We start from the raw sequence: 113,552 nt of genomic DNA, 5'->3' as shown, positions 1-113,552 counted from the left end.
CGAGGGTGGCGACGACGACCCCGACGGCGTACCGCTGTTCGATCTTCTCGATGAAGAGCTGGGTCGGCGCCTTGGTGCGCGAGGCCTCCTCGACGAGGCTCACGATGCGGGCGATCACGGAGTCGGCCGGGTCCCGTGCGACGCGGACGCGCAGCGCTCCCGTGCCGTTGAGGGTGCCCGCGAAGACCTCGTCGCCGGGTGCCTTGGGGACGGGCAGCGGTTCGCCGGTGATGGTGGCCTGGTCGGCCTCGCTCTCCCCCTCCAGGACCCGCCCGTCGGCGCCGATGCGCTCGCCGGGGCGGACCAGCACCACGTCACCGACGGCGAGTCGGTCCGTCGGCACGGTCTCCTCCGTCGTCCCGTCCGGCGACAGGCGGGTGGCGGTCGTGGGCGCGAGATCGAGCAGACCCCGCACGGAGTCCGCGGTGCGGGCGGTGGCCAGGGCCTCCAGGGCGCCGGAGGTGGCGAAGATGACGATCAGCAGAGCGCCGTCGAGGACCTGGCCGATCGCGGCCGCGCCCAGCGCCGCGACGATCATCAGCAGGTCGACGTCGAGGGTCTTCTCGCGCAGTGCCCGCAGCCCTTCGAGGGCGGGCTCCCAGCCGCCGGCCGCGTAGGCGACCACGTAGAGCGGGCCGTACAGCCAGGCGGAGACCCCGGCCAGGTCCAGGGGGAACGCGAGCAGGAAGGCGAGGGTCGACGTCAGTGCCCAGCGGGCCTCGGGGAGCGCGAGGACGCGGGTGCGGCGGCGGGGCGCCGTCGCGGCGGACGGTGGGCGGACCGGGGTGGGGGTGAGGGTGGTGGCAGACACGCGGCACACCATACAGGAACACATGAAGACTCATTCATGCCTTCATGTGCGATGAGTAAGATACTCGCCATGGGTCATGGAGCCGTCACCGCAGCGCAGAACGCCACGCAGGACGCCGCTCGTGTGCGTCTGGACGCGGCCAATGTCGCCAAGGTGGCCACCACCCTCCAGGCCCTCTCCACTCCGTCCCGGCTGCTGATCCTGGCCCGGCTGCGCGAAGGGCCGCTCCCGGCCACCGAGTTGGCCGCCGAGGTCGGGATGGAGCAGTCCGCCTGCTCCCACCAGCTGCGCCTGCTGCGCAACCTCGGCCTGGTCGTGGGCGAGCGCCAGGGCCGTTCGGTGGTGTACGCGCTGCACGACCACCATGTCGCCGAACTGCTGGACCAGGCCGTCTATCACGTCGAGCACCTGCGACTGGGACTCAGCGACGCGCCTGACGGGGACTGAGGCGGCGGGCGGGACCGGTCGGGCAACGGGACCCGGTGAGGTGGCGCGCCGAGGAACGGCACCGCCCCGGCCGGTGGCCGGGGCGGGTGTTCGACTCGGGTGTCCTGGCTTGGGTCACGCCGCCGGAATCGCCGGGAGCGTTGTGGCGGGCAGGCCGCCGAGCAGCCCACCGAGCAGGCCGGTGACCAGGCCGAGCACGGGCTGCAGGAGACCGGTGACGACTCCGAGGACCGGGCCGAGCAGACCGGTCACGGCACCCAGGACCGCACCCAGGTCGAGCGAGGTCAGCGCCTTGAGCAGCGCGTCGACGGCGGCCTGCAGCGCGGCCAGCAGATCCGCGACCGGGTCGGCCGCCGCGGCGGCGCGGTCGGAGCCGGCCGGGGCCGCCGCCTCGATCTTCTGCAACCGCTGCTGAACGGTGGCGTGGGCGGTGCGCAGGGCCGCGACGTGCCGGGCCGCCTCGGCGGTGTCCAGCTGGTCGGCGTCCAGCTTGGCGATGGTGGTCATCTCGCCCAGCAGCGGGGCGAGCACGTCGTTCTGGTCCATGCGGTCGAGCAGCTCCAGCTGGTCGAGCAGGTCGTCGACGTCGGTGCCGACGGCGTCGGTCTCCGTGGCCGTGCCCGTCGCCGTGCCCGTAGCCGCTTCCGCGGCCGCGTCCGTGTCGGCGTCGAGGTCGGCCAGCAGCGCGTCCAGGTCGCTCTCGAGCTTGTCGAGGAGCGCCTCCATGTCGGCGATCTCCTTGTCGACGATGGCGTCCGCCTCCGCCTCCTCCTTGTCCACGAGCGCGTCGATCTCCTTCTCCAACGCGTCGAAGAAGGCGTCCAGATCAGGTTCGGGAACCGCGGCGGCGCGGCTCGCGGCACGGTCCGAGGCGGTTCGGCCCGCGTCGACGGCCGCGGTGGCGGTACCGACCGGCCCGAAGACCAGCGCCCCGCAGACCAGAGGTGACAGGAGAAGAGCACGGGAGACGAGGGCGCGCATGCACGTTCCTTTCGAAGCAGCTGTCCTTGCGCTCACCGTGAGAGGCGCCACGACGCGCCGCAACCGAGCACAACGCCCCGGCCGAACCCGACGACCGACCACGCCGACGACCCTGACCAGCGTGTTTCCCACGACGGACCGCTCCGTACGGCGCCGTTCGGCTCGCTTTCGCCGTTCGTCCGTCAGAGTGCGCGAGGGCGACACGCCGGGCCGCGTCCCGCCCTGGAGCCGGTGTCAGCCCGTCTGTTCGGCGAAGGCCCGGTACGCCTCGTCGTCGAAGAGGACGAACCTGACCTCCTCGACCGAGGTCTCGGTGGAGCGGACCGTCTCCACGGCGATGCGGGCGGCGTCCGCCATGGGCCAGCCGTAGACACCGGCGGAGACGGCCGGGAAGGCGACGGTCCTGGCTCCCAACTCGTCGGCGACACGGAGGGACTCGCGGTAGCAGGAGGCGAGGAGGGCGGAGCGGTCGAGGCTCTGGCTGTGGACGGGGCCGACTGTGTGGATGACCCAGCGCGCGTCGAGGTCGCCCGCCGTGGTGGCGACGGCCTGACCGGTGGGAAGGCCCTTGCCGATGGGGGTCCCCCCGCTCGAGCGAAGCCGAGAGTGGGGGAGCGAGGCACGGAGTTTGCGGCAGTCGGCCAGGATGGCGGGGCCGCCGCGCCGGTGGATGGCGCCGTCCACTCCTCCCCCGCCGAGGAGGGAGGAGTTCGCGGCGTTGACGATGGCGTCGACGGACTGCTCGGTGATGTCGCCCCGGACGAGGGTGATGGTGGTCATGCCCGCCTCTATACCAGCCGACGGGACGAGCGGGCCTCCGATTTCGACCGACGCCGTGACGGGCGGAACCGGCCGCGGGGCCGGGCGGGACTGGCCACCGGGACGGGCCCGCCCGCCTGCGCGCCGGGGGCGAAAGTCGGGATCAGGACCCGGCGCGCAGGCGGGTGTGGTCGGGCAGCTCCATCATCAAGAACTGGCCCGGAGCCCGGGGTGGCGACTGCGGGCGGAAGCCGGGGGGGCCGTCGCGGGTCGGGTCGGCGCTGAAGCGGGGGTCGGCGAGGACCGCGCGGGCGTCCTCGTGCCGGGTGATCAGCCAGGGGCTGTTGTCACCCCAGATCGTCACCCGCCGGATCGGCTCCTCGTCACGCCACTTGGCGTACTCCGGCGACGGGTCGAGCAGTGGACGGAGGGGCGGGAGGGGAAGGTGGGGCGTCATGCGTGCGGCTTCTGTTCCGTCAGGCCGGCGAGGCCCAGCAGCAGGGACTTGATCTCGGTGGCGGCGTACGCCTCCCGGGCCGGCTCGGGCGCGAAGCAGAGCAGGACGGGACCGTCGTCGGGGTCGGCGGGGAGGCGGCCGTGGCTGCCCCGGACGCCGGCGGGGTTCAGCGGCACCGTGCTGATGCGGTAGCGGAAGCCCAGTTTCTTGCGGGCGACCTGGCCGACGGCGCGCAGCTTCACCGCGGGGACGGTCTCGTCGTAGAGCAGCTCGGCGGGGTCGTAGCCGGGCTTGCGGTGGATCTCGACCTGGCGGGCGAAGTCGGGGGCGCGCTCGTCGTCGAGCCAGTAGTAGTACGTGAACCAGGCGTCCGGGTCGGCGACCGCGACGAGTTCGCCGGAGCGTTCGTGGTCCAGGCCGTGCGCGGCCTTGCCCTCGGCGTCCAGCACCTCGTCCACGCCGTCGAGTCCGGCCAGCAGCTCGTCGACCTCCGCGGTGTCGGCCGGGTCCCGGACGTACACGTGGGCCACCTGGTGGTCGGCGACCGCGAAGGCGCGTGAGGTCCAGGGGTCGAGGTACTCCATGCCGTCCTGCGTGTGCACCTGGAGCAGTCCGGCCCGGCGCAGGGCGCGGTTGATGTCCACGGGGCGGGAGACGGGCGTGATGCCGTATTCGCTGAGCGCGACCACCGTGGCGCCCTCGCGCTGGAAGTGGTCGAGCAACGGGCGCAGCGCGTCGTCGAGTTGGCGGGCGGCGCGGATCGTGGCGGGCGAGTCCGGGCCGGATCGTTGCGGCTCGTAGTCGAGTTGGGGGAGGTAGACGAGGGTGAGGTCCGGGTCGTGCTCGTCGAAGACCTGGCGTGCGGCGCCCAGGATCCACTGGGTGGAGGGCATGCCCGCGTTGGGGCCCCAGTAGGTGAACAGGGGGAACGGGCCCAGGCGGTCGGTGAGTTCGTCGTGCAGGGTGGGCGGCCAGGTGTAGCAGTCGGGTTCCTTGCGGCCGTCGGAGTAGTAGACCGGGCGCGGGGTGACGGTGAGGTCGACGTCCGCCCCCATCGCGTACCACCAGCAGATGTTGGCGACCTTGTAGTCGGGGTCGGTCCTGCGGGCGGTCTCCCAGATCTTCTCGCCGCCGACGAGCGCGTTGTGCTGGCGCCACAGCAGCACCTCGCCGAGGTCGCGGAAGTACCAGCCGTTGGCGACCGCGCCGTGCCCGGTGGGTGGTTCGCCGGTGAGGAACGTGGACTGGACCGTGCAGGTCACGGCGGGCAGGACGGGGTCGAGCCGGGCCCGGAAGCCGCGCTCGCCGAGGGCGGCGACGGCGGGCATGTGGGCCAGCAGCTTGGGGGTGAGACCGACGATGTCGAGGACGACGAGCCGGTGGGATCGGGTACTCATCGCAGGTGCTCCTTGTTGCCGGGCCGAAGGCTCATCGCTGCTTCTCCTCGAAGGGGGCCGGGGCCGGTCGGGGGCTCCCGGTGGGGCGGTCGCGGGCTCGTCATCGGTCGTCCTTGAGGCCGAGGTCGGTCAACCGGTCGCGGGCCCAGGCGAGTTCGGCGGCGATGCCGCCGGGCAGGTCCGTGGGCGGTTCGGGGAGGACGGACCAGGTGTAGGTCTCGACCTCGATGTGGTCGCAGTCCGCCGAGGGCCCGCCGAGGAGTCCGGCCAGGACCCGGACCAGCTGGTCGGCGGTGGTGCGCAGCGGCGGTTCGGGGTCGGCGTGCAGCGGTGCGTGGAAGTGGACGCGCCAGGGACCGGTGTCCGTGGGCAGCCCCCCGTCGAGCGCGTCCGGCAGATCATCGACACCCCGCACCTCCGGAGCCACGAACCCGGCCACCGCCCGCCCCTCCGGCGTACGCGGCTCCCCGCCCGTCCCCGCGATCGCCGCCGTGCGCGTCTGGTGCAGGAAGCGTGGTTCCGCGAGGCGGCGGAGGGCCGTGCGGGCGGTGGGGGCGGCCGGGTCGGCGGCCTCGATCGCGCAGGACGCCTGGAGCTTGACCACCGGCAGCCCGGCCTCGGCGAGGCGGCGCAGGGCCGCGCCGGGTTCCTCGAACTGGACGGCGAGATGGCAGGCGTCGAGGCAGACACCGAGTCGTTCGGGGTCGAGGCCGCGCAGTTCCCGTACGGCCTGGGCGGTGGTCTCCACGACGCAGCCGGGCTCCGGTTCGAAGCCGACGCGGACGCGGCGCCCGGTGTCCGACTCGATCGTGGCGAGCCCGGCGGCGAGCCGGTCCAGGGCGCGGCGCGCCGTGTCGGCGCGCTCCGGCGGCCAGGGCGTGCGCCAGGCCAGCGGCAGGGTGGAGACACTGCCGCGTTCCGCGTCGTCGGGCAGGAGCGCGGCGAGGACACGGGCGCAGTCCAGGGTGTGCGTCAGGCGGGCCTCGTCCGCCCAGTCGGGGAGGTAGACGTCCTTCTTGACCACGTCGCGGTGGAACCCGGCGTAGGGGAAGGCGTTGAGGGTGACGGTCTCCAGGCCCCGGGCGTCGAGTTCGCCCTTGAGTCGCGCCAACTCGCCCGGTTCGGCGGTCAGGCGGGCGACCACGTCACGGGCGAGCCAGAGCCCGATGCCGAGCCGGTCGACGCCCAGCCGCTCCCGCACCGGTTCGGCGTGGTCGGCGAGCTGCGCGAGGACGCCGTCGACATCCTCCGCCTGGTGGACGTTGCTGCAGTAGCCGAGGTGGACGGCGGTGCCGTCCGGGTGACGGAAGCGCATGGGTGGTCCTCACTCCCCGCCGCGCCGGACGGAGTTGCCCTGGAAGCTGGACTCCTCGTCCGGCTTGGGTTCGTCGAGGTCCAGCCGTCCGCTCTGGCCGTAGAAGGCGACCGGGTTGCGCCACAGCACCCGGTCCACGGTGTCGTCGTCGAACCCGGCGGCGAGCATGGCGTCCGCGGTCCTCCGGGTCTTGAGCGGGTCCGAACGGCCCCAGTCGGCGGCCGAGTTGACGAGGACGCGCTCGGTGCCGTGTTCCTGGAGGATGGTCACCATGCGGTCCTCGCTCATCTTGGTCCTCGGGTAGATCGAGAACCCGGCCCAGCAGCCGCTGTCGAGGACCATGCCGACGGTCAGTTCGTTGAGGTGGTCGAGGACGACGAGTTCGGGGGCGATGCCGGACTCCCGTACGACGTCCAGGGTCCGCCGGGTGCCGGTGGCCTTGTCACGGTGCGGGGTGTGCACCAGGGCGGGCAGTTCGTGCTCGATCGCGAGCTGGAGCTGGAGCGCGAGGGCCTCGTCCTCCTCGGGCGTCATGGAGTCGTAGCCGATCTCGCCGACCGCGACCACGCGGTCCTTGGCCAGGTAGCGGGGCAGTTCGTCCAGGACGGGCCGGCAGCGCGGGTCGTTGGCCTCCTTGGGGTTGAGGGCGATCGTGCAGAAGTGCTGGATGCCGAACTGGGCGGCCCGGTAGGGCTCCCAGCCGAGCAGCGCGTCGAAGTAGTCGTAGAAGCTCTCGGGCGAGGTGCGGGGCTGGCCCAGCCAGAACGCCGGCTCGACGACGGCGCGCACGCCGGCCGCGTGCATCGCCTCGTAGTCGTCGGTGGTGCGGGAGGTCATGTGGATGTGGGGGTCGAAGATGCGCACGGGCAGGCCTTTTCCTCGAGTGGTCGGTGAGCCGCGCCGACTGTGGCCGGGCGGGTGACGATGCGTGGAGGTGGCGATGGCGGTGGCGGACGGCCACGGTGACCTGCGGAGGCCGTGGGCGCGGGTTGCCCTGGCCTGGGGGAGGCCGTGGACGGGGGTCCCCCGGCTAGGGGGAGGCCGTGGTCCGGCGGAGTTCCGCCAGGGCACGTTCGGCGGCCTCTCGGCGCTCGGGTGCGGCGGCCCGCGTCTCGGCGGCGAGTCCGTCGGTGAGCCGGTCGGCGGCGGGGAAGGGGCGGACGACGGGCCAGATGTCCGTCGGCACGTCACGCCCCGCGGCGACCCGTTCGTGGGCGAAGTCGGCGAGCATGCGGGCGAGTTCGGCGTCGGCGCGGGCGGGGAGACCGTCGATCCGGTCCAGGGGGATCTCGTGGAACACGCACTTCAGCACGGCCTGCCGGTACTCGGCGTCCGGCAGCCGGGCCGCGCCGTACGGGCCGAGGGCGGCCTCGATGATGCCGCTGTCGTTGCCCCGCAGGGCTTCCCGGACGAGGGGCAGGGCGAGGTCGCCGAGGGGTTCCCGGGAGGCGTCGCCGCGGTCCGGGGCGGCGAGCAGCGGCAGGGCCCGCAGGACCGCCCGTTGTTCGGCCGGGTCGCCGTGGCGGTGCAGGCCGGCCAGTTCGTCGGCGAGCGGCTGTCCGCCCAGCGGCAGCGCGGTGAGCAGGACCGCGCGGGCGGCCTCGTCGACGGTCCAGCGCGCGTCCAGCCGGGCACGCCCGACGCGTCTTCGGGCGGCGGGGAACAGGGTGCGGACGGCTGCGGGGCGCTCGGTGACCCGGGCCTTCGCCTCGTCGAGCCAGGCGCGGGCGGGCGGATCCAGGGGGTGGCGGGCGAGGAGGGTTCGGGGGTCGGAGAGTTCGGCCGTCTCGGCGGGCGGCATTCCGGTGGAGACCATGACGGAACAACCTCCTGTGGGGGTGGAGGACGCGGGGGCGTCAGGACGTGCGGGGACGGACCGTCGCCGCGCGCAGGAAGTCGAGCGAGCGGCGGGCCACTTCGGGGGCGTCGAGGGAACCGCCCTGGATCTCCACGGAGACCAGTCCGCGGTGGTCGAGGTCCTGGAGGGCGGCGAGCACGGGCGGGAAGTCGATCTCGCCGGTGCCGAGTTCGAGATGCCGGTGGACGCCCCGCCGCATGTCCTCGATCTGCACGTTCAGCAGACGCGGGGCGGCGAGGCGGACGCACTCCAGGACGGTCCGCTCCTCGACGCAGTGGGCGTGCCCCACGTCGAAGGTGATCCCGAACAGCTCGTGCCCACCGACCAGTTCGGCGAGTTCGAGGCACCGCTCCACGGTGTCGACGAACATGTACGGCTCGGGTTCGAAGGCCAGCGAGACGCCGTACTCCTCCGCCGTCTCCAGGACGGTCTCGACGCCCGCCGCGAGCCGTTTCCACGCGTCCCGCTCCGGCAGACCGTCGCCCGGTGCGGGGCCGCTGCACAGGTGGACGGTGGGCGAGCCGAGCTCGGCGGCGATGCGTACGGCCCGTCGCAGCAGGTCGATCCTGCGTTCGGCGCCGTCCGCCATGAGGGTCGGATGATGCTTGCCCCAGGGGTCGAGGAGGTAGGGCGCGCCGGTCTCCACGGTGACGTCCAGTCCGTGCCGGGCCAGGTCCCGGGCGATCGCGGCCACCCGCCGGGGCAGGTCGTCCGCGTACGGGTCGAGGTGGCCGTGGTCGAGGGTGAGGGCGACGCCGTCGTAGCCGAGGTCGGCGAGGACCGCGAGGACATCGCCCAGCCGGTGGTTGGTGAAGCCGTTGGTGCCGTAGCCGAATCTGAGGGGGGTGGGGGGCGGGGTCATTCCGGCTTTCCTCCTGCGGAGGTCCGTGCTGTTCAGGTGGGGGATATGCGCCGGGCGAGCCGCCGCGCGAGGGGGTGTACGACGCCGAGGGCCGCCGCCGCTGCCGTGGCTCCGCTGCGTGCGGTCAACGCGGCCTGCAGCGGCATCAGCCCGAGGATCCCGGCCCCGACGGCCCGCCGTACGTTGTCGCCCGACGGTTCCCTCACGGCCCGGGCCTGAGCCGTTCCGTAGCTGCCGAGGTAGGCGAGGGCGCCCGCGGCCACCACGGCGGCCCGGACGGCGGCGGTGGTGCCCGCGCGCCCCTGAAGTCGCCCGGCGCGCCAGGCGACGGCGGTGCGGGCGGCCGGGAGCGCCGTGGCGAGGGCGGTCGTCGTGGAGGCGGCGAGGGTCGCGGCCGGCAGCCGGGCGGGGGCGCCCGAGATCTCGTGGCGGCTGAGGGCGGTCAGGGTGTAGGTGTGGGCGCCGACCAGCGCGGCGGGGACGGCGCCGCGCAGCAGGGCTGCACCGGTCCCGGTCGTGCGGTCCGGTCCGCCCCCGGCGGCCAACGCGCCCGCGAGGACGTCGAGGGCCCGCGCTGAGGCCATGGCGGCGGGGCCGGCCGGGGTGGACTTGAGCTTGAGGTCGTACGCCCAGACGGCGGCGGCCAGCGGAAGCGCTCCCATGAGGCTCCGGCGGCCCCCCGAGGCGGCGGCGAGCGCGAGGCCCCCGGCGGTCAGGGTGCCCGCGACGGCGAGCGCGGTGCGGCGCGGGATCCGGCCGGACGGGACGGGGCGCTCGGGGCGTTCGACCGCGTCGACCGTGGCGTCGGCGTAGTCGTTGAGGGCCATGCCGGCCCAGTAGAGGCAGACGGACGAACCCATCACGCCGACCGTCCGCGCGCCCAGCGGGTGCCCGGCTGCGGCGGCGCCCGCGAGCACGTCGCCCGGGACGCTCAACGCGGCCGGGGCGCGCACCAGTTGTGCGAGGTCGGCGAGGCCCACGCGAGGCCGCGGGCCGGAGCCCGCCCCCGCTCTCCGATCTTTCATGGCGGCAACTTACCCACGCGACTTGGACATTCACATGGAGAAAGCGTGAAGACCTTTGTCGATTCGTGATGTTGTCCGTGCTGCCGCTCGGCGCGCCGGTGAACTCAGGGTTCCTGCCGCAGCCTGCGCCACACCGCCTTGGCCGCGTTGTGGCCCGACATGCCGTGCACCCCGGGTCCCGGCGGGGTCGCCGAGGAGCAGATGAACACGGCCGGGTGCGGGGTGTCGTACGGGCGGAGCGAGAGCCTCGGGCGGAGCAGCAGTTGGAGGCCGGAGGCGGCGCCGCAGGCGATGTCGCCGCCCACGTAGTTCGCGTTGTGCGCGGCGAGTTCGGGCGGGCCCGCGGTGGCGCGGGCGAGCACGCGGTCGCGGAACCCCGGGGCGAAGCGCTCCAGTTGGCGCTCGACGGCGTCCGTCAGGTCTCCCGTCCAGCCGTTCGGGACGTGGCCGTAGGCCCAGAAGACGTGCTTGCCCTCGGGGGCCCGGCCGGGGTCCACCAGGCTGGGCTGGACGGTGATCAGGAAGGGCGGGTCGGGTGCGCGGTTCTGCCGGGAGGCCGCGTGCAGCGCCGCCCCGATCTCGGCCCTGCTCGCCCCGACCTGGACGGTGCCCGCGCGACGCGCCTCCTCGGCGGTCCAGGGCACGGGGCCGTCCAGGGCGTAGTCGAGCTTGAAGACGCTCGCGCCGTAGCGGTAGGCGTCGTAGTGGCCGCCGAAGCCCGCGATCCGGGCCAACGCGGTGGGTGAGGTGTCGAAGACGTAGGCGCGGGCGGGCGGCAGGTCGTCGAGCCGCTTGACCTCGTAGTCCGTGTGCAGGGTGCCGCCGAGGTCCACCAGATAGGCGGCGAGCGCGTCCGAGATGGCCTGTGAGCCGCCCCGGGCGACCGGCCAGCCGGCCGCGTGCGCCGCCAGGGCGAAGACCAGGCCGACGGCGCCGGTGGCGAGGCCGCCGAGCGGGGCGATGACATGGGCGACGAGTCCGGCGAACAGCGCCTTGGCCCGCTCGTCCTTGAAGCGGCGCATCAGCCAGGTCGACGGCGGCAGGCCGACGAGACCGAAGCGGGCGAGGGTGACCGGGTCGCGGGGCAGCGCGGACAGCGGCAGCGACATGAAGTCCCGGGCGAGCGTGTCCCACTTGGGCAGGAAGGGCTCGACCAGTCGGCGGTACGCGCCCGCGTCACGCGGTCCGAACGAGGCGGCCGTCTCCCCCACCGAGCGCGACAGCACGGCCGCCGAGCCGTCGAGGAAGGGGTGCGCCATCGGGAGGTCGGCGTGCAGCCACTCCAGGCCGTGGCGGTGGAGCGGCATCGCCCTGAACGCGGGCGAGTTGACGCCGAGCGGGTGGGCGGCCGAGCAGGGGTCGTGGTGGAACCCGGGCAGGGTCAGCTCCGCGGTGCGGGCGCCCCCTCCCACGGTGTCCTTCGCCTCGAACACGGCCACGGAGAACCCGCGCCGGGCCAGCTCCACGGCGGCCGTCAGGCCGTTCGGCCCCGCCCCCACCACCACCGCGTCGAGCATCGACGGCACGTCCGGACCCCTTCGTCGTCGGCCGATGACCACCGGGCCCCGCCACCGCAATCCCGCCGACGGCAAAACCCGCGCCAAAACCTGCGCTCAGGATATGCCGCACCACCGACGCCACCGATGACGGGTGGGCCGCGCCGACTCGGCTCGGGGGCCGCACGGATGTCGCCCGCCCTCGGCCCCGGCGACGACGGCGCGCGTCCCCGGTCCGACGGCGAGGACCCGCTCGCCCAGCCCGTGCGGCTCGCGGCTCGTGGGCCGGGCCGTGCTCATCGCGGCGCCGCGGCGCCCCTTCGCTCAGGCGCCGCCCGTCAGCAGACCCCGTACCCGGCGGGCCGTGGCCGCGTCCCGGGCCGTGGTGAAGGGCAGGGTGTTGCCGCCCGTGATGCGGAAGGGCTCGCCGGTCAGGGTGAGGTGGGCGCCGCCCGCCTCCTCGACCAGGAGGAGGCCCGCCGCGTGGTCCCAGGCCGCTTCCCAGCTGAAGGCGACCGCGTCCAAGTGACCCCTGGCGATGGCGAGATACTCCAGCCCGGCCGAGCCGCAGGCGCGTGGGGACACCCCGTCGGACCAGAGGCCGAGCAGGGCCCGCTTCTGCTCCTCCGTGGTGTAGTCCGGGTGGGAGGTGGCTATGTCGAGGTCACGGCCGGGGTCGGGCGACCCGGCACGCAGCGGCTCGCCGTCGAGCGTGGCCCCCTGCCCGCGGATCGCCACGGCGAGCGTGTCGAGGGCGGGCGCGTACGTCCAGGAGGCGAGCAGCACTCCGCCCCGGGCGAGGGCGACGAGGGTGCAGAACCCGGGCTCGCCGCGCACGAACTGCCGGGTGCCGTCCACCGGGTCGACGATCCAGACCGGTGCCTCCCCCTGGAGCGCCTCGTACGACGCGGGGTCGGCGTGCACCGCCTCCTCGCCGACCACGACCGAGCCGGGCAGCAGCTCGGAGAGCGCCTCCGTCAGATACAGCTCGGCCTTGCGGTCGGCGTCGGTCACCAGGTCGTGCGGGCCGCTCTTCTGGTCGACCTCGTGCGCGGCGAGCTGCCGGAAGCGCGGCATGATCTCCGTGGCGGCGGCCTTGCGGATCGCTTCCTCGACGTCCGAGGCGTGTCGGGCGAGAAACTCGTCGATGGTTTCGTTGGCTTCGATCATGCCCCCCATGACAGCACGCGGCACTGACAATCCCCACCCGTTCGGTGTATTCGGTAGGGAATCGCCGTGAATTCCCGGGGCGGACCGCCGCCGGTCGGAAGCCGGGGCTCGCCCCCGCTCAGCGCCCGACCGCGTACCCCTGCATGCCGCGCGGGTTCGCCGCCGCCGACAGCACCCCGGTCCGCGGGTCGCGTGCGACCGCGCACAGCCGGCCCTCGGACCACGCCTCGCCGACGACCACGTGATGGCCGCGCCGGCGCAGTTCCTCCACGACCGGCGGGGGCGTCCGGGACTCGACGGTGACGCTGCCGGGGCGCATGCCGCGCGGGTAGAAGGAGCCGGGGAAGCTGTCGTTGTGCCAGTTCGGGGCGTCGATCGCGCCCTGGAGGTCGAGCCCGCCGCGCACCCGTGGCCGGAGGGCGGCGGCGAGGAAGAAGTGCAGCTGCCACTGGTCCTGCTGGTCGCCGCCGGGCGTGCCGAAGGCCATGACGGGCACCCCGTCGCGCAGCGCCAGCGACGGGGTGAGCGTGGTGCGCGGGCGACGGCCCGGGGTGAGGGTGTTGGGCAGGCCCTCGTCCAGCCAGGCCATCTGCAGCCGGGTGCCGAGCGGGAAGCCCAGTTCGGGCACCACCGGGTTGGACTGCAGCCAGCCGCCGCTGGGCGTGGCCGCGACCATGTTGCCCCAGCGGTCGACGACGTCGAGGTGGCAGGTGTCGCCCCGGGTACCGCCGTCCGCCGCGACCTCCGGCTCCCCCGGCACCGGCGACCTGGGGCTCTTCGCCACGGTGGGCTCGCCCCCTCCCCCGAGGCCCTTGGCGACCGTGGGCTCGCCGACCCCCAGCGCGCTGAAGCCCGGTTCGTCGGTGGCCACCACGTGCGCGTGCGCGCTCAGTCGCGGGGTACGGCCGCCCGGGGCGCCCGGCAGCAGCTCGTACGACGCCGTGTCGCCGACGAGCGCCCGCCGCGCGGCGTTGTACTCGTCGGACAGCAGCTCGGCGAGCGGCACCGGCGCCGCGTCCCCGTACCAGGCCTCCCGGTCCGCCATGGCGAGCTTGCAGCCCTCGACGAGGAGGTGCACGTACTCGGCGGACCCGTACGGGGGCAGTTCGGGCGGCAGCAGGGCGAGTTGCTGGAGGAGGACGGGGCCCTGGCTCCAGGGGCCGGCCTTGCACAGGGTCCAGCCGTTCCAGTCGTACGTCGCCGGTGCCTCGTAGGTCGCGGACCAGGCGGCGAGGTCGGCCAGGGTGAGCGTGCCGGTGTGCCGTTCGCCGCTGGTGTCCAGGGTCGGCCGGCCGGCCTGGCGGACGAGGGCCTCGGCGACGAAGCCGGAGCGCCACACCGCGCGCGCCGCCTCGATCCGGGCCTCCCGGTCCCCGGCCCCCTCGACCTCGGCGAGCAGGCGCCGCCAGGTCGCGGCCAGGGCGGGGTTGCGGAACAGTTCGCCGGGCCGGGGCGCCCGTCCGTCCGGCAGGTACACCTCCGCCGAGGACAGCCACTCCTTCTCGAAGAGGTCCCGTACGGACTCGACGGTCGCCCCCACGTTCTCCACGGGCGCGTGTCCGTCCTCCGCGTAGCCGATGGCGTACTTCAGGACGTCGGCCAGGTCCTTGGTGCCGTGGTCGCGCAGGAGGAGCATCCACGCGTCGAACGCGCCCGGCACGGCGGCGGCCAGGGGGCCCGTGCCGGGGACGAGTTCCAGGCCCAGCCCCCGGTAGTGCGCGGCGGACGCCCCGGCGGGCGCCACGCCCTGTCCGCACAGCACCCGGACCTCCCCGCCGGCCGGGGCGAGGATGATCGGCACCTCGCCCGCCGGGCCGTTCAGGTGCGGTTCGACGACATGCAGGACGAAGCCCGCCGCCACGGCCGCGTCGAACGCGTTGCCGCCGTCCTCCAGCACGGCCATCGCCGACTGCGAGGCGAGCCAGTGCGTGGAGGACACCATGCCGAAGGTCCCCTGGAGCGTCGGGCGGGTGGTGAACACGGGCGGACTCCTCACTGCGCGACGGGCGTTCGGTGATCGTACGCAGCGGGCGACGCACCGCGTCTCAGCCGAGGCCGCCCTCCAGGTCTTCTCCCGGCCTCCGCCCCACCGTCAGCACATGTCCGCTCGCCCCCAGCAGCGTCGGCTCCGACTCGATACGACGGGTCGCCGCCAGCACGGCCTCCCGGCGCTCCAGGTCGTCCAGCCACTCCTCGATCCCGCCCATCAGCCAGGCGACGCCCTCGACGCCGTACTGCCCCTCGGGTACGAGCCCGGCCTCGGCGAACTCGCCCGGCACGTCGGCGGGATCGGCGAAGTAGGCGGTGGTGAAGTGCGGATCGGCCGACGAGTACCGGTGCCTGCCGTGGCCCGACACGGCGTCGGTGCGCTCGCGGCGCTCCGGGATGAAGTAGTTCCCCTGCATGAGGGTGTCGTTGAGCCCCGCGAAACGGTTGATGGTGGCCGCGACCACCACCCCGCCCGGCCGAACCGCCCGTCGGGCCTCGGCCAACGCCCGTACCCGGTCGGGGAGTTCGGGAAGGTGGTAGAGCGGCCCGAGGAACAGGACGACGTCGTACCCGGCGTCCTCGACGGGCAGCGCGCGGGCGTCCCCGAGGCGGGCGGTGACTCCGGGAAGCCGCCCGGACCGCTCCACGTGCAGCGGCACGGGATCGACGACCTCGACCTCGTACCCGTCCTCGGCCAGCCACTCGGCGTGGATCCCCGTGCCGCCACCGACGTCGAGCACGCGCGCGGGAGCCCCCGGCAGCAGCCGGCGCAGGAGGTCCTGGGTGCGCCAGAACTCCAGCCGACCGGCGCCCTGTCTGAGGCGGGTGAGCTCCCCTCCGCGCTCGTAGTAGGCGAGTATCTCCTCGGGCAGGGAAGGGAGTTGGGACTCGGTGTCGTACGGTGACCGGCTCATGGCACCAGGGTGCTGATCACCTCTGCGGACCCGCAACCGGTTAAGGACCCGGACACGTCAGAAGTCCGGGGCGAGCTGCGTCCACGCGGTCGTGCCGAGGCGGCCCGTGTTGCCGAGGTCGAGGCCGCCTTCGAGGGTGAGGACTTCGGCGGGGCGGCCGGGGAGCGGGGCGATGCGCAGGGCGGGGGCGTTGACGGCGGGCACGGCCACCTCGGTGACCGTGTTGCGCCAGACCAGGGTGGTCTCGGCGGACTCGCCGGGTTTCAGGGTGACGCGGTGCGGTCCGAAGTCGGGCACGGCGGTGGTGATGTGCCGGGCTCCCTCCAGGACGCGTACGTCGTCGTGAGCCTCGCCGTCCGCGTCGAGCAACTGGATGAAGGGGTACCCCTTGACGGTGTACGGCTTCTCGCCGCAGTTGGTGAGGGTCACGCCCACCACCCGCAGGCCCATCGCCGCGTCCACGAGGCCGGGCAGCATGCGCACACCGGAGGTCGGGCAGGCGGCTGTCGGGTCGGGCGGGGGGACAGCCCTCGTATCCGCTCCCAACTCCGCCTCCACCGCTTCGGAGGGCACCGGGAGCTCCAGCTCTCCGGGGGCTTCCGTCTCCGCCGACGAGGCCGCGGCGGAGGGCCCGGCACGGTCCGGGTCGAGCTCGCGGTCGAGTTCCCCGGAGAGTCCGCAGCCGGCGACGGCCAGGGTCAGCGCCGTGACCAGCAGGGCGCGGGAGGCCGTTCGGCCGCGTATCGGGATCATGGGCCGATCCTGACACGGACGGCACGCGGAAGCCGTGACTCCGCGTGGGACGCCGTGATTCCACGCGTACGGGACGCCGTGACTCCGCCCGCGGGACCCAGTCACCGGTTATGCACGGAGCGAGTTCGCACTTTCGTCCCACAGACAGTCGTGTGACACTTGCGTACCCCACCGACCGGCGGTACCGCCGCCTCGACCCCGAGAAGTGCGCTGTGCGTGATCTCCCTCTGCCGCTCGCCCTCACCGCGCGACTGATGCCGGTCGTCGTACTCGCCACCGCCGGCTGGGCGATGTCGTCCGGTCCGCTGTCGTCGAGCCCGGCCAAGGAGGACTCCGCGCAGGAAACCGCGTCGGGGCCCGTCTCGACCGACGAGTCCGCGCCGTCCACGGCGACGGTGACCAAGACGTACGAGAAGGCGCCCTCTCCCTGCTCCGGCGTCACGGAGAAAACGGTCAAATCGCTTGTCCCTGGGGCGAAGACGGCCGGCAAGGAGATCGCGTCGACCAACGAGTCCGTGCGCCGCACGTGTTCGTGGAACGCGCTCAAGGGCTTCGACTACCGCTGGCTGGACATCTCGTACGAGATTCAGCAATCGGACGAGAAGGCCGAAAGCGCCTACAGGACGCGCACCACGGAGAAGAGCGGCGGCGGCGCCGTGCCCGGTCTCGGCGACGAGGCCTACTCGGTGGTGAACCTCACCACCGAGGACAAGCAGCAGACCCGTGAGGGTGTGGTGTACGTCCGGCTGTCCAACGCTTTGGTGGTCGTCACCTACAACGGCAGCGACTTCGAGTCGCAGAAGGCGCCCGGCACGGACGAGATCAACAAGGGCGCCATCAAGGCCGCGAAGGAGGCGGCGGCCGTACTGGAGGACTCCGCGTAGGACGTCCTCCAGCAAGGCCACCGCCGCTCCGGTCACGGCCGGGAGAGATTATCGGCCGGGCAGATCACTGCCGGGTCGGGTCACGGCCGGGGCAGAGGGTCACCCGCTCCTTCGGTCCGGACCTTCTCCCGCTCGCCGGCCATCAGCACCACGTACAGCAGCATCGACGCGCCCAGGCCCACCGCCCAGCCGTAGTCGGCCAGCGGCTTGAGGAACGGGATCAGGCCGTCGTGCGGGAACGGCCCCGAGGACACGCCGTCCTCGGAGACGGTCGAGTACGAACCGCCGACCGCGAGGACACCGCCGACCACGAAGGCCGCTATGGCGCGCCAGTTCCAGCCGGAGGAGTACCAGTAGCGCCCGCCCGGCGTGTACAGGTCCGCCAGGTGCAGGACGGTACGGCGGACGATCCAGTAGTCGGCGATGAGGATGCCGGCGACGGTGCCGAGCAGACCGCCGACCACGCCGAGCCAGGTGAAGATGTAGAACTCGGGCGTGGAGATCAGCTTCCACGGGAAGATCAGGACGCCGACGACACCCGTGATGAGCGCGCCCGTACGGAAGTTGATGAGCTTCGGGGCGAGGTTCGCCAGGTCGTACGCCGGTGAGACCACGTTCGCCGCGATGTTCACGGAGATGGTGGCGACCAGCACGGTGATCAGGGCGAAGAGGAGCCCGAAGACGTTGTCGGCCTTGGCGGCCAGCGTGACCGGGTCCCAGATGGCCTCGCCGTAGACGACCTCGGAGCCGGAGGTGACCAGCACGGCGAGGATCGCGAAGAGCGTCATCGTGGTCGGCAGACCGAGGGACTGCCCCCAGGTCTGCGCCTTCTGACTGGCGCCGAACCGGGTGAAGTCAGGGATGTTCAGGGACAGAGTGGCCCAGAAGCCGATCATTCCCATCAACGAGGGGAAGAAGACCGGCCAGAAGTCGGGGCCCCAGCCGAGCTTGGAGGGCTGGTCGAGCAGGGCGCCGAAGCCGTCGGCCTTGACGGCGATCCAGATCAGCAGCACGAGCGCGCCGACGATCACGAACGGCGCCGCCCAGTTCTCGAAGTGCCGCAGGAAGTCCATGCCGCGGTAGATGATCGCTATCTGCAGCGCCCAGAAGAGGATGAAGCAGAGCCACAGCGGCCAGGGGTTGCCGGCGATCTTCCCCGCGTTCTCCCACTCACCGCCGGTGAGCTTGGAGCCGAGCGCGAATATCCCGGAGCCGCCGATCCAGGTCTGGATGCCGAACCAGCCGCAGGCCACGGCCGCCCGGATCATTGCCGGGATGTTGGCGCCCCGCAGACCGAAGGAGGCACGGGCCAGCACCGGGAAGGGGATGCCGTACTTGGGTCCGGCGTGCCCGGTGGCCAGCATCGGCAGCAGCACGATGACATTGGCCAGGGCGATGGTGAAGACGGCCTGTTTCCAGTCCATGCCGAGGGCGACCAGGCCGGAGGCCAGGGTCCAGCTGGGGATGCAGTGGGCCATGGAGATCCACAGGGCCGCGAAGTTGTACGTCGTCCACTTGCGCTCGGAGACGGGTACGGGGCGCAGGTCCTCGTTGGCGAAGGGGCTGTCGGCGGGGAAGGCCCCGGGCGCCAGCTCGATCCGCCCGGACGGGTCGGCGGACTGGGCTGTCGGCGACCCCGTGGGTGCTATGTCGGTCATGGGCAGGCCAATCAGGGGAGGCGGGACGGGAAGAAAGGCCGTGCGGAGGCCTTGGGCCCTGCCCTTCCGGGACGGCGGAAGGGCAGGAGACAAGGTGTGGGGGGTCGGGGAGGGAGGGTGGAGGAGTGGATCGGAGCGGTGGATTCCGGTCTAGCCGTTGACCGCCGGGATGACCGTCGAGCCGTACACGTCGATCACCCTCTCCTGGGCGTCGTGCATGTCGTAGACGGCGAACTGGTCCACGCCGAGCGCCCGCAGCGCGTTCAGCTTCTCGATGTGCATGGCGGGGGTGCCGATGACACAGAAGCGGTCCACGATCTCGTCGGGCACGAACTGGGTGTCGGGGTTGTCGGCGCGCCCGTGGTGGGAGTAGTCGTACCCCTCACGCGCCTTGATGTAGTCCGTCAGCTCCTCCGGTACGGCCGCGGAGTGCTCGCCGTACTTGGACACCAGGTCGGCGACATGGTTGCCGACCATCCCGCCGAACCAGCGGCACTGCTCCCGCGCGTGCGCCAGCGCCTCGGGCGAGTCGTCCTCGGTGACGTACGCGGGGGCGGCCACGCAGATCTTCACCTCGGACGGATCGCGCCCGGCGGCCACGGCCGCGTCCTTGACCGCCTTGACCATGTACTCGGTGAGGTAGAGGTCGGAGAGCTGGAGGATGAAGCCGTCGGCCTCCTCACCGGTCATCTTCAGGGCCTTGGGGCCGTACGCGGCCATCCAGACCGGGAGTTCGGCGCCCTCCTTGATCCAGGGGAACCGGATCACCGTGCCGCCGAGGTCGGCCTCTCCCCCGCTGCCCAGGGCGCGGATGACCTTCATCGCCTCGCTGATCCGGGCCAGCGTGTTGGGCTTGCGGCCCGCGACCCGCATCGCCGAGTCGCCGCGGCCGATGCCGCAGACCGTGCGGTTGCCGAACATGTCGTTGAGCGTGGCGAAGGTCGAGGCGGTGACCTCCCAGGTGCGGGTGCCCGGGTTGGTGACCATGGGGCCGACCGTCAGTTTCGTCGTGCTGGACAGGATCTGGCTGTAGATGACGAACGGCTCCTGCCAGAGGACGGCGGAGTCGAAGGTCCAGCCGTACGTGAAGCCGTTGTCCTCGGCGCGCTTCATCAGCTCGACGACGCGCGAGGCCGGGGGGTCGGTCTGCAGGACGAGTCCGAAGTCCATGTGCTCCGCTCCTAGTTGAGGTACTGACAGGTGGAGCGGGGGGTGTAGACACCGTGCCCCGCGTGCCCGGTGTACTCCCGCTCGGTGATGACGGGGACGCCGCGCGAGAGGACCGTCTCGACCCGGCCGGTGGTGCGCTTGCCCTCGTACGCCGAGTAGTCGACGTTCATGTGGTGCGTCTCCACGGACATGACCTGCTCGGCGTGCGGGTCGTAGATCACGATGTCGGCGTCCGCGCCCGGCGCGATCGTGCCCTTCTTCGGGTACATGCCGAACATGCGGGCCGGGGTCGCGCAGGCGATCTCGATCCAGCGGCGGCGGGAGATGTGCCCGTCGACGACCGCCTGGTGGAGGAGGTCCATCCGGTTCTCCACTCCGGGGAGACCGTTGGGGATCTTGGAGAAGTCGCCTCGGCCCAGTTCCTTCTGGCCGACGAAGCAGAAGGGGCAGTGGTCGGTGGAGACCACCTGGAGGTCGTTGGTGCGCAGCCCCTGCCACAGCTTGGCCTGGTGCTCGCGCGGCCGCAGGGGGGTGCTGCACACGTACTTGGAGCCCTCGAAGTCCGGCTCGGCGAGGTTGTCCGTGGAGAGGAACAGATACTGCGGGCACGTCTCGCCGAAGACCGGGAGCCCCTCGTCACGCGCGCGTGCCAGCTCGGCCACTGCCTCCATGGCCGAGACGTGCACGACGTACAGGGGGGCGCCGGCGACCTGGGCGAGCTTGATGGCGCGGTGGGTGGCCTCGGCTTCGAGCAGGGCCTTGCGGACCTCGCCGTGGTAGCGGGGGTCGGTCTCGCCGCGGGCCAGGGCCTGTTCGACGAGGACGTCGATCGCGATGCCGTTCTCCGCGTGCATCATGATCAGGCCGCCGTTCTCGGCGGAGCGCTGCATGGCGCGCAGGATCTGGCCGTCGTCGCTGTAGAAGACGCCCGGGTACGCCATGAACTGCTTGAAGGAGGTGACGCCCTCCTGCACCAGCAGGTCCATCTCCTTGAGCGTGTCCTGGTTCACGTCGGAGACGATCATGTGGAAGCCGTAGTCGATCGCGCAGTTGCCCTCCGCCTTGGCGTGCCAGGCGTCGAGGCCCTCGCGCAGGGTGTGGCCGACGCTCTGCACGGCGAAGTCGACGATCGTGGTCGTGCCGCCCCAGGCGGCGGCGCGGGTCCCGGTCTCGAAGGTGTCGGAGGCGAAGGTGCCGCCGAAGGGGAGTTCCATGTGGGTGTGGGCGTCCACGCCGCCCGGGATGACGTACTTGCCGGTGGCGTCGAGGGTGCGGTCCGCTGTCCAGGCGTCGGCGGTGGGGGTGCCGCTGGCGGCGAGGGCGACGACGCGGCCGTCCTCGATCAGGACATCGGCGTGGATCTCATCCGAGGCTGTGATGACGAGACCGCCGCGGATGACTGTACGGCCGCTCATTCGGTCACGCTCCGTTCGGTTGTCGGGACAGTGCCGGTCGTTCGTGGCTGGTCGCGCCCACGCGGCGGAGCCGCATATCAGGCGCTGCCCCGCGCCCCTTGAAGGCCCCTGCGGGGCCCTCGGGGGCGCGGGTCTAGCGTTGCTACGGCGCCGTCAGAGGGCCGTACGCGTCCGGGCGGCGGTCGCGGAAGAACTGCCAGCGGTCGCGGACCTCGCGGAGCTTGGCCAGGTCCAGGTCGCGGACGACGAGTTCGGTCTCCTTGTCGCTGGCCACCTCGCCGACGAACTGGGCCTCGGGGTCCACGAAGTAGGAGGTGCCGTAGAAGTCGTTGTCGCCGAGTTCCTCGACGCCGACCCGGTTGATGGCGCCGATGAAGTACTCGTTGGCGACGGCCGACGCCGGCTGCTCCAGCTGCCAGAGGTAGCGGGACAGGCCGCGCGAGGTGGCGGAGGGGTTGAAGACGATCTCGGCGCCGCCGAGGCCCAGCGCCCGCCAGCCCTCCGGGAAGTGCCGGTCGTAGCAGATGTAGACGCCGATCCGCCCCACGGCGGTGTCGAAGACGGGCCAGCCCGCGTTGCCGGGACGGAAGTAGAACTTCTCCCAGAATCCCGGGACTTGGGGGATGTGGTGCTTGCGGTACTTGCCGAGGTACTTGCCGTCCGCGTCGATCACGGCGGCGGTGTTGTAGAGGACGCCCGGCTGTTCCTCCTCGTACATCGGCAGCACGAGGACCAGGCCGAGTTCCTTGGCGAGTGCCTGGAAGCGCTTGACGATGGGGCCGTCGGGGATCGCTTCGGCGTACTCGTAGAACGCCTTGTCCTGGACCTGGCAGAAGTAGGGCCCGTAGAACAGCTCCTGGAAGCACATGACCTGGGCACCCTGCGCGGCGGCGTCGCGGGCCGCCTGCTCGTGGACCTGGATCATCGACTCCTTGTCGCCGGTCCAGGCCGTCTGGAAGATGGCTGCGCGGATGACTCTGCTCATCGGGACCTCCGGTCACTCGGTGTGCAGCGAGCGTAGGAAGCCCGGAGATCGGGTTTGAGTTGCACGGTGTCACGTCTGCGGGCGTTCTCCGTTCCACCGTGTCACCTCTTCGTGGGCGCATGTTTCACCGCTGTTTTCGCAGGTCCCGGCATGTTTCAGCCCTGTTGCGCGTCGTGGGCGAGGAGGGCGATGTGGACGGAGGCGGCCTGTTCGAAGTCGTCGAGGTCCACCCCGAGGCGGGCCTCTATGGCCTCCAGCCGCCGATACAGCGCGGGCCTGCTGACGTGGTGCAGCTGGGCGGTGTGCGACTTGTTGCGGCCGGTCGCCAGATAGGTCCGCAGGACGGGCAGCAGATCCTGCTCGGCGTGCCCGTCGCCGCACAGCAGTCCGTCCAACTCCCGCTCGGCGAAGGCCTGGACGTGCGGATCGTCGCGCAACAGCCGGATCAGGCCCCGTAGATGGACGTCGCGGAGGCGTACGACGACGGGGAGGTCGAGACCGGTCGTGGCGGACTGGGCGACGGCGTCCGCCACGTGCCGTGCCTCCCGCAGTCCGCCCGGCACGTCCTCCCACGTGGTCCGCGCCTCGGCGGCGGCCACGACCGTCCGGCCCACCCCCGACTCGGACCGCAGCCGGGTCGCGAAGTGCGCGGTGAGCGCGGTCGCGTCCTGGTCCCGGGCCAGGCTGAGAAGCACGGCGGTGGCCCCCTCCGCCAGTTCGGCGACCAGCCCCGGCAGTCCCAACATCCGCAGGACACGGTCGAGTTGGGCGGGGTCACCGTCGCGTACGACGAGCGGCACGAAGGTACGGCGGTTGACGGGCAGCCCCGCCGCCCGCGCCCTCGGCAGCAGTTGACGGGCCGGTACGACGCCGGAGACGAGGTCCGTCAGGAGGCTCTGCGCGGACTGCTCCTCCCAGGAGTGCGCCGCGCCCCCGAGCATGCGGTGCAGGACGAGCGCCTCGGCGGCCCGGTCGGCGAGCAGCCGTCCGGTGGCGGTGTCGCCCCGGTAGCCGCACAGCACGATCTGACCCCAGCGCTCCCCGCGTCCGCCCAGCTCGGCCCGGACCCAGCCGTCGCCCTGGGTGCCGCCCGCCTGGCGGGAGATGCGTTCCCAGTCGCGCAGCACGTCGTCGACCGCGGACCGCTCCCCCGCCGTGGCGAGGACGCGGTGGGCGAGGTTGGTGACGACGAGCGGACAGCCCGCGTGGTGGGCGATCTCGTCGAGGAGCCGTTGCAGCGGGGCACCGGCGGTGATGAGCCCGGTCAGGGCGGTGCGGACGGCCTCGGACAGGCTCACGGCGGCGAACTTCCTTCGCACGAGCCGGGACTGGACCTCTTCGGTCAGTTCGGCGAAGGGGGACGGCCGGTGCAGCACCACCATGGGCAGTCCGCACCGCTCGGCCGCCCGCCGCATCACGTCGGGCGGCGTCGGGAAGGCCCGGCCGAGGCCGAGGACGACCGCGGCGGCCTCGGCCCGGTAGAGCGAGCGGATGTACTCGGCCTGGGCCTCCTCGTCGCCGGCGAGCAGGACCCCGGTGGTGAGGACCATCTCGCCGCCGCTGAGCATCACGCCCACGTCGGGCGCCTCGGCCACGTGCACCCAGCGCACGGGCCGGTCGAGCTGACCGGCCCCGGCCACCACCTCGGGCTCCCCGGCGAGGACCCGGTCCAGGGCGAGGACCTGGCGTACCGACAGGGCGGGTTCCGGAGCGGTGGCCGAGGTGGTGGTCATGGCGGTGTTCCTCAGATCTGTTCCTCTGGTGCTACTGGATGCTCCTCAGAGCCCGTTCGAGGGCTTCGGCGCCCTCCTCGGCCTCGGCGACGGTCAGCGACAGCGGGGGCGCGATCCGCAGCGCGCTGGTGTTGTGGCCGCCGCCCTTGCCGATCAGCAGGCCCTCCCGGCGGGCGGCTTCGAGGACCGCCGACGCGGCCTCGGGGTTGGCCTCGTCGGTGCCGGGCTTCACCAGCTCGATGCCGATCATGAGGCCCCGGCCGCGCACCTCCTTCACCGCCGGGATCTGCGCGGTGATCGCCCGCAGCCGCTCGATGAGCAGCCCGCCGACGCGGCGCGCGTTGCCCTGGAGGTCGTGCTCGACCAGGTAGTTCAGGTTGGCGAGGCCGGCTGCCATGGTGATCTGGGTGCCGCCGAAGGTCGAGATCGAGTTGCTGTCCAAACAGTTCATGACCTCGGACCGGGCGACGACACCGCCGATGGACATGCCGTTGCCGATGCCCTTGGCGAAGGTGAGGATGTCCGGCGGCCCGTTCTGCCCGTGCGCCTGCCAGCCCCAGAAGTTGTCGCCGGTGCGGCCCCAGCCGGTCTGCACCTCGTCGGCGATCCACAGCACGCCGTGTCGCTGCAGCACCTCGCGGAACGCGGCGTACAGCCCGTCGGGCGGTGAGGTGAAGCCGCCGACCCCCTGGATCGGTTCGGCGATCAACGCGGCCGGCGGACGGCCGTGGCCGAGCAGGTCCTCCAGGTCGGCGACGCAGGCGGTGATGAAGTCGGCGTCGCTGAGGTCCGCGTACGGGCCCCGGGTCCGGACACCGCCGTGCACGTACAGCGTCTGCAGCGGGGAGAGGGAGGTCGGGGACCAGCCCTTGTTGCCGGTGATGCCGACCGCGCTGAAGGAGCGGCCGTGGTAGCTGTTGCGCATCGCCAGGATCTGGTTGCTGCGCCGGTACGTCGTGGCCAGCATCAACGCGGTGTCGTTGGCCTCGGTGCCGGAGGTGGTGAAGAAGACGCGGGCGTCCGGGATGCCGGACATCTGCGCGATCCGCTCGGCGAGTTCGACCATCGGGCGGTTGAGGTAGAGCGTGGAGGAGTGGATGATCCGCCCGGCCTGCTCGCTCACCGCCTTGGTGACCTCGGGGAGCGCGTGCGCCGTCATCGTGGTGAGGATGCCGCCGAAGAAGTCGAGGTACTTCGTGCCGGCGGCGTCCCAGACGTGGCGGCCCTCGCCGTGGGTGATCTCCAGCGGGTCCGCGTAGTAGAGCGCGAGCCAGTCGGGCAGTACGGCCTTGTGGCGTCCGAGCAGTTCGTCGGTCACGGCTGCACCACTCCTTTCACTGCGGTACGGGTTCTGCGGGTGTCACGGCTGTACGTGCCCACGTCAGGGCGGTACGAGTCCTTCCCGGGCGATCACGGCCGCACGAGCCCCTCGTACGCGTCGGGTCGGCGGTCCCGGTAGAACGCCCACTGCTGACGTACCGCCTCGACCAGGTCGAAGTCGAGGTCCCGTACGACGAGTTCCTCGTCCTGGTCGCTGGCGACCTCGCCGACGAACTGGCCGCGCGGGTCGACGAAGTAGGAGGTGCCGTAGAAGTCGTTGTCCCCGTACTCCTCGACGCCCACCCGGTTGATCGCGGCGACGAAGTACTCGTTGGCGACGGCCGCCGCCGGCTGCTCCAGCTGCCACAGGTGGGAGGACAGACCCCGGTGCGTGGCGGAGGGGTTGTAGACGAGCTGGGCGCCGTTCAGGCCGAGCTGGCGCCAGCCCTCCGGGAAGTGGCGGTCGTAGCAGATGTAGACGCCGACCTTGCCGACGGCCGTCTCGAAGACCGGCCAGCCGAGGTTCCCCGGCTTGAAGTAGTACTTCTCCCAGAACCCCTTGACCTGGGGGATGTGGTGCTTGCGGTACTTGCCGAGGTAGGTGCCGTCGGCGTCGATGACGGCCGCGGTGTTGTAGTAGAACCCGGACTGCTCGACCTCGAAGACCGGGACGACGATCACCATGCCGGTCTCGCGGGCCAGCTCCCGCATCCGGGTCACCGTCGGGCCGTCGGGGACGGGTTCCGCCCAGGCGTAGTGCTCGGGTTCCTGGACCTGGCAGAAGTAGGGCGCGTTGAAGACTTCCTGGAAGCCGATCACCTTCGCGCCCTGCCGGGCCGCCTCGCGGGCGTGCTCGATGTGCTTGTCGACCATGGACGCGGTGTCGCCGGTCCAGGTCGCCTGGACCAGGGCGGCGCGTACGACGTTGGCCATGTCAGGTGCTCCTTCGACAGGGACCTCAGCGAGCCTCTACGCCCGTAGGGGCTTGAAACTAAGCCCCGTCGACGGGCTGGGCAAGACCATCGTCGTCAACCGGCCGAGTCGATCTCGTTTCGCACTCCAGTGGGCGATTACACCCGCGTTTCGCACCTGGAACCGGTCGTACGACCGCCCGCGGGGCCGGGCCGGCGACGGGTGGGGCGGGGGTGCCGGGTGGGGTCGGGCGGTGGCGGGTGGGGTCGGGCGGTGGCGGGCGGGGTCAGGTGAGGCCCTGGACCCGCAGGGCGTGGGCGACGTCCCGGTGGCGGTCCTCCGAGACACCGCGCGCCGCCGCCAGGACGAGGGGCGCGAGTCGCCGGGGGTCGGCCTCCGCGCTGCGGGCCGCCTCCTCCGGCGTACGCACGCGCACGTACACATCGAGCAGCGCACGCGCCTCCCGTACGCGCCCCTCCGCGACGAATCCGAGCACCGCCTCGCCGATCTCCTCGGCGGGCCGCGTGACACCCTGCCGCAGCATCTGCTCCCCGTCCGCCGCGCGACCGACCGCGTTGAGGGCGTCGGCGACCGCGACCAGCCGGTCGGCGGGCAACGAGCCGGCCTCCCACAGCAGGGTCGCCCAGTCGGCGCCCAGCCCGGCGCGGTGCAACTCGGCCGCGAGCAGCGGGAAACGGGCGGCGGGCCCGTGCGCGACCTCCACGAGGAGAGCGTGCGCCTCCCCGCTGCGGCTCTCGCGGCGCAGCCGCACCAGCCGCTCCACGGTTCCGGCGACCTCCCGCCGCGCCTCGTCGTCCAGCGCCTCCCGCGCCTGCGGTTGCTTGGGCGCCGCCGCCTGGGCCTGCTCCGCGACCCCGGCGTACCGGGCACCCCGAGGGGCACGCCCCTTGCGACCCCCGCTCGGCGCGGCCTGGGGTACGGCCACGGGCGCCGCCTCCTCGGCCTCCGCCGCCCCGGCGAACCGGGCACTCCCTCGGGGACGGCGCTTGGAACGCTGTTTGGCCGGAGCGGGGGCGGGGGCAGCGGACTCCGGAGCGTGCCCCCCAGGGTCGGGGGCGGGTGCCGGCGCGGGGCGGCGGTCGTCGGCTCCGCCGCCGGCGGCTCCGGGGGCGCCGTTCCAGGAGTGCGTGGAAGCGTCGGGGGCTCGTTCGGGTTCGCCGGAGCCCTGGAAGGCGCCCGCGTGGCCGTCACGCCGGGCCTCGCGCGCCCCTTCGCCGCCGGGTCGATCCGTGTACGTACGGGCGGGGTCGAAGCCGTCCGTGTGCGTGCGCGGGGCGGGGCGGGTCCCCTGATGCTCCGGGCGTCCCCCCGCCTCGGGCACGCTGCGTACGTCCCCGACGGCATCCCCCACGACGCGCGAAGCGCCCCGCACGGGGTGGTGCGGGGCGCGGAGGTCGGCGTCTGCGATGCGGGTGCGCAGTTCCGTGCAGCGGGCGGTGGCGCGCTCGTGGTCGTCGTGGGCCCAGGCCAGGTCCAGTCGGAGGGAGTCGGCCTCCTCCTGGCTGGTGGCGGCCTGGAGCCTGCGGGTCAGTTCGGCGGTGCGATCGGCGGCGTAGCGCTGTTCGCGGAGCATGACGTCGAGCCGGTCGCCGAGGGCGTCACGGCCGCCGGGCCGGGAGTCGTACGCGGCGAGCGAGGCGCGGTGCAGCGCACGGGCCCGCTCGGTCTCCTGGGCCGCCGCGGCGGGTCCGTACGCGGTGTGGAGGTCGTGCATGAGCGCTTCCACGACGTCCCAGGGCGGCACCTCCAGACCGTCCAGGCAGGCGCGCATGCCTTCGGGATCACGCTGCCAGAAGACGGCGCACCAGCCGCCGCCCTGGTCGAGCTTGCTCATCAGCTTGTTCAGGTATCCCGCGAACTCCCGCACCTGACCCGGGAGTTGATCCACAGCCATCGCATGCTCCCCGGCCGACTGGAGTGCTCCGGTCCGCAAGAAAACACCAGTTGTGTTACAGACGGGCTACGTGAAGTTTTCAGAGCGGACGCAGTGTCGCCCGAGGGCGGCCCGTGTCAGGCCACCGCGGTCTGCGGCGCGACGACAGCCGGGCCGCACCGTGTCACGAGGTCGTCCATCGACAGGCCCAGCGTGCGGGCGAGGGCGGCGATCGTGAAGAAGGCCGGGGTGGGGGCACGGCCGGTCTCGATCTTCCGGAGGGTCTCCGCGGAGATGCCCGCGCCGGCGGCGATCTCCGCCATGCTGCGACCGCCACGGGCATCGCGCAGCAACCGGCCGAGCCGCTCGCCGCGTTCGCGCTCTTCGGGGGTCAGAGGGGTGCGCACCATGACCCCATTCTAATACCGACCCCCTCCGGTGGACCGGTATTAGAATTGGGCGCCTAGCGGTATAGTAATTGGCATGGTGGAACTGAAGACGGACGAGTCGATCGAGGCGATGTACGAGGCGGGGCAGGTCGTGGGCCAGGCGCTCACAGCCGTGCGGGACGCGGCCGACGTGGGGGTCTCCCTGCTCGACCTGGACGAGCTGGCCCACGAGGTGCTGCGGAAGGCGGGTGCCACCTCACCCTTCCTGGGCTACCACCCCTCGTTCGCGCCCACCCCGTTCCCCGCGGTGCTCTGCGCCTCCGTGAACGACGCGATCGTGCACGGCATCCCCACGGCGTACCGGCTGCGGGACGGGGACCTCGTCTCCCTCGACTTCGGCGCGCAACTGGGCGGCTGGGCCGGGGACTCGGCGATCAGCTTCGTGGTGGGCACCCCGCGCACGGCCGACCTCCGGCTCGTCGAGACGGCCGAACGCGCCCTCGCGGCGGGCATCGGGGCGGCCGTCGTCGGCAACCGCATCGGTGACATCGCGCACGCGATCGGCACGGTGTGCCGGGCCGCCGGGTACGGCATCCCCGACGGGTTCGGCGGACACGGCATCGGGCGCAGGATGCACGAGGATCCGGGGGTGCCGAACGAGGGGCGCCCCGGGCGGGGCATGAAGCTGCGGCACGGGATGGTTTTGGCGATCGAGCCGATGCTGATCGGCGGTGGGACGGACGGATATCACGCGGCCCCGGACGGCTGGACGTTGCGCACGAACGACGGCTCCCGCGCGGCGCACGTGGAGCACACGGTGGCCATCACGGAGGCGGGGCCGCGGGTGCTGACGTCGCGGGCGGCGTTCGAGCGGGGCTGAGCTTTGGCGGGTTGTTCGAGTGCGGGTGGGTGGGGGTTGCTCGCGCAGTTCCCCGCGCCCCTGAAAAGCAGGGGCTGCGCCCCGTGCTTTCCAGGCCCGCAGGGCCTGGGCCTTTAGGGGCGCGGGGAACTGCGCGAGAAGCCCCACGCACCCGCACCCGCCGACGAACCCCGCACCCACCCCCACCCCCGGCGACAAACGTGTATCCCCCCGCCACGCGGGAACCCGGCGGCGAATGAACAGCGGATTCCCGGGGCCGCAGGGCTACGGTCCGGACCCCTTCACTGAGTTCTTCGCCCGTTTCTTCGGCGGCCCACGCCCGCAGCGGATCGAGATCGGCCGGCTGATGAGCGGCCAGGCCCGCCAACTCGTGGCCGACGCGGCGGCGTACGCCGCGCGGCACGGCAGCACCGACCTGGACACCCAGCACCTGCTGCGCGCCGCGCTGACCGCCGAGCCGACCCGAAGTCTGGTGGCCCGCGCGGGCGCCGACCCCGACGCGCTGGCCGGCGCGATCGACGAGCGGTCGGGCCCGGAGCGGCACAAGCCGGGCCAGGGCCCGGCGCCCGCGTCGCTCGCGCTGACCCCGGCGGTCAAGCGCGCGCTGCTGGACGCGCACGAGCTGGCCCGGGTCACCGGCTCCGGCCACATCGGCCCCGAACACGTCCTCAGCGCCCTCGCCGCCAACCCGGACTCGGCCGCCGGACACATCCTCGGCGCCGCGCACCTGTCGGCCGGCGCGCTGCCCCCGGACGCGGCGGACCCGTCGGCGCCGACCCCGCCCGTCGGGATCCCCCTGTCCGGATACCCGCGCTCCGACCTGCCGCGCCGTACCGGCACCGCCACCCCGACCCTCGACAAGTACGGCCGCGACCTGACCGACCTCGCCCTCCAGGGCCGTATCGACCCGGTCATCGGCCGGGAGGCAGAGATAGAGCAGACCGTCGAGGTGCTCTCCCGGCGCGGCAAGAACAACCCGGTACTGATCGGTGAGGCGGGCGTCGGCAAGACCGCGATCGTGGAAGGGCTGGCCCAGCGCATCGCCGACGGCGAGGTGCCCGATGTGCTGGCCGGGCGCCGCGTGGTCGCCCTGGACCTGTCCGGCGTGGTCGCCGGGACCCGTTACCGGGGCGACTTCGAGGAGCGGCTCACCGGCATCATCGACGAGATCCGCGCGCACTCCGCCGAACTAGTCGTCTTCATCGACGAGTTGCACACCGTCGTGGGCGCCGGCTCGGGCGAGGGCAGCGCGATGGACGCCGGCGACATCCTCAAGCCGGCCCTGGCGCGCGGCGAGCTGAACATCGTCGGGGCGACGACGCTGGAGGAGTACCGGCGGATCGAGCGCGACGCGGCGCTGGCCCGCCGGTTCCAGCCGGTGCTGGTCCCCGAGCCGGACAGCGGTGACGCCCTGGAGATCCTGCGGGGGCTGCGCGACCGGTACGAGGCCCACCACCAGGTCCGCTACACCGACGAGGCGCTGGTGGCCGCCGTGGAGCTGTCCGACCGGTATCTCACCGACCGCAGGCTGCCCGACAAGGCCATCGACCTGATGGACCAGGCCGGGGCCCGGGTCCGGCTGCGGGCCCGCACGAAGGGCACGGACGTACGGGCCCTGGAGCGGGAGATCGAGCAGCTGACCCGGGACAAGGACCAGGCGGTCACGGGTGAGCGGTACGAGCAGGCGACGCGGTTGCGGGACCGGATCGGAGAGCTGCGAGAGCGGATCGACGCGGGGCGCGACGAGACGCGGGCCGACGACGGGCAGAGCCTGGAGATCGGTCCCGAGGACATCGCCGAGGTCGTCTCCCGGCAGACCGGCATCCCCGTCAGCAGCCTCACCCAGGAGGAGCGGGAACGACTGCTGGGCCTCGCGGCGCGGCTGCGTCGGCGGATCGTCGGACAGGACGAGGCGGTGGACGTGGTGGCGGACGCCGTGCTGCGGTCGCGCGCCGGACTCGCCAGTCCCGAACGGCCGATCGGCAGCTTCCTGTTCCTGGGCCCGACCGGCGTCGGCAAGACCGAGCTGGCCCGCGCGCTCGCGGAGGCCCTCTTCGGCAGCGAGGACCGGATGGTGCGGCTCGACATGAGCGAGTACCAGGAACGGCACACGGTCAGCCGACTGGTCGGCGCCCCGCCCGGCTACGTCGGGCACGAGGAGGCGGGTCAGCTGACCGAGACCGTACGACGCCACCCGTATTCGCTGCTGTTGCTGGACGAGGTGGAGAAGGCCCACCCGGACGTCTTCAACCTGCTGCTCCAGGTCCTCGACGACGGCCGGCTCACCGACGCGCAGGGCCGCACGGTCGACTTCACCAACGCCGTGATCGTGATGACGAGCAACCTGGGCTCGGACGCCATCGGCCGGGGCGGGGCCGGGCTGGGTTTCTCGGCGGGCGGCGCCGAGGCGGACGAGGAGGATCGGCGGGAGCGGATCCTGCGGCCGCTGCGGGAGCACTTCCGGCCCGAGTTCCTCAACCGCATCGACGAGATCGTCGTCTTCCGCCGGCTCGGCGACGACCAACTGCGGCGGATCACCGATCTGTTGCTGGAGGGGACACGGCAGCGGCTGCGCGCGCGGGGCGTCACGATCGAGTTCGGTGAGCGGGCCGTCGACCATCTCGCCCGCCACGGCCACCAGCCCGAGTACGGCGCCCGGCCGCTGCGCCGCACGATCCAGCGGGAGGTCGACAACCCGCTGTCCCGGCTGCTGCTCGACGGGCGCCTGCCGTCCGGCAGCCGGGTGGTGGCGGAGGTGGAGGACGGGCGGCTGGCGTTCCGTACGACACCGCCGCCCGTCTCCGGGAGCGCTACCGGAGGCGCTACCGGGAGCCTTACCTGACGGGGTGCACGACCATCGCCGCGCCGCCCCCGCGTCGTACGGTCTCGGCGGCGGCCAGCCACTTGCCGTTCGGCAGACGCTGGACGGCGGTGGCGGCGCCGATCTCCGGGTTCTGCCGGAAGCCGTGCCCGATGGCTTCGAGCCGGGCCTTCAACGGGCTGTTCCACAGGCCCGGTTCGAGTTCGGTGGTGGTCTGGTTGCGCTGACTGGCGCGCGGCGCGGCGATCGCGTCGACCAGCGGCAGGCCCCGGTCGAGGAAGCCGGTCAGGGTCTGCAGCACGGTCGTGATGATGGTCGCGCCGCCGGGTGAGCCGAGCGCCACCACGGGCTTGCCGTGCTGGTCGAGCACGATCGTCGGGGACATCGACGAGCGCGGCCGCTTGCCCGGTCCCGGCAGGTTGGGGTCGTGCACGGCCGGGTTGGCCGGGGTGAAGGAGAAGTCCGTCAGCTCGTTGTTGAGCAGGAAGCCACGGCCCGGCACGGTGATGCCGCTGCCGCCGGTCTGCTCGATGGTGAGGGTGTAGGAGACGACGTTGCCCCACTTGTCGGCGACCGTGAGATGGGTCGTGCTGTCGCCCTCGTACGTCGTCGGCGCCGCCGTGCCGCCGGTCGCGCAGGGCGCCGGGTTGCGCGGGTCGCCCGGTGCGACGGGGCTGGTGAGGACCGCGTCGTCCTTGATCAGGCACTCACGGGAGTCGGCGAAGCGCTGCGAGAGCAGTCCCTTCGTCGGTACGTCCTCGAAGGCGGGGTCGCCGACCCAGCGGCCCCGGTCGGCGAACGCGATGCGGCTCGCCTCGATGGAGCGGTGCAGGTACTGGACGTCGCTCGCCTTCGTGAGGTCGGTCCGCTCCAGGATGTTGAGCGCCTCGGCGACCGTGGTGCCGCCGGAGGAGGAGGGTGCCATCCCGTAGACGTCGAGGCCGCGGTACGACGCCTTGGTGGGGGCCTGGCGCTTGGTGCGGTACCGGGCGAGGTCGGCCGCCGTCAGGTCGCCGGGCCGGGCGTTGTATCCCGAAGCCGGGTCCACCGGCGGCTTGTTGACCGTGTCGACGATGTCCCGGGCGATCCCGCCCCGGTAGAGCGTGCCCACTCCCTTGCGGCCCAACTCGGCGTAGGTGCGCGCCAGATCGGGGTTCTTCAGGGTCGTGCCGACCACCGGCAGCCGGCCGCCGGGGAGGTAGAGGTCGACCGTGGCCGGGAAGTTGCGGAACCGGGCCTCGTTGGAGGCGGTCTGCGCGCGGAAGGTCTCGTCGACCACGAACCCGTCGCGGGCGAGCTTCTCGGCGGGCTTCAGCAGCTTGGCGAGGGGCTTGCTGCCCCAGCTCTTCAGCGCGGTCTGCCAGGTGGCGGGGGTGCCGGGGGTGCCGACGCTCAGCCCGCTGGTGACGGCCTCCGCGAACGGAATCGGCTGCCCGTTCTCCAGGAAGAGGCCCTCGTCGGCACTCAGCGGCGCGGTCTCGCGGCCGTCGACGGTGTGCACCGTACGGGACTTGGCGTCGTAGTAGACGAAGTAGCCGCCTCCGCCGATGCCCGCCGAGTAGGGCTCGGTGACGCCGAGCGCGGCGGCCGTGGCGACCGCGGCGTCCACCGCGTTGCCGCCCTTGCGGAGCACCTCGATGCCGGCGGCGGAGGCGTCCGGGTCGACGCTGGAGACGGCGCCGCCGTAGCCGACGGCGACCGGGCTCTTCGTGGGGGTGTCCGTCGCGGCGGAGGTCGGCGGGGCCGCCCCCACCGACACCACGGCGGACGTCGCCGCCAGTACAGCCAGTTTCCGCGCGACAGGGCGACGCAGACGCATCCGTACCTCCAGTCAAGGACCGTCCGCGCAGACTAACGCGGTTGCCATGGTCCCGTCAGGAGGCACTCCGGGGCTCCGAACCGGACATGGATTCGAGCACTGTTCGACGGCGCCCGCTACCATGCGCGGCCATGAATGACGACGTGCGCAATATCGTCCTCGGCGTGATCGCGGCCGGGCTCAGTGCCTCGCTGGGCTGGTTCTTCCGGACGTACCTGTGGAAGCGGAAGCTGCGGCGGAAGCAGGCGTTCTTCGGGCTGCCGGAGAACTCCGAGTCCCTGCTGGTGGTCAACCGTGATCCGTCCAGCGCGGACCTGGCGGTCCACCGCTTCGACGTGTTCGCGCTGCTGGAGCTCTCCGCACTGATCAAGGACTGTGGCGCGCACGCGCAGATGATCACGCAGGAGGCCGTGCGGCAGGGCTTCGGCGAGCGCACCGAGTTCTGCGTGGGAGGACCCGGGTCCAATCGCCGGATGGCCGCCCACATAGCGGCCATGCTGCCCGGCATCCGCTTCAACACCGACCCCGAACCCGGCCCCGACCGGGCCGCCTTCGAGATCGGCAGCGAGCGCTACCGCCTGGAGGCCGGTGTCACCGAGCACGTGATCCTGGCCCGGATCACCACCGGCCAGCCGGACCAGGCCCGGCCCGTGTTCCTCTTCTGCGGTCAGCGGGCCATCACCAATCAGGCCGCCACCCGTTATCTCGCCCGCAACCACGAGCGCCTGCACCGCAAGTACGGCACCGGCACCTTCGTGCTCCTGCTGAAGGTCGTCAACTCCCAGGCGTACGGCGCCGACGTGGTCGAACTCGTCGCGGACGTCACCCGCGCGGCTCAGGCCCCGGCCCCAACCCCGACCGCTCCCGCCCAGATCTCACACCGCGCCTCGTAGTCCCCGGCCGAACAGTCCACACGGTCCACGGCCGAACCGTCCACAACCGAACAGTCCACCGTCGAACGTTACCGTCACGTAACTTACCGGGGAGTTACTTCCGGTAAGGATGTCCGGTTACCGTCGGGTCACTTTGCACTTACACGAGTGAGGAGCGACCCGTGAGACACCCGCACGGCACCACATCGCGTACGACCAGGGCGCTGCGGACGAGCGCCGTGGGCGCCGTCTCGGCCACCCTGGTCGCCGGCACGGCCCTCGGCCTGGCCCCCGCCGCCCAGGCGGCGTCAGGTGCCACCGCCGCCCCCACGACCCGCTTCGTCGACATCAAGGGCGAGGGCGGGACCGTCCTCAAGGCCAACGTGGTCGCCCCGGCCGACGCCTCCCGCACGTACCCGCTCCTGGTCCTGCCCACGAGCTGGGGCCTGCCCCAGGTCGAGTACCTGGCCCAGGCGCGGAAACTGGCCGAGGCCGGTTATGTCGTGGTCAGCTACAACGTGCGCGGCTTCTGGGAGTCCGGCGGATACATAGAGGTCGCGGGGCCACCCGACACGGCCGACGCCTCCAAGGTGATCGACTGGGCCCTCGCCAACACCCCGGCCGACGCGGCGCACATCGGCATGGCGGGGCTGTCGTACGGGGCGGGCATCAGTCTGCTCACCGCCGCGCACGACAAGCGCGTCAAGGCGGTCGCCGCGCTGAGCGGCTGGGCGGACCTGATCGACTCGATCTACGGCGGCCGCACCCAGCACCTCCAGGCCGCCGCTCTGCTGGACGGCGCGGGACGGGTCACCGGCCGTCAGGGCCCCGAACTCCAGCAGATCTTCGAGAACTTCTACGCCTCGAACCTGGCCAAGGAGGCAGACATGATCGCCTGGGGGAAGAAACGTTCCCCCGAGACCTACCTCGACCAGCTCAACACCCACGGCACGGCCGTCATGCTCGCCAACGCCTGGGGCGACTCGATCTTCCCGCCCAACCAGTACGCCGACTTCTACGAGAAGCTCACCGGCCCCAAGCGGCTCCAGCTGCGCCCCGGTGACCACGCCACGACGGAGGTCACCGGCCTGTTCGGGCTGCCCAACGACGTGTGGACGGACACCCGGCGCTGGTTCGACCGCTATCTGAAGGGCACCGCCAACGGCATCGACCGCGAGCAGCCCGTCCAGCTCAAGTCCCGTACGGGCGGCGCCTTCGAGGGCTACCCGGACTGGAAGTCGGTCACCGCCACCCGGAAGAAGATCGCCCTGGCGAGCGGCACCACGATCCGCGCGAACGTCGACTCGGGCGCGAACGGCGGGGTCGTCTTCCTCTCCAGCATCCTGGACCAGGTGGCCCAACTCCCGCCCGTGGCCTCGATACCGCTGCTGCCGCGCCGCTGGGCGGCCGTCTGGCAGTCGGAGAAGTACCCGACGGCGCAGGCCGTGCGCGGCACCGCGAAGCTGCACACCACGGTGACGGCCACCAAGGAGAGCGGCACCCTCGTCGCCTACCTGTACGACGTGGGCCCGCTCGGCCTCGGCAAGCTGGTCAGCCACGCGCCGTACACCTTCCACGGCCAGACGCCCGGCAAGCCGTTCGGCGTGGACCTGGAGTTGCTCTCCACTGCCTACGACGTTCCGGCGGGCCACCGTCTCGCCCTGGTCGTCGACACGGTCGACCCGCTCTACATCGAGCACAACCCGACCGGCGCGCAGCTGACCTTCTCCTCGCCGCCGAACGACCCGTCGTACGTGTCGATCCCGCTGCGCGAGCAGTGATCTCCGGCTGCCGCCGGGCGGGCCTGGCCCCTGGCTGCTGCGCGCCCGGCAGCAGCGTCCCTGTTCGGCCGGGGGTGGCGTCCACGGCCTCGCTCACCCCAAGTGGATGAACCGCTCATCGTAGTCGAGGCCCGCGCCCGGTCCAGCGCCGGTGTCAGTGCTTGAGGATCTTGGAGAGAAAGTCCTTGGCGCGGTCGCTCTCCGGGTTCGTGAAGAAAGCGTCCGGAGCGCGGTCCTCGACGATGCGGCCGTCCGCCATGAAGACGACACGGTTGGCGGCGGAACGGGCGAAACCCATCTCGTGGGTGACGACGACCATGGTCATGCCCTCGCGCGCCAACTGCTGCATCACTTCGAGGACTTCGTTGATCATCTCCGGGTCGAGGGCCGAGGTGGGCTCGTCGAACAGGATGACCTTGGGGTCCATGGCGAGGGCGCGGGCGATGGCCACCCGCTGCTGCTGGCCGCCGGAGAGCTGGGCCGGGTACTTCGGCGCCTGGTCGGCGAGACCGACCCGGTCCAGGAGTTCAAGGGAGCGTCGGTCGGCGTCGTCCTTCTTCCGTTTGCGGACCTTGATCTGACCGAGCGACACGTTCTGCAGCACGGTCTTGTGCGCGAAGAGGTTGAAGGACTGGAAGACCATGCCCACGTCCGCGCGGAGCGCCGCGAGGGCCTTGCCCTCGCTCGGCAGCGGCTGCCCGTCGATCCGGATCACGCCGGAGCGGATGGGTTCCAGCCGGTTGATCGCCCGGCACAGCGTCGATTTCCCCGACCCCGACGGGCCGATGACGACGACCACCTCCCCCTTGCCGACGGTGAGATCGATGTCCTGGAGGACATGCAGCTCGCCGAAGTACTTGTTCACGTCGTGCATCTCGATCAGCGGTTCGCCCGCCATGCCCAGCCCGCCCTACTCGCCCTCGACCGTGTGGTGTCGCCGGTGCCGCAAACTATCCGGACCGAGGGGACCTCAGGACGCGACACGCACTCGCGGGGATTAGCCGTATTGTCGGGAAGCGACCGCGTCGAGGAGTGCGCGCCGGGTCCTCACTGCTCGGCGACCTCGGCGTAGAGCTGGGAGAGTTCCGGTGCGCCGCTGGCGGCCCACGCCTGGCCGGCCTCGACCACGTCGATCTCACGGCCGGAGTCCAGCCGCACCACGGGCTGGCCGTTGGGCCAGATCTCCCAGCGGGCGCCCGGGACGGTCCGCACGACGACCGTGCCCAGGTAGAGCCCCGCGTCGTTCCCGAGCCAGGCCGCGGTCTCCTCGTCGTCGCGCCAGCGCGGGACGAGCTGGTCGATCGCCTCCAACGAGGCGGCGGAGTCGTCGAGTTCGACGCCGGCCAGGGCGGCCTGGGCGCGCAGCAGTTCGCATTCGGAGAGGAGTTCGGCGAGTCCCTCGTGGCCGTCGTCGTCACCGTCGCCCCCGGTGAACACCGCGACCCCGAACGCGGGGTCACGCCTCTTGCGCCAGTTGCCCAGGAAAGAGATGTTCATGCGCTCAGCGTGTCATCCGCCTCACCCTTCGCACCACAGGCGCGCGGAAACCGCTTGTTCGCCGGGAGTTCGGCCGTGGTTCCCGCCTGCCTCATTGACGGGTCCCTGACGCCTCTTTAGCTTCATGGCACACCTGTCGTCACGGCGGCGCATGCGGTCATGACACATCCGTCCGTCCTGACTCAACCGTCGTCATCACACATCCGTCGTCTCGTCGTTGTACCGGTGCCGTGCCGCATCCGTCGGCATCGTCGCCCTCGTGGTGTCCAGCGAGCAGAAGGGATCGCGCGTGCGCCGACGCGTCTGGAGAACGGCCGTCGTCCTGGCACTTCTGGCGGCGGTCGCACCCGTCGCCACCGCTCGGGCCGACGCGCGCCCGGCAGCCGAACCGGCGCCGCTGGAACGCCTCTTCGACAACAGGGCCGTCAGCGAGGACGCGCGGCCCACCGAGGCCGACTTCGACGGCTCCGGCGCCTCCCTCTCCGCCACCGACCTGACGGCTGCCGGATGGACGCCCGGGCGCACGCTGACCGTTCAGGGCGCGCGCCTGACCTTGCCGCCCCGTGCGGCGGGCGAGCCCGACAACGTCCGCGCCGCCGGCCAGTCGGTACGGGTACGGGGCCGGGGCGACGCCCTCGCCTTCCTGGTCGCCGGCACGGGCGGCGCCGACGCGACCGGCGGCGGGGAGGTCCGCTACCGGAACGGGACCCGCTCGTCGTACCGGCTGGCCGCCCCCGACTGGCGTACCGGCCCGCTCGCCACCAAGGCCGTGGCCCTCCCCCATGTGAACACCCCGGGTGGTCAACTCACCGAGAAGGCACGGCTGTACGTCGTCACCGTGCCGCTCGTGCGGAGTCGTGAGGTCGCCTCGGTGACCCTGCCGCGCAACCGCGACCTGCATGTGTTCGCCCTGGCGGTGCGCCCCGACCCGGCGGCGTGGAGCGGCAGTTGGGCCGCCTCCACCTCCGGCTACCCGGCCGTCGGCCCGTGGACGGACCGGACCCTGCGGCTCGTGGTCCACACCTCGGTGGGCGGGCCCCGGGTGCGCATCCGGCTCGACAACACCTTCGCCTCGGCGCCGGTACGGGTGGGCAGCGCGACGGTGGCGCTGCGGGCGACGGGCGCGAGCGCCCGGAGTGCGCCGGTGCCCCTGTCGTTCCGGGGCGCGGCCGGCACCGACATCCCGGCGGGCGCGCAGGCGTTCAGTGATCCGCTGGGCTTCGAGGTGCCGCCCGGCACGGACCTGCTGGTGAGCTTCCACCTGCCCGGCACGGTGACGGCCGCCCCCGTGCACCGGCTGGCCCGGCAGACGTCGTACGTCAGCGAGCCGGGCGACCACGCGGCGGACGGCTCGGGTGCGGCGTACACCTCCACGATCTCGACCTGGCCGCTGCTGACCGGGGTGGACGTGGGCGGCGGGCCGGGATCGGTCGTGCTGCTCGGGGACTCGATCACCGACGGGGAGGCGACGACGGTCGACGCGAACCGGCGGTGGCCGGACGTCCTGGCCCGGCGGCTGCTGAGCCAGGACGAGGTCCCGCACTACGGCGTCCTCAACCAGGGGATCTCGGCGAACCGGGTGGTCGCCGACCGCTACCCCGGTGACGGTGTCTCCACCGACACGGGCGGCGTGAGTGCCCTGCACCGCTTCGACCGCGATGTCCTCGCCCAGACCTCCGCCCGTACGGTCGTCGTCTTCCAGGGCGTCAACGACGTGCGCTGGGGTGCGACGGCGGGCGAGGTCGTCGCCGGGCTGCGGGAGATCGCGGCCCGGGGGCACGAACGGGGCCTGCGCGTGCTCGTGGCGACCGTGGCGCCCTGTGAGGGCGAGGCGCGCTGCACGGCCGCCGTCGACGCCCAGCGGGTCGCGGTGAACGAGTGGATCCGGGGCGGTGAGGCGGGCGAGGTGTTCGACGGGGTCCTCGACTTCGACGAGGTGCTGCGTGACCCGGCGCGTCCGGCCAGGCTGCTGCCCGCGTACGACACCGGGGACCACCTGCACCCGAACGAGGCGGGGCTGGCGGCACTCGCCGACTCGGTCGACCTCGGCCTGCTGTGACGGTCCGCGCGGCCAAGGGGCGGTTCGGCGGTCCGGTGCGAGGCCGCCGGACCGGCCCCGTGCTCAGACCTCCAGGTCCACCACGACCGGCGCGTGGTCGGAGGCGCCCTTGCCCTTGCGCTCCTCCCGGTCGACGTACGCGTCGGTGACCGCCTTGGCGAACGGCTCGTTGCCGTAGACGAGGTCGATGCGCATGCCCCGGTTCTTCGGGAAGCAGAGCTGGCGGTAGTCCCAGTACGTGAAGGGGTGCTCGTACTTGAGGGGCCGGGGGACGACGTCGGTCAGGCCCGCCTCGCGGAGGGAGGCCAGGGCGGCGCGCTCGGCGGGGGTGACGTGGGTGAGGCCCTCGAAGGCGGCGACGTCGTACACGTCGTCGTCGGTCGGCGCCACGTTGTAGTCGCCCATGACGGCGAAGGGGCGGCTGCCGGCCGCGTCACCGGCGACGGCGGCCTTGAGGGCCTCGAACCACTGGAGCTTGTACGCGTAGTGCGGGTGGTCGACCTCGCGGCCGTTCGGCACGTACACCGACCAGACGCGGACCGGGCCGCAGGTCGCGGAGATCGCGCGGGGCTCCACGGAGCCGTCGTAGCCGGGGTCGCCGGGCAGGCCCTTGACGACGTCCTCGATGCCGACGCGGGAGATCACCGCCACGCCGTTCCACCGCCCCGTGGCGTGCACGGCGGCCTCGTAGCCCGCCTCGCGCAGGGCGTCGAGCGGGAAGCCGTCCTCGGCGATCTTGGCCTCCTGGAGGCAGAGCACGTCGGTGCCGCTGCTCTCCAGCCAGGCGAGGAGCCTCGGGAGGCGGGCGGTGATCGAGTTCACGTTCCAGGTCGCGATGCGCATGCCCCACAACCTACCGGGCGGGTCCGACAACGCCCGGCCCGCCCGGTGAGGGTGCCCGCGCTCAGAGGTCCGCCGAGGCGCCGGGCGCCAGCCGCAGGTGCTCCGCGCCGCCCAGGGCGCCGATCTGGCGGTCGTAGATGGGGCGGGCGAGGTCGGTGAGGAGGGCGTCGTGGATGTCGTACGCCCGCTGCGGCGCGACCTCGCGGACGTAGTCGATGACCTCGGAGATCTTGCTCCAGGGGGCCATGACGGGGAGCATCAGCGTCTCGACGGGGAGGTCGGGGACGGTGAGGGCGTCGCCGGGGTGGAAGACGCGGCCGCCGTCGACGAGGTAGCCAACGTTGGTGATGCGCGGGATGTCCGGGTGGATCACGGCGTGGAGTTCGCCGTGGACCTGCACGTCGAAGCCGGCGGCGGTGAACGTGTCGCCGTGGCCGACCGTGTGCACCCGGCCCGGGAAGGCGGCGGAGATCTTCTCGGCAACCGAGCGCAGGGTCCAGATCTCGGCGGCCGGGTTGCCCTCCAGGGCCGCCCGCAGCCGTCCCTCGTCGAAGTGGTCGGGATGCTCGTGCGTGACCAGCACCGCGTCCGCGCCGAGCGCGGCGTCCTCCTCGCTGAACCCGCCCGGGTCGATGACGAGCGTGCGCCCGTCCTTCTCCAGCCGGACGCAGGCGTGCGACTTCTTCGTGAGCTTCATGGTCATGGATCCATCCTGCCCGGGCGGGAGGTGCCGGGCCCACCGTGGCCGGCACCCCGACCGCGCTCACTCCTGCGGGGTGGTCTCCTCGCGGATGACCTGCTGGGCCACGCGGAACGCGCTGTTCGCGGCCGGCACCCCGCAGTAGACGGCCGCCTGGAGGAGGACTTCCTTGATCTCGTCCGGCGTGAGGCCGTTGCGGAGGGCGGCGCGGGTGTGGAAGGCGAGTTCGTCCAGGTGCCCGCCGGCGACGAGCGCGGTCAGGGTGACACAGCTGCGGGAACGGCGGTCGAGGCCGGGCCGGTCCCAGATCTCGCCCCAGGCGTAGCGGGTGATGAACTCCTGGAAGTCGCCGGAGAAGTCGTCCGCCGACGCCAGCGCCCGGTCCACATGTGCGTCGCCGAGCACCTCGCGGCGGACCTTCAGCCCGGCGTCGTACGGGTCCGGTCTGCCCATGGCCTCCGGCTGGACGGCGGCCGGGGCGATCTCGGCGACCGGTCCGGTTTGCGGCGGGACGGCCGCGAGGGCCGGCTTGACCGGGGCCGCCGGGATGGCGACCTGGCCGGTGGTGGAGTCGTAGGCGGGCTGCCAGGCGGTGGAGAAGTGGCGGACGAGCAGGTCGGTGACGGCGGCGGGCTGCTCGACCGGGACGAGGTGGGAGGCGCCCGGGACGACCGCGAGCCGGGCGTCCGGGATGCCCGCGACGAGCGTCCGGGCCTCGGCGGGGCCGGTGACCTGGTCGTCGGAGCCGACGAGGACGAGGGTGGGGACGCCGATCCGGCCGAGTTCGGCGCGGACGTCGAACGAGGCGAGTGCCTCGCAGGCGGCGATGTAGCAGCCGGGGTCGGTGGTGCGGACCATCTGCACGGCCCACTCGGTGATCGCGGGCTGCGCCGCCGCGAACCCGGCGGTGAACCAGCGGTCCGGGGACGTCCGGGCGATGGGGTCGAGGCCGTTGGTCCGCACGATCACCCCGCGCTGGCGGAACTCGTCGGCCGTGCCGAAGCGGGGCGAGGCGGCGATCAGCGCGAGCGAGGCGAGCCGTTCGGGGTGGCGCAGGGCGAGTTCGACGCCGATGGCGCCGCCGAACGCGCAGCCCGCGTAGCCGAAGCGCTGCACACCGACGGCGTCGAGCGTGGCCAGCAGGCGGGAGGCCAGTTCGGTGACCGAGCCACCGGGGTACGCCGGCGCGCCACCGTGCCCCGGCAGGTCGAAGCGGAAGATCCGCCACTGCTTGGTCAGTTCGGGGATCTGACGGTCCCACATGTGCCAGGTGGTGCCCAGGGAGGGGCCCAGGATCAGAACAGGGGCGTCTTCCGGGCCGTCGAAACGGTATTGCAGGGTGTTCGGTGGTGTCTCGCTCACCCGTCAGACCCTCTCATCTCTCACGGGTTCTCATATGGCCGGTCCCAAACTAGCGGCTCCCGGCACGCTGCCCGGGCAAGGTCCGGCACTGCCCGCGATCCCACGATCGCGCAGGTGTTCGCGGCTCATCGGCGACGAGCGTCGCGCCGCCCGGCGTGGGTGCGGCGCCCGCGGCCCGCACGACGGGCCCGAAAGTCTTCCGGAACCTCCCCAACCGGCCGCCCGAACTCCACACGGTGAACGCGTTCCGTCCTCACTCGGCGGACGGACGGGGCCGCAGCCGTGGACGGCCGGCCGGGAGGGACGACGGCGACGGTGTGGACGAGGGGTGGGTGTGGGCGGAGCGCAGGAGCGTCGCGGCGCCCCGGACGGCCGCGGTGTGAGGAGACGGGACCACTCGCGGCGGCGTCGGCAGCGGGCCGGTGAGGTGGTGGGTGATCTCGGGGCGGAGGGCGCCTCCGCCGGCCAGGAGGACGCCCCGGTGCAGGGCGTCGACGGTCAGGGAGGTGTGGTCCTCGCGGAGCATCGCCGTCAGCATCGAGGACACCGCCTCGGCGATCTGCCCGGGCATGGTCGTCCCGTCCAGGTCAGCGGTGCCGAGGGTGGCGCGGCGGGCGTCGGCGACGGCGCCGTCGCACAGCAGGACCACCTCGGTGAAGTGGGCGCCGATGTCCACCACGAGCAGCGGCCCGGCCAGGTCGGCGTCGGCGGCCACGGCGATGCTCCGGGCGCTGGACACGGTCAGGACACCGCACGGTCGCAGCACGTCGACCACCGCGCGTGCCCGGGTGCGGTGGGCGGGGCCGTCCAGGACGGGCGCGGTGACGATGACCAGGGGGCGGGTGGAGCGGGGCAGGTGGGGGCCGAGCAGCTGCCGCAGGGTCCCGGCGCTCCCCGGGGGCTCTGCGCGGATGCCGGGCCCGGCGGGGTACGGCGCCCCGGCATCGCGGCGGGACGCACTCGGCAGGTCGACGACCACGCCCCTGCCCGATATCCAGGCGCGGGTGCGGGCGCTGCCCAGGTCCAGGGCGAGGCCGCAGCAGAGGGGGCACCTCGGCCAGGGCCGGTGCCGGTGCCGGTCCTCGACGGTGCGCGGGTCGGGGGCGCCGGTCACGGGACCGCCTCCTTCACCTGTTGGCAGCGGGCGCAGTAGCGGGCCTGCGGCACGATCATCAGCCGTTCCCGCTCGATGGGGCGACGGCACAACCGGCAGGTGCCGTAGCCGCCCTCGTTCATCCGGGCGAGGGCCGCTTCGACGTCGGTGAGGACCATGCGGGCGGAGGCCGCGAGCTGGACCTGCACTTCGGTCTGCGAGGCGGCCCGTTCCCGCAGCCGGCTCTCGGCGCGCGAGGTGACGGGGCCGGTGAGCCGGCGCAGCTGCTCCTGGCGGAACAGACGCTGCTCGTGCAGGTTCTCGCGCAGTGCGGCGAGGTCGTCGGCCGACAGATGGGAGGTGCTGTCGCCGATGGTCTGTTGGTTCACCACGTCACCCCTTGTGAGGCAGGCCGTAGGAGGTCGGTACGGAGGCGGTTCGGGAGATGGGTCGGGAGGCGGTAGGAGAGGTGGGTCGGGAAGTGGTGCGGGCGGTGCTTCAGGTGGCGCGGCGGCGGCAGGCGACGCAGTGGCGGGTGTAGGGGAGGATCTCCAGCCGTTCCGCCGGGACGGGCCTGGCACAGCTCAGGCAGGCGCCGTAGGTGCCGTTCTCGATCCGGGCGAAGGCTTCCTCGATCTCTCGGAGGACGCCCCGCAGCGCGGTCCTCTGCGCGGACAGCAGGTGATCGTCCGTGGTCCGTCCGGCCTCGTCGAGCTCGTCGAGCGCCTGAAGCTGTGCCAGCCGGGAGGAGCGGGCGCTCTCCAGGCGTTGCCGGGCCTCGTCCAGGTGGGGGTCGGTGTGGGGTACATGCGTTGACATGGTGTCCACTCTGGCCGGGTCCGCGGCGGACGCCCATCGGGCGCGGTACCCATTTCGCACCGGGTCGAGGGCTCCACGCGGCGGGTCATGGGTGGTGCGCGCCCCCGGAAATGGGCACCGGGTCCCATCGACGGGGCACCTCGCGAGGGGCAAGCTGGCAGCAGTACCTCGCAGGCACCCCCGGGGCGGCGAGCAACGGATGTGGAAGGCGAGGCGTGCGGTCCGGTGTCCTTGTTCTGGCGGATCTTCGCCCTCAACGCCGTGGTGCTGGGCACGGCGACGGCCCTGCTGCTGTGGGCACCGGTGACCGTATCCGTACCGGTTCTGCTCACCGAGGCGATCATCCTGGTGGGCGGCCTGGTGGTGATGCTGGTCGCCAACGCCGCGCTGCTGCGGTTCGGGCTGGCGCCGCTGGACCGGCTCACCAAGCTGATGACCACCGTGGACCTGCTCCGCCCCGGCCAGCGGCTGCCCGCCGACGGCGGCGGCGAGGTCGCCGAGGTGATCCGCACGTTCAACGCCATGCTGGAGCGGCTGGAGCACGAGCGGGCCACCAGCAGCGCCCGGGCCCTGCTGGCCCAGGAGGCCGAACGCCGCCGTATCGCACAGGAGCTGCACGACGAGGTGGGCCAGAGCATGACCGCGATCCTGCTGGCACTCAAGCGGGCCGCGGACGACGCGCCCGCGCCGCTGCGCGCTGAGCTGCACGAGGTGCGGGAGATGACCCGGGCCGGTCTGGACGAGGTACGCCGGCTGGCGCGGCGGCTGCGTCCCGGTGTGTTGGACGACCTGGGTCTCGTCAGCGCGCTGACCTCGCTCACCGAGGACTTCGCCACGCACACCGGACTGCGGGTCGACCGCCGCTTCGACACCGACCTGCCCGGCCTCGCGCCGGAGACGGAACTGGTCGTCTACCGCGTCGCCCAGGAGTCCCTGACCAACGTCGCCCGTCACGCGGAGGCCGAAGAGGTCACCGTCGCCCTGCGCCACGCCGACGACCGGGTGGTCCTGGAGGTCACCGACGACGGCAGCGGCGTCCAGGCCCCCCGCGAAGGCGCCGGCATCCGGGGCATGCGCGAGCGTGCCCTGCTCATCGGCGCCACCCTGGACATCGCCCCCGCGCCTCGCGCGGGCACCCAGGTGAGACTCACCGCGCCCCTGCCCAGGAAGCAGCCGTGAACATGCCCGAGACATCCACGATCCGTATCCTCCTGGCCGACGACCACGCTCTCGTCCGCCGCGGCGTGCGGCTCATCCTCGACCAGGAACCGGACCTGGAGGTGGTCGCCGAGGCCGGGGACGGCGCGGAGGCCATCGCGCAGGCCCGCGCCCACGACGTCGACCTGGCCGTGCTCGACATCGCGATGCCCCGGCTGACCGGCCTCCAGGCCGCCCGTGAACTGGCCGTCGTCAAGCCGGGGCTGCGGATCCTGATGCTCACCATGCACGACAACGAGCAGTACTTCTTCCAGGCCCTGAAGGCCGGCGCGAGCGGGTACGTGCTGAAGTCCGTCGCCGACCGTGACCTCGTCGCCGCCTGCCGGGCCGCGATGCGGGACGAGCCCTTCCTGTATCCGGGCGCGGTCACCGCCCTGATCCGCAACTACGTCGACCGGGCCCGTCGCGGCGAGGAGGCCCCCGACCAGATCGTCACCCCGCGCGAGGAGGAGGTCCTCAAGCTCGTCGCCGAGGGCCATTCGTCCAAGGAGATCGCCGATCTGCTCTTCATCAGCGTCAAGACCGTCCAGCGGCACCGCGCCAACCTGCTGCAGAAGCTCGGCCTGCGGGACCGCCTGGAACTGACCCGCTACGCGATCCGCGTCGGCCTGATCGAACCCTGATACCCGAAGCCGGCACACATCACGACGAAGACGAAGGGGGGACGGGGCATGCGCCACGGCTCGCGTACCGCCCCCCTCGCGGTGCTGGCGGCTGTCGTCCTGGCGCTGCTGGCGACGCTCGGCGTCGCCGGACCCGGCGCGACGGGCGGTCCGTCGGCCGGCGTGGCGACGGCGGTCGGCCACCACGGGGACGGCCCGCCGCGCGCCGATGCGGGACAGGGCCTCGACCACGTCCTACGGGCGTCCGTCCGCCACCAGCGGCACGGCGAACACCCCACCCCGCGCGAACACCTCGCCCTCCGCGACCAGGGCACGCCCGTCGTCGTCCTGCCCCGGCTCGGACGGCTCGCGGCACCGACGGGGGACGTCCCCTTCCCGGATCCTGACCCGACCCAGGACCGTGGTCGGGCACCCCCGGTGCTCTCCGGCACCTGAAACCCCTTCTCCTCGTTCACCTCCACCCGGCCGGGCCGAGTCTCTCGGCGTCGTGGCCGTGGTGTGCCTGCCGGAGGCTCCGTTGAACCGTTCCTCGCGCGTCAGGGCGCTGCTCGCCCTGGCCGTGCTCGCCCTGTCCGTGTACATCGCCGCGACCGTGCCGGTCCGCCTCGGACTGGACCTGCGCGGCGGCACGCAGATCGTGCTCCAGACCCGTTCCACCCCCACCACCGAGGCCGACGGCGAGGCCACCGACCGCACGCTGGAGGTGCTGCGCGGCCGCGTCGACGCGCTCGGCGTCGCCGAACCCACCCTCGTCCGCTCCGGCGACGACCGGATCATCATCGAACTGCCCGGCGTACGGGACCCGAAGCGGGCCGCCGACGTCCTCGGCCGTACCGCGCGGCTCTCCTTCCACCCGGTCCTCGGCCCGGCCGAGGACGCCGAGCGCACCTCGACGACGCCGAGGCAGCCCGGCGAACGCGTCCTGCCCGACGAGTCCGGCGCACCGCTGCGCCTCGGGGCGGCGGAACTGACCGGTGAACACGTCGAGAAAGCGGCCGCCCTGATCGACCAGCAGGGCGGCGCCGGATGGCACGTCACGATCGACTTCAAGGGCGCGGGCGCCGACAGTTGGGCCCGGCTGACCGGCGAGGCCGCCTGTCGGCCGGCGGGGGATCCGGCCCGCCGGGTCGCCATCGTCCTCGACGACAAGGTCATCTCCTCCCCGCAGGTCGACCCGTCCGTGGCCTGTGGGACCGGCATCCGCGACGGCGCCACACGGATCACGGGCTCCTTCGGCCCCGAGGAAGCGCGCGAGCTGTCGCTCCTCGTCAACGGCGGGGCGCTTCCCGTGCCCGTCGAGACCGTGGAGCAGCGCACCGTGGGCCCGACCCTGGGCGCGCGGGCCATCACCGCCAGCGCCTGGGCCGCCGTCGTCGGTACCGCCCTGACCTCGCTGTTCATCGTGGTCGTCTACCGGCTGATGGGCGTCCTGGCGACCGTCGCCCTGCTCTGCTACGGCCTCCTCTCGTACGCCGCTCTGGCCGCGCTCGGCGCCACCCTGACCCTGCCGGGCCTGGCGGGCTTCGTGCTGACCATCGGCATGGCCGTGGACGCCAACGTGCTGGTCTTCGAGCGGGCCCGCGAGGAGTACGCGGCCCGACGCCGCGCCAGTGTGCGCTCGGCGCTGGCGGCCGGGTTCCGCGACGCCCTCAGCGCGATCGCCGACTCCAACATCACCACGCTGATCGCGGCGGCCCTGCTGTTCTTCCTGGCCTCCGGGCCCGTCCGCGGCTTCGGCGTCACCCTCGGCATCGGGGTCCTCGCCTCCATGTTCAGCGCCCTGGTGATCACCCGGGTGCTCGCCGAGTACGCCGCAGGCCGCCCGGGACTGCGCCGCCTCCCCCGGATCAGCGGGATCGCGACCACGGGCCTCGTCCGGGACCGCCTCACCCGCCGCGACCCCCGGCTGATGCGCCGCTCCCGCCGTTGGCTGGCCACCTCGGCCGCGCTGCTCGTGCTGGCCGGCGCCGGTGTCGCGGTGCGCGGGGTCGATCTGGGTGTGGAGTTCACCGGTGGCCGTCTCCTCGAGTACGCCACGACCGCCCCCGTCGACCCCGACCGGGTCCGCTCGGCACTGGCCGACACCGGATTCGAACGCGCGGTCGTGCAGTCCTCGGGCGACAACGGCCTGACCGTGCGCACCGATCCGCTGACCGACGCGGAGGAGGCCGAGGTGACCGGAGCCGTGCGCGACCTCGCCGAGGGGGCGGACAAGGTCCGCGACGAGCTGATCGGCCCCAGCCTCGGCGAGGAGCTGCGGCGGGACGCGCTGATCGCTCTCGCCGTCGCCCTCGGCGCGCAGCTCGTCTACCTCGCGGCACGTTTCCGCTGGGTGTTCGGCACCGCCGCGGTCGTCGCGCTCGCCCACGACGTCGTGATCCTCGTCGGCGTCTTCGCCTGGCTCGGCAAATCCCTCGACGGGCTGTTCCTGGCGGCCCTGCTCACCGTCATCGGCTACTCGGTCAACGACTCCGTGGTCCTCTTCGACCGGGTCAGGGAACTGGTCCGCCGCACTCCCTCGGCACCCCTGTCCGCGACCGTGAACCGGGCGATCCTGCAGACGATGCCCCGCACCGTCAACACCGGCATGGGCGCCGCCTTCGTGCTCGCCTCGCTCACCGTGCTCGGGGGGTCCTCGCTCACCGACTTCGCCCTGGCCCTCCTGATCGGCCTCGCCGTCGGCACGTACTCCTCCGTCTTCACCGCCGCGCCCCTGGCGATCGAGCTGCGCGGGCGTCCCAGGTCGACGGGCGACGGGCGTCAGCCGTCGGACCGCTGATCCGGACCGGCCGGTACGACGACGACGGGGAGCCGGGCGTGGTGGACGACCTCGGTACTGGTGGACCCCAGGGTGAGGCGCCCCCACGCGCCTGATCCCCGGGTGCCGACCACGAGGAGGCAGGCGTCCTCGCTCGCGTCCAGCAGGACCTGCGAGGGGCGGCCCTGCTCCGCCCTGACCTCCACCTCCACGGGTGCGCCGCCCAGCTGCTCCTGGGCCTCCGCCAGGGACGTGGTGACCGCGTCCAGGGTGAGGTCGCGGAGTTGGGCGTCCGCGTCGCGGACGCCGGAAGCGGTGGGCCACTCGATCCCTCGGTGCCGGGCGGTGAAGTCGTACGCGCAGACGGCGCGCAGGCCGGTGCCGCGCAGTCGCGCCTCCTGGAGGGCGAAGCGTACGGCCGGCTCCGAGGCGGCGGAGCCGTCGGTGCCGACCACGATCGGTGCGGGAGGGGCGACGTGGGTCATGAGGGAGGCCTCCAAGCCGTGTCGTCGTGTCCTGCCGTCCCGGAAAGCGTCCGCTTCAGGCTGCCGCAGCCCACTGTCCGCCGCAATCGGATGCGCGGGCGGGTGAGCCGGTGCGGGCCCACCCGCCGTGCCGTGTTCCGCCGCGCCGTGTTCCGCCCGTGTGGGTTCCGCCGTGCCGCGTTCACGTCGCGCGCCGGCCGTCGTCAGCGGGTGGGGCGCGCCCCGTGGTAGCGCTGTGCGAGCCGGGCGAGGGCGACGGCCGCGAGCAGGAGGCCGAAGTCGCGCAGGGCGATGTCGTAGTGGCCGGGGATGGTCAGCAGGTTGACGATGATGCCGGCCAGCCAGCCGGCCACCAGCCAGCCCCCGAACCTCGGTGCGAGGGCGACGACGAGACCGGCGACGATCTCGACGACGCCGACGGCGTACATCGCGGCCTGGGCGCTGCCGGGAACGAGGTCGTCGATCCACGGGGCGAGGTAGACGGGCCAGTCCACGAGCAGGTTGGCGAACTTGTCCAGCCCGAACAGGATCGGCGCGACGGTGAACCCGACCCGCAGGACGACGAACGCCTGGTAGCCGGGGTCGGTGAGGGTTGCCCGCCGGGGAGCGGCGGACGTGGTGGTTGTGGTCGCGGACGACATGACGCCCTTCTTTCTATCGACAACTTTCACTATCGATAGAAGCGCGCGGATTCTCTTTAGTCAATGGCTGTGGGTTTTACACTGGTGTTCGTGGACCACTCGGAAGAAGTACGGCCCCGCCCCGACGTCTCCGCCGTCGCCGCGCTCGACGAGCCGACGCGCAGGAGGCTCTACGACCACGTCTGCCGCCGCTCGGACCCGGTCGGCCGGGACGACGCGGCGGCGGACCTCGGCCTGGCCCGGCAGACCGCGGCCTTCCATCTGGACCGCCTCGCCGAGGAAGGACTGCTCGACGTCGTCTACGAGCGCCGCAGCGGGCGCTCCGGCCCGGGTGCGGGACGGCCGGCCAAGCTCTACAAACGCTCCTCCAGGCAGGTCAGCGTCAGCCTGCCCGAGCGGCACTACGAACTCGCCGGACGGCTCCTCGCCCAAGCCCTGGAGGAGTCCGAGGCCACCGGCGAGCCCGTGCGCGCGGTGCTGCACCGCACCGCCGACGACGTCGGCGCGCGCATCGCCGGCCAGGGCGACGGGGACGTGACCGAACTGCTGGAGCGGTACGGGTTCGAGCCACGGCACGAGGGTGATGCCGTCGTGCTGGGCAACTGCCCGTTCCACGCGCTCGCGCGGGAGCACACCGAAACGGTGTGCGGCATGAACCTGCACCTGCTCCGCGGCCTCCTGCGCGGACTGGGCGAGGACGACCTGCGCGCGCTCCTGGCGCCCGGCCCCGGGCACTGCTGCGTCCGCCTCCAGCCGGCCTCCCCCGCGGCTACCTGACAGCGCGCTCGGGATCACGGCTCCACGCGTCTCCGTCGGCGGGGCGTCGCGCGTGCCGTCAGTCGTCGGCCGCTCCCAGGCCGGTCAGGGCGCCCACCGGGTCGAGGTCCGGGGTGCCTCTCGGCCACCAGTCGTCGTGGCCCGGGTCGGACTCGTACGCGTACCAGAGGCCGTCGTGGCCGAGGCGGAGCTGGAGGTGGCCGTGGGGGTGGGTGAGGTGGTTGCGCCAGGGGCGGAAGGCCGGGAGGTCCGCGGCCAGGAGCAGGGGGCGGGCGCGGTCGAAGCGGCCCGCCGGCGGGTCCCAGGGCTCCTCCAGGACGGCCAGCCCTTCGAGGCCGCCCTGGCGCCAGGCGGCGACCGCGCGGGCCAGGTCGGCCGGGGTGCGACCGGTGGCCGCGGCGAGTGAGGAGTAGAGGGCGCGGGTGGTGGCGGTGAGACCGGAGCCGGGGCGGGCGGCGGCGAGCCGTACCGCGTCCTGCCACAGCGTCAGTTCGGCCACCGGGTCACGTCCCGTGGTGAGCAACGCGTGCGCGCGGGCCGCCGCGTCGGTCGCCAACTGGTCCAGCGCGAACGGATCCGGGCCGCCGGGCGCGCCCGGATACACCGGCGGCTGCTCCGGGTGCGGTGGCGGGGGCAACGGGGCGGGCAGCGGCGGGAGGGTGCGCGGGGCGAGGGCGTCACGGGCCCGCACACCCGGGAGCGGTGCGGGCTCCTGCTCCTGCGCGGCGCGCGCCGCACGGGCCGCGTTCCGCCGTGACAACGCGTCGAGCAACTCCCGCTCGCCCCGGCCCCGCAGCAGCAACAGCACGAACGGGTCCTCGTCCAGCAGCCGCGCCGTCTGGTAGCAGAGCGCAGCCGCGTGCTTGCAGGGGTGCCCGAAGTCGGGGCAGCTGCAACGGGGGTCGAGCTCCCGAGGGCCGGGCAGGAGACGCACGCCCCGGTCAGGTGCGGGTCCGGCTCCGGGGTCGGCCAGGCCGGGGGGCAGTTCCTTGTCCAGCAGCGCGGCGATGTGGGCGGGCTGTTCCGCCGCCGCGTCCAGGAAGCGGTCCCATTCGGTGTCGTCCAGCGTCCGCAGGCGGAGCTGCACCCGGTACGGCCGGGGCCTGCTGCCGTGCACGTAGGCCAGCACAAGCCCGGGCGTCACGGTGATCGCGTCGACGTTCCCCTTGTCGGCGTACGCCCGTCCGCGCGCCAGCCGTGCCGCGTCCAACGCGCCCTCTTCCAGCGCCGCCACCCACGCGTTGCCCCACCAGCTCTCCGCGAACGCCTCCCCGGCGGAGGCGCGCGGCGGGAACGGGCGGAAGGTGCGCCGCAGTTCGCCGTCCCGCGAGGGCGCGGCCATGGATCGCGGGACACGCGGGGCGGCCTGAGGGACGTCCGCCCCGTCGCCGGACGCTCTTGTCGTGGTCACCCCGCCGCTCACCCATGCGGCCGCCCCGTCCGTGGCTCTCGCGGCTCCCGTGGCGTCCTCGTCCGCCGTGCCGTCGGCCGCGAGACCGGGCGTGCTCGTCCGTGCCGCTTCGCCCTCCGTGACACCAGGTCGGTGATCCGGTCCCCAGGCCGCCACCGCCACCGGGCCCGTCGTCTCCGCGCCGCCCGCCTCCTGGACGTCGTCGGCGGGCATCTTGAAGGCGTCGGCGAGCAGTTCCCGCACAGCGCGGGCACGATCGGCGGCCACGCGGTCCCGGCGGGGCGCTCCGGGCCTCCGGCCCTCCGAAAAGGCTCCAGGGCCACGCCCCGCGCGGTCCCCCGCCGGAGCCCCGTCGCCGATCCCGCCCCGCGCCTCCCGCAGGCGACCGGACTGGCCGACGGCCGGCCGTGAGCCCCGGCCGCTCCCCCGGCCCACCCGCTCGGCAGAAGCCTCCTCCGCCGCCAGGCGGGCACCCTCGGCCGCGTCCCGTGCGGCCCTCAGGGCCTCCCGGGCAATGTCACCGGGACGGGCACCGGGCGCGCGCCTCTCACCCGTCCCACGCGGGTCACTCGTCTCACGCCGATCACTTGTCTCACGCGGGTCAGTCGTCTCCTGCCGGTCGTCCCTCTCCCGGGGTTCGCTCGCCGACTGCCTCCCACTCGACTCCCGTCCCGCGCTCTGCTCCCGCTTCGCCGGCTCCGCCCACTTCGCCTGCTCCTCGCTCTCGTCACCCGGGGCGGTACGCCCAGCGTCAGGAGTTGCCGTCCTGGACTCCGACGCCCTCCGCAGCGCCTCCCGGGCAGCGTCCCCCGGGCGCGCACCTCCGGCCTCCCCGGTCGGCCGACGCTTCACCGCACCGGGGTCGGTGCCGGGCCCGGTTTCCGGAAGCGCACGTCCGTCCGCGTCCGCCCCCGCATCCCGCGCGGCGCGCAGCGCGCGGCGGGCCGCGTCGGCGGGGCGGGCGCCCTCCGTACCCTCGGGTGTCCCCGCTGCCCCGCTGACGTCCGCCCCACTCACGTCCGCCCCGCTCACGACGACCTCCGCAACGACACCAGGTCCGTCAGCTCCCGGTCGGTCAGCTCCGTGAGGGCCGCCTCGCCCGAGCCGAGGATGGCGTCGGACAGGGCACGCTTGGACTCCAGCATCTCGGCGATGCGGTCCTCGACGGTGCCCTCGGTGATGAGGCGATGGACCTGGACGGGCTGGGTCTGGCCGATGCGGTAGGCGCGGTCGGTGGCCTGCTCCTCGACGGCCGGGTTCCACCAGCGGTCGAAGTGGACGACATGGCCGGCGCGAGTGAGGTTCAGGCCGGTGCCCGCCGCTTTCAGGGACAGGACGAGGACCGGTGTCGCCCCGCTCTGGAAACGGTCCACCATGTGTTCGCGGTCCTTGACCGGCGTACCGCCATGGAGCAGTTCGACCGGGACCGCTCGGTCGGCGAGGTGCGCGGTGATCAGCCGGGCCATGCCGACGTACTGGGTGAAGACCAGCGCCGAGCCGTCCTCGGCGAGCAGCGTGTCCAACAGCTCGTCCAGCAGGGCCAGTTTGCCGGAGCGCGCGGCGAAGCGGTCGCCGGTGGCGGCGCCGGGCTCCTCCTTCAGATACAGCGCCGGGTGGTCGCAGATCTGCTTCAGGGCCCCCAGGAGCTTCAGGACGAGGCCCCGGCGGGCGATGCCCTCCGCCGTCTCGATGGCGAGCAACGACTCACGGACGACGGCCTCGTACAGCGCGGCCTGTTCGCGGGTGAGGGGGACGGGGTGGTCCGTCTCGGTCTTGGGCGGGAGTTCGGGCACGATGCCCGGGTCCGACTTCTTGCGGCGCAGGAGGAAGGGGCGGACCAGACGGGCGAGACGGGTGACCGCCTCCTGGTCCTCGCCGTTCTCCACGGCGCGGGCGTGCCGGGCCCGGAAGGACTTGAGCGGGCCGAGGAGTCCCGGGGTCGTCCAGTCGAGGAGGGCCCAGAGCTCGGAGAGGTTGTTCTCGACCGGGGTGCCGGTGAGCGCCACGCGCGCGGGCGTCGGGATCGTGCGCAGCGCCTTCGCCGTCGCCGAGTAGGGGTTCTTGACGTGCTGGGCCTCGTCGGCGACGACCATGCCCCAGCGCTGGTCGGCCAGGTGCGGGGCGGCCGCGCGCATGGTGCCGTAGGTGGTGAGGACGAAACCGCCGTCGAGGGCGTCCAGAGAGCGGTCGGTGCCGTGGAAGCGGCGGACGGGGACGCCGGGGGCGAAGCGGGTGATCTCCCGCTGCCAGTTGCCCAGCAGCGAGGCGGGGCAGACGACCAGGGTGGGCTCGGGGCGGGCCCGGCGCAGATGCAGGGCGATGACGGTGATCGTCTTGCCGAGGCCCATGTCGTCGGCGAGGCAGCCGCCGAGGCCGAGGGAGGTCATGAGGTCGAGCCAGGCCAGGCCCCGGAGTTGGTAGTCGCGGAGGGTGGCCGCGAGGCCGGGCGGCGGTTCGACCGGGGCGACGCCGGCCGTCAGACGGTCGCGGAGGGCCGCGAGGGCCCCGACCGGCACCGCTTCCACCGTCTCGCCGTCGACCTCGGCCTGGCCGGTGAGGGCCACGGACAGGGCGTCCACCGGATCGAGGAGGCCCAGTTCGCGTTTACGGGCCTTGCGGACGAGGGCCGGGTCGACGAGGACCCACTGGTCGCGGAGGCGGACGATCGGGCGGTGGGCCTCGGCGAGGGTGTCCATCTCGGATTCGGTGAGCGGGTCGCCGCCGAGCGCCAACTGCCAGCGGAACCGCAGCAGTTCCTCGCTCTCGAAGAACCCGGTGCCGTCCGTGGCGGAGCCCGGCGCGGGGCGCACCTCGGCGCGGGCGCTGAGGTCGTGGGCCAGGTCCCGGGGCCAGTGCACCGCGACGCCGGCCGCGCCGAGCCGGGTCGCGGCGACGCCCAGCAGGTCGGACAGTTCGTCCTCGGAGAGGGCGAGGACGTCGGGGACGTCCTGTTCGCCGAGGCGGTCCAGGGGCGGCCAGACGCGTGCGGCGCGGCGGACGGCGAGGGCGGCGTCCACGCGGGCGCGGGGCCCGAAGGCCGCGTCCGCGTCGCCCGCCCAGAGCGCCGCCGCGTCGACGACGAGGGTGGGGTCGGCGAGGCTGTGCACCTGGACGACGGCCGCGCCCGCCCGCGGGGCCCGTTCGGCGTCGTCGAAGAGGTCGTACGCCGACAGGTCCAGGCGCAGGGAGATCCGTACGCCCGCGTCCATGCCGGCGGCGACCTCGGCGGCCCAGTCGCGCGCGTGCGGCAGGCGCTGTGCGGTGTGCGCCGCGAACGGTTTCCCGGAGACGTACGGCGCCGCCGGGCCGCGCGGGAGCGTGTCGGCGACCGCGTCCAGGAAGGACCGCATCAGGGCCTCCGGCTCGGGCAGCCGGAGCGGGCCCTTGCCGGGCAGCGGCACGGCGTGGCCCTCGTACGGCAGGGCCGCGGCGACGGCCCTGAGGTGGGCGATGTCGTCCGGGTCAAGGGGGCCCGCCCGCCACGCGTCGTACCCCTCGGCGGTCAGTCCGGGCAGCAGCCGACCCCGGACGACGAGCCGCAGCGCGTGCAGCGCGGCCGCGCCCCAGCAGGCCGTGGCGGGATGGGCGGCGGGGTCGCGACGAGCGCGGGTGAGCAGGGGAAGCGCCTCGCCGACCGGCAGGGACAGGGCGGGGACGGTGCCCCTGCGGGCGCCCGAGCCGTGGGGTCGTACGACGGTGAGGTCCTCGTCGGCACCCGGTGGCGGCTCCGCGCCCGCCGGATCCCAGAACGCGAACCGGCTGTGCCGGGGAAGCGGGGCGGGAAGGAACACGGCGGCCAGCCGGACGGGCACGGACCGCCCCGCAGGCAACACGGACGCCCCCTCAGCCACGGACGCACGCGCTGGCGCCCCCGCACGCGCAGGAGCATGCGCGGACGTCTCCTCCGGCACGGGTGTACGCCCGCTCGCGGGCATACGCGCGGCAGCGGACGTGTCCGTCTCGGGGACAGCCATGTCCCGCATGCCTCCGGTCACCTCCCGCCCCTCCTCCGATGCGCCGTCTCCGGTCCGGCTCCGATCGGCCGCCTTCGACTCGATCAGCTGCCTCCGACTCTACGGGCGGGGTCTGACAATGGGCCGCCGCGAGCGGGCGGGGAGCCCGCCCGCGGCGGTGTCCGGGCAGGTCAGGGCACGGTTCGCGACACCACGTACACCATCGGATGGTCCGGGTTGGACCGGTTCACGACGATGTCGTGCGTGGGCGCGGGGTTCTTCTGGTCGTTGACGAGGCCGTACCAGGGGCCGGTGCCGGTGAAGTCCCAGCCGACGATCCCCCGGTCGCGCGCGTTGATCGCGGCCTTGTCCTCGACCAGGTCACCGGTGCCGGCGCCGATCTGGTTGAGGAAGCTCTCCAGGCCCTCGTTGCTCGTATAGAACTGCACGTAGAGGCGGCTGGTCTTCCAGTTGTTCGTCTCGTAGTACGCGACGTGCTTGGAGTACGGCGGGATCGGCACCTGGTAGAGGCGCTGTTGGACCCGGGAGGGCCAGTGCGCGGTGAGGCCGGTCGCCGAGTACTTCTTCTCCTTGTCCTTGCCGCTGTCGCGGCTCTGGTTGGCGGAGATCACCAGATAGCCGGCCGGTACACCGATGAGCACCACGATGATCGCCAGGGTGAGGGCCCGGCGGCGGATCTTGTGGCGGCGGCCCTCGGCGGGCCGCTCCGGTTCCTCCGGGGAGGAGCCCTGGTGGGGCACCGAGCCGCTCACGCGGAGTCCTGGGTGGTGCGACGGGCCTCCACGTACCGCGCGTAGCGCTCGTACCGCTCGACTCTGCGCCGGTTGGCGCGGCGGAAGCGGCGGGCGACGAGTCTGGCGAGGTCGGCGGCGCCCACCATGCCGGCCTCGGGCCCGAGCTGGGCGCGGGCGATCCGGGCCTCGGGGCGGTAGCCGCGGCCGGTGAGGTGGCGGCGGAAGGCGTCCCGGGCCGGGCCGATGAGCAGGTCGTCGGCGGCCGAGACACCGCCGCCGATGACGAAGCAGGACGGGTCGAGGGCTGCGGCGAGGTTGGCGATGCCGACGCCGAGCCACTGGCCGATGTCCTGGAGCAGCTCGATGCACATCGCGTCGCCCTCGCGGGCCAGCTCGGTGATCATCGGGCCGGTGATGTCGCCGATGTTCCCCTTGACGTGCTCGATGATCCCGTACGCCACCGGGGAGTCGGCCGCCGCGAGTTCGCGGGCCTCTCTGACCAGGGCGTTCCCCGAGCTGTACTGCTCCCAGCAGCCGCGGTTGCCGCACGGGCAGCGGTGGCCGCCGGGCACGACCTGCATATGGCCGAACTCGCCCGCGACGCCGAACTTGCCGCGCTTGACCTGGCCGTCCTCCAGGATCGCGCCGCCGATGCCGGTGCCGAGCGTGATCATGACGAGGTGGTCCTCGTCGCGGCCGGCGCCGAAGCGCCACTCGGCCCAGGCGGCGGCGTTGGCGTCGTTGTCGACCAGGACCGGCACGGCCAGGCGGCCGGCGAGGCGGTCACGCAGGGGTTCGTTGCGCCAGGACAGGTGGGGGGCGAACAGCACGCGGTTGCGGTCCGCGTCCACCCAGCCGGCGGCGCCGATGCCGACGGCGTGCACGTCGTGCCGGTCCGAGAGGTCCAGGACCAGTTCCGTGATGGTGTCCTCGACGACCTGGGGGCTCTTCGACTTGTCCGGGGTCTCCGTGCGGAGCTTCTCCAGGATGTTGCCGTCGGCGTCCACGACGCCCGCCATCACCTTCGTGCCGCCGATGTCGATGCCGACGGTGGGGACGCGGGGGGCCGTCAGGTGGGAGCGGCGCTCGCGCGTTCCCACGGTCCGCAGGACGGTGGCCCGCGCGGAGCCGCGGTGGGTGAAGTCGCGGTAAGTGCTCATCGGGCCGATTCTGCCTTAGCGCTCCGCTCGGTGCGGCGTGGGGGCGGGGGGTGCCATCGGTTGTTTTTCGGGTGCGGGGCCGGTGGGGCTTCTCGCGCAGTTCCCCGCGCCCCTGTGAAAGCAGGGGCTGCGCCCCGTGCTTTCACGGGTCCTAGCCCCGTGCTTTCACAGGTCCTACGTCCTCACCAGCAGTTGGAAGTCGAACGAGTAGCGGGAGGCCCGGTAGATGTGGGTGCCGTATTCGACGGCTCGGCCCGTGTCGTCGAACGTGGTGCGCTGCATGGTGAGCAAGGGGGCGTTCTCCGGTTCTCCGAGGCGGTCGGCCTCGTCCGGGGTCGCCGATCTCGCGCCGATGGTCTGGCGGGCGCTGTGGAGGGTGATGCCGGCGGTGCGCATGAGGCGGTAGAGACCGGTGGCCTCGAGCTGGGGGGAATCGAGGTCGAGGAGGTCGGTGGGGAGGTAGTTGCAGAGGTAGGCCATGGGTTCGCCGTGGGCCAGACGGAGTCGCTCGATGCGGTGGACTTCGCTGCCCTCGGCGACGGCCAGGGCGGCGGCGACCTCGGCGGTGGCGGTGACGGTGATGTTGACCAGGACGCGGGTGGCCGGACGCTGGCCCGCGGCCTCCAGGTCGTCGTAGAGGCTGCTCAGTTCCAGGGGGCGCTTGACCTGGCTGTGGACGACCTGGGTGCCCACACCTCGGCGGCGTACGAGCAGGCCCTTGTCGACCAGGGACTGGATGGCCTGGCGAACGGTGGGGCGGGACAGGCCGAGGCGTGCGGCCAGCTCGATCTCGTTGCCCAGCAGACTGCCGGGGGTCAGCTCGCCGTGCTCGATCGCGGCCTCCAACTGCTGGGACAGCTGGAAGTAGAGCGGGACCGGGCTGCTGCGGTCGACGCTGAGCTGGAGCGACACGGTCGGATCCACTTCTGGTTTCGGCACGGGCCGAGCGTAGCCCCGGTGCTGGTTGACGGGAAGTTGCGTAGTTCGGTTGTCCGGACAAACCATTGACAGAGCGGCAGGTACGACCCCACTTTGTTTCCCATGCGCATCGGACTCATCGGGGCGGGTCGCATCGGGACGTTTCACGCGACCACCCTCAGCCGCCACCGTGATGTCGGCTCCCTGATCATCACTGACGTCGATACGGCTCGGGCCCATGACCTCGCGGATCGCCTCGGCGAGACGGTGGCGCCGGGCGTGGACGAGATCTTCACCTGGGGTGTGGACGCCGTGGTGATAACGGCCGCGACGTCGGCCCACGGCGAACTGATCGGTCGGGCAGCACGCTCCGGACTGCCGGTCTTCTGCGAGAAACCCGTCGCCGTGGACCTGCCGGGCACCTTAAGCGCGCTGGCCGAGGTCGACGCGGCCGGGACGGTGCTGCAGATGGGATTCCAGCGGCGTTTCGACTCGGGCTATGTCACGGCCCGCGAGGCGGTGCGGGCGGGCCGGCTCGGTCGGCTGCACACCGTACGGGCGCTGACGGCCGATCAGACGCCGCCGCCTCCGGAGTATCTGCCGGTCTCCGGCGGGATCTACCGGGACACCCTGATCCATGACTTCGACATCGTGCGGTGGGTGACGGGGCGCGAGGTCGCCACCGTCTACGCGACCGGGTCCGACGTCGGGCACCCGATGTTCCGGGAGGCGCACGACCTCGATACGGCCGCCTCCGTGCTCACACTGGAGGACGGCACGCTCGTCACGGCCACGGCGGCGCGGGTGAACGGGGCCGGGTACGACGTACGGCTGGAGCTGGCCGGGGAGCTGGACACGGTCGTGGTCGGACTGGACGACCGTACGCCGGTCGCGTCCACGGAGCCGAGCGGGCCGCCGCCGGCGGACAAGCCGTGGACCGGGTTCCTGGAGCGGTTCGCCGCCGCGTACGAGGCCGAGATCGCCGCGTTCGTGGAAGTGGTACGCGGCGAGCGGGCGAACCCGTGCGACGGGCGAGAGGCGCTGCAGGCCCTGCGGGTGGCCGAGGCGTGCGAACTGTCCCGCCGGGAGCACCGCCCGGTCAACCTGGGCGAGATCCCGGGGGGTCGGGAGTAGGCACACGGCCGGGGGTGAGTCGACGGGTGCGGGTGAGTGGGGCTTCTCGCGCAGTTCCCCGCGCCCCTGAAAGGCCTCCGGCCTTTCGGGCCTGAAAAGCACGGGGCGCAGCCCCTGCTTTTCAGGGGCGCGGGGAACTGCGCGACCAGCCCCCACCGGACGGACGCTTGGGGGTCGAAGGGGCGCAGCCCCTGGGGATGGGACGGGTAGGGGCGGCGGGGGCGAGAGAACGCCTCACCACCGCACCGGCAGACTCCGCACCCCCCGTATCAACATCCCCGGCAGCCACTCCCCCGCCGGACCGTCCGTCGCGAGATCCGGACACCGCCGCAGCAGAGCCCGAAGCGCCACCCCTGCCTCCAGCCGCGCCAGAGCCGCCCCCAGACAGAAGTGGATGCCATGCCCGAACGCGAGGTGCCCCCGAGTGTCACGGTGGATGTCAAAGCGGTCGGCATCGGCGTACCGGGCGCCGTCACGATCGGCCGCGGCCAGCCCGATCAGCACCGCGTCCCCCGCCGGGACGACCGTCCCGCCTATCTCCAACGGCTCGGCGGCGAAACGGAACGTCGCGTTCTCCACCGGCCCCTCATAGCGCAGGGTCTCCTCCACGACCGCGTCCACGAGACTCATGTCGGCCCGTACCTCGGCGAGTTGCCCGGGGTGGGTGAGGAGCGCGTGGACGGCGCCGGTGATGAGGTTGACCGTGGTCTCGTGGCCGGCGATCAGAAGGATGAAGGCCATGCCGCGCAGCTCGGCGGGTGACAGGCGGTCCCCGTCCTCGTCGGTCGTCCGGATCAGCGCGCTGAGCAGATCGTCGGCGGGCGGCGAGCATCGCTTGTCCTCGACCAACTCCTCCAGGTAGGCGGCGAGTTGGGCGAAGGCCTGGTACTCGCTCTCCCCGCTGGTGGGTGCCACCGCCTCGGTGGAGAGCTTGCGGAAGGCCGCCCGGTCCATCTCGGGCACGCCGAGCAGTTCACAGATGACGGTGAGGGGCAGCGGGTAGGCGAACGACTCGACCAGGTCGGCGCGGCCGCGCGGCACCATCTCGTCCAGCAGGGCGTCGGTGATCTCCTGAATTCTCGGCCGCAGCCGCTCGACCCGGCGTCCGGTGAACTCCCGGGCGATCAGTCTCCGCAGCCGGGTGTGCTGGGGCGGGTCGGCGACCAGCAGATACTTGCCGATCAGCTCCTCGTCGAGGAAGGTCACCCCGATCTTCGAGCCGTCCTTCGACAGTCGGGGATCGGCGAGCGCCGCCCGCGCCTCCTCGTACCCGACGATCAGCCAGACCTCGTGGTGCGCGTCGGGCTTGGGCAGCCTGACCCGGTGGACGGGGCCGCGCGCCCGCAGTTCGGCGTAGACGGGATGGGGGTTCTCGGTGAACCCCGGTCCGTACTCCGCGAGATCGATCACGTGCTCATGCCCCATGGTTCCCCCTTCACCCCTCCAACGCCCGTGGTCGCTCATGAGTGCCCGCCTCGGTCAGGAGTGCGCACCGTCCGTCAAGGCCGCCCGTCGTCCTCCAGCAGCCCGGCGTCGTAGGTCAACAGGGCGATCTGCACTCGGTTGTTGAGGCCGAGCTTGGCGAGGACGCGGGAGACATGGGTCTTGACCGTGGCGACGCTCAGGAAGAGCTCGGCGGCGATCTCGGCGTTGGAGGCGCCGCGGCCGACGGCGACGGCGACCTCGCGCTCCCGGTCGTTGAGGAGGGCGACCCGGGAACGAGCGGTGCTGCGGCGCGTGTCGGGGGCGCCGCCCGCGGCGTGGACCATGAGCTGGCGGGTGACGGCGGGCGAGAGCACGGGGTCGCCGGCCGCGACCCGCCGTACCGCGTCGACGATCTCGGCGGGCGCGGTGTCCTTGAGGACGAACCCGGCGGCGCCGGCCCGCAGGGCGCGCAGGACCTGGTCGTCGGCGTGGAAGGTGGTGAGGACGACGACCTCGGGCGCGTCCGGGCGGGCGCGCAGCCGCTCGGTGGCCGAGAGACCGTCGACGGTCGGCATCCGGATGTCCATGAGGACGACGTCGGGGCGCGTACGGTCGACGAGGGCCTCCACCTCGTGGCCGTCGGCGCCCTCGCCGACGATCTCGATGTCGTCGGCGCCGCCCAGCATGAGGGAGAGGCCGGTACGCACGAGGGGGTCGTCGTCGACGAGGAGCAGTCGGATCGCGGTCATCGGCCCACCGTTCGGATGTCGGTCGTGGAGCACCACCGTAGGACGCTTCGCCCCGACGGCCGCGTCGGCGCGGTCGGACCCGTTAGTGTCGGCCGGTACGGCATTCAACTGACGGAGGTTTTGGGTGCGTTACCGACTCCTGGGCCGGTCGGGGCTGCGGGTCTCCGAGCTGTTCCTGGGCGCCATGACGTTCGGGGAGCAGGGCGGGGTGGGGGCGCCGCCGCAGGAGTGCGCGCGGATCCTCGACGTGTACGCGGAGGCCGGCGGCAATGTGATCGACACGGCGGTCAACTACCGGGGCGGGGAGAGCGAGCGGATCGTCGGCGAACTGCTCAAGGGCCGGCGCGACCGGTTCGTGCTGTCCACCAAGTACACCGTGTCCCGGGACGGCGCCGACCCCAACGCCGCGGGCAACCACCGCAAGAACCTCGCGCTCTCCCTGGAGACGAGCCTGCGGCGGCTCGGGACGGACTACATCGACCTCTACTGGGTGCACATCTGGGACCGCAACACCCCGGTCGAGGAGACGATGCGCGCCCTCGACGACGCCGTACGGTCCGGGAAGGTGCTGTACGTCGGCATCTCGGACGCCCCGGCCTGGGTGGTGGCGCGCGCCAACACCCTTGCCGAATGGCGGGGTTGGTCGCCGCTGTCGGCGCTGCAGGTGCCGTACAGCCTGCTCAACCGGGACATCGAGCGGGAGCTGCTGCCGATGGCGGAGGCGTTCGGCATGTCGGTCGCGGCGTGGAGCCCGCTGCAGAACGGTGTGCTGTCCGGCAAGTACACCCGCCCGGGCGGGGTGGCGCCGGGCACCGCGACCCGGCTGTCCGCCGAGGCGGTCGGCGCGCGCGAACGCGCGGTGGCGGAGGCGGTGCAGAGCGCGGCGGACGAACTCGGCGCCACCCCGGCGCAGGTCGCCATCGCGTGGACCATGGCCCACTCCCCCGCCGTGCACCCCGTGTTGGGTGCCCGCCGCGTCGAACAGCTGATGGACAACCTGGGCGCCGCCCGGCTGGTCCTCCCGGAGGAGATCCTGGCCCGGCTGGAGGAGACCACCGACTTCCGCCTGGGGTTCCCCGGGGACTTCATCGACGAGGCGTCGGCGTGGGTGTACGGGTCGGTGGGGCAGCGCGTGGTGCCGCGCACGGCCTGACCGGGGCCGGGCCCAGGCCGGGCCGGGTGCCAGGCCGGGGGCGTCCGTCAGGCGCGCAGCCGTACGCCGTGGCGCACGCGCAGCCGGTGGATCTCCCACCACGCGACGGCCGTGACCGAGGCCGGGCCGCCGACGAGGGCGGCGAGCTGGACCAGGGGCGGGCCCGGCGGCAGTCCGCCGACGGCCAGGTTGATGGCGGAGAACTCCCACACCAGGGCGCCGGTGAGCAGCGCGGGAAGTGCGGGGTGCACATCGACGGTGTTGAAGGCGCTGCGCACGGCGGGTCCGGTGGCGAAGACGATGAAGAGCAGCACCCAGAGCAGCGGGACGAGGAGGGCGAGGGGCGCCCACAGGTTCATGTCCGGCTCCAGACGGGTGCGTGCGTAGTAGATCGCCCCGCCGAGGAGCGGGACCGCCGTGAAGGCGCCGACGTACCACAAGGCGGATTTCCCGGCGGTGCGCAGCGGGGCGCGCATGGCCCGGCGGGCGCCGGGTGAGGACCAGCGGAACAGGGCCGCGACGACCACGGGCGCGCTCAGGAGCAGCAGCCAGGGGCTGACGGTCAGCCGCATCATGAACTGCTGCTGCGCCTGGTCGACGTCCTCGGGCTTGCCGTACACCGCGAGGATCAGCAGCGACATGAGGGTGGCCGTCCAGGCGCGTCTGCGCTGCACCCGCGTCACGTCGTCGTCCGGGGCACGGTGGCGGGAGCGGGAGGGGAAGACGCGCCGGGCGGGGCGGCGGGCCGAGCGGGCCAGCGGGTAGCCCACCAGCAGACCGACCACCAACGGCCACGCGCACATCGCGGCCATCGCCCAGATGCAGCCGTGCACCCGGAGCCCCTTGAGGAACTCCCCGAGCGGCGGCCACTCGTCCTCCCGCAGCCGCCGCACGAGGGTGGGCGGCGGGCCGTAAGGGGGATACGGCGGACCCTGCGGAGGATAGGGCGGCAGGTGCGGGTGAGGCGGCGCGTACGGTCCTCCGTCCGGCGGCGGCCAGGGTGGCTGGTATGGATCGCGTCCCCCGAAACTCACTCCGCTGTCCCCTCCACAGACGCACCTGGCGTTCCTCAACTGGCCATCATGGGGGACGGGATGGCGGGGCGCACCCCGATAAGGGAGTTCCGTTCGAAGGCGGTGCCGGGGTACCCCGGCAGGGGGCTTCCGATCGAACGCGGTGCCCGGGCAAGGGTGTTCCGGTCGCACGCGGTGCCCGGGGTCAGTCCCAGGGCAGCCAGGCCCGCACCGCGAAGCCGCCGTCCTCCTCGGGGCCGTGGTCCAGGCGGCCCCCGGCCAGTGTGGCGCGTTCGGTGAGGCCGATGAGGCCCTGGCCGGAGCCGGGCACCGGCGGGACCTCACCCGGGGGCGCGGTGTTGCGTACGAGGATGGTGAGTCCGTCGCCCGGGGCGCCCGTGACGGTGACGGTGACCTCGGCGCCGGGGGCGTGCTTGCGGGCGTTGGTCAGGCACTCCTGGGCGATGCGGTAGGCGGTGCGGCCGACGGAGGTGGGGACGGCGGCGCGGTCGGTGACGTGCTGGTCGAGCACGACCTTCGTCCCGGCCTCTCGGCACTCGGAGACGAGGGTGTCGAGCGCGGTCAGCGTCGGCTGGGGGCGCCCCGCGTCCTCGGGCTCGCCCGCGCGGAGCACCCCGATGATCTCCCGCAGGTCCTGCAGCGCCTCGTGGGCGCTCTCCCGGATGACGCCCGCCGCGCGGACGATCTCGGCCCGTGGCGCGTCGGGCCGGAACTCCAGCGCGCCCGCGTGCACGCTCAGCAGGGTCAGACGGTGCGCCAGGACGTCGTGCATCTCGCGCGCGATGGCCTCTCTGGCGAGCCGTTGCGCCTGTTCGGCCCGGAGCGCCGCCTCCGTCTCGGCGCGTCGGGCGCGGTCCCGGAAGCTCAGCATGAGCTGCCGTTTGGAGCGCACGAACATGCCCCAGCCGACGATCGCGGCGGTGAGGAGTACGGCGAGGAAGACCGCCCAGGGGTAGGGGACATCGGGGTCGGGGCGCAGCCAGAAGAACAGCGGGGTCAGCAGGAGGGATACTCCGCCGATCCAGGCCACGTACCGGAAGGGCCGGTGCACGGTGAGGGTGAAGAACGCGACCAGGCCGGCGCCGCCCGCGGTGTTCGACACGAAGCAGACCGGGACCATCGCCACGGCGAGGCCGACCGGCCGGCGTCTGCGCAGCCAGACGGCGGCGCAGGCGAGCGCGCCCAGCACCTGGTCGAACACGGCGAAGGCCTGCGGCAGGTCGGGCTCGTTCCTGACGGTGTCCGCGCCCAGGAGACCGAGGAGCACGGCCAGCAGGAAGCAGGTGAAGTCGACGGCCCAGTCCCGTGCGGTGCGCCTGGGCGGCCGGGCGGGGCGGCCGTCGCCGGGGGCGTCGTCGGAGTCGAGGAGGGCCGACGGCAACAGCCAGCTCCGCCCCGGGAAGGTCGGGGGCTCGGGTACCGGCTCGTCACCACTCACGGTCGACAAATCTATGCACAGCCGGCCTCTGCCACCTCCCCTCCGGCGGTGATCGCGACCAAAGTCGCGGCGTCGTCGACCTTCGGCTGTCCGCCGCGCCACGGACCGGTACTCGTGGCGCGGGATCCTCGCCCCGCGGCCGATGAAGGTGGGGGGACCGCGGGGCGAGGATCCTGGACATGAAGCAGTTGTTGGAGTTTCTCGGGTTCATCGCCCTGCTGCAGGGCACCGGCGGCCTGGTGTACGAACTCACCGGCAAGCTGAGGTGGGGGGTGACTCAGCGGTGGAGCGCCCTGGACGGCTACGAGATCTATGTGAGCATCGCGCTGATCGTCCTGGCGATCGCCCTGTTCGCGGCGGCGGAGAGCCGTAGGTCCGGGTGAGTGTCCTGGCGGCGTCCGGGTGACCGGCGGCCGCCCGGCCGTCCGTCCGGTGGGGGGAGGACGGACGGCCGGGCGGCTGGGACCGGCCCGACCTGGTCAGCAGTCGTAGTCGACCAGGTCGAAGGACGCGTAGTGGTCGGCGGTGTAGTAGTCCTCCTCGTTCTGCTGGCCGGTGACGATGCGGCGGGCCCCGCGGGTGGAGGAGCCGGGGGTCTTCACCGTGTACTCGTGGTAGTAGCCGGTGGACCGCGACGGCAGGATGCGCTCCCGGTTCTGGAAGACGCTGCCGTCCTGCGCGTACGGGTAGGGGCCGCCTCGCGCGATCAGGTCGAGCGTGGTGTGCGCCTGCGACGGCAGGTCGCTGTAGCAGATGCTGCCGACCGCCGCGGCAGCCGGGGTGGCGGTGACGGTGCCGCCGACGAGGAGAGCGGACAGGAGGGCGGCCGCCACTCCGATGCGTGGTGCTCGTGGGGGGAATCTCATGGCCTCATGATGACGCGCGTAGACAGTGACATGTCAATGACAAGTTCCATGATTTTCCCGGCACGTCCAGTAAGTTTTCCGGGAGTTAACCGGAGTCGGCGGGGCTGCCCGCGATCTTCACAGCCTCGACCGCGGGCAGGTCCGCCGCAGGTCAGGCGTTCTCCGGGAGCGCGTACGAGCCGTACTCGGGGCGCCCCACCCGGTCGTAGCTCTGGATCGAGACGCCGGTGCTCGTGATGCTGCCCCCGGCGTGGCGGAACGCGGTCGGCAGGGCGCCCTCGGCGAACAGGCGGCGGCCGGTGCCGAGGACGACGGGGAACGTCAGCAGGTGCACGGTGTCGACCAGGTCGAGGGCGAACAACGACTGGGCGAGGCGGCCGCTGCCGTGCACCTGGACCTCGCCGTCGGTGGCCTCCTTGAGGGCGGTGACCTCCTTGGCGAGGTCGCCGGAGAGCACAGTCGTGCCGCGCCACTCCGGGTGGGTGACGGTGTGCGAAACCAGGTACTTCGGCAGGGAGTTGAGCTTCGCCGCGACCGGGTCGCCCGGGTCGGTGACCTTCGGCCAGTGGGCGGCGAAGATCTCGTACGTCCTGCGGCCCAGCAGGAAGGCGCCGACGCGGCCGAAGACACCGTCGATGAACCGTCCGAAGTCCTCGTCCCCGTACGGGACGCTCCAGCCGCCGTGCTCGAAGCCGTCGCGGCGGTCCTCGTCGGGGCCGCCGGGGGCCTGGTGGACGCCGTCGAGGGTGACGAAGGAGGTGAGGGTGAGCTTGCCCATGGCGGTACCTGCTTTCGGTGCGGGTCTCCTGTCATCAGGGCAGACCGCGCCGGGGGCCGCAACTCATCGGTGGGACGGCACATCGGGGCGACGCACACGGCGACAGCACGTCGAACGGCGCCTCGGGGGCGACGCGCGGTCCGGTTGACGCCGTAGGGGCCCGGACCGTCGGGACGGCGCCTCAGGGCGACGCGCGGTCCGGTTGACGCCGCAGGGGCCCAGACCGTCGGCACGGCGCCTCAGGGCGACGCGCGGTCCGGTCGGCGCCGCAGGGGCCCAGACCGTCGGGACGGCGCCTCGGGGCGACGCGCGGTCCGGTTGACGCCGCAGGGGCCCGGACCGTCGGGACGGCGCCTCGGGGCGACGCGGGCGGGTCCGGTCGGCGCCGTAGGGGGCCCGGCGTGATCCTCCGCGCCCCCTCAAGAGCCCTCCCTAGCCGCCCAGTTCCTGGTGGCGGGTCGTCAGGTGGGTGCTGCCCTGTTCCGTCAGGGAGCCGAAGAGGCGGAGGCGGGAGATGCCGCCGTCGGGGTAGATGTCGACGCGGGCGTGGGTGGCCCGGACCGGCGCCGGGAGGACGAAGCGGTGGTTGGTGTCGGGCTGGAGGCGGGTGCGGGGGAGGATCTCCGTCCACTCGCCGTCCTCTCCGTCCTTCACCGAGACCGTGGCCCAGCCGGCCGCGTTGCCCTTGAGGTAGGCCGTGTCGATCTCCAGGGCGCGGATCTCGGACTGGGCGGCGAGACGGTAGCGGATCCAGTCGTTGCCCTGGTCGCGGCGGCGCCGTGTCTCCCAGCACTCGTGCATCACCCGGGCGCGGCCGGGCTGGATGGTGTTGGTGGCGGGCGAGTAGAAGAGGTTGGAGGCGTCCTCGGCCCGGCCGCCGTTCTCCAGGGCGACCACGTCGAAGGTGCCGAGGGCGGCCAGCCAGGCGGGGTCCGGCACGACCTCGCCGTGCACGCGGAGGCGGGCGATCCCGCCGTCGGGGTGCTGGTTCAGCCGGAGGTGGGTGAAGCGCTGCTCGACGGAGACCGCGAAGCCGTTGGCGGCGTGGCCGCCGACGGGGGTGCGCGGGACCAGGGTCGTCCACTTCACGTCGTCGGCGAGCAGTTCCTCCGGGGACGGGGAACCGGCCACGCAGGCGCCCTCGACGGACACCGCCTGCGGGTAGTTGCCGCGGAAGTGGGCCGTGTCGACGACGATCCCCCGGATCACCCCGGGCGCGCCGAGGCGGATCAACGCCCAGTCGTGGTCGTCGGCCGTCGGCCAGGGGTGCTCGGCCGAGGCTCCCCGGCGGCGGCGCGTCTCCCAGCCGTCCATGACCTTGCCCTTGTGCCCGAAGTGCTCGGGGTCGAACTCGGCGCGCTCGGGCACCAGCAGGTTCTCCCGGTGGGCGAAGAACTCGTCGTTGGCGGCGATCACACCGGCGCCGAGCCTGCGGTCGGCGAGGTCGGCGTACTGGGTGAAGGGGAAGTCGGCGGTGCGGTAGTCCGCGTACGGGTCGCCGCCGACGTAGGGGTTCGCGTCGCCGGTGAAACCCGCGGGCGGGGTGTGGTGCTGCGCCGTCACGATGATCAGGTCTGCCTTTCGGTGGTCGTCCGCCGCGCGGGCGCGGGGTGGATCAGGGGGTTCGGGTGAGGAGTTGTCCCTTCGGTGCGGTGAACTCGCCGTCCGCGACGATGCGTTGGCCGCGCAGCCAGGTCGACTTGACCACGCCGTACAGGGTCTTGCCGGCGTACGCGGTGACGCGGTTGCGGTGCTGGAGTGCGGCCGGGTCGACGGTGAAGGTCGTGTCGGGGGCGAGGACGGCGAAGTCGGCGTCGCGGCCGGGCTCGATGGCGCCCTTGCGGTCGTCGAGACCGACGAGGGCCGCCGTGCGGGTGGACATCCAGCGGACGACGTCCTCCAGACCGTGGCCGCGCCTGCGGGCCTCCGTCCAGACCGCCGCGAGGCTCAGCTGCAGGCCGGAGATGCCGCCCCAGGCGGTGGCGAAGTCGTCGGTCTTGAGGTCGGCGGTCGACGGGGAGTGGTCGGTGACCACGCAGTCGATCGTGCCGTCCGCGAGGGCCTGCCACAGGAGGTCCTGGTTGGCGGACTCCCGGATGGGCGGGCAGCACTTGAACTCGCTGGCCCCGTCCGGGACTTCCTCGGCGGTGAGGGTGAGGTAGTGCGGGCAGGTCTCCACGGTGATCCGTACGCCCTCCCGCTTGGCCTCGGCGATCAGGGGGAGCGCGTCGCTGGAGGAGAGGTGGAGCACGTGGACGCGTGCGTCGAGCCGCCGGGCCTGGGCGACGAGGGCCGCGATGGCGGTGTCCTCGGCGTCCCGGGGGCGGGAGGCGAGGAAGTCGACGTACCGGGGGCCGCCCTGCTGCGGTGCCGCGTCGAGGTGGTGCGGGTCCTCGGCGTGCACGATCAGCAGTCCGCCGAAGCCCGCGATCTCGGCCAGGGAGCGGGCGAGCCCGTCCTGGTCGAGGTGCGGGAACTCGTCCACGCCGGACGGCGACAGGAACGCCTTGAAGCCGAAGACCCCGCTGTCGTGCAGCGGCCGCAGGTCCTTGACGTTGTCGGGCAGGGCGCCGCCCCAGAAGCCGACGTCGATGTGGGCCTTGTCGGCGGCGACCTCGCGCTTGATACGGAGGTGGTCGACGGTGGTGGTCGGCGGGAGGGAGTTGAGGGGCATGTCGACGAGGGTGGTGATGCCGCCGGCGGCCGCCGCGCGCGTGGCGGTCCAGAAGCCCTCCCAGTGGGTGCGCCCGGGGTCGTTCACGTGGACGTGGGTGTCGACGAGGCCGGGCAGCAGGACGTCGTCGCCGAGGTCCTCCAGACGCGCGCCGGACGGCAGCTCGGCGTCGTACGGGAGGACGGCCGTGATCCTGCCGTCGGTGACGGCGACCGCGGCGGGGCGCGATCCGTCGGGGGTGATGACGCGCGTCGAGCGCAACACCAGTTCAGCCTCGGACACCGGGACCCCTCTCGACGTACCGCTCTTCACTTCCGAGCGACAGGTTTACTTCCACGTAACGGAATTCAACTTTCTGTTGAAGGAGTTTTCACCCCTCCCCCGCCCCCGTCAAGGCCACCCCTCCACTCTGCCTCCAGCGCGCCCACACTGGATGTTTCCACAAGACGGAATTACGATTCCACTGAACAGAACGTAATGACGTACGAGCGAGTAGTCAACGAACCGCCCGGTAGGCTGCGACCTCGCCCGCCATCTCGAAAGGACCGCGCCCGTGCCGACGTCCAGCGCCAGCGCCCACACGACCGACTCCGCCAAGTCGTCCTCCGGTGGTGTCCAGTCCCTCGAGCGCGCCTTCGATCTGCTGGAGCGGATGGCGGACGCGGGCGGCGAGGTGGGCCTCAGCGAGCTGTCCGCGAGCAGCGGGCTGCCCCTGCCGACCATCCACCGGCTGATGCGGACGCTGGTCGTCTGCGGCTACGTACGCCAGCAGTCCAACCGGCGCTACGCCCTCGGCCCGCGCCTGATCCGCCTCGGCGAGTCCGCCTCCCGACTGCTCGGCACCTGGGCGCGCCCCTACCTCGCGCGACTCGTCGAGGAGACCGGCGAGACGGCGAACATGGCACTGCTGGACGGGGACGAGATCGTCTACGTCGCCCAGGTGCCGTCCAAGCACTCGATGCGGATGTTCACCGAGGTGGGCCGACGGGTGCTCCCCCACTCCACGGGCGTCGGCAAGGCGCTCCTCGCCGGTTTCCCGGCCGACGAGGTGCGCGCACTGCTGGCCCGTACGGGCATGCCGGCCGCGACGGACAAGACGATCACCACGCCCGAGGGCTTCCTGAGCGCCCTGGAGGACGTCCGGCGCCTCGGCTACGCCGTCGACGACAACGAGCAGGAGATCGGCGTCCGCTGCCTCGCCGTCTCCGTCCCCAACTCCCCCACCGCCGCGGCCATTTCGATCTCCGGCCCGGCCGGGCGCGTCACCGAGGCGGCGACCGAGCGGATCGTGCCGGTGCTGCAGCAGGTGGCGGTGGAACTGTCGGAGGCCCTGGCGAACTCGGGGACGAGTGGCTGAGCGGCGCGTTGGGTGCGCGTTGCTGAGGGGCGTGTCGTCGGGTGCGGGTGAGTGGGGCTTCTCGCGCAGTTCCCCGCGCCCCTGAAAAGCGGGGCTGCGCCCCTGCTTTTCAGTGCCGGCCCACCGTGCGGTCAGCGACGAGGCGGCTCCCCGAACAGCTCCACCGCCGTACGCACGTCCGCCAGCCCTTTCGCCAATGCGCTCACCGACCCGATCGACCCCGCGATCAGCAACAGTGACCGCCTCAGGCGCGGCACCTCCGGCATTCCGGTGACGGCCATCGCCGCGAGTGCCGCCAGCTCGTCCTCCGCTATGCCCCGGTCGGGGAACTCCGCGGGATGTGCGGCCAGTTCACGACGCAGCCGGGACACGGCCGAGCTCAGCTCCGCCACTCTCGGATCCCTGTCACTGCCGGTCACTGGCCTCTGCCCCAAGCTCCGCAACACAGCCCTCTCCCCCCTCGCCCACGCCCTTGTGCACGAGCCGTGGCCGCGCACCCGAGCACGGCCGTCCACCCCGTGGCGTCGGTCGGGCGCCGGGGGTGGCGCGGGCCAGTAAACGCCAATCGGTGCGGCGAGCGCCACCACGGGGACCGAAATTCAGTCCCCGGGCATCGCAAAGACGGCACCCGGCCCGTGGGGCTTCACGCGACACCTCCGCCCGGTCGGGTATGCAGGGGGACATGACGCACCACCAGTCCCGGAACAGGGCCCAGGACGCGACCCACCCGACCCGCGAGAGCGAGGTCGTCGGACTGCTGCTGGCGGCCGGCGGCGGGCGGCGCCTCGGCGGCCGCCCCAAGGCCCTGCTCACCCACCGCGGCCGCCCGTTGGTCGAACACGCGGTCGGCGTGCTGCGGGCGGGCGGCTGCGCCCGGATCCATGTGGTCCTCGGCGCCGAGTCGGCGGCCGTCCGCGCCCGCGCCGAACTGGCCGACTGCGTCCTGGTCGACAACCCCGACTGGGCCGAGGGCATGGGTGCGTCGCTGCGGGCCGGACTGGAGTCGCTGACGGGGACGGGCGCGGACGCCGCCCTGGTGTCGCTGGTGGACCAGCCGGGCATCGGGCCGCAGGCCGTGGCCCGCGTCCTCGCCGCGCACGGTTCGAGCGGATCGCTCGTGGCGGCCGCGTACGACGGTGTGCGGGGCCATCCCGTGCTCTTCGGCTCCGACCACTGGCCCGGCATCGCCGCGACCGCCACCGGCGACCGGGGCGCCCGTGCCTACCTGAAGGCGCACGGCGACACGCTCACGCTCGTCGAGTGCGGGGACGTGGCCCGGCCGTACGACATCGACACCGAGGCCGACCTCGTCCACCTTGAGTGAACGGGGTGACACTCAGCGCCACGCTGCCTCGACTCGAAGAATCTCGACATCAACAAAACATTGAACTTCCACCATGAGGAAACTACTATCCACTGTTCAGAAGCGTTCCCCTCAGCCGGGGGCGCCCCCAGCCCGACCCGGGTCGACTGACACCCGGTGCCACGCCCGCTGAAGGAAGTGACAGCTCATGTCCGCACCAGCGCCGTCCCCGCTGGCCATCGTCGACGCCGAGCCCCTGCCCCGCCAGGACGAGGTCCTCACCCCCGCCGCACTCGCTTTCGTGGCCGAGCTGCACCGCCGCTTCACCCCCCGGCGGAACGAGCTGCTGGCCCGCCGCGCGGAGCGGCGCGCCGAGATCGCCCGCACCTCCACGCTCGACTTCCTCCCGGAGACCGCCGCGATCCGCGCCGACGACTCCTGGAAGGTGGCCCCCGCCCCGGCCGCCCTGGACGACCGCCGCGTCGAGATCACCGGCCCCACCGACCGCAAGATGACGATCAACGCGCTGAACTCCGGCGCGAAGATCTGGCTCGCGGACTTCGAGGACGCCTCCGCGCCCACCTGGGAGAACGTGATTCTCGGCCAGGTGAACATGGCCGACGCCTACACGCGGAACATCGACTTCACCGACGAGCGCACCGGCAAGTCCTACGCGCTGCGCCCGAACGAGGAGCTGGCGACGGTCGTCATGCGCCCGCGCGGCTGGCACCTCGACGAGCGCCACCTGGTGGACGCCGACGGCCACGCGGTGCCCGGCGCGCTCGTCGACTTCGGCCTGTACTTCTTCCACAACGCCCAGCGGCTGCTGGACCTCGGCAAGGGCCCGTACTTCTACCTCCCGAAGACCGAGTCGCACCTGGAGGCCCGCCTCTGGAACGACGTGTTCGTCTTCGCCCAGGACCACGTCGGCATCCCGCAGGGCACCGTCCGCGCCACCGTGCTCATCGAGACGATCACGGCCGCGTACGAGATGGAGGAGATCCTCTACGAACTCCGCGACCACGCCTCGGGGTTGAACGCGGGCCGCTGGGACTATCTCTTCTCCATCGTGAAGAACTTCCGTGACGGCGGAGCCAAGTTCGTCCTCCCGGACCGCAACGCGGTCACGATGACGGCCCCGTTCATGCGGGCGTACACCGAACTCCTCGTCCGCACCTGCCACAAGCGGGGCGCGCACGCGATCGGCGGCATGGCCGCGTTCATCCCCTCGCGGCGCGACGAGGAGGTCAACAAGGTCGCGTTCGAGAAGGTCAAGGCCGACAAGGACCGCGAGGCGAACGACGGCTTCGACGGCTCCTGGGTCGCCCACCCCGACCTGGTCCCGATCGCCATGGCCTCCTTCGACGCCGTCCTCGGCGACAAGCCGAACCAGAAGGACCGCCTCCGCGAGGACGTCGACGTCAAGGCCGCCGACCTGATCGCCGTCGACTCCCTCGACGCCCGGCCGACGTACGCCGGACTCGTCAACGCCGTCCAGGTCGGCATCCGTTACATCGAGGCCTGGCTGCGCGGCCTCGGCGCCGTCGCCATCTTCAACCTGATGGAGGACGCGGCCACCGCCGAGATCTCCCGCTCGCAGATCTGGCAGTGGATCAACGCGGGCGTCGAGTTCGAGCACGACGGCACCACCGTGAAGGCGACGCCGGAGCTGGCCCGCGAGGTCGCCGCCCAGGAACTCGCCAACCTGCGGGCGGAGTTGGGCGAGGAGGCGTTCGCCGCCGGGCACTGGCAGCGGGCCCACGACCTGCTGCTGGAGGTCTCCCTCGACGAGGACTACGTCGACTTCCTGACGCTGCCGGCGTACGAGCAGCTGCGGGGCTGAACCAGGGGAAACACCCCTAGGACCCGCCGATCCTGTCCGAGTGGCCCAGGGACTTTCCCGGGGCCACTCGGTCGCGTACGGCCTGCTTGACGGCGACCGGCTCCGGGAAGCCCTGCTCACGGCGGTCCCAGACGACCTCGTCGCCGACGCGGACGACGAAGACGCCACCCGTGCCGGGCTTCAGGGACAGCTCGGTCAGTTCGGTCTCGAAGGTCGTCAGCAGCTCCTGCGCCAGCCATGCGGCGCGGGGCAGCCAGCGGCACTGGGTGCAGTACTCGATCTCGACTCGCTGTGTCCGCGTCATCCCAGGTGCACCGACCAATCCTGTTCCGCCGCCGGCTTGCCGTGCAGGTCGGGGACCCGCTTCAGCCAGTCCGGGCGGCCTCGCTGTGTCCTCGCCGCGCGGAGGGCCTCCTCGGCGGCGAGTTCCTCCCGGGTGGGGAAGTCGGTGGGGAGCCAGACGGCGGAGGCGCGCACGCGCGCGTGGAGGTACCGCACATAGGCGTCGCGGACCTCCTCGGGCGAGGCGAAGCCGTCCTCGACGGGCAGCCAGCCGTCCGGGACCTCCGCGAGGATCCGCCGCAGCAGCTCCTCGGTCACCTTCGGCGCGAGCTCGGCGTCGGCCGCGCGCACGTCGGGGGCGTAGTGGCCGAGTGCGTGGTGGCGGAAGTCGTACGCCTTCGTGGGGTCCGAGGCGTCCCACCGGTGGTGGAAGACGAGGGCCGCGCCGTGGTCGATCAGCCACAGGCGCGGGGGCGCGATGCCGAACGTGGGCCAGATCATGAGGTTCGAACTGTGCACGGTGCGGTCGACGTTGACGGTGAGGGCGTCGAGCCAGACGATCCGCCCGGCTTCGAGCGGGTCGACGCGGAACTCCTTCGCGACGTCCGGGGTGAAGTCCGCGGCGCCCGGCAGATAGTCCATGCCGAGGTTGAGACCGGCGCTCGCGGCGTGCAGTTCCCGCACCTCCTGGTGCGGCTCGCTCCCGGCGATCGACGGGTCGAAGTGCGCGAGGACCAGCTCCGGGAACCGCAGCCCGAGCGCCCGCGCCAGCTCCCCGACGATCACCTCGGCGACCAACGCCTTGCGGCCCTGCGCGGAGCCGGTGAACTTCACGACGTACATGCCCAGGTCGTCGGCCTCGACGACGCCGGGAACGGAGCCGCCTGCCCTGAGGGGTTCGACGTAACGGGTCGCTCGGACTTCTCTCAGCATGTTTCTCAGGCCACCTTCTCAGCCCCGAAGAGGATCCGGTGGGTCTGGACCGGCACGCAGAGCATAGTAACCGGGGGGTGATCACCGGCGAGGAGTTTGCCAGCCGTCGTCAGCTCGGGGGTTTGCGCACCGGCACCGGCACGCCGTGCCGGATGGCATGTCCGGCATGGACGCCGTACGCGACGTCTCGCACGAGATTCCACACATGGTGAAGCAACATCCTCATCGCGGCTCTCCAAGCAGTCTCGATCGCCGAGCAGAACATGAAAGGCCTCTCGGGATTGAGTATACCGACCTGTATGGTTACTGCCTCCGGACAGCGAAGATATTTGCCCGGACGGTTCCCCACCTGCGCACGACTGTTGTAGCTATACCGCTGGGTGTACCTTTGGACTGTGACTGGCAACAGCAACAGCGTGGGCCGAAACAGCAGGCGCACCGGCGTGCAGCACCTCACTCCGGCCGGTGTGAAGATCCTTGAGACTGCCTCGCGGCTCTTCTACGACCAGGGGATCCGCGCCGTCGGCGTCGAGGCGATCGCTGAGGAAGCGGGCGTCACCAAGAAGACCCTCTACGACCGCTTCGGTTCGAAGGAGGAGCTGGTCGTCGCCTATCTGCGCGCCCGCGACGGCCTGTGGCGTTCCACGCTGGTGAAGTACGTCAACAGTCATGACGGCCCGCCGGAAGAGAAGCTTCTGGCCACGTTCGGCGCCCTGCGCGCATGGATGCGCGAGCGCAACCTGCGGGGCTGCGCCTTCATCAACGCGTCCGTGGAACTGCCGGCGGGTCACGCGGGCCGGGAGGTCGCGCACGACCAGAAGGCCTGGCTGCTCTCCTACCTGGAGGGGCTCGCCTCGGTAGCGGGCGCCGAGGACCCCGCCGGGCTGGCCGCCCAGATCCTGATCCTGCACGAGGGTGCCTGCGTCGTCGATTCCATGGGGTCGCTGGACCGCGCCGTCGACCGTGCCGAGCAGATGGCCAGGGTCCTCATCGCGGGGTCACTGCCCGGCTGACCGCTCCCGGCCGCCCCGGTCGCTGGACTGCCGGAGGCGTTCCGCGCGGGAGTCCGTCGGCACCCGGGACCACAAGCTCAGCGAACCGCGCCCGCGTCATCCGCCGGAACGGCGGAAGGGGTTGGGCAGGGGGAGGTAGCGGGCGGCCGCGCCGTCCGCTCCGGTCCATCTGAGCAGCAGGTTCGTCTTGCCCGGCAGCGTGGGTGAGTCGAGCAGGTCGGTGACCTCCGGTACGTCGGCGTGGCGTTGCAGCTCGCGTCGGACGGCGGGCCAGGGGTCGACCGTCGGGTGGTGTTCGGTCAGGGCCGCCGCGACCTCCAGGAGGTTGTTGACGAACAGGCAGTAGACCAGCCGTTCCCAGCCGGCCGCGCGCGTGACGTCCGGCAGGAGCTTGACGCCCTCGGCGTCGCGGTAGACCGCCCGGACGGGGGTGCCGGCGGCGTCGCAGGCGACGACGGTGTTCTGCAGGTGGGCCTCCAGCACCACGCCGTGGTCGTGGAAGGCTGCGAGGGCCGGGGGGACGACCGCGCGCAGGTACGCCTCCCACCAGGCCTCGGGGTCGGTGGCGTGGGCCGTCGGGTTGTCCGGGAAGGCCTCGGCGCTCTCGGTGAGGGCGGCGGCGAGGAAGGGTGTCGTGCCGGGTGGCACATGGCCGCCCAGACCGTCCCGCACCAGGACCGCCAGCTCCTCGAACGCGAACGCGGCCGTGCGGTAGCCGCGGTCGCTCAGCCAGGCCCCCGATGACGCCCCCGATGACCCGGCGAAGGCCTCCGTGACCGCCCGGTCGGTGCGGCGCAGCTTGAGCAGGTCGTGCCGCCACAGCCGACGGATGTCGTTGGTGATCCGCACGTCGAGGCTGAACTTCAGGAAGAGGTCGGGGGTGGCGGCGTCTCCGGGGGCGGGGGCGCCGCCGGCCACCGGCTTCGTCCCGGACGAGGCGGCGTCATGGGCGTTTCCGGTCACCGGCTCGGCTTCGGCCGCTGCCGCGCGCCCGCCCTCGGGGACGTACACCGTGCGGATCGCCGCCGTCGGCCACACCGTGCCCTCCGTCCGGCCCAGCCGTACGAGGCGGCCGTCCGCGAACGCCTCGGTCAACTCGCCTTGCAGGAGGTCGAGTTGCCAGGGGTGGGCCGGAAGGAGGCGATAACCGGGCGGGGCCGAGCCCAGCGAGTCGAGGGCGGTGGTGTCGCCCTCCTCGACCACCGTGTCCTCGCGGACCCCGAGGAGGACCAACGGGAACCGGACGTACGCCTCCGGCGCGTACGGCAACCAGGCGGCGACCGGGCCGCCGCCGCGGGCCTTGGGGGCGGGGTGGTACGGATGGCCGGTGATCAGTGACTGCTCGGAGCGCCGGTACGGGTCCTCGGGCACCGGGGTGCGGGCGCGCTCGGCGAGGAGGGCGGCCACGGCCTCGCGGCTGTCCAGCATCTCGGCGGGCAGTTCGGAGTTGGCCAGGCCGGTCAGGGCGCGCAGTTCCTCGGCGACGAGTTTGACCAGGTCGGTGTGGGTGAGGGCGTGCCAGACGCCCGCCGTGCGCACTTCGGGGTGGGTGGGACGGCGGGTGCCGCGCACCCGAAGGAGGCGGCCGCTGCCCTTGAGGCGGTGCACCCCGTCCGCCTCCGCGTCCGGCGACTCGACCGGCTCTCCCGCCTCCCGCAGAAGACAGTTGAGCAGCGGTGCGGCGGCGTGGGCGTCGGCGGCGGCGCCGATGCTGTCGCGGGGCGGGTTGGCGTCCACGGGGTCCATTCGTTCCTTACGGTGCACTCGTGATCAGTATGTCTGCCCCTCACGCCTCGTCGCGAAGCAGCCATGAGGCGTCCCGCCGCGAGGCCCACATGCGTCACGGCGGAGGCGGACGGGCAGTGGTCGTACGCCGACGTTCGCACCGACATCCCTGCCGTCACCCGTACCCGCCCGACAGCGCACCCGCACCCGCCCCCGCACCGCCCCTGCCCCGCACCCGTCCCGCACCCGAGGAGCCCCTCCGTGGCCCGTCACCCCTTGACCGACGCCGATGCCGACCCGGACCCCGGCTCCGACGCCGGCTCCGACGCCGAGGCCGCGCTCGGCGCCGAGTTGGGCGCCGTACGCCCTGATCTGACGCTGCCGTACACGGCCGCGCTGCCCGGCGCCCGGGCGGCCGTGCTGTCCCGGCTGTGGCGGGGCCTCGTCCACGAACCGTTGCCCTGGGTGGTCCGGCGGGACATGGCCGGAGGGGACGGGGTCACGCTCCACCTCGCCGACGGCCGCCGGCTGCACGGCCCGGCCGTGGATCCGTACGGCACCACCGCGCAGGTCGAGGAGGTGTGGTTCGACGAGCGGTCCCACCGTCGCCCGGCGCGGCTGATGACCGCCCTGGCCGTGCCGCACAGCGCCGCCTTCGCCGCCGAACTCGACCACAGCGTGGCCTCGTTGGCGCTGTCCCGCGCCAACCAGGGGCTGTCCGACGCCTCGTTGGTCGACGACTCCGCAAGGACGGGCTGGGAGTGGGAGCAGGCGATCGTCGACGGGCATCCCTTCCACCCCAACTGCCGTTCTCGGCCCGGTTTCTCGGCGGGCGACCAGCTCGCCTACGGGCCGGAGCACCGGCAGGTGGTACGGCTGGGGCTGGCGCCCGTCGAGGACGCGCTGGTCGTCGGGGAGTGGCCGAAGGAGCTGCGGGACGGGGGTCGGGTGCTGGTCCCGGTGCATCCGTGGCAGGCGGCCCATGTGCTCAAGTGCCCCCTGGGGGAGGTGATCGAGGCGCATCCGCTGATGTCCCTGCGCACGCTCGCCCTCGCGGACGGCGGGCCGCACGTCAAGACGGCGCTGAGCGCCCGGCTGACCTCCTCCGTGCGGGACATCTCCGTCTACTCGATCGAGACCTCGGCGACCGTGTCGGACTTCATGGCCGAGGTCGCGGCCCGCACCGACGGCCTGCTGCACGTGACCCGGACGCTCGGCGCGGTCACCGCCGGTTCGCCGGATCTCGCGGCGGTGTTGCGCGAGTCACCGGACACGTACGCGGACACGGCTGCCGGTGAACGGGTCCTGCCGGTGGCCGCGTTGGCCACGACCGAGCTGCCGCGGACGCCGTCCTGGCTGGCGGACTTCACCCGTCTCGCACTCACGGTCTCCCTCCGGCTGCTCGATCTGGGCGTGGCCCTGGAGGCGCACGGTCAGAACCTCCTGGTGGTCCTGTCACCGTCGGGTGCCCCCCGCCGCCTCGTCTACCGCGACCTCGCGGACATCCGGGTCAGCCCGGCGCGCCTCGCCCGGCACGGCATCGCGGCCCCGGCGATGTCCGGCCGCATCATCACGGACGACGAACGCACCCTGCGCCGCAAGCTGTTCGGCGCCCTGATCACGGGCACGCTCGGCGCGACGGCCGGTTCGACGCCCGTCCTGCGCGAGGCGCTCGCCACCGCCGTACGGGATATGCCGCGCACCGCCGATCTGGGCACGTTGCTGGAGGGGCCGGTACCGACGAAGGCGTTGACGCTGATGCGACTTTCGCCGGAGCGACCCGGCGACATCTGGGCGGAGGTGCCGAGCCCGCTGCGGTGAGCGGTGTCGACGGAGGGACCGGGCCGCCCAGGTCGGTCCGGTGAACGGCCCGTCAACAGCGGGTCTCGTTTTGAAGCGCGGCCCTCCGGATCAATAGGATCCGCCGATGATCACAAGACAACGGCTGGCAGCAGGGGTGTTCGCCCTGCTCGCCGCCCTGACGGCCGGGATCGCGGTCCCGTCCACGGCCGTCGCCGACGAGACCACGGCCACCGCGCCCAAGGTCAACCTCCTGCTGGACGTGAGCGGTTCGATGCGGGCGAAGGACATCGACGGCCAGTCCCGCATGGCCGCGGCGAAGCAGGCGTTCAACGAGGTGCTGGACGCCACGCCCGAGGAGGTTCAGCTCGGCATCCGCACGCTGGGCGCCAACTACCCGGGCGACGACCGGAAGACGGGCTGCAAGGACACCGCGCAGCTCTACCCGGTGGGGCCGCTGGACCGCACCGAGGCGAAGACGGCGGTGGCGACGCTCGCGCCGACCGGCTGGACCCCGATCGGCCCCGCGCTGCTGAAGGCGGCGGACGACCTGGAGGGCGGCGAGGGCACCAAGCGCATCGTGCTGATCAGCGACGGCGAGGACACGTGCGCCCCGCTCGACCCGTGCGAGGTGGCCCGCGAGATCGCGGCGAAGGGCATCGGCCTGACCATCGACACGCTCGGCCTGGTCCCCAACGCCAAGATGCGGCTGCAGCTGAGCTGTATCGCCGAGGCGACCGGCGGCACGTACACCTCGATCGAGCACCGCGACGAACTCACCGACCGGGTCAACCAGTTGGTCGACCGGGCCGCCGACCCCGTGGTCGTGCCGAAGGCCGTGGAGGGCGCCGAGGCGTGCGCGCAGGCGCCGACGCTCACGTCCGGTCTCTACACGGACCGCGAGGAGTTCGGCAAGGAGCGCTGGTACCGCGTGGACGTGAAGCCGGGCCAGGAGCTGCGGGCCTCGGTGAGCGTCGCGGCGGACCGTGACGTCAACCCGGACTACGGGGTCCTGCTGCGCGCGGTGACCACCAAGAACCGCGAGATCGTACGCGGCGAGGCGGCCGGCACGGGCCGTACCGATGTCATCTCCACGGGTCTGCGCCACCCGAAGCCGGAGGCCGAGGACGAGGAGGACGAGGACACCGCCGAGACGGTCTGCCTCCAGGTGACCCACTCCTACTCGCCCGCGAGCGGTGTGAAGACCACGCCCGGACTGCCGCTGGAGATCACCGTCGACGTCGTGGACGGTCCCGACCAGGCCGCCGACGTGGCCTCCTTCGGCCTCGGCCGTGGCTGGTGGCTGCTCGGAGTGCTGGTGCTCGTCGGGTTCCTGGCGGGTGTGCTGTGGGGCTGGCTGTCACGCTGGCGGGTCGCGGTCTGGAGGACCAACTGATGCGGATCACACGTGTGTTGAGCGCGGCTCTGCTGGCGCTGGGCCTGGCGGTCTCCCCGGCCGTCGCGGACTCCACGCCCTCCGCGAGCCCCTCGGACGGCGGTGACGCGCCCACCGAGGCGGGCACCTCCTTCCGTACGGCCACGGAGTTCGAGCAGGGGCAGACCGCGACGGCGAGCGCCTCGACCGGGGACTACCTGTACTGGTCGTTCCCGGCCGACGCGGGGCAGCGGCCCAACGTGCGGGCGAGCGTGAAGCTGCCCGAGGGGGCCGCGTCCTCCTCGACCTGGCAGATCGACGTGTACGACGGGCTGCGGCGCCGCCAGGCCTGCCAGTACGGCGCGCAGACGCGGACCGCCGGGGCGGGGGCCGGCACCGTGGAGCTGTCGTGCACCCTGCGTACGGTCCGCGCCTGGTCGGAGGAGTGGGCCGACGACCCCCTGCCGGGCACGTACTACCTCCGGCTGACCACGACCCGGCTGGCCACGGCGGACCTGGGACTGCCGGTCGGGGCGGAGGTCGAGGTCGACTCCAAGGACGTCGGCGGGTCGGCGGCGGTCGACGGGGCGCTGGCGGAGCCGTTGGTGCCGGGGATCGCCGTCACGTCGGAGCAGGAGGACGAGGAGGACTCCTCGGCCGGGGCCGTCCTCTCCTCCCTCGAACCCGACGACGGGTGGGCCTCCGGCTGGTGGAGCGACCGCTGGGTGTGGACGGCCCTGGGGGCGGCGCTGGCCGCGCTGGCGGGGATCGGCGGGTACACGCTGACGCGCGGGTCGGGCCGACCACGGCACGTCCCACCGCCACCGGGCGCGTAACGGCTGCCGCCACGGGCCGTTGAGCGCCGCTGTCGGGTGCGGGTGCGTGGGGGCTGGTCGCGCAGTTCCCCGCGCCCCTAAAAGCACCAGGCGTCCGAGGCCTGAAAGGCAACGGCCGCCTGCGCCGGAAAGACCACGGCCCCGCGGGCCTGAAAAGCAACCGGACTGCGGGCCTGAAAAGCACGGGGCGCAGCCCCTGCTTTTCAGGGGCGCGGGGAACTGCGCGAGAAGCCCCACGCACCCGCACCCGGCGACGGCGCGCAAACGGCCCCCACCCCTACCCCTCCCGCAACTCCTTGGCCAACGCCCCCTCCCCACGCACCTCCACCCGCCCCACCCGAACCGCCTCCCGCAACCCCAACTCCCCCCGCCCGAGCACACCGCAGGTGTCGGCGTCGAGGGTCAGTCGTACGTCCGCCTCCCCGGGCGCGGGCCCGTCCCCGTACACCGGCCCCTCCTCCGCACCGGCCCACACATGGAACGCCCCCTCCTCCAGCCGGACTTCGACCAGCCCGGCGCCCGCACCGCGCAGCGCCCGCAGCAGCGGCAGCGCGAACCAGTGCGCCCGTACCGCGTCCGTGGCCCGGCGCTCCCCGAGCGCCGACTCCCCCCACGCCCCCAGCGCCTGCAGCACCGGCAGCAACTGGCGCCCCCGGTCGGTGAGTTCGTACACATACGCGGCCCCCGGCGGCGGCAGCCGACGCCGCGTCGACAGACCGTCCCGCTCCATGTCCTTCAGCCGCGACGCCAGCACGTCCGTGCTGACGCCCGGCAGGTCCGCGTGCAGATCCGTGTAGCGGCGCGGCCCGGCCAGCAGTTCGCGCACGATCAGCAGGGTCCAGCGGTCACCGACGAGGTCGAGCGCCCGCGCGGCGGAACAGTACTGGTCGTAGCTTCGGCGAGGTGACATGGGACGCAGTCTAGACATGTCGTTGGACTTTCCAAGCACCTACTTGGTAAAACCAAGCAACACAACAACCGGAGGGCGAGGGCGCATGGAGTTCCGGCAGTCGAGCAAGCTCAGCGAGGTCTGTTACGAGATCCGCGGCCCCGTGATCGAGCACGCCAACGCGTTGGAGGAGGCGGGCCACAGCGTCCTGCGCCTCAACACCGGCAACCCCGCGCTCTTCGGCTTCGAGGCGCCGGAGGAGATCATCCAGGACATGATCCGGATGCTCCCGCAGGCCCACGGCTACACGGACTCGCGCGGCATCCTCTCGGCCCGCCGCGCGGTCGCCCAGCGCTACCAGGAGCGCGGCCTCGACGTCGACGTGGACGACGTCTTCCTCGGCAACGGCGTCTCCGAGCTGGTCTCCATGGCCGTACAGGCGTTGATCGAGGACGGCGACGAGATCCTGATCCCCGCCCCCGACTTCCCCCTCTGGACGGCGGTGACCACCCTCGCCGGCGGCAAGGCGGTCCACTACCTCTGCGACGAACAGGCCGACTGGTACCCGGACCTCGACGACATGGCGTCGAAGATCACCGACCGCACCAGGGCCGTCGTCATCATCAACCCGAACAACCCCACCGGCGCGGTCTACCCCAAGGAGATCATCGAGGGCATCCTCGACCTCGCCCGCCGCCACGGCCTGATGGTCTTCGCCGACGAGATCTACGACCAGATCCTGTACGACGACGCCGTCCACCACTCGGCCGCCGCGCTCGCCCCCGACCTGGTCGTCCTCACCTTCTGCGGGCTCTCCAAGACGTACCGCGTCGCGGGTTTCCGCTCCGGCTGGCTGGTCGTCACCGGCCCCAAGCAGCACGCCCGCAACTACCTGGAGGGCCTGACGATGCTGGCCTCCATGCGGCTGTGCGCCAACGCGCCCGCCCAGTACGCCATCCAGGCCGCGCTCGGGGGCCGCCAGTCGATCACCGACCTCACCACACCGGGCGGCCGCCTGCACGAGCAGCGCAACGTGGTGTGGGAGAAGCTCAACGAGATCCCCGGCGTCTCCTGTGTGAAGCCCAAGGGAGCCCTCTACGCCTTCCCCCGGCTCGACCCCAAGGTCCACCGGATCCACGACGACGAGAAGTTCGTCCTGGACCTCCTCCTCCGCGAGAAGATCCAGGTCGTCCAGGGCACCGGCTTCAACTGGCCGACCCCCGACCACTTCCGCATCCTCACCCTCCCCCACGCCGACGACCTGGACGCGGCGATCAGCCGGATCGGCCGCTTCCTGAGCGGATACCGACAGTAGCCGACTGCCGAATCCGCGGTCGCCGACGGCCGGTACCCACGGTCCTCGACGACCCGTACCGGTGGCCGTCGGCGGCGGTACGGCACCGTCGCGTACGTGGACCGGGGCGTCGGCGTACGCGGGTGTGCGGGCATCGGTGCCCACCCGGCATGGGTAGCCCTTCCCCATGACCGATCGCCCGCTGCTCCTCCTCGACGTAGACGGCCCCCTCAACCCCTTCGGCGCCCGGTGGTGGCGTCCTGACGGCTATGTGACCCACCGGATGCGCCCCGCCAACTGGTCCGCCCGGCAGAAACCGGGCTCCCGGCGGCTGCGCCGGGGCCTGCGCGTCCGCCTCAATCCGGCGCACGGCGAGCGACTCCTCGCGCTGCCCTACGAGTTGGCGTGGGCGACGACCTGGATGCACGAGGCCAACGCGATGATCGGCCCCGTGATCGGGCTGCCCCGCGATCTGCCGGTCATCGAGTTCACCGACCTCTTCACCGAGGACCCCGACGGGCTGTACTGGAAGACCCGGCAGGTCCTGCGGTGGGCGGCGGGACGACCGTTCGTCTGGGTGGACGACATGATCACCGATCTCGACGCACGCCATGTGGCCGAGCACCACGACACCGCCGCGCTGCTGCTGCGCATCGATCCGCGCCGGGGGCTGCGGGAGGCGGAGTTCGCGGAGTTGGAGCGGTGGGCCCGTGCCCTGTGAGAGACGGACGCCGTCGGCCGCCGGGGGCTCGTAGCCTGGGGGCATGGGTGATCTTCTTCTTGTGCGGCACGGTGAGACCGAGTGGTCGTTGTCCGGGCAGCACACCAGTTGGACCGACATCTCACTGACGGACCGGGGCCGCGAGCAGGCACGCGGCCTCGCCCCGCTGCTCGGTTCGCACCGCGTCGGGGCCGTGTTCGTGAGTCCGCTGAAGCGGGCCCGGGAGACGGCCGACCTGGCCGGGCTCAGCGGGGCGCGCGTCGACGCCGACCTCGTCGAGTGGGACTACGGCGGGTACGAGGGCGTCACGACCGTGGAGATCCACCGCACCCGGCCGGACTGGTTCCTGTTCACGGACGGGGTCGCACCGGGACCGCCGGAGCACCCCGGCGAGAGCCCGGAGGAGGTCGGCGCGCGGGCCGACCGCATGCTGGCGAAGGCGCACGCGGCACTGGGGAACAACGAGGGGAGCGTGGTGCTCGTGGCCCACGGGCACTTCCTGCGGGTCCTCACCGCCCGCTATCTCGGACTGCCCGCCTCCGGGGGCGCGCTGTTCCAGCTGGCCACGGGCACGGTCTGCCGACTCGGCACGGAGCACGGGCGGCCGGTCGTCGCGGGGTGGAATGTCAGACCCCCCTCGTAGCCTTCAGAAGGGTCGGACCACAACCGGTTCGGGCGGGGGCCCACGGCCGGGCGAGGTGAGGGAGGGTGCCGTGACACGACCGCCGACCGCCGCGCAGCGGCGGATCATCGACGCCGCCGACCCCGTGACCGGGCGCCTGACGGGCACGGAGTACCAGCTCGCGGCCCTGGTGAAGCGGGGGCTGGCCTTCCGGCATCCGCGCCCGCCGCACGACCACTTCCTCACCCCGGCCGGACACCGCATACGGGAGACGGCACCTGCACCGGTCCCGGAGACGGCCCCCCGCGAGCCGGCCCGGACGGACACCGCTCCCGTCGGTACGGGCGTCTTCGCCGCGCGGGTCGGCGGTGAGGAGGCCGCCGCCACCGGACCGGCTCGGGCACGTGAGGTCCACAGCGCCTGGCAGGGGCTTCTGGAGCTGCGCCGGATGACCAACACCGACGGCGCCACGGACCGCCCCTGCGGCTGGGAGCGCACGCATCTCGTGCAGGCCGCCGCACTGGCACTGGAGGCCGCGGGCCACCGGCCCGCCGGAACGGACCCGGCGGGCGGGGGTTACCGCGTGCGGGCCACGCCCCAGCCCGAGGCCGTCGCCGTGCGGGAGCCCGACGCGGAGGCGCTGCGGGCCTGCGGGGCGACGCTGGTGGAGGCGGGCTGGCAGGTGGGCGAGCACACGGACCCACGCACACGCGAGCGGTATCTGCTGGCCTCACCGAGACGGGCGTAGCCGACCTGGTCCCCGGCGTCGCGGACCATGGGCTCTCGCTCACGGTTCGCGACGCCGGGGCTCACGACTGGTGGCCGCTCATCCCAGCGGGTTCAGCAGCTCCGGGTCGTTCTCGAAGGCGAAGAGCAGCAGGTCCGCCATGGTGAACCTGCCCTTGCGGTGGGACGGGAGGCTCGGGCGCCAGCCAGGGTGCTTCACGATCGACCTCCGGCTGCCCTCCATCGCCCGGTGGAACACCTCCGCGACGAGGGTGCCGCCGACACCGGTGAGGCTGCCGGGGCGTGCTTCGTTCACCTCGGCCTCGCGCAGCACGTAGAACCACAGCGGGGTGTGCTCCACCAGCTGGGCGCGCTCGGTGTCGGAGAGCCCCTCCAGTGCGGCTCCGCCGTTGCCGCGCAGGATCTGGTCCTCCGTCAGCGGCTTGAAACCCATCTGGGCGGCCAGTTGCGGCCCGGTGGCCAGCTCGACCATCGAGGCCCGCACCAGGTTGCGGAACGCGAGGTTGCGCTGGATCGGCGGCGGGGCCGGGCGGCCTCGACCGTCGAAGGTGCCGGTGGGCAGCGTGGACAACGGGTCGACGAGGAGCGTGTCGAGCCGCTTGGCCACGTTGAACTCGGCCTCGGGCACGACCAGGTCGTCACGGCCGATCTCGCCGAAGTCGAACAGCCGACGGAAGTCGACGATCCAGTTGCTCGGCAGCCGCAGGTTCTCCCCGGAGTTCGGGTCGTCGAGGTCGCTCAGGTCGTCCGGGCCCGGTGTGAGGTTGCCGGCCGTGCCGCTGAAGCGGAACAGCAGGCCGAGCGAGGCGATCGGCCCCGGGCCGCCCGCGCGGAACACGCTGTTCCACTGGTAGGCCCCGCGCACCATGCTGTGGCCGAGGCGGTAGGCGGCCACCGAGAACTCGATGGGCATCGTCGGGAAGTCGCCGGGGCGCACGTATCCGGGCCGCTCGAAGTGCTTGCGCCCCCGGGTGAAGACCCGCTCGACGATGTCCGGGTCGACGATGCGCGGCAGGAAGTCGGTGCGCAGCACCCACTGGTAGTGCTTCACGACGATGTCCCGGGCCGCCTGGAACAGCCGGTGCTCGGGCACTCCGCGCTCGGCGAGGAGGTCGACGACACGGTTGTGGAAGCGGATGAACGCCAGGTGGAGCTGGCCGACCGCGAGGTTCTCGTCGTTGCGCGCGTCCGGGATGAGCGGGGCGCGCCTGTCGGCCCGGGTGCCCCCGGCCGCCTCGCCGGCCCTCGGCAGGTCGAAGCCCGCGTGGTCGATGTTGGACGTCGACTCCGGCGGGAAGGGCACGCCGAGCGTGGTACCCATCCGCAGGCGGCCGTCGGACTCGTAGAAGCGGGCACTGCCCGCGTGGCGCGGGCCCATGCCGTAGAGCGAGTCCAGGTCGAGGGCGGGGCTGCGCCCCTGCACCAGGTCCTCGACCGGGACCGGTTCGCCCAGTCCCACCTGGGTGCGGTCCAGGGTCAGGTCGTGGTCGACGAACTGACCGAGATAGGTGAACCCCGCCGGGACCGACGCCCCGGGCTCCCCCGAGTCGGGGTCGGCGCCGCCGGTGCCCGTGGTCATGGCCACGGCCAGCTTGCCGAGCAGTTCCTCGTCGAGCTGGACTCCCTTCTCGCCGAACCGGGAGAAGCGGAAGGCCATCTGCTGCTCGGTCGCGCTCGGTACGCGCGCGACCGCCGCCCCCTTCTCGAACTCCAGGATCCGGCCCTCGTTGACGACGTAGTAGGTCTCGCGATGGTGTCGATGCACCATGGGTGTCCCCGTTCTGTCCCCCGGCTCCGCGCACGGTCACAACCGGACTTACCGGTTCCTGTCCGCCGGTACCGGCCCCCACCGGACGCGAAGCGATCTTTCGGATAAATCCCTGTTTCCCGACAACGCGTCGGAGGCGGGGAGCGGTTCCCGAAGTGGTGCAGGGACCGAGAAATCTACTCATATTGACGTAGGAAGGAGCCGTTCACGTCAGGTTCTCCCCCATGTGGCCGCATGTCCGCGCGCAAGTGGGGTGTCGGCGGGTATTCCTCCCCCTGCGTACCCCCACCGCATCCCCGGAGACACCATGCCGCTCGCTCGCCGTGCCCTGCTCACCGCGCTCGCCGCCGGTTCCGCGGCCGCCTGCACCTCGGCCCGCGCCGTCCACTCGGACGACGCACCCCGCACCGACAAGGCACAACGCACGGCCTCGGTGGCCGCCAGAAGGCTGCTGCCGGACCACTGGCGGCAGATCATCTTCACGGAGGGCAAGGAGAAGGACACCTTCCGCGTATCGGGGAGCACCGGGCGCATCACCGTCGCCGGTGACACTCCGGCGACGCAACTCACCGGCCTGAACTGGTACTTGAGGCATGTCGCGTACGCCGAGATCAACTGGGCGGGCGAGCAGACGAACCTCCTGCCGCGCGAGCTCCCCGGCCTCGACGGGACGGTGAGCCGACGGGCGAACGTCGTGCACCGCTTCGCCCTCAACGACACCAACGACGGCTACACGGGCGCCTACCTGGACTGGCCGTACTGGGAGCGCGAGCTGGACGTGCTGGCGCTGCACGGCTACAACGAGGTCCTCGTCTACGCGGGCGCGGACGCGCTGTACCACCGCGTGTTCCAGGAGTTCGGGTACGGGGAGGAGGAGCTGCGGGCGTGGGTGCCGGGCCCCGCCCACCAGCCGTGGTGGCTGCTGCAGAACCTGTCCGCCTTCCCCTCCCCGGTCTCCCGGCAGCTCCTGGACGCGCGGGCCGTGCTCGGCCGCCGTATCGCCGACCGGGCGCGTGAGCTGGGGATGACACCGGTGTTCCCGGGCTACTTCGGGACCGTCCCGCCGGGCTTCGCGGAGCGGGTCCCGGGGGCGCGGACCGTGCCGCAGGGCGAGTGGATGGGTTTCGCGCGCCCCGACTGGCTGGACCCGCGCGGGGACGAGTTCGCGCGGGTGGCGGCGGCCTTCTACCGGGTCCAGGACGAGCTGTTCGGTCCGTCGACGCTGTACAAGATGGATCTGCTGCACGAGGGCGGCGACCCGGGGGACGTGCCCGTGGCCGACGCGGCGAAGGGCGTCGAGAGGGCGCTCCAGCGGGCTCACGCGGGGGCCACCTGGGTGATCCTCGGCTGGCAGCACAACCCGCCGCGCGCGATCGTCGACGCCGTCGACAAGGAGCGCATGCTCGTCGTCGACGGTCTGTCCGACCGGTTCCCCACCGTCACCGACCGCGAGGCCGACTGGGGCGACACTCCGTACGCCTTCGGTTCGATCTGGAACTTCGGCGGGCACACCGCGCTCGGCGCCAACACCCCGGACTGGGCCGCGCTGTACGAGAAGTGGCGCACCAAGGACGGCAGCAGGCTGCGCGGGATCGCGCTGATGCCGGAGGCGGCGGACAACAACCCGGCCGCCTTCGCGCTCTTCTCCGAACTCGCCTGGCGGGAGGGTGAGTTGGATCTGAAGAGCTGGTTCGCCGAGTGGGCGCACGCCCGGTACGGCGCCCGCGATCCGCATGCCGAGGCGGCCTGGGACGTCCTGCGCCGCACCGCGTACGGCACCACCCGCGCCGACTCCTGGAGCGAGGGCGCGGACGGCCTGTTCGGCGCCCGGCCGGCGCTGAACGTCGTACGGGCCGGCCGCTGGTCGCCGAAGCAACTCCGCTACAGCGCGGCGGACTTCGAGCCCGCGCTGACCGAACTGTTGAAGGTGCGGCCCGAGTTGCGCGTCTCGGCTGCGTACCGCCGTGATCTTCTCGACGTGGCACGCCAGGCCCTCGCCAACCGCAGCCGGGTGATGCTGCCGAAGATCAAGGCGGCGTACGACGCCGGGGACGCGGCGGCGTTCGCGAGGTCGAGCGGGGACTGGCTGTCGCTGATGGACCTGCTGGACGCGTTGGTGGCCACCGACTCCCGTCATCTGCTGGGCCGTTGGGTCGCCCAGGCCCGGTCCTGGGGAGCGGACGCGGCCGAGCGTGACCAGTTGGCGTACGACAACCTGTCGCTGCTGACCGTGTGGGGGACGCGGGAGGGCGCGGACGCGGGGCTGCGGGACTACGCCAACCGGGAGTGGGCGGGGCTGGTCGGCGGACTCTACCGGTTGCGCTGGTCGACGTACTTCGCGGAGCTGAGGACCGCGCTGGCCGCGGGCCGGGCGCCGGCGAAGATCGACTGGTTCGCCCTGGAGGACCGCTGGGCGCGGAACCCGGGGACGCTCGCGACCGAGCCGACCGGGGACACGTACACGGTCGCGACCCAGGTCAGGGACCGGCTCGCGGCACTCTCCTGACGGGTCTCGGCCGTCCTGGGACCGTTCCGGGGCGCGCAACTCTCGTGCGCGCCCCGGAGACGGCCGCCGTGGACCTCGCCGAGGTCCACGGCTCTGGTCGAGGGCCGTCCCCCTCGACCAGAGTTCAGCGGGTCAGGCCTCGGCGGCGATCCGTGCCAGCCGCCGCGCCTCCTCCCTGGTGGAGCGGGCGATCTCGTCCTCGTCGACGTGCAGCAGGCGATCGTTCTCCACGATCTGCCGGCCGTTCACGAACGACGCCGTCACCGGGGCCGCCGCGCCGAGGACCAGGGCGGCCACCGGGTCGGCGATCGACGCGTGCGCGAGGGTGTCCAGCTTCCACAGGACGAGGTCGGCGAGCTTGCCGGGCTCCAGGGAGCCGATCTCCGTTGCCCTGCCCAGGACTTGGGCGCCGCCGAAGGTGCCGAGCCGGAGGGCCTGGCGGGCGGTGAGGGCGGCTTCGCGGTGGGCGCCGAGGCGGTTGACGAGGAGCGCGTTGCGGAGCTCGGTGTGGAGTTCGCCGGACTCGTTGGACGCGGTGCCGTCGACGCCGAGGCCGACCGGGACGCCGGCCGCCAGCATGTCCGAGACGCGGGCGATACCGGCCGCCAGCCGGGCGTTGGAGGAGGGGCAGTGGGCGACACCCGTCCCCGTGCGGGCGAAGGCGTCGATGTCGGAGTCGTTCATGTGGACGCAGTGGGCCATCCACACGTCCTCGCCGAGCCAGCCCGTGGACTCGAAGTAGTCGGTCGGGCCCATGCCGAACAGCTCGTGGCAGAACTTCTCCTCCTCCACCGTCTCCGAGCCGTGAGTGTGCAGCCGCACCCCGAGGCGACGGGCCAACTCGGCTCCCTGGCGCAGCAGTTCGGTGGAGACCGAGAAGGGCGAGCAGGGGGCGACGGCGACCTGGGTCATCGCGCCGAAGGAGGCGTCGTGGTGCCGCTTCACCGTCTCCTCGGTGGCGGCGAGCGCACCCTCCAGGGTCTCGACCGCGAAGTCCGGCGGGAGGCCGCCGTCCTTCTCGCTGCGGTCCATCGAGCCACGGGCGAGCGTGAAACGGACGCCCGTCTCGCGGGCCGCCCGGATGATCGAGCCCGACAGGTCGCCGGAGCCCCGGGGGAAGACGTAGTGGTGGTCCATGGCCGTGGTCACCCCGCCGCGGGCCATCATGGCGAGCGAGCCCTGGGCCGCCGCGTACGTCATGCGCTCGTCGATGCGCGCCCAGGTCGGGTAGAGCGCGACGAGCCAGTCGAAGAGGTTGTGGTCGGTGGCGAGGCCCCGGGTGATCCACTGGTAGAAGTGGTGGTGGGTGTTGACCAGGCCGGGGGTGACCAGGTGGCCGGTGGCGTCGATCCGGCGTACGACGTCCGTCAGGCCCTCGGGGGCGCGGCCCTCGCCGACCGACTCGATGACGTTGTCCGCCACGACCACGTGACCGGACGTGTACTCGGTGTCCCGCGCGTCCACGGTCGCGATCGCCGCGTTCTCGATGACGAGGCGCTGGGTTGCTGCCATGGTTGGTTCGTCCTTCGGAAGTCGCTCGGGATCTCTCAGAGGTTGGTGAGGTCGGCCGGGATCCGCGCCTCGCAGCCGTCCCGCAGGACGGTGGCCTCGATGAGGCCGTAGGGGCGGTCGGCGGCGAAGTACACCTCGTTGTCGTTCTTGAGGCCGAACGGGGCCAGGTCCACCAGGAAGTGGTGCTTGTTCGGGAGGGAGAAGCGGACCTCGTCTATCTCCTCGCGGTGGTCGATGATCCGCGCGCCCATCTGGTAGAGGGTCTGCTGGAGCGAGAGCGAGTACGTCTCGGCGAAGGCCCGGAGCAGGTGCTGCTTCACCTGCGCGTAGGACGCCTCCCAGTCGGGGGCCGGCTGTTCGTCGTCGGTCCAGTTGAAGCGCCAGCGGCCGGAGACGTCGGTGGCGAGGATGCGGTCGTGCGCCTCGGGCAGGGTCGTGTACTTGTCCTTGACGTAGCCCCAGAACTCGGAGTCGGTCGAGTTCATGACCGTGAGGTCCTTGAGGCCGGAGACGACCTCCCACGCCGAGCCGTCGTAGGTGACCTGGGTCAGCCGGGTCTCCTGGCCCGCGCGGACGAAGGAGTGCGCGCCCTCGCCGCCGTGCTCGACGCGCTCCCACGCGTACTGCTCGATGCGGATGCGGGCCCGGTGGATGGCCGGCTGGGAGGTCACGAAGTGCCGGGCGAGGTGGATGCCGAACTGCTCGGCGGAGTCGATGCCGTGCTCCTTGGCGAAGGCGTACACCGTGTTCTTGGTGGTGTCCGTCGGCAGGACGTTCGCGTTCGAGCCCGAGAGGTGAACCTCGTCCATGTCGCCGCTCAGCGACACCGAGACGTTGAGGTCCTTGATGTGGTGGGTGGCACCGTCCCGCGTGATGCGTACGACGCGGTTCTCGGCCTTGCCGTACTGGTTCGGTCCAAGGATGGGCATAGCTAGCTCCCTCGATAAACGGAGTAGCCGAACGGGTTGAGCAGCAGCGGTACGTGGTAGTGCTCGCCGGGCGTCACCGCGAAGGTGATGACGACCTCGGGGAAGAACACGGCACCGCTGTCCCGGTTCGCGGGGGCGTCCTGCTGCGCATCGGCTTGCGTCCGCACGGGCTGTGCGGCGGTCTGTGCGAGGTACGGCTCGACCTCGAAGTCGAGGCGTACGTGGGTGGTGCCCTCCGGCAGGGCCGGGAGGTCCTTGCAGCGGCCGTCGGCGTCGGTCGCCGAGCCGCCGAGGGCCTGCCACTCGGCCTCCCGTCCGGAGCGGGCGGCGACGCGGACGGCGACGCCGGCGGCGGGGCGGCCGACGGAGGTGTCCAGGATGTGCGTGGACACCGAGGCGGTCGTACGGGTGCTCATGAGCGGGCTTCCTCTTCGACGTCGACGAGCCGGGCCAGGCGGATGCGGTTGATCTTGCCCAGTTCGGTGCGGACGATCTCGCGTTCCCGCTCCGGCGCGTTGCCGATCCGGTCCCGGACGGCGTCGCGCATCTGCTCGCCGGTCCGGCCGGTGGCGCAGATCAGGAAGACATGGCCGAACTTCTCCTGGTAGGCCAGGTTCAGTTCGAGCATCTCGGCCTTGAGCGCGTCGGAGGCGCCGGCCATGCCGCGCTGCTCACGGGCCGAGGTGGGGTCGCCCGGCTTCGGGCGGCCGATCGGCGGATGCCCGGCCATCGCCTCCGCCAGATCCGCCTCGCCCAGCTCGGCCATGGCGGCGTCGCTGGCGGCGAGGAGGTCCTCGACGGCGGTGTAGGGGCGGCCGGCGAGCAGTCTGCGCCCCCATTCCGCCGAGGCGCACGCCTCGTGGAGCGCGGCGGCGGCCGCGTGCTCCTCCAGGGCGTTGAAACGGGCGAGGCCCGGTGTCGAGGAACGCGAAGTCACGGGAGCCTCCGTCGCCGTGGTGCTGGACTGGCTACGGCAAGCTAACGCCCCGCGACGACACCGCGTCAACAGTTTGTTGAAAAATCGCGGTTACGGCGAGGGCGCCGCGACCGCGACCGCCCGGCGGGACGACGTCGCCCCTCAGGCCTCTTTCTCGCGGTTGAGGTAGTTGTAGACGGTGAAGCGGCTGACACCGAGGGCGGTCGCGACGGTCTCCACGCCGTGGCGCACGGAGAAGGCCCCGCGCGCCTCCAGGACGCGTACGACCTCCTGTTTCGCCTTGCGGTCGAGGTCGGCGAGCGGCCGGCCCTTCTGGCGCTCCATCGCGGCGAGGATGTGATCCAGCGACTCGGCGAGCTGCGGCAGCCGTACGGCGACGACGTCGGCGCCCTCCCAGGACAGGACGACGTCGTCGGGGCCGGCCTCGCCGGGCGGCAGTATGAGTCCGCCCATGGCGTCGACCAGCGGCTTGACGGCCGCGACGAAGCCCTCGTCGCCGGCGCCGGTCACTCGCCGCCCTCCCCGATCACGTTGACCTGGAGCGAGATCCGAGTGGCGCCGGACTCCAGGGTCCGGCGCAGCAGGGCGTCCACGGCCGTGAGCACGGCGTCGGCCCGCCCCTCCGCCGTGTTGCCGAACGGGCCGACGTCGACCGCGTCCAGATCGGCCGCCTCGACGACCTCCCGCGCCACGAGCGCGTGCGCCGGGGCCTCGTCGAGATCGAAGGGCTCGGTCGTGAACTCCACTCTCAATCGCACTATGCTCCCATGGCGTCGCTGACCTGCACATTCTCTTGATCCTCCGACCAAGAGGGCACATCCAGGGCACATTCCCCCGTCAGGGCGCTGAACGCCCGGTCCACAGCCGCCCTGGCTCGTTCCTCCGACTCAGGGAAGAGATGGCTGTAGACGTTCAGGGTCATCGCGGCGTTGGTGCGCCCCAACCGCTCCGACACGACCTTAACGGACTCCCCTGCGGCTACTGGCAGAGATGCGTAGGCATGCCGTGGGGCGTGGGGCCCGGCACCCTTGGGGAACTTGACCTTGGCGATGGCTGGACGCCAGATCTCGCCCTTTTCATTTTGGAGCATGCGGGCGCAGACGTGCTCGACCCGGGCGCGGTCGTGCTTGTGGGACCTACTGTGGCCCTCTTTCCAGTCCGGGAGTTCGGTCTGGCCGCGCTGCCGACGGTGCGGGATGACCAATTCGGTGCCCGGGTGGCCGCCGTCGGCGCTTCCCGGCACCGCGCTCGCCGCGTGCCGCCACGCGTTTCGGGCATCGCGCGACGTCTCAAGCGATTTCACATGGTCGGCCCGCGTGGTGACAGTGCGCGACGATCGGCGCCATCTGACGTAGGCATAGCCTCTGAGCGTGAAGTGCAGCGCCCCCGCTCTTACGGTCACCGCACTGTGCCGCGCACTCGCCAGCGCGTCGAACGCACGGCGTCGCCGTTAGGGTCCTTCTCGGCGGCGATCCCGTTCTCCTCGCCAATGAAGACTGGAGCTAATAAGCTATGCCTATGTCTGAACTCGCGAGCGAGCGCTACACCGACCGCCTCGCCACCGGACCGCTCATCCTCGTCCAGGAGGTCTTGAACACCCGCGCCGCCGGCAAGCCCGCGCTTCAGGACCTGCTTTCGACGCCGGATTCCGCGACGTCTTGGCTCGCCGGCGCGCTGGACGAATGGAGTCGACGTACGGGGGCGGAGGCGCCGGCGATCGAAGTCGATGAACCGGGGCTGGTGCGGCTTCAACAGCTGCGCGCGTCGCTGCAGATGACCGTGTCGGGTGCGGTGCGCGACACTCCGACCCGATCCGCGCCGAAGGGGGTGAGCGGCGCGCTCGAGGTGCGGATCGACGCCGATGGTGTCTTCTCGGTGGCGCCGCGCGGCAAGGACGTCCCGTGGGTCGTCGCGGCCGTGCTCAACGAGATCACGAACGCCCAACTGACGGGGACGTGGCGTCGTTTGAAGATGTGCCGTAACCGGGTCTGCTCGGTTGCGTTCTACGATGGCACGAACCCCAACAACGGCGCCTGGCATGACGTGCGCATCTGCGGTAACGCCGTGAACCTTCGGGCCTCGCGGGCCCGTCGGGCGGCCGCGAGCGCGTAGCGCGCCGCAGGCCGACCGACCGTCGCTCCGACTACTCAGCCTTTGGCTGCCCGGCAGGAGCCCCACAGCGCACCGGGATTGATGCGGGACGGGTGACGCTCCAGCATGTACTCGTAGAGTTCGAGGGTGCTGCCGGTGCGACGCACCCCGCTGTTGAAATCGAGGATGTAGCGTCGGGTCTCCTCGATGTGACGCGGATCGTCATCGGCAGCCGGATCCTTGTGCCCCGCGACGATCGCGGTCGGCCCCAGCGCCTCGACCGTGTCGAGAGCCCTCAGCCACTCGGCTCGCCCGTCCGCGTCCGATTGGGCGAGCATGAGGTGCACGTTGTTGTAGATCACGTCGCCCGCGACGACCAGCCCCAGGTCGGGAACATGCAGGCAGGTCGTGTTGTCGCAGTCGGTGTGCCCCAGGCGGACCGGACGGACCTCCGCCCCGCCCACCGTCAGGACCTCCTCCGCGAGCGGTTCGGCGAGCACCAGGTGCTCAGGGAGCTGGCCGGGGAACCATGCACGCCAGACCGCCTTGAGAACCTCGGGCGAGGACTGGTGGGCCATGTCCTCGACGACCTCGGGCAGCGCGAAGGCGCGCGCGCCGGGGTACTGCTCCAGAACGGCTCCGAGACCGAACCAGTGGTCGCCGTGGCCGTGCGTGACGTACACGCTCGCCACAGGGGCGTCACGCTCACCGAGCCAACGCAGCAGGTCCTTTGACTGCGCGACCGTGAAGAGCGGATCCACCAGCAGCGACTCTCCCCCGTTCGAGATCAGGACGCTCGACGTCGGTGACCAGCGACGCTCCCCCTGATCGGGCGGCACGTCGGCGTTGGTGGTCGGCATGCCGTCCTCGACGTGCACGGCGTAGGTCAAGGCGTTCGACGTCATGGGTGGACTCCTCGGATTCTCGGGTGGTCGCTTCCGCTCTGGGCCGGAACGCGGAGTGAGCCGGAAGGACCAGCCCTCATTCCGCCACTCACCGAGCGATGACATTGACGTAAGCATAGACCCTATGCTTACGTCATAGCGCTCGCGTCGGCCGAGAATCTCGAGAGCCGCTGACTTTCGGTTCGTCGCCGCAAGAGAGCGATCGTCAAAGGAGACACGAGATGAACAGCCCAGCGACGCACGCACCGACCGCGGTGCTCGTCCACGGATACCTGGACGACGGCCCCATCTGGAACAGCGTCCGCACCGTCCTCGACGAGCAGTCGATCCCCTCGATCGCGTTCGAGCTCGCCGGCATGGGTGCGCGCGCTTCAGATCAGGGGCCGTTCACGCTCGCCCGCTGGGCCGACGACCTCGAGTCCGTCGTGCGCGCGACGGAGGGCCCCGTCGTGCTCGTCGGCCACAGCATGGGAAGTCAGATCGCCGAGCTCGTCGCCGCCCGCCTGGCCGATCAGGTGCGCTCGCTCGTCCTGGTCAACCCGATCCCGCTGGCGGGCACCCACCTGCCCCCGGAGCAGATCGCCCCCTTCCAGGCACCGGATCTCGGACTCGACGCGCAACGCGCCTTCCGCAGTGCGCTCGCCACCGCGTTCCCCGCCGAGGAGAACGACCGGCTCGCCCAAGTGACGCTGCGCGTCGACCCGTCGACGATCTCCGACACGGCGACGGCATGGAACAACGGCCACCCGGACGGACAGCAGCCCAGCAAGTTCCACGGGAGCGTCACCGTCCTGCGCGGCGAGAACGACCCCTTCGTCACGGAAGAGATCGTCTCCGCGTATGTCGCGCCCCGCTTCCCCGGCGCCGCCACGCAGACGATCGCCGGCGCGGGTCACTGGGCGCACGTCGAGAACCCGGCGGCGGTCGCCGCCGCCATCACCTCGGTCATCGAGGCGTCGAACTCCGCCGACGACCGTCCGGCCGAGGCCTGGACGAGTGCGTTCAAGCAGCGCACCCAGGAGTCCTTCGGGCTGGCGCTCTCGCCGAACGTGCGGATGGAGGCCAGCGCGCTCGCCAAGCCGGTCGAGCGCAAGGAGCACGTCGAGGCCCTCATGACCGCGGTGAGCTCCGTGTACGAGCGGCTCGAGTTCGTCCGGAAGGCGCAGGACGGCCCGCGGACGTATCTGGAGTGGGAGGCCGCCGCGTTCGGCGGCTTCGAGATGAAGGGGATCACGATCCTCACGCGTGATGACGAAGGGCTCATCACCGAGATCGCCATCCACCACCGGCCCATCGGCGCCGTGCTGCAGATCAACGCGAAGGTCGGGGGACCCCTCATCGAGGCCGGCCTCATCCCCGCCGAGTACTTCAAGTTCACGGAAGGCGAATGACCATGACAGAACGCATCGACGTGGAGTTCACGGCGGACGGGGGCGTGACTCTGCGCGGCTGGCTCTACCTGCCGGACGCCGAGGGCCCCCGCCCCGCGATCACGATGGCGCACGGATTCGGCGCCAACCGGGAGATGGGCCTCGACCCGTACGCGCGCAAGTTCGCCGACGCCGGGTTCGTGGTGCTCGTCCACGATCACCGCACGTTCGGCGCCAGCGACGGCGAGCCCCGCAACGACGTCGACCCCTGGCGTCAGATCGCGGACTGGCGCCGCGCGATCAGCTTCCTGGAGGCCCGGCCGGAGGTCGACGAGGACCGCATCGGAGTGTGGGGCTCGAGCTTCTCAGGCGGTCACGCGATCGTTCTCGGCGCGACCGACGTGCGGATCAAGGCCGTGGTGTCGCAGGTGCCCACCATCAGCGGATTCGAGCAGTGGCAGCGCAAGGTCCCGCCGGACCGCATCGCCGCCTTCGAGCTCGCCCAGGCCGACGACGAACGCGCCCTGGCCGCCGGCGGTGAACTGCGCTACCAGACCTCCATCGGCGACGATCCAACCGACCCGGCCCTGTACAACAGCCCGGACGCCGTGCGCTTCTACCACGACCTGGTTCCCCCGGGCCGCGAGCACAACACGGTGACGTTGCGCTCCAGCCGGGCCGCGCGGCTGTACGAGCCGGGCGTATGGATCGGCCGGGTCTCGCCCAAGCCACTCATGATGATCGTCGAGACCGGCGAGACGGTGGTCCCGGCCGACATCCAGCTGGCCGCCTTCGAGCGAGCCCTCGCCCCGAAGGAACTGGTGCTGCTGCCCGGCGGTCACTTCGACGCCTACAAGGTGCACTTCGAGGAATCCAGCGGCGCCGCGCTGTCGTGGTTCCACACTCACCTCGACCCGGTCCCGGCCTCAACCGGCTCGTGAGACGGAGGCGGTTCCAGCTGGTGCTGGAACCGCCTCCCCAGGCGGGTGACCGCCGCCGCTTCTCTCCCTGGCGGAGCGCTTCCGGAACGTGGCAGCCACGTTCACACTCCACCTGACCCGTTCACCGCCGCCGTGTGTGTACCGGCGCGGACATGCCGAAGACCCGTCGCAGGCGGCGGCTGTAGCGCTTGGGACGGTGCAGTTTGGAGTGCTCGCGCCGGCATCTGAGGCGCGCCCGCGACGCACGCGGTCGGCGAGCATCCGCAGGACAGCCGGTTGGCGAGCGGAGTGCCTCGGAGGCGGCCTGTTTCTCCAGGCTCTGACCGCATCGCCGACACCCCGCGGCTAAACCGGCGTCAGCCGTCGTTTCCACTGACGGACTTGACCTCTGCCTATTGCACGAGATCCAGCTGGCCCGATCGTCACGGCGTGCCGATGGCGACGTCTTCGGTCGCACCGAGCCGGCGATCGCCTCGTAGGTGAGCGTGTCTCCGTTGGGGCCCTGGCTGTTGCGCCGGACTACGCCGTCGTCGACGCCAAAACCAGAACAGGCCGTTGTCGCGCGGCAGGGTGTCCGGGATGGCGGGGACGATGTCCCGGCGCTCGGCGAGCTTGCCGTCGGCGACACGGAACAGGTCGAAGGCGACCATCGGGTCCGGACCGAAGCCGTAGTAGACGCCGTGGACCGCGACCAGGTCGCCCTCGGCGCTGACCCGGGCGACCTCGTGACGGACGTCGTCGGTGAGTGACCCGATCAGCCCACGCAGTCCTTCGGGGCCGTCGGGCGCGGCCGAGCTGTGCCGGCGGTAGTCGGCGGCGACCCACCGGTCGACGGCGGTGACGTCCCTGTCGCCGAAAAGCTCCCGACGGCCAGGAGCACGCCGATGGGAGGCGCCGCCGACGCGGCGGGCACGGCGCCGGTGCTCCCCATGAGGCCAGCGACTGCGGACCTACATCACCGACCTGGCGGATTGCTTTCCGTCGTCGGCCCCACCCGTGAGCCGCAGCGGCCGTGATCCGGCGTGGTGGAAGCGGGATCCCGCCGCCCGGCGAGGAACCTACTGGAACACAAAGGGGCGTCCGGACGTTGAACGCCCCTCAGATTCAACAGATTCAGAACATCGTGTTGCCGTTGGCGGAGGTGGCCGGCACGTCCTGCAGCACGTCCCAGTGCTCGACGATCTTCCCGCCCTGTACCCGGAACAGATCCACGACGGCCTGCCCGCGCTCGCCGGGCGCGTTCACGTAGTGACTGTGGACGGCGACCAGATCCCCCTCGGCGACCACGCGCTTGCGGGAGACGGCCAGCTCCGGGAACGCCCCGAAGTACGCCCCGAGCCCCTCCCGCGCACCGGCCGCACCATCCGCGATGCCGGGATTGTGCTGGTGGTACCCGGCGCTCCAGTACGTGTCGAGGGCGGACAGATCCTTGTCGACGATGAGCCGGTCGAATGCCTTGATGACGAGCTTCCTGTTGGAGGCGGTGAGCGAGCGCGGACCAGGTTGTCCGGTCTGCGGCCGGCTGATGGTGGAGAACATGTCGTTGCCGTTGACACTGCTGCCGGGGACGTCCTGAAGCACGTCCCAGTGCTCGGCGATCTTGCCGTCCTGGAACCGGAAAATGTCCATGACGGCCGAGCCTCGACTTCCCGGCGTCAGTACGAGGTTGGAGTGCACCACGACGAGGTCGTTCTCGGAGATGACCCGCTTGACGTCGTACTTGGTGTCGGGGAACTGCTGATGCAACCCGGCAGCGAAGTTCTTCAACGCCTCGGGGCCATCGGACGCGAGGGGGTTGTGCTGGATGTAGTCGGCCCGCACGAACCTGTCCACGACCGTGGTGTCACCCCGCTCGAACGCTTCCTTGAGGACGCGTACGGCAACGGTCTTCTGGTGGTCGAGCCGGGCGCCGTCGACGTGCCCGAAGGCGTGACCCGCGCTGACGGGCGACGAGGCGAAGGCGGGCACGGTCGCGGCGCCCAGCAGGGCGGACGTGGCGACCGTGGCGAGGAGGATGCGACGGGTGGCCGTGCGCCGGCCGGACATGCGGGAAGTCACGATGTTCTCTCTACAGGGATGTGGGCGCTGTGCTGGAAGGTCGGAGCGGACTTCAGCTCTTGGGGCCGAACATGTAGGCGTTGGCGACGTCGATGAGAGCTGCGCCCTGGTAGGCGGGGTAGCGCTCGGTGATGGCCTTCTTGTAGGCGTCGCCGTCGTCACCGAGCAGTTCCCGGCCGGAGTTGACGTAGTCGGTGAGCTCGGCCCAGACGGCGGGGGTGGTCGGCTCGCCGTGGCCGGGCAGGATGGTGTCGTACTCGGTCTCGGCTGCGAAGCGGTCGATGTTGGCCTGCCAGCCGTCGAAGTCCTTGTCCAGGAACCACAGGTGGGTGTGGTTGTAGACGACGTCCTGAGCGACCAGGACACCCTGCTCGGGCAGCTTGATCACGAGGGTGGTGTGGATCTCGCCGCCGGTGACCTTCTCGAACACGAACGGGATGCCGTCGACGACCTCGGTGCCCGGGATGATCTCCACGGTCGGAGTCATGTCGGCGAGCGGGATCGCGGCGCCGGTGGGCAGGTCCGTCTTGGCGCCCATGGCGACGATCTCCGCGGTGGTCTCCGGCAGCGCGTGCACGGGGACGCCGAAGCGGGCCGCGCCCTGGTAGTGGTCCGGATGCGCGTGGCTGATGACGAGGCGGTCGAGCGGCTTGCCCAGGCTCTTGGCGTAGGCGACGACCTCGTCGGCGTAGGCCAGGACGAACTGCGCGTCGACGGCGATGATCCGCGACGGCGTCTCGATCAGCTGGGTGGTGACGCCCAGGCCGTCCTCGGGCGAGACGTAGCTGTGGATGCGGACCTGGCCCTTGTCGATGACCGTGAGGGTGCCGTGCATGACTGTGCTCCTGTCGGACTGCGGATGAGTGGTGATGAGGGGACGCGGGGAGGGCGGATCGCTGATGGCCGGCTCACGACCGACCATCGGCCGCAACGGACACGGCCGGCTTTTCCATCCCCACGGGCCCGCGCCCCTGGAACAACTCCATACTGGGACGGAACCGGAGGTCGTGCGAGGTACGCTGCGGTCTCGTGATGGTCCACAGGCGACAAGCGGGGCAGAAACCCGGTCGACGGGAGACGGGCCTGCCGAAGGTGGCTTTCCAGCCTCCGGCCGGAACCCCGGCGGGCATCGAGGTCATGACCCTGGCCGACTTCCGCGACCGCATCCGTGACTGGCCCTGGCACATCGCCACCCCGCACCGGCAGGACTTCCATACCCTGATGCTGGTCACCGCCGGCACCTTGCGCCACCGCGTCGACTTCACCGGATACGTACTGCCGCCTGGTTCCTGGCTGTGGATCAGGCCCGGCCAGGTGCACCAGTGGCAGAACCCTGAGCAGGCCGAGGCCGTCCTGATCTTCTTCCAGGAGGAGTTCGTCGCCCCCGAGACCGCAGAACTGGCCGGACTCGGCACCGGCTCCGCCCCGATGCCCTTGTACAGCCCCGATCCTTCGGAGGCCCCCGTACTGGCAGCCGCGGCCGAGCAACTGGCCGCGGACTTTTCCCAGTGGGACCGCCATCCGCTGCCGGTGCACACCGCCCTGTTGCACCGCCTGCTCGACGTCGTGCTGCTGCGCCTGGCCCACCTGCGGCAGCACGACCAGGCCGCGGAATCCGTCCCCGAGCCCTTCCTGCGCTTTCGCGACGCTGTCGAACGAGGTTTCTCCCGCACCCATCGCATCGACGACTACGCCCGCGAACTCGGCTACTCCACCCGCACCCTCACCCGCGCCACCCAGGCCGCGGCGGGCCTCAGCGCCAAGGACTACCTCGACCAGCGCCTCGTCCTGGAAGCCAAGCGACTCCTCGCCCACGGCACAGAGCCCGCCTCCACCATCGCAGCCCACCTCGGCTTCACCAGCGCCACCCACTTCGGCAAGTTCTTCCAGCGCCACACCGGCCAGACCCCCCTGGCATTCCGCGCCTCTCAACGTGCGTCGCCGCCTGCGTAGCCGCTCACGCCACTGCTGTGCAAGGCGAGGGGCTGCAAGGTGGGGTGCCTCGGCCTCAGCCTCCGAGCACCTCCGGCGGCACTCCGAGTTCCTTGGGTCCGACGAGTCCGAACGAGGGGCCTCGGGTGAGCCAGAGCAGCATGGGCAGGGCACGGTCGGGGTGTCGGCGGCTCATTTCGCGGGCGATGTCGGCGACGGGTACCCGTGGCCTGGCCACCTCCTGGTAGTCCTCCAGCCAGGCACGGGTGTCGTCGAACACCTCTTCCCCGCCCACCGGGCCATGGCCCGGGACCACGATCCGGTGTTCCCCGAGCGCCTGGACCTGGTCCAGGGCGGTGAGCCAGGACGCGGGGTTGTTGGTGTCCGCCATGTAGCAGTGAGAGTGGTGGTTGAGCAGGTCCCCGGCGATCACGGCTTGCGCGTCGGGCACGTGGAAGGCGGTCGCGTGCACCGTCTCGGCCACCGGGAGGTCCACGAACACCACTGCGTGCCCCTCCAGGGAATAGCTGTCCCCGGTCAGCGGCTCGGGCACCGGCATCTCGTCCGGGATCTGGTCTCCGTATGCTTCCTGCCAGTGCAGGCGCTTGGCCGGCCACTCCAGGATCCCGTCGATGACGCCCTGCCGGGCCAGGATCCGGGCGTCGGGGAAGGCGGAGGCGATCTCGCCCATGCCGCCGTAGTGGTCCGGGTGCGCGTGGGTGATGAAGGCCGCCTTGAGCTGCTTACCGCTGTCACGAACGCGGTCGGCGAGTTCGCGTGCCTCGTCGATGACGAACTGCACGTCGATCAGGATCGCGTCGTGCTCTCCGCTGATGAGGACGCAGTTCGGCGACAGAGCCGCCTCCGAACCCGCGAACACATCAAAACGAAGCCCGTTCCGCTGCTCCGAGAAGATATTGGTGATCATCGGTCACTCCTCTCTGAACGGCCCTTTTCGCGCCACTCCCTGCGTGGCATCCTCTGAGCCGTGCGGTCACGCTAAGGAAACCTGGGAATCCATGACATGACTGGGAGCGCGCCGTTTCCGGCACCACAGCGCAGCGACGACGCCGGTGCGGACGCCGAGCGGCGTTTCACCACGCTCGGCCTGGACCATGACCCGTGGGACTACTGGAACGAGGTGACCCGTACGGCGTTCGTCGCCATGCGCACGGCCGCACTGCCCGACACGGTCCCCGTCCCAGGCAAGCACAGCTTCGCCGCATCCGCTGTCGCCCAGGTGACGGGCGGGCTGCTGGTCAGCACCATGCGGGCGGATCCGCATGAGGCCGCTCGTACGCCTGACCTGGTCAGGAGGGCGGCGGGAGAGGACTTCTTCCTGACGCTGCTCACCGAGGGATCGGCCAGGCTCCAGCAAGGCGACCACGCCGCCGAGGTGGGATCGGGCGACTTCGCTCTCGTGGACAGTGCCCACCCCTACGTGTTCCGCTTCGATCGCCCGTTCCGCTCGGTGGTCCTTCAGATACCCCGCGCGATGCTCACCTCCCGCTGCGCCGTCGCCGAGCACGTCACCGCCGTGCCGTTCCGGACCGCGCGCGGCACGGGCGCCTTCGTCAGTCCCGTCCTGCGCGCCCTGGCCGAACAGGGCCATGACCTCGGTGAGGCGACGGCCGCGTCCTTCATGAGGAACCTTCTCGATCTCCTGGCCACCGCGTGTGACGCTCTGGGCTCGGACGTCTCAGGGAGAGCGAGTGCGGCCGTTCATCGACGTGATCTTCGCCGGGCCAAAGCCCACCTCGCCGACCGGCTCCACGACCCCGGCCTGACGCTGCTGGCCGCCAGCCATGATCTGGGCTTTTCACTGCGTTATCTGCATGCGCTGTTCCGCGAGGCCGACACCACACCGCGCGCATGGCTCTACGCCCTGAGACTCGACCGCGCCCGCGCGATGCTGTCGGGGGCCGGACACGACGCGCAGAGCATCAGCGGCATCGCGCTGCGCGTCGGGTTCAAGGACGCTTCCCACTTCTCCCGGGCGTTCAAGTCCCGCTTCGGGACCAGCCCCGCCACCTACCGCAGGACGACGGTCGTGCCGCCGGGGCACGCGTAATCCTTTTCGGGTCTGGCCAACAAGGTGCTGACCGACCCGCGAGCGTGACCTCGGGCTGACGCCGGGCAGGCCTAATAAAAAGCCGTACGCCACGGCGGCGGCCGAGCAGTGTGTCACCGACATCGATGAGGCGCGGTCCGTGGGCACGGATCTGTATCACGCGCATGATCTCGACGTTCTCGGCGACCGGAGCCGCTTCGCTCTGCGGCTCGAGGCGGTCCGTGTCGGATCGCTCACCGTGGGGTGGCTGTCCTACGACACCGAGGTCCGGGTCGAGGCGACCGCGCCGGAGTCCGCCTACCAGGTCAACGTGGCCTGCACCGGCAGCGTGCTGACCTGGTCGGGCGAGGACCGGATGGTGGCCTCGCCGCTGCGGGCGGCGGTGTACCGCGCGGACCGGGCGCACGCGTTGCAGGGATGGGACCGGCCGTGCCGGACCTTCGGGCTCAGGATCGAACGCGATTTCCTGGACCGGCGGTTCGGATGGTTCGCCGGCGCACCGACGAGTGGGGCACCGACTACGCCGCGCAGTTCACCATCGGCCTGCGGGAGATGCACCACATCGGCCTCTTCCTCTACGACACCCACGACCCGAATTCCCGTCAGGAGACCCTCGACCTGACCAGGCTCCTGATCCGCGACAACTGGGGCGACGGCGCCCTGCTGAAGTTCCACGAGCGCGTCAAGGACGCCCTCGACCCGCGCGGCGTCATCGCCCCCGGCAAGTCCGGCATCCGGCCCGAACGCTTCCGCGGGCAGAGCCACTGAACGGGCACGGCGGACGGGTGCGCGCGGAGTGGCCGCGAGGGTGGCGCACGCCCGCCCGCCGGGGCGGCGTGGCCACTGCCTCAACCGTGCGGCCGCCCCGTGCGACAGGGGCCGGCCGGGCTGGAACGTCGGCAGTGCGTCGACTCTCCTGAGATTCTTCGCTTGATGTCGCCCGTTACCATCCCTGACCTGCGGTGGTAACCCGTCCAACCGCCCGGCCACAGCCTCACCGGGTCAGCAAGGGATTATGGCGAGGGCTTCCACCTCCAGCATGAGCTCCGGCCGGTACAGGGCGGCCACCTGCACTGCGGTGCTGGCAGGCGGACGCGCGGTGTCGATGTGCGCGTCGCGGGCCGCCCGTACCTCCGGCAGTATGGCGACGTCGGTGACGTAGTAGGTGAACTTGGCGACGTCGGCGAACGTTGCGCCGCCTGCCGCCAGGCAGCGCCGCAGGTTCTCGAAGACCTGACGGGCCTGGGTAGCCGCGTCGCCTTTCCCGACCACATTTCCCTGTTCGTCCAGTGCGACCTGCCCGGAGATGACGACCAGTCGGCCTTCGCCCACAACCACATGGCTATAGCCGTTCCCTGAGGCGACCCCGTCTGGCGAAATGTGGGTGAGCATGGTCTCCACTGACTCATCTGACACAGGTGGCCTCCACGAACGACGGGTAACGAGACAACGGTATACGGCACCAATTCCGTCCACTTCAGCGCGCGTTGGGTCATGGGCTCAACGTGCGCCGCGTCTGAGCTGCGTGCATCGTGGAAGGCCCGGCAAGAAGTGATCTTCGAGCGAAGCCGCCTTTGCCCCAGGCATCGCCGCGGCTCTGGGCTGGGGCACGCGACATCACGCGACGAATCCCAGTAACTGGGGTACTTCATCCGACCCGCGTCGGAGACCAGCGTCGTTCTTCGCCGAAGGAATGGCTTCGGTGGGGCGTGCAGGGGGTGCGTGCCGGCTTGCGTCGCAGCCGCGGGATGCGGGAGTCCATGCGGGCTCCTCTCTCGTGTCGCCCGTGATCTACCGCGCGGCGCAAGAGAGCAACCTGCGAGCAGGACTCACTTTCGCAGTAGCTGGAAGCCGGCCCGGCCGAACATCTTGTGCTTGAGCATCTTGATCCGGGTGACGTGCCGGCGCCAGAGATGGTGGCGCGGGCGGGGTCTCAGCCACCGCCCGGCTGTCGGCTCGACGGAGGCTGATCAGGACTTCCGCTCTCCCTCGCCGGCGCCACGCTTTTCGACCGCGTAGCCGTCGAGGAACAGCTTCACCGCGCGCTCGATCGTCGCCGCGATCTCCTCTTCGGTGATCGTCTCGCCGAGCAGCATGCGCTCGCCGAGTTCGCCGTAGGTGAGCATCCTGAACTGGCCGCACGCGACCTCGGGGTCGGGAATCGCCAGCCTGCCGGCCCTGACCTGCCCGCGTAGGTATGTCTCGAGCGTCGAGCGCATCACCCCCATCGCTGTCTTGGGGATCTCCGCGAGCTGAGGGAGGCGATCGACCTCGCCGATGACGAGCCGGTAGATGGCCACTCCGCGTGGGGTCATCCAGTCGCGGGCTATATGCATCGCGAACCTGGTCAGCACTTCCTCGGGTTCGCCGGTCATGGTCGTCTTGGCGTCCAGCATGGCCGTGCATGTCCGCGCGGCGAGGTCCTCGACCACGGCGACGAGCAGTGCGTCCTTGGTCGGGAAACGGGCGTAGATGGTCTTCTTCGACACCCCGGCGTCCTGTGCGATGCGCGAGATCCTGGCCTCGGAGAACCCCTGTGTGACGAACTCGTCGCAGGCGACCGACATGAGGTGGCGCATGCGCGCCGCGAGCGCGGCCTGCGGCGGCCGGCCCGGACTGACACCTGCTGGTCGTTGCCGTTTCGAGTTGGCGGACTCTTCCGTCGACATGGCTCCAAGACTGACACACCGCCGGAGTCACGGAAGCCACGGGATTGACAAAGGAACTGCTGGTTCCTTTAATCGTCAAGCACTGGCGTGGCCGCTTCGTAGACCCTGCGTCGCAACGGCACCCAAGGGCTGGCGCCCCCCGCTGTCGGCCATCGATCCTCACCTCCAAGGACGTGACCCCATTGCCCGAGCTGCGACTGCGGATCAACGGCGAAGACCACATCGCGGACGTCGCGCCGCAGGTCAGCCTGCTCGACGTGCTCCGTGAGCACCTGTGGCTCACCGGCACCAAGAAGGGCTGTGACCAGGGAGCCTGCGGCGCCTGCACGCTGCTGGTCGACGGTGCGCGCATCGTCTCCTGCCTGGCGCTGGCGGTGCAGTACGAAGGAAAAGAGATCACCACGATCGAGGGCGTCAGCCATCCACTGCAAGAAGCCTTCGTCCGCCACGACGGCCTGCAGTGCGGATACTGCACACCGGGCCAGATCTGCTCGGCGGTCGGGATGATGAGCGAATACGCCGCCGGCGCACCGAGCGCTGTCACCGAGGGGCTCACCGCCGAAACACTGACGCCCGCGGAGATACGCGAGCGGATGAGCGGCAACCTGTGCCGCTGCGGGGCCTACAACGGCATCGCCGAGGCAATCCAGGAAGTCGCGTCATGAAGACATTCAGCTACCTCAGCGCCCAGGACGTCGACGCCGCCCTGCAGCGCATCACCGCCGAACCCGGCGCCAAGTTCCTCGGCGGCGGCACCAACCTCGTCGACCTCATGCGTGAAGGCATCGAGGCGCCCGAGACGCTCATCGACATCACCCGGCTGCCGCTCGACGGCATCGAGGAACTCCCCGACGGAGGGCTGCGGATCGGTGCCCTCGTACGCAACAGCGCCCTGGCCGCCCACCCGGTCGTGCGCAGTCGCTATCCGTTCCTCTCCCAGGCCATCCTGCTGGGGGCCACCGGACAGATCCGCAACATGGCCACGGTCGGCGGAAACCTCCTGCAGCGCACCCGCTGCCTCTACTTCTACGACGAGGCCTCGGCATGCAACAAACGTGAGCCCGGCGCCGGCTGCTCGGCCCGCGAGGGCTTCAACCGTGGCAACGCGGTGCTCGGCACGAGCGACGACTGCGTCGCCACCCATCCCTCGGACATGGCCGTGGCGCTGGCCGCGATCGACGCCGTCGTGGAGGTCCGCAGCAGCCGCGGCGCCCGGCGCATCGCGCTGACCGAGTTCCACCGCCTACCGGGCACGACACCGCACCTGGAGTCCGAGCTCGCACCCGACGAGCTCATCACCGCGATCGTGCTTCCGCCGCTCCCGATCGCCGCCCGGTCGCACTACCGCAAGGTACGTGACCGGGCGTCGTACGCCTTCGCCCTCGTCTCGGTCGCCGCCGCGCTCCAGGTCGCCGCCGACGGCCGCATCGCGGAGATCCGACTGGCGCTCGGCGGCGTCGCCACCAAGCCGTGGCGGGCACGGATCGCGGAAGAGCTGCTGCTCGGCGCCGAAGCGACCGACGAGAGCTTCGCCCGGGCCGCCGCCGCCGAACTCGCCCCCGCTCTACCGCTGTCCGGGAACGCGTTCAAGATCGACCTGGCCCAGCGGACGGTCGTGGCCGTGCTCCGCAAACTCACCACGGATCGGAGCGCATCGTGACCACCCCCGCCAAGACCCACATCGCCCCCGGCACGGACGCGTCCGTGCCCGTCGGTGGTGCGGTCGGCCACCCCGTCGACCGCCGGGACGGCCGAGCGAAGGCGACCGGCACGGCGCGGTTCTCCGCAGAGCACCGCTACCCGGATCTCACATACGCCACGCTGGTGCATGCCACCATCGCCCGCGGCACGATCACCCACATCGACACGGCCGCCGCGGCCGCGGTCCCCGGCGTCGTGGCGGTTCTCACCCACCTCAACGCGCCGAGGATCAAACCACCTCGGAAACCCAACATCGTGCGGGACCTGGGACCCGACGTCTCGGGAACCGACGTCGACTATCTCAACACCGACCAGGTCTTCTGGGACGGCCAGCCGATCGCCGTGGTGATCGCCACGACCTCGGCCGCCGCGAACGAGGCCGCCCCACTCGTCGAAGCGACCTACGACAGGCTGCCCGCGCGGGTGGACTTCGCCACCGAGCAGAACGACGCCACCCCGGCCAAGGGCGACCTCACCTTCGCCGGGGTGGCGAAGAAGGGTGACGCCGAGGCAGCGCTGGCCGCCGCGGAAGTCTCGGTCGACCTGCGCTACACCACGCCAGGCCTGCAGCACAACGCGATCGAGCCGCACGCGACGGTCGCCGTCTGGGACGGTGACCATCTCACCGTGCACGACACCACCCAGTCCATCACCCAGAGCCGCCGCTACCTGGCCTGGCGGTTCGGTGTGCCGGCGTCCCACGTCCGCGTCCATGCCGAGTTCCTGGGAGGCGGCTTCGGCGGGAAGTTCGCCGTCTGGCCCGGCACGGTCATCGCGGCGATGGCGGCCAAGGCCGTCGGGCGGCCCGTGCGCCTGGCGCTGACCCGCACGGCCGTCAACCGCGCCACCGGCGGGCGTACCGCCTCGACCAACCGCATCGCGCTCGGCGCGACCCGCGACGGCCGGCTCACCTCGCTGATCCAGGACAGCATCACCCGCATCGGCTCGACCGGGGGCCAGTTCGAGCCGACCGGCTCACCGGCGCGGCACCTCTACGGCGCCCAGAACATGCTGACCCGGCAGGACCACGCCGTAATGGATCTGATGCCGAACACCTGGCTGCGCGCCCCCGGCGAGGCGATCGGCACCTTCGCGCTGGAATCAGCCATGGACGAACTCGCCTACGAGCTGTCCATGGACCCGATCGCCCTACGGATGCGCAACGAACCCGAGACCGACCCGACCAAGGGCAAGAAGTTCTCCCAGCGCATGCAGCGGGAAGCCTTCGAGAGGGGTGCCGAACGCTTCGGCTGGGCGGACCGCGACCCCGAACCCCGCTCCATGCGGGACGGCGAGTGGCTCGTCGGGATGGGCACGGCCGCCGCCTTCCACCCGGTCCTGCGCCTGGTCGCCGACGTCAAGGTACGGCTGAGCGACGACGGCAGCGCGCTCGTGCAGTGCGGTTTCCACGAGATGGGCATGGGCGCCGCGACCGTCCAGGCACAGATCGCCGCGGACGCGCTCGGCATCGACTACGAGAAGGTCCGGGTCGAGTACGGAGACTCGGCCCTGCCGTCCGGTCCGATGGCAGGCAACTCCAACCAGACGGCGACCGTGGCCACCAGCGTCCTCGCCGCGTGCGCCGAGCTGACCCGCAAGATCACTGCGCTGGCCCGGCGTACGGGCACGACTGGTCAGGAACCGGCGGCCGCCCTGCGCGCGGCGGGCACCCCGTTCCTCGAGGCCTCGGTAGGGTCGGCGACCCGGCTGGGCGAGCTGCGGAGTCAGGGGCGCTTCCTGTCCACCTTCCTGAAGGACCAGCGCCGGTCCAAGGCCGCCCGCGGCGCGCAGTTCTGTGAGGTGCGGGTGAACGCCGACACCGGCGAACTGCGGATCTCGCGCTGGCTCGGCATGTTCGACGTCGGCCACATCATCAACCCCAAGACCGCCGCCAGCCAGCTTCGCGGGGCCGTGGTCATGGGCATCGGCATGGCGCTGTCGGAGCAGAGCCTGATCGATCCCCGCAACGGGCGCACCATGAGCGCCGGACTCGACTCCTACTACGTTCCCGTCCACGCCGACATCCCCCCGATCGACGTCGACTGGCTCGACGAACCGGACAGGACGATGCCCCTGGGAATCATCGGGCTGGGCGAGGTCGGCACGACCGGGGTGGCGGCAGCGATCGCGAACGCCGTCTTCCACGCCACCGGTCGGCGCGTACGGGACCTACCGATCACCTTGGACAAGGTGCTGTGACCGGCGCAGCCTTGCTCCACCGTCCGGCTCGAGCGCCGCACCACTGCCGTCGTCGCCTCGAACGAGACCCGCGGCCTCGAGCCGGACGACGGAATCGGGACGCCGCGACCATGCCGCTTCCCGGCCGACCGGC

The 113,552-nt window shown here is 72.0% G+C and carries 102 protein-coding genes and 3 pseudogenes (1 of these 105 cut by a window edge); 37 read left to right on the top strand and 68 right to left on the bottom strand.

Annotated elements, in window-relative coordinates:
* Positions 1-823, bottom strand: the start of a protein-coding gene (locus tag L3078_RS37460; protein ID WP_239760625.1) for a heavy metal translocating P-type ATPase. It extends 1,175 nt beyond the left edge of the window; only the first 823 of its 1,998 coding nucleotides appear in the window; its start codon is at positions 821-823; its stop codon lies off the left edge, out of view.
* Between the two features lie 57 nt (positions 824-880).
* Between L3078_RS37460 and L3078_RS37455 the strand changes: the two genes are divergently transcribed.
* Positions 881-1,258, top strand: a complete 378-nt coding sequence (locus L3078_RS37455) for an ArsR/SmtB family transcription factor (protein WP_239758463.1) — start codon at positions 881-883, stop codon at positions 1,256-1,258.
* Positions 1,259-1,372: 114 nt separating this feature from the next.
* Here the strand turns inward: L3078_RS37455 and L3078_RS37450 are convergent, their stop codons facing one another.
* From L3078_RS37450 to L3078_RS37385, 14 genes are all read right to left on the bottom strand, one after another.
* On the bottom strand, positions 1,373-2,239 hold the full coding sequence (locus tag L3078_RS37450) for a hypothetical protein (protein ID WP_239758460.1): 867 nt from the start codon (positions 2,237-2,239) through the stop codon (positions 1,373-1,375).
* Between the two features lie 234 nt (positions 2,240-2,473).
* On the bottom strand, positions 2,474-3,019 hold the full coding sequence (locus L3078_RS37445) for an O-acetyl-ADP-ribose deacetylase (RefSeq protein WP_239758458.1): 546 nt from the start codon (positions 3,017-3,019) through the stop codon (positions 2,474-2,476).
* 142 nt (positions 3,020-3,161) lie between these two features.
* Positions 3,162-3,455: a hypothetical protein gene (locus L3078_RS37440; protein ID WP_239758456.1), complete on the bottom strand. Its 294-nt coding sequence runs from the start codon at positions 3,453-3,455 to the stop codon at positions 3,162-3,164.
* Positions 3,452-4,852, bottom strand: a complete 1,401-nt coding sequence (locus tag L3078_RS37435) for an alkaline phosphatase family protein (protein ID WP_239758454.1) — start codon at positions 4,850-4,852, stop codon at positions 3,452-3,454. Before L3078_RS37435 ends, L3078_RS37440 begins: the two co-directional genes overlap by 4 nt.
* Positions 4,853-4,952: 100 nt before the next feature.
* A complete protein-coding gene (eboE, locus tag L3078_RS37430) occupies positions 4,953-6,167 on the bottom strand; it encodes a metabolite traffic protein EboE (RefSeq protein WP_239758453.1) in 1,215 nt (404 codons plus the stop codon).
* A 9-nt stretch (positions 6,168-6,176) separates the two neighbouring features.
* Positions 6,177-7,031 (bottom strand): TatD family hydrolase, encoded by an 855-nt coding sequence (locus tag L3078_RS37425; protein ID WP_239758451.1) that lies wholly within the window; start codon positions 7,029-7,031, stop codon positions 6,177-6,179.
* Positions 7,032-7,197: 166 nt separating this feature from the next.
* Positions 7,198-7,983: an EboA domain-containing protein gene (locus tag L3078_RS37420; protein WP_239758449.1), complete on the bottom strand. Its 786-nt coding sequence runs from the start codon at positions 7,981-7,983 to the stop codon at positions 7,198-7,200.
* Between the two features lie 40 nt (positions 7,984-8,023).
* Complete coding sequence (locus tag L3078_RS37415; protein ID WP_239758447.1) at positions 8,024-8,887, bottom strand: sugar phosphate isomerase/epimerase family protein; 864 nt, start codon at positions 8,885-8,887, stop codon at positions 8,024-8,026.
* 32 nt (positions 8,888-8,919) lie between these two features.
* Entirely contained in the window at positions 8,920-9,912 is a 993-nt protein-coding gene (locus tag L3078_RS37410) for an SCO3242 family prenyltransferase (RefSeq protein WP_239758445.1), read from the bottom strand.
* Positions 9,913-10,016: 104 nt separating this feature from the next.
* On the bottom strand, positions 10,017-11,429 hold the full coding sequence (locus L3078_RS37405) for a phytoene desaturase family protein (RefSeq protein WP_239760623.1): 1,413 nt from the start codon (positions 11,427-11,429) through the stop codon (positions 10,017-10,019).
* A gap of 303 nt (positions 11,430-11,732) precedes the next feature.
* Positions 11,733-12,578 (bottom strand): inositol monophosphatase family protein, encoded by an 846-nt coding sequence (locus tag L3078_RS37400; RefSeq protein WP_239758443.1) that lies wholly within the window; start codon positions 12,576-12,578, stop codon positions 11,733-11,735.
* Positions 12,579-12,696: 118 nt separating this feature from the next.
* The gene (locus tag L3078_RS37395) at positions 12,697-14,559 is read right to left on the bottom strand and encodes a gamma-glutamyltransferase family protein (RefSeq protein ID WP_239758441.1); all 1,863 of its coding nucleotides are present in this window, start codon (positions 14,557-14,559) and stop codon (positions 12,697-12,699) included.
* A gap of 64 nt (positions 14,560-14,623) precedes the next feature.
* A complete protein-coding gene (locus tag L3078_RS37390) occupies positions 14,624-15,481 on the bottom strand; it encodes a class I SAM-dependent methyltransferase (RefSeq protein WP_239758439.1) in 858 nt (285 codons plus the stop codon).
* A 57-nt stretch (positions 15,482-15,538) separates the two neighbouring features.
* The gene (locus L3078_RS37385; RefSeq protein ID WP_239758437.1) at positions 15,539-16,234 is read right to left on the bottom strand and encodes a DUF4232 domain-containing protein; all 696 of its coding nucleotides are present in this window, start codon (positions 16,232-16,234) and stop codon (positions 15,539-15,541) included.
* 212 nt (positions 16,235-16,446) lie between these two features.
* Here L3078_RS37385 and L3078_RS37380 point away from each other — a divergent pair, with 212 nt between their 5' ends.
* The gene (locus L3078_RS37380; protein WP_239758435.1) at positions 16,447-17,118 is read left to right on the top strand and encodes a hypothetical protein; all 672 of its coding nucleotides are present in this window, start codon (positions 16,447-16,449) and stop codon (positions 17,116-17,118) included.
* An 80-nt stretch (positions 17,119-17,198) separates the two neighbouring features.
* Here L3078_RS37380 and L3078_RS37375 read toward each other — a convergent pair whose 3' ends face one another.
* The 9 genes from L3078_RS37375 to L3078_RS37335 all read right to left on the bottom strand — a co-directional run bounded on the left by L3078_RS37375 (position 17,199) and on the right by L3078_RS37335 (position 28,615).
* Entirely contained in the window at positions 17,199-18,776 is a 1,578-nt protein-coding gene (locus L3078_RS37375) for an NCS1 family nucleobase:cation symporter-1 (protein WP_239758433.1), read from the bottom strand.
* Between the two features lie 150 nt (positions 18,777-18,926).
* Positions 18,927-19,946: a TIGR03842 family LLM class F420-dependent oxidoreductase gene (locus L3078_RS37370; RefSeq protein ID WP_239758431.1), complete on the bottom strand. Its 1,020-nt coding sequence runs from the start codon at positions 19,944-19,946 to the stop codon at positions 18,927-18,929.
* An 11-nt stretch (positions 19,947-19,957) separates the two neighbouring features.
* The gene (gene hydA, locus L3078_RS37365) at positions 19,958-21,361 is read right to left on the bottom strand and encodes a dihydropyrimidinase (protein WP_239758429.1); all 1,404 of its coding nucleotides are present in this window, start codon (positions 21,359-21,361) and stop codon (positions 19,958-19,960) included.
* Between the two features lie 142 nt (positions 21,362-21,503).
* The gene (locus L3078_RS37360) at positions 21,504-22,346 is read right to left on the bottom strand and encodes a nitrilase-related carbon-nitrogen hydrolase (RefSeq protein ID WP_045556521.1); all 843 of its coding nucleotides are present in this window, start codon (positions 22,344-22,346) and stop codon (positions 21,504-21,506) included.
* A 155-nt stretch (positions 22,347-22,501) separates the two neighbouring features.
* On the bottom strand, positions 22,502-24,079 hold the full coding sequence (locus tag L3078_RS37355; protein WP_239758427.1) for a PucR family transcriptional regulator: 1,578 nt from the start codon (positions 24,077-24,079) through the stop codon (positions 22,502-22,504).
* Between the two features lie 31 nt (positions 24,080-24,110).
* Entirely contained in the window at positions 24,111-25,397 is a 1,287-nt protein-coding gene (locus L3078_RS37350) for an aspartate aminotransferase family protein (RefSeq protein WP_239758425.1), read from the bottom strand.
* Positions 25,398-25,489: 92 nt separating this feature from the next.
* Entirely contained in the window at positions 25,490-26,332 is an 843-nt protein-coding gene (locus tag L3078_RS37345; protein ID WP_239758424.1) for a nitrilase-related carbon-nitrogen hydrolase, read from the bottom strand.
* A gap of 265 nt (positions 26,333-26,597) precedes the next feature.
* Complete coding sequence (locus L3078_RS37340; protein ID WP_239758422.1) at positions 26,598-28,226, bottom strand: hypothetical protein; 1,629 nt, start codon at positions 28,224-28,226, stop codon at positions 26,598-26,600.
* 116 nt (positions 28,227-28,342) lie between these two features.
* Complete coding sequence (locus L3078_RS37335; protein ID WP_239758421.1) at positions 28,343-28,615, bottom strand: helix-turn-helix domain-containing protein; 273 nt, start codon at positions 28,613-28,615, stop codon at positions 28,343-28,345.
* Positions 28,616-28,688: 73 nt separating this feature from the next.
* Here L3078_RS37335 and map point away from each other — a divergent pair, with 73 nt between their 5' ends.
* Positions 28,689-29,474, top strand: a complete 786-nt coding sequence (gene map, locus L3078_RS37330; RefSeq protein ID WP_239758420.1) for a type I methionyl aminopeptidase — start codon at positions 28,689-28,691, stop codon at positions 29,472-29,474.
* 235 nt (positions 29,475-29,709) lie between these two features.
* Positions 29,710-32,316 carry an ATP-dependent Clp protease ATP-binding subunit gene (locus tag L3078_RS37325; protein WP_239758419.1) on the top strand — a complete coding sequence of 869 codons (2,607 nt, stop codon included), beginning with the start codon at positions 29,710-29,712 and terminating at the stop codon, positions 32,314-32,316.
* On the opposite strand, the gene ggt is transcribed toward L3078_RS37325, so the two are convergent.
* The gene (gene ggt, locus L3078_RS37320; protein ID WP_239758418.1) at positions 32,309-34,114 is read right to left on the bottom strand and encodes a gamma-glutamyltransferase; all 1,806 of its coding nucleotides are present in this window, start codon (positions 34,112-34,114) and stop codon (positions 32,309-32,311) included. The two genes, L3078_RS37325 and ggt, sit on opposite strands and share 8 nt — an antisense overlap.
* A gap of 131 nt (positions 34,115-34,245) precedes the next feature.
* Between ggt and L3078_RS37315 the strand changes: the two genes are divergently transcribed.
* Both L3078_RS37315 and L3078_RS37310 read left to right on the top strand, forming a co-directional pair.
* Positions 34,246-35,007 carry a hypothetical protein gene (locus L3078_RS37315; RefSeq protein ID WP_239758417.1) on the top strand — a complete coding sequence of 254 codons (762 nt, stop codon included), beginning with the start codon at positions 34,246-34,248 and terminating at the stop codon, positions 35,005-35,007.
* Between the two features lie 161 nt (positions 35,008-35,168).
* Positions 35,169-36,767, top strand: a complete 1,599-nt coding sequence (locus tag L3078_RS37310) for an alpha/beta fold hydrolase (protein ID WP_239758416.1) — start codon at positions 35,169-35,171, stop codon at positions 36,765-36,767.
* A gap of 154 nt (positions 36,768-36,921) precedes the next feature.
* On the opposite strand, the gene L3078_RS37305 is transcribed toward L3078_RS37310, so the two are convergent.
* Together L3078_RS37305 and L3078_RS37300 are read right to left on the bottom strand one after the other, a co-directional pair.
* Entirely contained in the window at positions 36,922-37,665 is a 744-nt protein-coding gene (locus L3078_RS37305) for an amino acid ABC transporter ATP-binding protein (protein ID WP_239758415.1), read from the bottom strand.
* A 149-nt stretch (positions 37,666-37,814) separates the two neighbouring features.
* Positions 37,815-38,264: a DUF6278 family protein gene (locus L3078_RS37300; RefSeq protein ID WP_239758414.1), complete on the bottom strand. Its 450-nt coding sequence runs from the start codon at positions 38,262-38,264 to the stop codon at positions 37,815-37,817.
* A gap of 289 nt (positions 38,265-38,553) precedes the next feature.
* Here L3078_RS37300 and L3078_RS37295 point away from each other — a divergent pair, with 289 nt between their 5' ends.
* On the top strand, positions 38,554-40,323 hold the full coding sequence (locus L3078_RS37295) for an SGNH/GDSL hydrolase family protein (protein WP_239758413.1): 1,770 nt from the start codon (positions 38,554-38,556) through the stop codon (positions 40,321-40,323).
* Positions 40,324-40,386: 63 nt separating this feature from the next.
* Here L3078_RS37295 and L3078_RS37290 read toward each other — a convergent pair whose 3' ends face one another.
* The 6 genes from L3078_RS37290 to L3078_RS37265 form a co-directional block, all read right to left on the bottom strand.
* A complete protein-coding gene (locus L3078_RS37290) occupies positions 40,387-41,166 on the bottom strand; it encodes an exodeoxyribonuclease III (RefSeq protein WP_215450480.1) in 780 nt (259 codons plus the stop codon).
* Between the two features lie 61 nt (positions 41,167-41,227).
* Positions 41,228-41,863, bottom strand: coding sequence for an MBL fold metallo-hydrolase (locus L3078_RS37285; protein WP_239760621.1), 636 nt, complete (start codon positions 41,861-41,863; stop codon positions 41,228-41,230).
* Positions 41,864-41,929: 66 nt separating this feature from the next.
* Positions 41,930-43,228 (bottom strand): bifunctional 3-oxoadipate enol-lactonase/4-carboxymuconolactone decarboxylase PcaDC, encoded by a 1,299-nt coding sequence (gene pcaDC, locus L3078_RS37280; RefSeq protein ID WP_239758412.1) that lies wholly within the window; start codon positions 43,226-43,228, stop codon positions 41,930-41,932.
* Positions 43,229-43,481: 253 nt separating this feature from the next.
* A complete protein-coding gene (locus tag L3078_RS37275) occupies positions 43,482-44,342 on the bottom strand; it encodes an acetate and sugar kinases/Hsc70/actin family protein (RefSeq protein ID WP_239758411.1) in 861 nt (286 codons plus the stop codon).
* Complete coding sequence (locus L3078_RS37270) at positions 44,339-44,713, bottom strand: TraR/DksA family transcriptional regulator (protein WP_239758410.1); 375 nt, start codon at positions 44,711-44,713, stop codon at positions 44,339-44,341. Before L3078_RS37270 ends, L3078_RS37275 begins: the two co-directional genes overlap by 4 nt.
* Positions 44,714-44,819: 106 nt before the next feature.
* Positions 44,820-45,140 carry a TraR/DksA family transcriptional regulator gene (locus tag L3078_RS37265; protein WP_239758408.1) on the bottom strand — a complete coding sequence of 107 codons (321 nt, stop codon included), beginning with the start codon at positions 45,138-45,140 and terminating at the stop codon, positions 44,820-44,822.
* A gap of 225 nt (positions 45,141-45,365) precedes the next feature.
* Between L3078_RS37265 and L3078_RS37260 the strand changes: the two genes are divergently transcribed.
* The 4 genes from L3078_RS37260 (at position 45,366) to secD (ending at position 49,760) form a co-directional block, all read left to right on the top strand.
* A complete protein-coding gene (locus L3078_RS37260) occupies positions 45,366-46,319 on the top strand; it encodes a HAMP domain-containing sensor histidine kinase (RefSeq protein WP_239758407.1) in 954 nt (317 codons plus the stop codon).
* Positions 46,320-46,321: 2 nt separating this feature from the next.
* Positions 46,322-46,981 carry a response regulator gene (locus L3078_RS37255; protein ID WP_239758405.1) on the top strand — a complete coding sequence of 220 codons (660 nt, stop codon included), beginning with the start codon at positions 46,322-46,324 and terminating at the stop codon, positions 46,979-46,981.
* Positions 46,982-47,029: 48 nt separating this feature from the next.
* Positions 47,030-47,416: a hypothetical protein gene (locus L3078_RS37250; RefSeq protein WP_239758403.1), complete on the top strand. Its 387-nt coding sequence runs from the start codon at positions 47,030-47,032 to the stop codon at positions 47,414-47,416.
* 82 nt (positions 47,417-47,498) lie between these two features.
* Complete coding sequence (secD, locus tag L3078_RS37245) at positions 47,499-49,760, top strand: protein translocase subunit SecD (RefSeq protein ID WP_239758402.1); 2,262 nt, start codon at positions 47,499-47,501, stop codon at positions 49,758-49,760.
* Here secD and L3078_RS37240 read toward each other — a convergent pair.
* Together L3078_RS37240 and L3078_RS37235 are read right to left on the bottom strand one after the other, a co-directional pair.
* A complete protein-coding gene (locus L3078_RS37240; protein ID WP_239758400.1) occupies positions 49,742-50,224 on the bottom strand; it encodes a universal stress protein in 483 nt (160 codons plus the stop codon). The genes secD and L3078_RS37240 overlap by 19 nt on opposite strands.
* Positions 50,225-50,427: 203 nt before the next feature.
* Positions 50,428-50,865: a hypothetical protein gene (locus L3078_RS37235; RefSeq protein WP_239758398.1), complete on the bottom strand. Its 438-nt coding sequence runs from the start codon at positions 50,863-50,865 to the stop codon at positions 50,428-50,430.
* Between the two features lie 84 nt (positions 50,866-50,949).
* Between L3078_RS37235 and L3078_RS37230 the strand changes: the two genes are divergently transcribed.
* Positions 50,950-51,642 carry a helix-turn-helix transcriptional regulator gene (locus tag L3078_RS37230; RefSeq protein ID WP_239760620.1) on the top strand — a complete coding sequence of 231 codons (693 nt, stop codon included), beginning with the start codon at positions 50,950-50,952 and terminating at the stop codon, positions 51,640-51,642.
* 58 nt (positions 51,643-51,700) lie between these two features.
* On the opposite strand, the gene L3078_RS37225 is transcribed toward L3078_RS37230, so the two are convergent.
* From L3078_RS37225 to L3078_RS37205, 5 genes are all read right to left on the bottom strand, one after another.
* On the bottom strand, positions 51,701-54,070 hold the full coding sequence (locus tag L3078_RS37225) for an SWIM zinc finger family protein (protein ID WP_239760619.1): 2,370 nt from the start codon (positions 54,068-54,070) through the stop codon (positions 51,701-51,703).
* Positions 54,071-54,081: 11 nt separating this feature from the next.
* Entirely contained in the window at positions 54,082-56,988 is a 2,907-nt protein-coding gene (locus tag L3078_RS37220) for a DEAD/DEAH box helicase (protein ID WP_420864200.1), read from the bottom strand.
* 209 nt (positions 56,989-57,197) lie between these two features.
* Positions 57,198-57,779, bottom strand: coding sequence for a sugar kinase (locus tag L3078_RS37215; RefSeq protein ID WP_239758396.1), 582 nt, complete (start codon positions 57,777-57,779; stop codon positions 57,198-57,200).
* On the bottom strand, positions 57,776-58,921 hold the full coding sequence (locus L3078_RS37210) for an ROK family glucokinase (protein WP_152172533.1): 1,146 nt from the start codon (positions 58,919-58,921) through the stop codon (positions 57,776-57,778). Before L3078_RS37210 ends, L3078_RS37215 begins: the two co-directional genes overlap by 4 nt.
* A gap of 174 nt (positions 58,922-59,095) precedes the next feature.
* Positions 59,096-59,833: a GntR family transcriptional regulator gene (locus L3078_RS37205; protein ID WP_239760618.1), complete on the bottom strand. Its 738-nt coding sequence runs from the start codon at positions 59,831-59,833 to the stop codon at positions 59,096-59,098.
* A gap of 129 nt (positions 59,834-59,962) precedes the next feature.
* Between L3078_RS37205 and L3078_RS37200 the strand changes: the two genes are divergently transcribed.
* Positions 59,963-60,973, top strand: a complete 1,011-nt coding sequence (locus L3078_RS37200; protein ID WP_239758394.1) for a Gfo/Idh/MocA family oxidoreductase — start codon at positions 59,963-59,965, stop codon at positions 60,971-60,973.
* 234 nt (positions 60,974-61,207) lie between these two features.
* On the opposite strand, the gene L3078_RS37195 is transcribed toward L3078_RS37200, so the two are convergent.
* Both L3078_RS37195 and L3078_RS37190 read right to left on the bottom strand, forming a co-directional pair.
* Positions 61,208-62,398: a cytochrome P450 family protein gene (locus tag L3078_RS37195; protein ID WP_239758393.1), complete on the bottom strand. Its 1,191-nt coding sequence runs from the start codon at positions 62,396-62,398 to the stop codon at positions 61,208-61,210.
* Positions 62,399-62,472: 74 nt separating this feature from the next.
* Positions 62,473-63,147: a response regulator gene (locus L3078_RS37190; protein WP_239758391.1), complete on the bottom strand. Its 675-nt coding sequence runs from the start codon at positions 63,145-63,147 to the stop codon at positions 62,473-62,475.
* Between the two features lie 124 nt (positions 63,148-63,271).
* Here L3078_RS37190 and L3078_RS37185 point away from each other — a divergent pair, with 124 nt between their 5' ends.
* Positions 63,272-64,300 (top strand): aldo/keto reductase, encoded by a 1,029-nt coding sequence (locus tag L3078_RS37185; protein WP_239758389.1) that lies wholly within the window; start codon positions 63,272-63,274, stop codon positions 64,298-64,300.
* Positions 64,301-64,347: 47 nt separating this feature from the next.
* On the opposite strand, the gene L3078_RS37180 is transcribed toward L3078_RS37185, so the two are convergent.
* Together L3078_RS37180 and L3078_RS37175 are read right to left on the bottom strand one after the other, a co-directional pair.
* Positions 64,348-65,193, bottom strand: coding sequence for a hypothetical protein (locus L3078_RS37180; RefSeq protein ID WP_239758387.1), 846 nt, complete (start codon positions 65,191-65,193; stop codon positions 64,348-64,350).
* A 325-nt stretch (positions 65,194-65,518) separates the two neighbouring features.
* Positions 65,519-66,781, bottom strand: a complete 1,263-nt coding sequence (locus L3078_RS37175; protein WP_420864138.1) for a sensor histidine kinase — start codon at positions 66,779-66,781, stop codon at positions 65,519-65,521.
* A 170-nt stretch (positions 66,782-66,951) separates the two neighbouring features.
* Between L3078_RS37175 and L3078_RS37170 the strand changes: the two genes are divergently transcribed.
* Positions 66,952-67,155: a hypothetical protein gene (locus tag L3078_RS37170; protein WP_239758384.1), complete on the top strand. Its 204-nt coding sequence runs from the start codon at positions 66,952-66,954 to the stop codon at positions 67,153-67,155.
* Positions 67,156-67,251: 96 nt separating this feature from the next.
* Here the strand turns inward: L3078_RS37170 and L3078_RS37165 are convergent, their stop codons facing one another.
* The 4 genes from L3078_RS37165 to allB form a co-directional block, all read right to left on the bottom strand.
* Positions 67,252-67,638, bottom strand: a complete 387-nt coding sequence (locus L3078_RS37165) for a guanyl-specific ribonuclease (protein ID WP_239758382.1) — start codon at positions 67,636-67,638, stop codon at positions 67,252-67,254.
* A 151-nt stretch (positions 67,639-67,789) separates the two neighbouring features.
* Positions 67,790-68,416: a dihydrofolate reductase family protein gene (locus tag L3078_RS37160; protein ID WP_239758380.1), complete on the bottom strand. Its 627-nt coding sequence runs from the start codon at positions 68,414-68,416 to the stop codon at positions 67,790-67,792.
* Between the two features lie 432 nt (positions 68,417-68,848).
* Entirely contained in the window at positions 68,849-69,979 is a 1,131-nt protein-coding gene (gene alc, locus L3078_RS37155) for an allantoicase (RefSeq protein ID WP_239758378.1), read from the bottom strand.
* Between the two features lie 52 nt (positions 69,980-70,031).
* A complete protein-coding gene (gene allB, locus L3078_RS37150) occupies positions 70,032-71,372 on the bottom strand; it encodes an allantoinase AllB (RefSeq protein ID WP_239758377.1) in 1,341 nt (446 codons plus the stop codon).
* A gap of 271 nt (positions 71,373-71,643) precedes the next feature.
* Here allB and L3078_RS37145 point away from each other — a divergent pair, with 271 nt between their 5' ends.
* Entirely contained in the window at positions 71,644-72,447 is an 804-nt protein-coding gene (locus L3078_RS37145; protein ID WP_239758375.1) for an IclR family transcriptional regulator, read from the top strand.
* Positions 72,448-72,578: 131 nt separating this feature from the next.
* Here the strand turns inward: L3078_RS37145 and L3078_RS37140 are convergent, their stop codons facing one another.
* Positions 72,579-72,893, bottom strand: a complete 315-nt coding sequence (locus L3078_RS37140) for a DUF5955 family protein (protein WP_239758373.1) — start codon at positions 72,891-72,893, stop codon at positions 72,579-72,581.
* 236 nt (positions 72,894-73,129) lie between these two features.
* On the opposite strand from L3078_RS37140, the gene L3078_RS37135 reads away from it, so the two are divergent.
* Both L3078_RS37135 and aceB read left to right on the top strand, forming a co-directional pair.
* Entirely contained in the window at positions 73,130-73,771 is a 642-nt protein-coding gene (locus L3078_RS37135; protein WP_239758371.1) for a nucleotidyltransferase family protein, read from the top strand.
* A 187-nt stretch (positions 73,772-73,958) separates the two neighbouring features.
* Positions 73,959-75,593, top strand: coding sequence for a malate synthase A (gene aceB, locus L3078_RS37130; RefSeq protein WP_239758369.1), 1,635 nt, complete (start codon positions 73,959-73,961; stop codon positions 75,591-75,593).
* A 16-nt stretch (positions 75,594-75,609) separates the two neighbouring features.
* Here aceB and L3078_RS37125 read toward each other — a convergent pair whose 3' ends face one another.
* Together L3078_RS37125 and L3078_RS37120 are read right to left on the bottom strand one after the other, a co-directional pair.
* Positions 75,610-75,897 (bottom strand): Rdx family protein, encoded by a 288-nt coding sequence (locus L3078_RS37125; RefSeq protein ID WP_239758367.1) that lies wholly within the window; start codon positions 75,895-75,897, stop codon positions 75,610-75,612.
* Positions 75,894-76,808, bottom strand: coding sequence for a HipA family kinase (locus tag L3078_RS37120; protein WP_239758366.1), 915 nt, complete (start codon positions 76,806-76,808; stop codon positions 75,894-75,896). Before L3078_RS37120 ends, L3078_RS37125 begins: the two co-directional genes overlap by 4 nt.
* A 395-nt stretch (positions 76,809-77,203) precedes the next feature.
* Between L3078_RS37120 and L3078_RS37115 the strand changes: the two genes are divergently transcribed.
* Entirely contained in the window at positions 77,204-77,821 is a 618-nt protein-coding gene (locus L3078_RS37115) for a TetR/AcrR family transcriptional regulator (protein WP_239758364.1), read from the top strand.
* 96 nt (positions 77,822-77,917) lie between these two features.
* Here the strand turns inward: L3078_RS37115 and L3078_RS37110 are convergent, their stop codons facing one another.
* Positions 77,918-79,567, bottom strand: coding sequence for an IucA/IucC family protein (locus tag L3078_RS37110; RefSeq protein WP_239758362.1), 1,650 nt, complete (start codon positions 79,565-79,567; stop codon positions 77,918-77,920).
* Positions 79,568-79,822: 255 nt separating this feature from the next.
* On the opposite strand from L3078_RS37110, the gene L3078_RS37105 reads away from it, so the two are divergent.
* From L3078_RS37105 to L3078_RS37095, 3 genes are all read left to right on the top strand, one after another.
* Positions 79,823-81,367: an IucA/IucC family protein gene (locus L3078_RS37105; RefSeq protein WP_239760617.1), complete on the top strand. Its 1,545-nt coding sequence runs from the start codon at positions 79,823-79,825 to the stop codon at positions 81,365-81,367.
* 106 nt (positions 81,368-81,473) lie between these two features.
* A complete protein-coding gene (locus L3078_RS37100) occupies positions 81,474-82,742 on the top strand; it encodes a VWA domain-containing protein (RefSeq protein WP_239758361.1) in 1,269 nt (422 codons plus the stop codon).
* A complete protein-coding gene (locus tag L3078_RS37095; RefSeq protein WP_239758359.1) occupies positions 82,742-83,557 on the top strand; it encodes a hypothetical protein in 816 nt (271 codons plus the stop codon). The genes L3078_RS37100 and L3078_RS37095 overlap by 1 nt, the downstream gene beginning before the upstream one ends.
* 277 nt (positions 83,558-83,834) lie before the next feature.
* Here L3078_RS37095 and L3078_RS37090 read toward each other — a convergent pair whose 3' ends face one another.
* On the bottom strand, positions 83,835-84,467 hold the full coding sequence (locus L3078_RS37090) for a winged helix-turn-helix transcriptional regulator (protein WP_239758357.1): 633 nt from the start codon (positions 84,465-84,467) through the stop codon (positions 83,835-83,837).
* 85 nt (positions 84,468-84,552) lie between these two features.
* On the opposite strand from L3078_RS37090, the gene L3078_RS37085 reads away from it, so the two are divergent.
* The 4 genes from L3078_RS37085 (at position 84,553) to L3078_RS37070 (ending at position 87,831) form a co-directional block, all read left to right on the top strand.
* Entirely contained in the window at positions 84,553-85,761 is a 1,209-nt protein-coding gene (locus L3078_RS37085; RefSeq protein ID WP_239758355.1) for a pyridoxal phosphate-dependent aminotransferase, read from the top strand.
* Between the two features lie 166 nt (positions 85,762-85,927).
* Complete coding sequence (locus tag L3078_RS37080; protein ID WP_239758354.1) at positions 85,928-86,461, top strand: HAD domain-containing protein; 534 nt, start codon at positions 85,928-85,930, stop codon at positions 86,459-86,461.
* Between the two features lie 43 nt (positions 86,462-86,504).
* Positions 86,505-87,104, top strand: a complete 600-nt coding sequence (locus tag L3078_RS37075; RefSeq protein ID WP_239758352.1) for a histidine phosphatase family protein — start codon at positions 86,505-86,507, stop codon at positions 87,102-87,104.
* 70 nt (positions 87,105-87,174) lie between these two features.
* Positions 87,175-87,831, top strand: coding sequence for a hypothetical protein (locus L3078_RS37070; protein WP_239758351.1), 657 nt, complete (start codon positions 87,175-87,177; stop codon positions 87,829-87,831).
* A gap of 78 nt (positions 87,832-87,909) precedes the next feature.
* Here L3078_RS37070 and L3078_RS37065 read toward each other — a convergent pair whose 3' ends face one another.
* Complete coding sequence (locus L3078_RS37065; protein WP_239758349.1) at positions 87,910-89,598, bottom strand: peroxidase family protein; 1,689 nt, start codon at positions 89,596-89,598, stop codon at positions 87,910-87,912.
* Between the two features lie 307 nt (positions 89,599-89,905).
* Between L3078_RS37065 and L3078_RS37060 the strand changes: the two genes are divergently transcribed.
* Positions 89,906-92,104 (top strand): alpha-N-acetylglucosaminidase, encoded by a 2,199-nt coding sequence (locus L3078_RS37060; protein WP_239758347.1) that lies wholly within the window; start codon positions 89,906-89,908, stop codon positions 92,102-92,104.
* A 132-nt stretch (positions 92,105-92,236) separates the two neighbouring features.
* Here L3078_RS37060 and L3078_RS37055 read toward each other — a convergent pair whose 3' ends face one another.
* The 7 genes and pseudogenes from L3078_RS37055 to L3078_RS37025 form a co-directional block, all read right to left on the bottom strand.
* On the bottom strand, positions 92,237-93,616 hold the full coding sequence (locus L3078_RS37055) for an 8-oxoguanine deaminase (RefSeq protein ID WP_239758345.1): 1,380 nt from the start codon (positions 93,614-93,616) through the stop codon (positions 92,237-92,239).
* 35 nt (positions 93,617-93,651) lie between these two features.
* Positions 93,652-94,545, bottom strand: coding sequence for a factor-independent urate hydroxylase (gene pucL, locus L3078_RS37050; RefSeq protein ID WP_239758344.1), 894 nt, complete (start codon positions 94,543-94,545; stop codon positions 93,652-93,654).
* Between the two features lie 2 nt (positions 94,546-94,547).
* Entirely contained in the window at positions 94,548-94,961 is a 414-nt protein-coding gene (gene uraH, locus L3078_RS37045) for a hydroxyisourate hydrolase (RefSeq protein ID WP_239758342.1), read from the bottom strand.
* A complete protein-coding gene (uraD, locus tag L3078_RS37040) occupies positions 94,958-95,482 on the bottom strand; it encodes a 2-oxo-4-hydroxy-4-carboxy-5-ureidoimidazoline decarboxylase (protein ID WP_239758340.1) in 525 nt (174 codons plus the stop codon). Before uraD ends, uraH begins: the two co-directional genes overlap by 4 nt.
* A gap of 141 nt (positions 95,483-95,623) precedes the next feature.
* Positions 95,624-95,992, bottom strand: coding sequence for a helix-turn-helix domain-containing protein (locus tag L3078_RS37035; protein ID WP_239758338.1), 369 nt, complete (start codon positions 95,990-95,992; stop codon positions 95,624-95,626).
* The gene (locus L3078_RS37030) at positions 95,989-96,240 is read right to left on the bottom strand and encodes a YkoF family thiamine-binding protein (protein ID WP_215450284.1); all 252 of its coding nucleotides are present in this window, start codon (positions 96,238-96,240) and stop codon (positions 95,989-95,991) included. The genes L3078_RS37035 and L3078_RS37030 overlap by 4 nt, the downstream gene beginning before the upstream one ends.
* 329 nt (positions 96,241-96,569) lie before the next feature.
* Positions 96,570-96,713, bottom strand: a pseudogene (locus L3078_RS37025) (IS5/IS1182 family transposase); the annotation flags it as partial.
* A gap of 287 nt (positions 96,714-97,000) precedes the next feature.
* On the opposite strand from L3078_RS37025, the gene L3078_RS37020 reads away from it, so the two are divergent.
* Positions 97,001-97,594 carry a CGNR zinc finger domain-containing protein gene (locus tag L3078_RS37020; protein WP_239758336.1) on the top strand — a complete coding sequence of 198 codons (594 nt, stop codon included), beginning with the start codon at positions 97,001-97,003 and terminating at the stop codon, positions 97,592-97,594.
* A gap of 35 nt (positions 97,595-97,629) precedes the next feature.
* Here the strand turns inward: L3078_RS37020 and L3078_RS37015 are convergent, their stop codons facing one another.
* Entirely contained in the window at positions 97,630-98,478 is an 849-nt protein-coding gene (locus L3078_RS37015) for an MBL fold metallo-hydrolase (RefSeq protein ID WP_239758334.1), read from the bottom strand.
* A gap of 221 nt (positions 98,479-98,699) precedes the next feature.
* Here L3078_RS37015 and L3078_RS37010 point away from each other — a divergent pair, with 221 nt between their 5' ends.
* Both L3078_RS37010 and L3078_RS37005 read left to right on the top strand, forming a co-directional pair.
* Positions 98,700-99,869: an alpha/beta fold hydrolase gene (locus tag L3078_RS37010; RefSeq protein ID WP_239758332.1), complete on the top strand. Its 1,170-nt coding sequence runs from the start codon at positions 98,700-98,702 to the stop codon at positions 99,867-99,869.
* Positions 99,870-99,871: 2 nt separating this feature from the next.
* Positions 99,872-100,789 carry an alpha/beta hydrolase gene (locus L3078_RS37005; RefSeq protein ID WP_239758331.1) on the top strand — a complete coding sequence of 306 codons (918 nt, stop codon included), beginning with the start codon at positions 99,872-99,874 and terminating at the stop codon, positions 100,787-100,789.
* Between the two features lie 422 nt (positions 100,790-101,211).
* Here the strand turns inward: L3078_RS37005 and L3078_RS37000 are convergent.
* From L3078_RS37000 to L3078_RS36990, 3 genes and pseudogenes are all read right to left on the bottom strand, one after another.
* Positions 101,212-101,592, bottom strand: a pseudogene (locus L3078_RS37000) (nuclear transport factor 2 family protein); the annotation flags it as partial.
* Positions 101,593-101,902: 310 nt separating this feature from the next.
* Entirely contained in the window at positions 101,903-102,835 is a 933-nt protein-coding gene (locus L3078_RS36995; protein WP_239760616.1) for a nuclear transport factor 2 family protein, read from the bottom strand.
* Between the two features lie 64 nt (positions 102,836-102,899).
* Positions 102,900-103,682 (bottom strand): MBL fold metallo-hydrolase, encoded by a 783-nt coding sequence (locus tag L3078_RS36990; RefSeq protein WP_239758329.1) that lies wholly within the window; start codon positions 103,680-103,682, stop codon positions 102,900-102,902.
* Positions 103,683-103,939: 257 nt separating this feature from the next.
* Here L3078_RS36990 and L3078_RS36985 point away from each other — a divergent pair, with 257 nt between their 5' ends.
* Positions 103,940-104,800 carry a helix-turn-helix domain-containing protein gene (locus L3078_RS36985; protein ID WP_239758327.1) on the top strand — a complete coding sequence of 287 codons (861 nt, stop codon included), beginning with the start codon at positions 103,940-103,942 and terminating at the stop codon, positions 104,798-104,800.
* Positions 104,801-104,855: 55 nt separating this feature from the next.
* Here the strand turns inward: L3078_RS36985 and L3078_RS36980 are convergent, their stop codons facing one another.
* Positions 104,856-105,707, bottom strand: coding sequence for an MBL fold metallo-hydrolase (locus L3078_RS36980; protein ID WP_239758325.1), 852 nt, complete (start codon positions 105,705-105,707; stop codon positions 104,856-104,858).
* Between the two features lie 96 nt (positions 105,708-105,803).
* Between L3078_RS36980 and L3078_RS36975 the strand changes: the two genes are divergently transcribed.
* From L3078_RS36975 to L3078_RS36970, 3 genes and pseudogenes are all read left to right on the top strand, one after another.
* On the top strand, positions 105,804-106,850 hold the full coding sequence (locus tag L3078_RS36975) for a helix-turn-helix domain-containing protein (RefSeq protein ID WP_239758323.1): 1,047 nt from the start codon (positions 105,804-105,806) through the stop codon (positions 106,848-106,850).
* A gap of 139 nt (positions 106,851-106,989) precedes the next feature.
* Positions 106,990-107,319 (top strand): annotated as a pseudogene (locus L3078_RS45015) (AraC-like ligand-binding domain-containing protein); the annotation flags it as partial.
* A 14-nt stretch (positions 107,320-107,333) separates the two neighbouring features.
* Entirely contained in the window at positions 107,334-107,618 is a 285-nt protein-coding gene (locus L3078_RS36970; protein ID WP_239758322.1) for a hypothetical protein, read from the top strand.
* 234 nt (positions 107,619-107,852) lie between these two features.
* On the opposite strand, the gene L3078_RS36965 is transcribed toward L3078_RS36970, so the two are convergent.
* Together L3078_RS36965 and L3078_RS36955 are read right to left on the bottom strand one after the other, a co-directional pair.
* Positions 107,853-108,242: a RidA family protein gene (locus L3078_RS36965; RefSeq protein ID WP_239760615.1), complete on the bottom strand. Its 390-nt coding sequence runs from the start codon at positions 108,240-108,242 to the stop codon at positions 107,853-107,855.
* Between the two features lie 578 nt (positions 108,243-108,820).
* On the bottom strand, positions 108,821-109,519 hold the full coding sequence (locus L3078_RS36955; RefSeq protein ID WP_239758320.1) for a TetR/AcrR family transcriptional regulator: 699 nt from the start codon (positions 109,517-109,519) through the stop codon (positions 108,821-108,823).
* A 182-nt stretch (positions 109,520-109,701) separates the two neighbouring features.
* Here L3078_RS36955 and L3078_RS36950 point away from each other — a divergent pair, with 182 nt between their 5' ends.
* The 3 genes from L3078_RS36950 to L3078_RS36940 are packed head-to-tail and all read left to right on the top strand — an operon-like array spanning position 109,702 to position 113,419.
* The gene (locus L3078_RS36950) at positions 109,702-110,184 is read left to right on the top strand and encodes a 2Fe-2S iron-sulfur cluster-binding protein (protein ID WP_391803270.1); all 483 of its coding nucleotides are present in this window, start codon (positions 109,702-109,704) and stop codon (positions 110,182-110,184) included.
* On the top strand, positions 110,181-111,179 hold the full coding sequence (locus L3078_RS36945; protein ID WP_239758318.1) for an FAD binding domain-containing protein: 999 nt from the start codon (positions 110,181-110,183) through the stop codon (positions 111,177-111,179). The genes L3078_RS36950 and L3078_RS36945 overlap by 4 nt, the downstream gene beginning before the upstream one ends.
* A complete protein-coding gene (locus tag L3078_RS36940) occupies positions 111,176-113,419 on the top strand; it encodes a xanthine dehydrogenase family protein molybdopterin-binding subunit (RefSeq protein ID WP_239758316.1) in 2,244 nt (747 codons plus the stop codon). Before L3078_RS36945 ends, L3078_RS36940 begins: the two co-directional genes overlap by 4 nt.
* The last annotated feature ends 133 nt before the right edge of the window (positions 113,420-113,552 follow it).

Origin of the sequence: Streptomyces deccanensis (assembly GCF_022385335.1) — a bacterium.
Taxonomy (GTDB): Bacteria; Actinomycetota; Actinomycetes; order Streptomycetales; family Streptomycetaceae; genus Streptomyces; species Streptomyces deccanensis.
The sequence above is the reverse complement of the archived record's forward strand: the minus strand, read 5'-3'. Positions and strand labels throughout refer to the sequence as shown.

What these genes read in the sequence shown, in the direction of transcription:
- L3078_RS37455 (WP_239758463.1), top strand. Translation starts at nt 881, where the DNA reads ATGGGTCATGGAGCCGTCACCGCAGCGCAGAACGCCACGCAGGACGCC.
- L3078_RS37450 (WP_239758460.1), bottom strand. Translation starts at nt 2,239, where the DNA reads ATGCGCGCCCTCGTCTCCCGTGCTCTTCTCCTGTCACCTCTGGTCTGC.
- L3078_RS37445 (WP_239758458.1), bottom strand. Translation starts at nt 3,019, where the DNA reads ATGACCACCATCACCCTCGTCCGGGGCGACATCACCGAGCAGTCCGTC.
- L3078_RS37440 (WP_239758456.1), bottom strand. Translation starts at nt 3,455, where the DNA reads ATGACGCCCCACCTTCCCCTCCCGCCCCTCCGTCCACTGCTCGACCCG.
- L3078_RS37435 (WP_239758454.1), bottom strand. Translation starts at nt 4,852, where the DNA reads ATGAGTACCCGATCCCACCGGCTCGTCGTCCTCGACATCGTCGGTCTC.
- eboE (WP_239758453.1), bottom strand. Translation starts at nt 6,167, where the DNA reads ATGCGCTTCCGTCACCCGGACGGCACCGCCGTCCACCTCGGCTACTGC.
- L3078_RS37420 (WP_239758449.1), bottom strand. Translation starts at nt 7,983, where the DNA reads ATGGTCTCCACCGGAATGCCGCCCGCCGAGACGGCCGAACTCTCCGAC.
- L3078_RS37415 (WP_239758447.1), bottom strand. Translation starts at nt 8,887, where the DNA reads ATGACCCCGCCCCCCACCCCCCTCAGATTCGGCTACGGCACCAACGGC.
- L3078_RS37410 (WP_239758445.1), bottom strand. Translation starts at nt 9,912, where the DNA reads ATGAAAGATCGGAGAGCGGGGGCGGGCTCCGGCCCGCGGCCTCGCGTG.
- L3078_RS37405 (WP_239760623.1), bottom strand. Translation starts at nt 11,429, where the DNA reads ATGCTCGACGCGGTGGTGGTGGGGGCGGGGCCGAACGGCCTGACGGCC.
- L3078_RS37400 (WP_239758443.1), bottom strand. Translation starts at nt 12,578, where the DNA reads ATGATCGAAGCCAACGAAACCATCGACGAGTTTCTCGCCCGACACGCC.
- L3078_RS37390 (WP_239758439.1), bottom strand. Translation starts at nt 15,481, where the DNA reads ATGAGCCGGTCACCGTACGACACCGAGTCCCAACTCCCTTCCCTGCCC.
- L3078_RS37385 (WP_239758437.1), bottom strand. Translation starts at nt 16,234, where the DNA reads ATGATCCCGATACGCGGCCGAACGGCCTCCCGCGCCCTGCTGGTCACG.
- L3078_RS37375 (WP_239758433.1), bottom strand. Translation starts at nt 18,776, where the DNA reads ATGACCGACATAGCACCCACGGGGTCGCCGACAGCCCAGTCCGCCGAC.
- L3078_RS37370 (WP_239758431.1), bottom strand. Translation starts at nt 19,946, where the DNA reads ATGGACTTCGGACTCGTCCTGCAGACCGACCCCCCGGCCTCGCGCGTC.
- hydA (WP_239758429.1), bottom strand. Translation starts at nt 21,361, where the DNA reads ATGAGCGGCCGTACAGTCATCCGCGGCGGTCTCGTCATCACAGCCTCG.
- L3078_RS37360 (WP_045556521.1), bottom strand. Translation starts at nt 22,346, where the DNA reads ATGAGCAGAGTCATCCGCGCAGCCATCTTCCAGACGGCCTGGACCGGC.
- L3078_RS37355 (WP_239758427.1), bottom strand. Translation starts at nt 24,079, where the DNA reads ATGACCACCACCTCGGCCACCGCTCCGGAACCCGCCCTGTCGGTACGC.
- L3078_RS37345 (WP_239758424.1), bottom strand. Translation starts at nt 26,332, where the DNA reads ATGGCCAACGTCGTACGCGCCGCCCTGGTCCAGGCGACCTGGACCGGC.
- L3078_RS37340 (WP_239758422.1), bottom strand. Translation starts at nt 28,226, where the DNA reads ATGGCTGTGGATCAACTCCCGGGTCAGGTGCGGGAGTTCGCGGGATAC.
- L3078_RS37335 (WP_239758421.1), bottom strand. Translation starts at nt 28,615, where the DNA reads ATGGTGCGCACCCCTCTGACCCCCGAAGAGCGCGAACGCGGCGAGCGG.
- map (WP_239758420.1), top strand. Translation starts at nt 28,689, where the DNA reads ATGGTGGAACTGAAGACGGACGAGTCGATCGAGGCGATGTACGAGGCG.
- L3078_RS37325 (WP_239758419.1), top strand. Translation starts at nt 29,710, where the DNA reads ATGAACAGCGGATTCCCGGGGCCGCAGGGCTACGGTCCGGACCCCTTC.
- ggt (WP_239758418.1), bottom strand. Translation starts at nt 34,114, where the DNA reads ATGCGTCTGCGTCGCCCTGTCGCGCGGAAACTGGCTGTACTGGCGGCG.
- L3078_RS37315 (WP_239758417.1), top strand. Translation starts at nt 34,246, where the DNA reads ATGAATGACGACGTGCGCAATATCGTCCTCGGCGTGATCGCGGCCGGG.
- L3078_RS37305 (WP_239758415.1), bottom strand. Translation starts at nt 37,665, where the DNA reads ATGGCGGGCGAACCGCTGATCGAGATGCACGACGTGAACAAGTACTTC.
- L3078_RS37300 (WP_239758414.1), bottom strand. Translation starts at nt 38,264, where the DNA reads ATGAACATCTCTTTCCTGGGCAACTGGCGCAAGAGGCGTGACCCCGCG.
- L3078_RS37290 (WP_215450480.1), bottom strand. Translation starts at nt 41,166, where the DNA reads ATGCGCATCGCGACCTGGAACGTGAACTCGATCACCGCCCGCCTCCCG.
- L3078_RS37285 (WP_239760621.1), bottom strand. Translation starts at nt 41,863, where the DNA reads ATGAAGCTCACGAAGAAGTCGCACGCCTGCGTCCGGCTGGAGAAGGAC.
- L3078_RS37265 (WP_239758408.1), bottom strand. Translation starts at nt 45,140, where the DNA reads ATGTCAACGCATGTACCCCACACCGACCCCCACCTGGACGAGGCCCGG.
- L3078_RS37255 (WP_239758405.1), top strand. Translation starts at nt 46,322, where the DNA reads ATGCCCGAGACATCCACGATCCGTATCCTCCTGGCCGACGACCACGCT.
- L3078_RS37250 (WP_239758403.1), top strand. Translation starts at nt 47,030, where the DNA reads ATGCGCCACGGCTCGCGTACCGCCCCCCTCGCGGTGCTGGCGGCTGTC.
- L3078_RS37240 (WP_239758400.1), bottom strand. Translation starts at nt 50,224, where the DNA reads ATGACCCACGTCGCCCCTCCCGCACCGATCGTGGTCGGCACCGACGGC.
- L3078_RS37235 (WP_239758398.1), bottom strand. Translation starts at nt 50,865, where the DNA reads ATGTCGTCCGCGACCACAACCACCACGTCCGCCGCTCCCCGGCGGGCA.
- L3078_RS37220 (WP_420864200.1), bottom strand. Translation starts at nt 56,988, where the DNA reads ATGCCCGCGAGCGGGCGTACACCCGTGCCGGAGGAGACGTCCGCGCAT.
- L3078_RS37210 (WP_152172533.1), bottom strand. Translation starts at nt 58,921, where the DNA reads ATGAGCACTTACCGCGACTTCACCCACCGCGGCTCCGCGCGGGCCACC.
- L3078_RS37200 (WP_239758394.1), top strand. Translation starts at nt 59,963, where the DNA reads ATGCGCATCGGACTCATCGGGGCGGGTCGCATCGGGACGTTTCACGCG.
- L3078_RS37195 (WP_239758393.1), bottom strand. Translation starts at nt 62,398, where the DNA reads ATGGGGCATGAGCACGTGATCGATCTCGCGGAGTACGGACCGGGGTTC.
- L3078_RS37190 (WP_239758391.1), bottom strand. Translation starts at nt 63,147, where the DNA reads ATGACCGCGATCCGACTGCTCCTCGTCGACGACGACCCCCTCGTGCGT.
- L3078_RS37170 (WP_239758384.1), top strand. Translation starts at nt 66,952, where the DNA reads ATGAAGCAGTTGTTGGAGTTTCTCGGGTTCATCGCCCTGCTGCAGGGC.
- L3078_RS37165 (WP_239758382.1), bottom strand. Translation starts at nt 67,638, where the DNA reads ATGAGATTCCCCCCACGAGCACCACGCATCGGAGTGGCGGCCGCCCTC.
- L3078_RS37160 (WP_239758380.1), bottom strand. Translation starts at nt 68,416, where the DNA reads ATGGGCAAGCTCACCCTCACCTCCTTCGTCACCCTCGACGGCGTCCAC.
- L3078_RS37135 (WP_239758371.1), top strand. Translation starts at nt 73,130, where the DNA reads ATGACGCACCACCAGTCCCGGAACAGGGCCCAGGACGCGACCCACCCG.
- aceB (WP_239758369.1), top strand. Translation starts at nt 73,959, where the DNA reads ATGTCCGCACCAGCGCCGTCCCCGCTGGCCATCGTCGACGCCGAGCCC.
- L3078_RS37125 (WP_239758367.1), bottom strand. Translation starts at nt 75,897, where the DNA reads ATGACGCGGACACAGCGAGTCGAGATCGAGTACTGCACCCAGTGCCGC.
- L3078_RS37120 (WP_239758366.1), bottom strand. Translation starts at nt 76,808, where the DNA reads ATGCTGAGAGAAGTCCGAGCGACCCGTTACGTCGAACCCCTCAGGGCA.
- L3078_RS37110 (WP_239758362.1), bottom strand. Translation starts at nt 79,567, where the DNA reads ATGGACCCCGTGGACGCCAACCCGCCCCGCGACAGCATCGGCGCCGCC.
- L3078_RS37100 (WP_239758361.1), top strand. Translation starts at nt 81,474, where the DNA reads ATGATCACAAGACAACGGCTGGCAGCAGGGGTGTTCGCCCTGCTCGCC.
- L3078_RS37095 (WP_239758359.1), top strand. Translation starts at nt 82,742, where the DNA reads ATGCGGATCACACGTGTGTTGAGCGCGGCTCTGCTGGCGCTGGGCCTG.
- L3078_RS37090 (WP_239758357.1), bottom strand. Translation starts at nt 84,467, where the DNA reads ATGTCACCTCGCCGAAGCTACGACCAGTACTGTTCCGCCGCGCGGGCG.
- L3078_RS37085 (WP_239758355.1), top strand. Translation starts at nt 84,553, where the DNA reads ATGGAGTTCCGGCAGTCGAGCAAGCTCAGCGAGGTCTGTTACGAGATC.
- L3078_RS37080 (WP_239758354.1), top strand. Translation starts at nt 85,928, where the DNA reads ATGACCGATCGCCCGCTGCTCCTCCTCGACGTAGACGGCCCCCTCAAC.
- L3078_RS37075 (WP_239758352.1), top strand. Translation starts at nt 86,505, where the DNA reads ATGGGTGATCTTCTTCTTGTGCGGCACGGTGAGACCGAGTGGTCGTTG.
- L3078_RS37065 (WP_239758349.1), bottom strand. Translation starts at nt 89,598, where the DNA reads ATGGTGCATCGACACCATCGCGAGACCTACTACGTCGTCAACGAGGGC.
- L3078_RS37060 (WP_239758347.1), top strand. Translation starts at nt 89,906, where the DNA reads ATGCCGCTCGCTCGCCGTGCCCTGCTCACCGCGCTCGCCGCCGGTTCC.
- L3078_RS37055 (WP_239758345.1), bottom strand. Translation starts at nt 93,616, where the DNA reads ATGGCAGCAACCCAGCGCCTCGTCATCGAGAACGCGGCGATCGCGACC.
- pucL (WP_239758344.1), bottom strand. Translation starts at nt 94,545, where the DNA reads ATGCCCATCCTTGGACCGAACCAGTACGGCAAGGCCGAGAACCGCGTC.
- uraH (WP_239758342.1), bottom strand. Translation starts at nt 94,961, where the DNA reads ATGAGCACCCGTACGACCGCCTCGGTGTCCACGCACATCCTGGACACC.
- L3078_RS37020 (WP_239758336.1), top strand. Translation starts at nt 97,001, where the DNA reads ATGTCTGAACTCGCGAGCGAGCGCTACACCGACCGCCTCGCCACCGGA.
- L3078_RS37015 (WP_239758334.1), bottom strand. Translation starts at nt 98,478, where the DNA reads ATGACGTCGAACGCCTTGACCTACGCCGTGCACGTCGAGGACGGCATG.
- L3078_RS37010 (WP_239758332.1), top strand. Translation starts at nt 98,700, where the DNA reads ATGAACAGCCCAGCGACGCACGCACCGACCGCGGTGCTCGTCCACGGA.
- L3078_RS37005 (WP_239758331.1), top strand. Translation starts at nt 99,872, where the DNA reads ATGACAGAACGCATCGACGTGGAGTTCACGGCGGACGGGGGCGTGACT.
- L3078_RS36995 (WP_239760616.1), bottom strand. Translation starts at nt 102,835, where the DNA reads ATGTCCGGCCGGCGCACGGCCACCCGTCGCATCCTCCTCGCCACGGTC.
- L3078_RS36990 (WP_239758329.1), bottom strand. Translation starts at nt 103,682, where the DNA reads ATGCACGGCACCCTCACGGTCATCGACAAGGGCCAGGTCCGCATCCAC.
- L3078_RS36980 (WP_239758325.1), bottom strand. Translation starts at nt 105,707, where the DNA reads ATGATCACCAATATCTTCTCGGAGCAGCGGAACGGGCTTCGTTTTGAT.
- L3078_RS36975 (WP_239758323.1), top strand. Translation starts at nt 105,804, where the DNA reads ATGACTGGGAGCGCGCCGTTTCCGGCACCACAGCGCAGCGACGACGCC.
- L3078_RS36970 (WP_239758322.1), top strand. Translation starts at nt 107,334, where the DNA reads ATGGTTCGCCGGCGCACCGACGAGTGGGGCACCGACTACGCCGCGCAG.
- L3078_RS36965 (WP_239760615.1), bottom strand. Translation starts at nt 108,242, where the DNA reads ATGCTCACCCACATTTCGCCAGACGGGGTCGCCTCAGGGAACGGCTAT.
- L3078_RS36955 (WP_239758320.1), bottom strand. Translation starts at nt 109,519, where the DNA reads ATGTCGACGGAAGAGTCCGCCAACTCGAAACGGCAACGACCAGCAGGT.
- L3078_RS36945 (WP_239758318.1), top strand. Translation starts at nt 110,181, where the DNA reads ATGAAGACATTCAGCTACCTCAGCGCCCAGGACGTCGACGCCGCCCTG.